General features: G+C 65.7%; 105 protein-coding genes and 2 tRNA genes (1 of these 107 cut by a window edge). 68 read left to right on the top strand and 39 right to left on the bottom strand.

Translation table 11 applies throughout. The features are described 5' to 3' along the window. The 5 genes from dprA to ACQR1Y_RS00515 all read right to left on the bottom strand — a co-directional run. Positions 1 to 363, bottom strand: the 5' end (the start) of a protein-coding gene (dprA, locus tag ACQR1Y_RS00535) for a DNA-processing protein DprA (RefSeq protein ID WP_434861699.1). 756 nt of this gene lie to the left of the window's left edge; the window shows 363 of its 1119 coding nt (coding positions 1–363); the start codon lies at positions 361 to 363; its stop codon lies off the left edge, out of view. A 63-nt stretch (positions 364 to 426) separates the two neighbouring features. Next, positions 427 to 1737 (bottom strand): patatin-like phospholipase family protein, encoded by a 1311-nt coding sequence (locus ACQR1Y_RS00530; RefSeq protein WP_434878588.1) that lies wholly within the window; start codon positions 1735 to 1737, stop codon positions 427 to 429. A 214-nt stretch (positions 1738 to 1951) separates the two neighbouring features. Beyond that, the gene (gene plsY / locus ACQR1Y_RS00525; protein WP_434878589.1) at positions 1952 to 2548 is read right to left on the bottom strand and encodes a glycerol-3-phosphate 1-O-acyltransferase PlsY; all 597 of its coding nucleotides are present in this window, start codon (positions 2546 to 2548) and stop codon (positions 1952 to 1954) included. A gap of 42 nt (positions 2549 to 2590) precedes the next feature. Beyond that, positions 2591 to 3892 carry a dihydroorotase gene (locus ACQR1Y_RS00520; protein ID WP_434878590.1) on the bottom strand — a complete coding sequence of 434 codons (1302 nt, stop codon included), beginning with the start codon at positions 3890 to 3892 and terminating at the stop codon, positions 2591 to 2593. Positions 3893 to 3910: 18 nt separating this feature from the next. Beyond that, entirely contained in the window at positions 3911 to 4864 is a 954-nt protein-coding gene (locus tag ACQR1Y_RS00515; protein ID WP_008964907.1) for an aspartate carbamoyltransferase catalytic subunit, read from the bottom strand. A 142-nt stretch (positions 4865 to 5006) separates the two neighbouring features. Here ACQR1Y_RS00515 and ACQR1Y_RS00510 point away from each other — a divergent pair, with 142 nt between their 5' ends. The 4 genes from ACQR1Y_RS00510 (at position 5007) to ACQR1Y_RS00495 (ending at position 9047) form a co-directional block, all read left to right on the top strand. Continuing rightward, complete coding sequence (locus tag ACQR1Y_RS00510) at positions 5007 to 5744, top strand: M15 family metallopeptidase (protein WP_434878660.1); 738 nt, start codon at positions 5007 to 5009, stop codon at positions 5742 to 5744. Positions 5745 to 5766: 22 nt separating this feature from the next. Next, positions 5767 to 7410, top strand: a complete 1644-nt coding sequence (locus ACQR1Y_RS00505) for an acyl-CoA dehydrogenase family protein (protein ID WP_434878591.1) — start codon at positions 5767 to 5769, stop codon at positions 7408 to 7410. Next, positions 7407 to 8231, top strand: a complete 825-nt coding sequence (locus ACQR1Y_RS00500) for a CPBP family intramembrane glutamic endopeptidase (RefSeq protein WP_434878592.1) — start codon at positions 7407 to 7409, stop codon at positions 8229 to 8231. The genes ACQR1Y_RS00505 and ACQR1Y_RS00500 overlap by 4 nt, the downstream gene beginning before the upstream one ends. A 72-nt stretch (positions 8232 to 8303) precedes the next feature. After that, positions 8304 to 9047 carry a CPBP family intramembrane glutamic endopeptidase gene (locus ACQR1Y_RS00495; RefSeq protein WP_434878593.1) on the top strand — a complete coding sequence of 248 codons (744 nt, stop codon included), beginning with the start codon at positions 8304 to 8306 and terminating at the stop codon, positions 9045 to 9047. On the opposite strand, the gene ACQR1Y_RS00490 is transcribed toward ACQR1Y_RS00495, so the two are convergent. The 4 genes from ACQR1Y_RS00490 to ACQR1Y_RS00475 all read right to left on the bottom strand — a co-directional run bounded on the left by ACQR1Y_RS00490 (position 9044) and on the right by ACQR1Y_RS00475 (position 12576). Continuing rightward, positions 9044 to 9973 (bottom strand): AEC family transporter, encoded by a 930-nt coding sequence (locus ACQR1Y_RS00490; protein WP_434878594.1) that lies wholly within the window; start codon positions 9971 to 9973, stop codon positions 9044 to 9046. The two genes, ACQR1Y_RS00495 and ACQR1Y_RS00490, sit on opposite strands and share 4 nt — an antisense overlap. A gap of 3 nt (positions 9974 to 9976) precedes the next feature. Then, the gene (gene ruvX / locus ACQR1Y_RS00485; protein WP_434878595.1) at positions 9977 to 10462 is read right to left on the bottom strand and encodes a Holliday junction resolvase RuvX; all 486 of its coding nucleotides are present in this window, start codon (positions 10460 to 10462) and stop codon (positions 9977 to 9979) included. Between the two features lie 46 nt (positions 10463 to 10508). Beyond that, complete coding sequence (locus tag ACQR1Y_RS00480) at positions 10509 to 11456, bottom strand: cyclase family protein (protein ID WP_434878596.1); 948 nt, start codon at positions 11454 to 11456, stop codon at positions 10509 to 10511. A 229-nt stretch (positions 11457 to 11685) separates the two neighbouring features. After that, positions 11686 to 12576, bottom strand: coding sequence for a LysR substrate-binding domain-containing protein (locus ACQR1Y_RS00475; RefSeq protein WP_434878597.1), 891 nt, complete (start codon positions 12574 to 12576; stop codon positions 11686 to 11688). 105 nt (positions 12577 to 12681) lie between these two features. Between ACQR1Y_RS00475 and ACQR1Y_RS00470 the strand changes: the two genes are divergently transcribed. The 9 genes from ACQR1Y_RS00470 (at position 12682) to ACQR1Y_RS00430 (ending at position 20989) form a co-directional block, all read left to right on the top strand. Next, positions 12682 to 13671, top strand: a complete 990-nt coding sequence (locus ACQR1Y_RS00470) for an NAD(P)H-dependent flavin oxidoreductase (protein WP_434878598.1) — start codon at positions 12682 to 12684, stop codon at positions 13669 to 13671. Between the two features lie 8 nt (positions 13672 to 13679). Further along, complete coding sequence (locus tag ACQR1Y_RS00465) at positions 13680 to 14756, top strand: NAD(P)H-dependent flavin oxidoreductase (RefSeq protein WP_434878599.1); 1077 nt, start codon at positions 13680 to 13682, stop codon at positions 14754 to 14756. Positions 14757 to 14876: 120 nt separating this feature from the next. Further along, positions 14877 to 15164 carry an Asp-tRNA(Asn)/Glu-tRNA(Gln) amidotransferase subunit GatC gene (gene gatC, locus ACQR1Y_RS00460; RefSeq protein ID WP_009027600.1) on the top strand — a complete coding sequence of 96 codons (288 nt, stop codon included), beginning with the start codon at positions 14877 to 14879 and terminating at the stop codon, positions 15162 to 15164. Positions 15165 to 15232: 68 nt separating this feature from the next. Beyond that, complete coding sequence (locus ACQR1Y_RS00455; protein ID WP_172132737.1) at positions 15233 to 15475, top strand: hypothetical protein; 243 nt, start codon at positions 15233 to 15235, stop codon at positions 15473 to 15475. Beyond that, a complete protein-coding gene (gatA, locus tag ACQR1Y_RS00450) occupies positions 15472 to 16947 on the top strand; it encodes an Asp-tRNA(Asn)/Glu-tRNA(Gln) amidotransferase subunit GatA (protein WP_434878600.1) in 1476 nt (491 codons plus the stop codon). The genes ACQR1Y_RS00455 and gatA overlap by 4 nt, the downstream gene beginning before the upstream one ends. Then, positions 16938 to 17234, top strand: coding sequence for a hypothetical protein (locus tag ACQR1Y_RS00445; RefSeq protein WP_434878601.1), 297 nt, complete (start codon positions 16938 to 16940; stop codon positions 17232 to 17234). Before gatA ends, ACQR1Y_RS00445 begins: the two co-directional genes overlap by 10 nt. 5 nt (positions 17235 to 17239) lie before the next feature. Beyond that, positions 17240 to 18718, top strand: a complete 1479-nt coding sequence (gene gatB, locus ACQR1Y_RS00440; RefSeq protein WP_434861716.1) for an Asp-tRNA(Asn)/Glu-tRNA(Gln) amidotransferase subunit GatB — start codon at positions 17240 to 17242, stop codon at positions 18716 to 18718. A gap of 1436 nt (positions 18719 to 20154) precedes the next feature. Then, positions 20155 to 20421, top strand: a complete 267-nt coding sequence (locus tag ACQR1Y_RS00435; protein WP_434861717.1) for a hypothetical protein — start codon at positions 20155 to 20157, stop codon at positions 20419 to 20421. Between the two features lie 214 nt (positions 20422 to 20635). Continuing rightward, a complete protein-coding gene (locus tag ACQR1Y_RS00430; protein ID WP_434878602.1) occupies positions 20636 to 20989 on the top strand; it encodes a hypothetical protein in 354 nt (117 codons plus the stop codon). Positions 20990 to 21160: 171 nt separating this feature from the next. Here ACQR1Y_RS00430 and ACQR1Y_RS00425 read toward each other — a convergent pair. Beyond that, positions 21161 to 21253, bottom strand: a tRNA-Ser gene (locus ACQR1Y_RS00425). A 687-nt stretch (positions 21254 to 21940) separates the two neighbouring features. On the opposite strand from ACQR1Y_RS00425, the gene ACQR1Y_RS00420 reads away from it, so the two are divergent. Both ACQR1Y_RS00420 and ACQR1Y_RS00415 read left to right on the top strand, forming a co-directional pair. Then, positions 21941 to 23434 carry a porin gene (locus ACQR1Y_RS00420; RefSeq protein ID WP_434878603.1) on the top strand — a complete coding sequence of 498 codons (1494 nt, stop codon included), beginning with the start codon at positions 21941 to 21943 and terminating at the stop codon, positions 23432 to 23434. 632 nt (positions 23435 to 24066) lie between these two features. Beyond that, positions 24067 to 25161, top strand: a complete 1095-nt coding sequence (locus tag ACQR1Y_RS00415) for an alpha/beta hydrolase family protein (RefSeq protein ID WP_434862100.1) — start codon at positions 24067 to 24069, stop codon at positions 25159 to 25161. Positions 25162 to 25227: 66 nt separating this feature from the next. Here the strand turns inward: ACQR1Y_RS00415 and ACQR1Y_RS00410 are convergent, their stop codons facing one another. Continuing rightward, complete coding sequence (locus ACQR1Y_RS00410) at positions 25228 to 25767, bottom strand: MarR family winged helix-turn-helix transcriptional regulator (RefSeq protein WP_434862101.1); 540 nt, start codon at positions 25765 to 25767, stop codon at positions 25228 to 25230. Between the two features lie 383 nt (positions 25768 to 26150). On the opposite strand from ACQR1Y_RS00410, the gene ACQR1Y_RS00405 reads away from it, so the two are divergent. Both ACQR1Y_RS00405 and ACQR1Y_RS00400 read left to right on the top strand, forming a co-directional pair. Further along, complete coding sequence (locus tag ACQR1Y_RS00405) at positions 26151 to 27644, top strand: porin (RefSeq protein WP_434862102.1); 1494 nt, start codon at positions 26151 to 26153, stop codon at positions 27642 to 27644. A 666-nt stretch (positions 27645 to 28310) separates the two neighbouring features. Continuing rightward, the gene (locus ACQR1Y_RS00400) at positions 28311 to 29801 is read left to right on the top strand and encodes a porin (RefSeq protein ID WP_434862103.1); all 1491 of its coding nucleotides are present in this window, start codon (positions 28311 to 28313) and stop codon (positions 29799 to 29801) included. 72 nt (positions 29802 to 29873) lie between these two features. On the opposite strand, the gene ACQR1Y_RS00395 is transcribed toward ACQR1Y_RS00400, so the two are convergent. Further along, positions 29874 to 32204, bottom strand: coding sequence for a transglycosylase SLT domain-containing protein (locus tag ACQR1Y_RS00395; protein ID WP_434878605.1), 2331 nt, complete (start codon positions 32202 to 32204; stop codon positions 29874 to 29876). Between the two features lie 321 nt (positions 32205 to 32525). On the opposite strand from ACQR1Y_RS00395, the gene dapA reads away from it, so the two are divergent. Genes dapA through ACQR1Y_RS00375 form a run of 4 tightly spaced genes read left to right on the top strand, consistent with a single transcriptional unit; the run spans position 32526 to position 34991 of the window. Then, the gene (gene dapA, locus ACQR1Y_RS00390) at positions 32526 to 33416 is read left to right on the top strand and encodes a 4-hydroxy-tetrahydrodipicolinate synthase (RefSeq protein WP_434878606.1); all 891 of its coding nucleotides are present in this window, start codon (positions 32526 to 32528) and stop codon (positions 33414 to 33416) included. Positions 33417 to 33454: 38 nt separating this feature from the next. Then, the gene (gene mscL / locus ACQR1Y_RS00385) at positions 33455 to 33871 is read left to right on the top strand and encodes a large conductance mechanosensitive channel protein MscL (RefSeq protein WP_434862106.1); all 417 of its coding nucleotides are present in this window, start codon (positions 33455 to 33457) and stop codon (positions 33869 to 33871) included. A gap of 1 nt (position 33872) precedes the next feature. Then, positions 33873 to 34346, top strand: coding sequence for an SsrA-binding protein SmpB (gene smpB / locus ACQR1Y_RS00380; RefSeq protein WP_434862107.1), 474 nt, complete (start codon positions 33873 to 33875; stop codon positions 34344 to 34346). A gap of 60 nt (positions 34347 to 34406) precedes the next feature. Next, positions 34407 to 34991, top strand: coding sequence for a peroxiredoxin (locus tag ACQR1Y_RS00375; RefSeq protein ID WP_434878607.1), 585 nt, complete (start codon positions 34407 to 34409; stop codon positions 34989 to 34991). 428 nt (positions 34992 to 35419) lie between these two features. Here ACQR1Y_RS00375 and ACQR1Y_RS00370 read toward each other — a convergent pair whose 3' ends face one another. Further along, positions 35420 to 36106, bottom strand: coding sequence for a uracil-DNA glycosylase (locus ACQR1Y_RS00370; RefSeq protein WP_434878608.1), 687 nt, complete (start codon positions 36104 to 36106; stop codon positions 35420 to 35422). After that, positions 36087 to 36740 (bottom strand): NYN domain-containing protein, encoded by a 654-nt coding sequence (locus ACQR1Y_RS00365; protein WP_434862110.1) that lies wholly within the window; start codon positions 36738 to 36740, stop codon positions 36087 to 36089. Before ACQR1Y_RS00365 ends, ACQR1Y_RS00370 begins: the two co-directional genes overlap by 20 nt. 350 nt (positions 36741 to 37090) lie before the next feature. On the opposite strand from ACQR1Y_RS00365, the gene rpoZ reads away from it, so the two are divergent. The 13 genes from rpoZ to ACQR1Y_RS00300 all read left to right on the top strand — a co-directional run bounded on the left by rpoZ (position 37091) and on the right by ACQR1Y_RS00300 (position 50361). Continuing rightward, positions 37091 to 37483 carry a DNA-directed RNA polymerase subunit omega gene (rpoZ, locus tag ACQR1Y_RS00360; protein WP_006612728.1) on the top strand — a complete coding sequence of 131 codons (393 nt, stop codon included), beginning with the start codon at positions 37091 to 37093 and terminating at the stop codon, positions 37481 to 37483. Between the two features lie 168 nt (positions 37484 to 37651). Further along, positions 37652 to 39955, top strand: coding sequence for a RelA/SpoT family protein (locus ACQR1Y_RS00355; protein ID WP_434878609.1), 2304 nt, complete (start codon positions 37652 to 37654; stop codon positions 39953 to 39955). A 97-nt stretch (positions 39956 to 40052) separates the two neighbouring features. Further along, entirely contained in the window at positions 40053 to 40820 is a 768-nt protein-coding gene (locus ACQR1Y_RS00350; protein ID WP_434878610.1) for a pyridoxine 5'-phosphate synthase, read from the top strand. Then, positions 40817 to 41236 carry a holo-ACP synthase gene (gene acpS, locus ACQR1Y_RS00345; RefSeq protein ID WP_434878611.1) on the top strand — a complete coding sequence of 140 codons (420 nt, stop codon included), beginning with the start codon at positions 40817 to 40819 and terminating at the stop codon, positions 41234 to 41236. The genes ACQR1Y_RS00350 and acpS overlap by 4 nt, the downstream gene beginning before the upstream one ends. 289 nt (positions 41237 to 41525) lie before the next feature. Next, the gene (gene lepB, locus ACQR1Y_RS00340; protein WP_434862114.1) at positions 41526 to 42287 is read left to right on the top strand and encodes a signal peptidase I; all 762 of its coding nucleotides are present in this window, start codon (positions 41526 to 41528) and stop codon (positions 42285 to 42287) included. Next, on the top strand, positions 42284 to 43378 hold the full coding sequence (gene rnc / locus ACQR1Y_RS00335; RefSeq protein ID WP_434878612.1) for a ribonuclease III: 1095 nt from the start codon (positions 42284 to 42286) through the stop codon (positions 43376 to 43378). Before lepB ends, rnc begins: the two co-directional genes overlap by 4 nt. Further along, positions 43368 to 44294, top strand: a complete 927-nt coding sequence (gene era / locus ACQR1Y_RS00330) for a GTPase Era (RefSeq protein ID WP_434878613.1) — start codon at positions 43368 to 43370, stop codon at positions 44292 to 44294. Before rnc ends, era begins: the two co-directional genes overlap by 11 nt. A 2-nt stretch (positions 44295 to 44296) precedes the next feature. Next, on the top strand, positions 44297 to 44677 hold the full coding sequence (locus ACQR1Y_RS00325; protein WP_434862117.1) for a hypothetical protein: 381 nt from the start codon (positions 44297 to 44299) through the stop codon (positions 44675 to 44677). Between the two features lie 271 nt (positions 44678 to 44948). Next, positions 44949 to 45689, top strand: a complete 741-nt coding sequence (recO, locus tag ACQR1Y_RS00320; RefSeq protein ID WP_434878614.1) for a DNA repair protein RecO — start codon at positions 44949 to 44951, stop codon at positions 45687 to 45689. A gap of 286 nt (positions 45690 to 45975) precedes the next feature. Beyond that, entirely contained in the window at positions 45976 to 47724 is a 1749-nt protein-coding gene (locus ACQR1Y_RS00315) for a phospholipase D-like domain-containing protein (RefSeq protein ID WP_434878615.1), read from the top strand. Between the two features lie 31 nt (positions 47725 to 47755). Next, positions 47756 to 48805: a DUF2278 family protein gene (locus ACQR1Y_RS00310; protein WP_434862120.1), complete on the top strand. Its 1050-nt coding sequence runs from the start codon at positions 47756 to 47758 to the stop codon at positions 48803 to 48805. A gap of 151 nt (positions 48806 to 48956) precedes the next feature. Next, entirely contained in the window at positions 48957 to 49943 is a 987-nt protein-coding gene (locus ACQR1Y_RS00305) for a glutathione S-transferase family protein (protein ID WP_434878616.1), read from the top strand. 7 nt (positions 49944 to 49950) lie between these two features. Continuing rightward, positions 49951 to 50361, top strand: coding sequence for an ACT domain-containing protein (locus tag ACQR1Y_RS00300; RefSeq protein ID WP_434878617.1), 411 nt, complete (start codon positions 49951 to 49953; stop codon positions 50359 to 50361). Positions 50362 to 50400: 39 nt separating this feature from the next. Here the strand turns inward: ACQR1Y_RS00300 and ACQR1Y_RS00295 are convergent, their stop codons facing one another. Next, positions 50401 to 51444 (bottom strand): LysR family transcriptional regulator, encoded by a 1044-nt coding sequence (locus tag ACQR1Y_RS00295; RefSeq protein WP_434878618.1) that lies wholly within the window; start codon positions 51442 to 51444, stop codon positions 50401 to 50403. A 151-nt stretch (positions 51445 to 51595) separates the two neighbouring features. On the opposite strand from ACQR1Y_RS00295, the gene ACQR1Y_RS00290 reads away from it, so the two are divergent. The 3 genes from ACQR1Y_RS00290 (at position 51596) to ACQR1Y_RS00280 (ending at position 55830) form a co-directional block, all read left to right on the top strand. Continuing rightward, entirely contained in the window at positions 51596 to 53257 is a 1662-nt protein-coding gene (locus tag ACQR1Y_RS00290; protein WP_434878619.1) for an acetolactate synthase large subunit, read from the top strand. Between the two features lies 1 nt (position 53258). Then, complete coding sequence (locus ACQR1Y_RS00285) at positions 53259 to 54860, top strand: FAD-binding protein (RefSeq protein WP_434878620.1); 1602 nt, start codon at positions 53259 to 53261, stop codon at positions 54858 to 54860. Positions 54861 to 55206: 346 nt separating this feature from the next. Then, positions 55207 to 55830 (top strand): glutathione S-transferase family protein, encoded by a 624-nt coding sequence (locus tag ACQR1Y_RS00280; protein ID WP_434878621.1) that lies wholly within the window; start codon positions 55207 to 55209, stop codon positions 55828 to 55830. Between the two features lie 4 nt (positions 55831 to 55834). Here ACQR1Y_RS00280 and ACQR1Y_RS00275 read toward each other — a convergent pair whose 3' ends face one another. The 6 genes from ACQR1Y_RS00275 to ACQR1Y_RS00250 form a co-directional block, all read right to left on the bottom strand. Beyond that, a complete protein-coding gene (locus ACQR1Y_RS00275; RefSeq protein WP_434878622.1) occupies positions 55835 to 56623 on the bottom strand; it encodes an IclR family transcriptional regulator in 789 nt (262 codons plus the stop codon). Positions 56624 to 56653: 30 nt separating this feature from the next. Beyond that, positions 56654 to 57415, bottom strand: coding sequence for an SDR family NAD(P)-dependent oxidoreductase (locus ACQR1Y_RS00270; protein ID WP_434878623.1), 762 nt, complete (start codon positions 57413 to 57415; stop codon positions 56654 to 56656). Next, positions 57412 to 59145 carry an FAD-dependent oxidoreductase gene (locus ACQR1Y_RS00265; RefSeq protein ID WP_434878624.1) on the bottom strand — a complete coding sequence of 578 codons (1734 nt, stop codon included), beginning with the start codon at positions 59143 to 59145 and terminating at the stop codon, positions 57412 to 57414. The genes ACQR1Y_RS00270 and ACQR1Y_RS00265 overlap by 4 nt, the downstream gene beginning before the upstream one ends. 10 nt (positions 59146 to 59155) lie before the next feature. Next, the gene (locus ACQR1Y_RS00260; protein WP_434878625.1) at positions 59156 to 60367 is read right to left on the bottom strand and encodes an ABC transporter substrate-binding protein; all 1212 of its coding nucleotides are present in this window, start codon (positions 60365 to 60367) and stop codon (positions 59156 to 59158) included. 323 nt (positions 60368 to 60690) lie between these two features. Then, on the bottom strand, positions 60691 to 60909 hold the full coding sequence (locus ACQR1Y_RS00255; protein ID WP_434862131.1) for a hypothetical protein: 219 nt from the start codon (positions 60907 to 60909) through the stop codon (positions 60691 to 60693). Between the two features lie 858 nt (positions 60910 to 61767). Further along, positions 61768 to 62598: an alpha/beta fold hydrolase gene (locus tag ACQR1Y_RS00250; protein WP_434862132.1), complete on the bottom strand. Its 831-nt coding sequence runs from the start codon at positions 62596 to 62598 to the stop codon at positions 61768 to 61770. A gap of 370 nt (positions 62599 to 62968) precedes the next feature. Between ACQR1Y_RS00250 and parC the strand changes: the two genes are divergently transcribed. Both parC and ACQR1Y_RS00240 read left to right on the top strand, forming a co-directional pair. Further along, on the top strand, positions 62969 to 65221 hold the full coding sequence (gene parC / locus ACQR1Y_RS00245; protein ID WP_434878626.1) for a DNA topoisomerase IV subunit A: 2253 nt from the start codon (positions 62969 to 62971) through the stop codon (positions 65219 to 65221). Positions 65222 to 65488: 267 nt separating this feature from the next. After that, a complete protein-coding gene (locus ACQR1Y_RS00240) occupies positions 65489 to 66463 on the top strand; it encodes a cation diffusion facilitator family transporter (protein ID WP_434878627.1) in 975 nt (324 codons plus the stop codon). A 12-nt stretch (positions 66464 to 66475) separates the two neighbouring features. Here ACQR1Y_RS00240 and chrA read toward each other — a convergent pair whose 3' ends face one another. Further along, positions 66476 to 67867: a chromate efflux transporter gene (gene chrA / locus ACQR1Y_RS00235; protein WP_434878628.1), complete on the bottom strand. Its 1392-nt coding sequence runs from the start codon at positions 67865 to 67867 to the stop codon at positions 66476 to 66478. Then, positions 67864 to 68682 carry a chromate resistance protein ChrB domain-containing protein gene (locus ACQR1Y_RS00230; protein ID WP_434878661.1) on the bottom strand — a complete coding sequence of 273 codons (819 nt, stop codon included), beginning with the start codon at positions 68680 to 68682 and terminating at the stop codon, positions 67864 to 67866. The genes chrA and ACQR1Y_RS00230 overlap by 4 nt, the downstream gene beginning before the upstream one ends. A 196-nt stretch (positions 68683 to 68878) precedes the next feature. Here ACQR1Y_RS00230 and dmeF point away from each other — a divergent pair, with 196 nt between their 5' ends. The 4 genes from dmeF to ACQR1Y_RS00210 all read left to right on the top strand — a co-directional run bounded on the left by dmeF (position 68879) and on the right by ACQR1Y_RS00210 (position 72122). Then, the gene (gene dmeF / locus ACQR1Y_RS00225) at positions 68879 to 69859 is read left to right on the top strand and encodes a CDF family Co(II)/Ni(II) efflux transporter DmeF (RefSeq protein WP_434878629.1); all 981 of its coding nucleotides are present in this window, start codon (positions 68879 to 68881) and stop codon (positions 69857 to 69859) included. 48 nt (positions 69860 to 69907) lie between these two features. After that, a complete protein-coding gene (gene arsC, locus ACQR1Y_RS00220; RefSeq protein WP_434878630.1) occupies positions 69908 to 70312 on the top strand; it encodes an arsenate reductase (glutaredoxin) in 405 nt (134 codons plus the stop codon). A gap of 41 nt (positions 70313 to 70353) precedes the next feature. Then, positions 70354 to 71625 carry an adenylate/guanylate cyclase domain-containing protein gene (locus ACQR1Y_RS00215; protein WP_434878631.1) on the top strand — a complete coding sequence of 424 codons (1272 nt, stop codon included), beginning with the start codon at positions 70354 to 70356 and terminating at the stop codon, positions 71623 to 71625. Positions 71626 to 71687: 62 nt separating this feature from the next. Next, positions 71688 to 72122, top strand: a complete 435-nt coding sequence (locus tag ACQR1Y_RS00210; protein ID WP_434878632.1) for a universal stress protein — start codon at positions 71688 to 71690, stop codon at positions 72120 to 72122. Here the strand turns inward: ACQR1Y_RS00210 and ACQR1Y_RS00205 are convergent. Next, positions 72119 to 73345, bottom strand: coding sequence for an MFS transporter (locus tag ACQR1Y_RS00205; RefSeq protein ID WP_434878633.1), 1227 nt, complete (start codon positions 73343 to 73345; stop codon positions 72119 to 72121). The two genes, ACQR1Y_RS00210 and ACQR1Y_RS00205, sit on opposite strands and share 4 nt — an antisense overlap. Positions 73346 to 73447: 102 nt before the next feature. Further along, positions 73448 to 74239, bottom strand: a complete 792-nt coding sequence (locus ACQR1Y_RS00200) for a class I SAM-dependent methyltransferase (protein ID WP_434878634.1) — start codon at positions 74237 to 74239, stop codon at positions 73448 to 73450. 198 nt (positions 74240 to 74437) lie between these two features. On the opposite strand from ACQR1Y_RS00200, the gene ACQR1Y_RS00195 reads away from it, so the two are divergent. Continuing rightward, positions 74438 to 75820, top strand: coding sequence for an Nramp family divalent metal transporter (locus ACQR1Y_RS00195; RefSeq protein WP_434878635.1), 1383 nt, complete (start codon positions 74438 to 74440; stop codon positions 75818 to 75820). Between the two features lie 78 nt (positions 75821 to 75898). Here ACQR1Y_RS00195 and ACQR1Y_RS00190 read toward each other — a convergent pair whose 3' ends face one another. The 3 genes from ACQR1Y_RS00190 to hemB all read right to left on the bottom strand — a co-directional run bounded on the left by ACQR1Y_RS00190 (position 75899) and on the right by hemB (position 78533). Continuing rightward, complete coding sequence (locus tag ACQR1Y_RS00190) at positions 75899 to 76675, bottom strand: arginyltransferase (protein WP_434862143.1); 777 nt, start codon at positions 76673 to 76675, stop codon at positions 75899 to 75901. A gap of 88 nt (positions 76676 to 76763) precedes the next feature. Continuing rightward, entirely contained in the window at positions 76764 to 77309 is a 546-nt protein-coding gene (locus tag ACQR1Y_RS00185) for an RDD family protein (protein WP_434862144.1), read from the bottom strand. Positions 77310 to 77480: 171 nt separating this feature from the next. Further along, positions 77481 to 78533: a porphobilinogen synthase gene (gene hemB / locus ACQR1Y_RS00180; protein ID WP_434862145.1), complete on the bottom strand. Its 1053-nt coding sequence runs from the start codon at positions 78531 to 78533 to the stop codon at positions 77481 to 77483. A 230-nt stretch (positions 78534 to 78763) separates the two neighbouring features. On the opposite strand from hemB, the gene ACQR1Y_RS00175 reads away from it, so the two are divergent. The 13 genes from ACQR1Y_RS00175 (at position 78764) to ACQR1Y_RS00115 (ending at position 89785) form a co-directional block, all read left to right on the top strand. Next, positions 78764 to 79231: a DUF6163 family protein gene (locus tag ACQR1Y_RS00175; RefSeq protein ID WP_434878636.1), complete on the top strand. Its 468-nt coding sequence runs from the start codon at positions 78764 to 78766 to the stop codon at positions 79229 to 79231. Positions 79232 to 79591: 360 nt separating this feature from the next. Further along, a complete protein-coding gene (gene ldtR, locus ACQR1Y_RS00170; protein ID WP_008962376.1) occupies positions 79592 to 80104 on the top strand; it encodes a transcriptional regulator LdtR in 513 nt (170 codons plus the stop codon). Positions 80105 to 80302: 198 nt separating this feature from the next. Further along, entirely contained in the window at positions 80303 to 80527 is a 225-nt protein-coding gene (locus tag ACQR1Y_RS00165) for a hypothetical protein (protein ID WP_434862147.1), read from the top strand. Between the two features lie 18 nt (positions 80528 to 80545). After that, complete coding sequence (locus ACQR1Y_RS00160) at positions 80546 to 80767, top strand: hypothetical protein (protein ID WP_434862148.1); 222 nt, start codon at positions 80546 to 80548, stop codon at positions 80765 to 80767. Positions 80768 to 80872: 105 nt separating this feature from the next. After that, entirely contained in the window at positions 80873 to 81352 is a 480-nt protein-coding gene (locus tag ACQR1Y_RS00155; RefSeq protein ID WP_434894291.1) for a hypothetical protein, read from the top strand. 185 nt (positions 81353 to 81537) lie between these two features. Further along, positions 81538 to 82842 (top strand): serine hydroxymethyltransferase, encoded by a 1305-nt coding sequence (gene glyA / locus ACQR1Y_RS00150; protein WP_434878638.1) that lies wholly within the window; start codon positions 81538 to 81540, stop codon positions 82840 to 82842. Between the two features lie 13 nt (positions 82843 to 82855). Further along, a complete protein-coding gene (gene nrdR, locus ACQR1Y_RS00145) occupies positions 82856 to 83341 on the top strand; it encodes a transcriptional regulator NrdR (protein WP_006612773.1) in 486 nt (161 codons plus the stop codon). Continuing rightward, on the top strand, positions 83338 to 84489 hold the full coding sequence (ribD, locus tag ACQR1Y_RS00140; protein WP_434878639.1) for a bifunctional diaminohydroxyphosphoribosylaminopyrimidine deaminase/5-amino-6-(5-phosphoribosylamino)uracil reductase RibD: 1152 nt from the start codon (positions 83338 to 83340) through the stop codon (positions 84487 to 84489). The genes nrdR and ribD overlap by 4 nt, the downstream gene beginning before the upstream one ends. After that, entirely contained in the window at positions 84489 to 85097 is a 609-nt protein-coding gene (locus ACQR1Y_RS00135) for a riboflavin synthase (protein WP_434862152.1), read from the top strand. The genes ribD and ACQR1Y_RS00135 overlap by 1 nt, the downstream gene beginning before the upstream one ends. Positions 85098 to 85282: 185 nt before the next feature. After that, positions 85283 to 85774 carry a 6,7-dimethyl-8-ribityllumazine synthase gene (gene ribH / locus ACQR1Y_RS00130; RefSeq protein ID WP_434862153.1) on the top strand — a complete coding sequence of 164 codons (492 nt, stop codon included), beginning with the start codon at positions 85283 to 85285 and terminating at the stop codon, positions 85772 to 85774. 1 nt (position 85775) lies between these two features. Next, entirely contained in the window at positions 85776 to 86282 is a 507-nt protein-coding gene (gene nusB / locus ACQR1Y_RS00125; RefSeq protein ID WP_434878640.1) for a transcription antitermination factor NusB, read from the top strand. A gap of 185 nt (positions 86283 to 86467) precedes the next feature. Continuing rightward, the gene (thiL, locus tag ACQR1Y_RS00120; protein ID WP_434878641.1) at positions 86468 to 87460 is read left to right on the top strand and encodes a thiamine-phosphate kinase; all 993 of its coding nucleotides are present in this window, start codon (positions 86468 to 86470) and stop codon (positions 87458 to 87460) included. A gap of 204 nt (positions 87461 to 87664) precedes the next feature. Continuing rightward, positions 87665 to 89785: a sodium-translocating pyrophosphatase gene (locus ACQR1Y_RS00115; protein ID WP_434862156.1), complete on the top strand. Its 2121-nt coding sequence runs from the start codon at positions 87665 to 87667 to the stop codon at positions 89783 to 89785. A 435-nt stretch (positions 89786 to 90220) separates the two neighbouring features. On the opposite strand, the gene ACQR1Y_RS00110 is transcribed toward ACQR1Y_RS00115, so the two are convergent. The 3 genes from ACQR1Y_RS00110 to ACQR1Y_RS00100 all read right to left on the bottom strand — a co-directional run bounded on the left by ACQR1Y_RS00110 (position 90221) and on the right by ACQR1Y_RS00100 (position 93148). Continuing rightward, positions 90221 to 91303, bottom strand: a complete 1083-nt coding sequence (locus ACQR1Y_RS00110) for a DUF2336 domain-containing protein (RefSeq protein WP_434878642.1) — start codon at positions 91301 to 91303, stop codon at positions 90221 to 90223. Between the two features lie 196 nt (positions 91304 to 91499). Beyond that, positions 91500 to 92507 carry a Bug family tripartite tricarboxylate transporter substrate binding protein gene (locus ACQR1Y_RS00105; protein WP_434878643.1) on the bottom strand — a complete coding sequence of 336 codons (1008 nt, stop codon included), beginning with the start codon at positions 92505 to 92507 and terminating at the stop codon, positions 91500 to 91502. A gap of 155 nt (positions 92508 to 92662) precedes the next feature. Next, positions 92663 to 93148: an outer membrane protein assembly factor BamE gene (locus tag ACQR1Y_RS00100; protein ID WP_434878644.1), complete on the bottom strand. Its 486-nt coding sequence runs from the start codon at positions 93146 to 93148 to the stop codon at positions 92663 to 92665. A gap of 117 nt (positions 93149 to 93265) precedes the next feature. Between ACQR1Y_RS00100 and ACQR1Y_RS00095 the strand changes: the two genes are divergently transcribed. From ACQR1Y_RS00095 to ACQR1Y_RS00055, 9 genes are all read left to right on the top strand, one after another. Next, a complete protein-coding gene (locus ACQR1Y_RS00095) occupies positions 93266 to 93802 on the top strand; it encodes a ubiquinol-cytochrome C chaperone family protein (protein WP_434862160.1) in 537 nt (178 codons plus the stop codon). A gap of 4 nt (positions 93803 to 93806) precedes the next feature. Continuing rightward, positions 93807 to 94430: a YceD family protein gene (locus tag ACQR1Y_RS00090; protein ID WP_434878645.1), complete on the top strand. Its 624-nt coding sequence runs from the start codon at positions 93807 to 93809 to the stop codon at positions 94428 to 94430. 320 nt (positions 94431 to 94750) lie between these two features. Continuing rightward, positions 94751 to 95812 carry a phosphate acyltransferase PlsX gene (gene plsX / locus ACQR1Y_RS00085; RefSeq protein WP_434878646.1) on the top strand — a complete coding sequence of 354 codons (1062 nt, stop codon included), beginning with the start codon at positions 94751 to 94753 and terminating at the stop codon, positions 95810 to 95812. Further along, positions 95809 to 96783, top strand: a complete 975-nt coding sequence (locus ACQR1Y_RS00080) for a beta-ketoacyl-ACP synthase III (protein WP_434862163.1) — start codon at positions 95809 to 95811, stop codon at positions 96781 to 96783. The genes plsX and ACQR1Y_RS00080 overlap by 4 nt, the downstream gene beginning before the upstream one ends. A 124-nt stretch (positions 96784 to 96907) precedes the next feature. Further along, on the top strand, positions 96908 to 97267 hold the full coding sequence (locus tag ACQR1Y_RS00075) for an integration host factor subunit alpha (protein ID WP_434862164.1): 360 nt from the start codon (positions 96908 to 96910) through the stop codon (positions 97265 to 97267). A gap of 116 nt (positions 97268 to 97383) precedes the next feature. Further along, positions 97384 to 97947, top strand: coding sequence for a MerR family transcriptional regulator (locus ACQR1Y_RS00070; RefSeq protein WP_434862165.1), 564 nt, complete (start codon positions 97384 to 97386; stop codon positions 97945 to 97947). Between the two features lie 208 nt (positions 97948 to 98155). Further along, positions 98156 to 98233: transfer RNA gene (locus ACQR1Y_RS00065), tRNA-Pro, on the top strand. Between the two features lie 273 nt (positions 98234 to 98506). Next, positions 98507 to 99382, top strand: coding sequence for a class I SAM-dependent methyltransferase (locus ACQR1Y_RS00060; protein WP_434878647.1), 876 nt, complete (start codon positions 98507 to 98509; stop codon positions 99380 to 99382). A 101-nt stretch (positions 99383 to 99483) separates the two neighbouring features. Continuing rightward, entirely contained in the window at positions 99484 to 100365 is an 882-nt protein-coding gene (locus tag ACQR1Y_RS00055; protein WP_434878648.1) for an AraC family transcriptional regulator, read from the top strand. Positions 100366 to 100870: 505 nt separating this feature from the next. Here ACQR1Y_RS00055 and ACQR1Y_RS00050 read toward each other — a convergent pair. The 8 genes from ACQR1Y_RS00050 to ACQR1Y_RS00015 form a co-directional block, all read right to left on the bottom strand. Then, positions 100871 to 102430 (bottom strand): oleate hydratase, encoded by a 1560-nt coding sequence (locus ACQR1Y_RS00050; RefSeq protein ID WP_434878649.1) that lies wholly within the window; start codon positions 102428 to 102430, stop codon positions 100871 to 100873. A gap of 114 nt (positions 102431 to 102544) precedes the next feature. Then, positions 102545 to 104140 carry an oleate hydratase gene (locus ACQR1Y_RS00045; RefSeq protein ID WP_434878662.1) on the bottom strand — a complete coding sequence of 532 codons (1596 nt, stop codon included), beginning with the start codon at positions 104138 to 104140 and terminating at the stop codon, positions 102545 to 102547. Positions 104141 to 104724: 584 nt separating this feature from the next. Further along, a complete protein-coding gene (locus ACQR1Y_RS00040; RefSeq protein ID WP_434878663.1) occupies positions 104725 to 106200 on the bottom strand; it encodes an ABC transporter ATP-binding protein in 1476 nt (491 codons plus the stop codon). A 50-nt stretch (positions 106201 to 106250) separates the two neighbouring features. Next, positions 106251 to 106934, bottom strand: coding sequence for a biuret amidohydrolase (gene biuH / locus ACQR1Y_RS00035; protein ID WP_434878650.1), 684 nt, complete (start codon positions 106932 to 106934; stop codon positions 106251 to 106253). A gap of 199 nt (positions 106935 to 107133) precedes the next feature. Then, the gene (locus ACQR1Y_RS00030) at positions 107134 to 108060 is read right to left on the bottom strand and encodes an ABC transporter permease (RefSeq protein WP_434878651.1); all 927 of its coding nucleotides are present in this window, start codon (positions 108058 to 108060) and stop codon (positions 107134 to 107136) included. 3 nt (positions 108061 to 108063) lie between these two features. Continuing rightward, positions 108064 to 109173: an ABC transporter permease gene (locus tag ACQR1Y_RS00025; RefSeq protein ID WP_434878652.1), complete on the bottom strand. Its 1110-nt coding sequence runs from the start codon at positions 109171 to 109173 to the stop codon at positions 108064 to 108066. Then, the gene (locus ACQR1Y_RS00020) at positions 109170 to 110279 is read right to left on the bottom strand and encodes a BMP family ABC transporter substrate-binding protein (protein WP_434859217.1); all 1110 of its coding nucleotides are present in this window, start codon (positions 110277 to 110279) and stop codon (positions 109170 to 109172) included. The genes ACQR1Y_RS00025 and ACQR1Y_RS00020 overlap by 4 nt, the downstream gene beginning before the upstream one ends. A 521-nt stretch (positions 110280 to 110800) precedes the next feature. Continuing rightward, positions 110801 to 110956 carry a hypothetical protein gene (locus ACQR1Y_RS00015; RefSeq protein WP_434878653.1) on the bottom strand — a complete coding sequence of 52 codons (156 nt, stop codon included), beginning with the start codon at positions 110954 to 110956 and terminating at the stop codon, positions 110801 to 110803. A 216-nt stretch (positions 110957 to 111172) separates the two neighbouring features. Between ACQR1Y_RS00015 and ACQR1Y_RS00010 the strand changes: the two genes are divergently transcribed. After that, complete coding sequence (locus tag ACQR1Y_RS00010; RefSeq protein ID WP_434878654.1) at positions 111173 to 112141, top strand: SDR family NAD(P)-dependent oxidoreductase; 969 nt, start codon at positions 111173 to 111175, stop codon at positions 112139 to 112141. A 123-nt stretch (positions 112142 to 112264) separates the two neighbouring features. Beyond that, a complete protein-coding gene (locus tag ACQR1Y_RS00005; RefSeq protein ID WP_434878655.1) occupies positions 112265 to 112630 on the top strand; it encodes an endonuclease domain-containing protein in 366 nt (121 codons plus the stop codon). Positions 112631 to 112672: the final 42 nt, after the last annotated feature.

The raw sequence follows: 112672 nt of genomic DNA, 5'->3' as shown, positions 1-112672 counted from the left end.
GGCGATCATCGGACGCATCAACGTCTCGCGCCGGCCGCGAATGCCGAGCAGCGGCGGCGCGTCCTCGCAGGTGGCCAAGCGGGGCGGGTAGCCGTCCTCGTCCGGGGCGCGCAGGTCGACGCCGTATCGTTGGCAGGCCTCGAGCTCGGCCTCGGCTTCGGCGGCCGTGCAGATCCGGCCGGCCGTCGCGGCCCCGCCGCGGCGGGCGAGGTCCGGCAGGCGGTCGAGTGCGGCGCGGGCGGTACCGAAATGGTCGAGCAGCGAGCGGAACGTGCGCGGGCCGACATTGTCCGAGCGGATCAGGCGCAGCCGGTCGCGCCGCTCGGTCTCGCTCAGCTCGATCGTCGTATTGATCGCGTCCACTCGGGGCCCCCCATGCAGAGGCGTCAGCATGGAGCAACCCGAGGGCGCAGGGAAGAGGGGACGCTACGCCGGAGCGACCTCGCGCGCCTGCTCGCCGGTCGCCACCGGCCGTTCGTCCACGATGGCCGGCATCGTGCCCAGAGGGGCTTTGCGCAGCCAGCGGTCCGCGGCCTCGCGCCCGCGCTGATGCAGGGTCTCGATGAAGTCGCTGCCGAGATCGGTCGCGTCGCGCTGCGCCAGCGCCTCGATCGCCTCCTCGGCCGAGAGCTGGTGCACGCGCGGCGGATGCAGGCCGTCGCTGCGGGCCCATTCGAGCGCGGCGAGCTCGGCGTTCAGCACCGCGTTGGCGGCGATCTGGTCGAGGCGGCGATCGATCACGGCCGAGGTCACGGGCACGTAGCCGTCGCGCGCCGGCGTGACCTGAACGACCAGCAGGTCGGCCGCGCTGGATTCATGCGCGATCTGGACCAGCGGCGGGTTGGCGCTGTAGCTGCCGTCCCAATAGGCGTCCTCGCCGATATCCACGGCGGCGTTGAGCTGCGCCGGGCACGTCGATGCCAGCAGCACGTCCGGCGTGATCCCGGCGTTGCGGAAGATCTGCGGGGAGCCGTCACGGACGCGGGTGGCCGAGACCAGCAGGCGAGGCGCGGCGGCGCTCTGCACCGCCTCGAAATCAATGGTCTCGAGCAGGATGTCACGCAGCGGATCGAGATCGAGCGGATCGGCTCGTCCGCCGCGCAGCCCCGGGCCGAAACAGACCGAGCTGCTCGCCGGAGAAAAGGCGCCGATCACCATCAGCGAGCGGAACGAGGCCTCGTCCATCAACCGCGTCCAGAACAGGCCGAGCCGGCTGCGGGCCTCGTCGCGACCGCATTTGGCCAAGCCGCTCGCCAGCAGCGCGGCGTTGACGGCGCCGGCGCTGGCCCCGCTGATCGTGTCGAAATCGCAGTTCGGTTCCTCCAGCAGGCGGTCCAGCACGCCCCAGGTGAAAGCGGAGAAGGTTCCGCCGCCCTGCAGCGCCAGCGACAGCTTGCGCGGCGGCCAGATCCGCGGCGGCGGCGGCAGCGTGGCGCTGGCGATCGTCTCGGCGAGCGAACGCTCGGTGGTCTCCGCCGTTTTCGGCTCGGTGATCGCGGCTGCGCTGGTGGTCGCGATCATCATCCCGACGACCGCGGCGGCGCTGTCCGACGGCGCGCTGGTCTCGGGCGTCACGAGGACCGCCGGGCTCTCGGCCACGGCGTCGACCGCGGCAACGATCGCTGTGGCTTGTGCCGGTTCGGCCGTCTTGCTGGTGGACGCGAACGGGTCGTCAGTCGACCAGATCTGAGCCGCGGAGAGGAGAACGCTGGCGCTCGAGCGGACGGGTGTGGACATTTGCTGCGCCGACTCCTCATCAGTGCGGTGATCGCTCGGAAGCAGCGAGCCGCTCGAATTGGTCTTGCGTGTTCAGATGCCGGAATCATGACAGGCAATCATGATTCACACCAGACTCTCTCGTTAACTTATTAGCTGATGATATGGCGGTGTTGCGGCGCTGCCGCTTTCAGCGACGCGCGCGACACGGATTGTCCGTATTTGCCCGGAGTGATTACTTCTTTGCGCCGATCTTGCTCTCGGTGCCGGCCTGCAGGCGCTTGATGTTTTCGCGATGCATGTAAATCAGCAACAGCGTGAGCAGGGCAAACAGGGCGGCGAGCGCGGTGTGGCCGAATGCCCACAGCACGATCGGAGTCAGCACGCTCGCGACGAGTGCAGCCAGCGATGAGTAGCGGAACGCGAACGCCGTCGCGAGCCAGACGAGACAGAAGAAGATCGCGCCCGGCCAGAACAGGCCGATCAGAATACCGATATAGACCGCGACGCCCTTGCCGCCGCGGAACTTCAGCCACACCGGGAACAAATGGCCGAGGAAGGCGCCGAGGCCCGCGATCATCGCGGCATTCGGCCCGCCGAGAGTGCCGCAGAGGATCACCGCGGCCGTGCCCTTGAGGGCATCGCCGAGCAGGGTCGCGGCGGCCAGCCCCTTGCGGCCGGTGCGCAGCACATTGGTGGCGCCGATGTTGCCGGAGCCGATGCTGCGCAGATCCTGCGTACCGGCGAGCCTGGTGAGGATCAGGCCGAACGGAATCGAGCCGAACAGATAGCCGATGATGAGGCCGACGGGCAGGAACACTTCGGATCCCATCACACCACTCCTTTTGCGCCAGGTTCTACACCAGGGCGCGGGTCAGACATGTTCGAACACGGTGCGGCCGCCGACGATGGTGCGGACCACGCGGCCGGTGAAACGGGCCTCGTCGAACGGCGTGTTCTTGCACAGCGATTTGAGGTCGGCCGGATCGAGGATCCAGGGCACGTCCGGGTCGATCACGATGATGTCGGCCGGCGCGCCCGCGCGCAATGTGCCGCCGGGCAGGCCGAGCAGTTCCGCAGGGCGCGTGGACATCGCGCGGATCAAGGTGGTCCAGCTCAGTTCGCCGCTGTGCACCAGCCGCAGCGAGGCCGCGAGCATCGTCTCCAAGCCGACCGCGCCGCTGGCGGCCTCCGCGAACGGCAGCCGCTTGACCTCGACGTCCTGCGGATTGTGGTCGGACATGATGACGTCGATCAGGCCGGAGGCCAGCGCCTCGACCAGCGCGCGGCGGTCGACCTCGGTGCGCAGCGGCGGCGTCAGCTTGAGGAAGGTGCGGTAGGGACCGATGTCGTTCTCGTTGAGCGTGACATGGTTGATCGACACCGAGGCGCTCACCGACAGGCCCGCATCGCGCGCGCGCTTGAGGATGTCGAGCGAGTCGACCGAGCTCAGCGCGGCCGCGTGATAGCGGCCCTTGGTCAGCGCCACCAGGCGCATGTCGCGCTCGAGCACGACGGCTTCCGCGGCTGGAGGAATGCCGGAGAGGCCGAGACGCGAGGCGAACTCGCCCTCGTTCATGACGCCTTCGCCGACGAGGTGGGGATCCTCGGTGTGATGCACGATCAGGGCATCGAAATCGCGGGCATAGGTCAGCGCGCGGCGCATCACCTGGGCGTTCATCACGCTGGTATGGCCATTGGAGAAGGCGACTGCGCCGGCGGCGCGCAAGAGGCCGATCTCGGTCATCTCCTCGCCGCGCAGGCCTTTGGTCAGCGCGGCCATCGGCTGGATGTTGACGATCGCGGTGTCGCGGGCGCGGCGCAGCACGAAGTCGACGGTCGCCGAATTGTCGATCACCGGCTCGGTGCCGGGCTGGCAGATGATGGTGGTGATGCCGCCGGTCGCGGCGGCCTGGCTTGCGGTCGCGAACGTCTCGCGATGGCCGAGGCCGGGTTCGCCGACGAACGCACAGATGTCGACCAGCCCAGGCGCGACGATCTTGCCGGCGCAGTTGATGACGTCGGTTCCTTCCGGCACGCCGGCGGCGCCGATGCCGCGCTTGAGGTCGCGGATCACGCCATCGGCGATCAGCACGTCACCGGGACCATCGATGTCGCGGGAGGGATCGATGACGCGCGCGTTGGCGAGCAGGATCGGGCGGCGATCGGTCAGCATGTCGTTTCGTCCCGACTATCAAGCATTGGGCAGGTTGCGGGCCAGCGCCTCGAGCACGGCCATGCGCACGGCAACCCCCATTTCGACCTGTTCCCGGATCAGCGACTGCGCGCCATCGGCGACGATGGAGTCGATCTCGACGCCGCGATTCATCGGCCCGGGATGCATCACCAGCGCATCCGGCTTGGCGTAAGCGAGCTTCTTCTGGTCGAGGCCGAAATACTGGAAATATTCCGACGAGGACGGCACGAAGGAGCCGTTCATGCGCTCGCGCTGCAGGCGGAGCATCATCACGATGTCGGCACCGTTGAGCCCCTCGCGCATGTCGCGCGCGACCTCGACGCCCATCCGCTCGATGCCCGGCGGCAACAGCGTGGAGGGCGCGACGACGCGGACGCGCGCGCCCATCGTGTTCAAGAGCAGGATGTTGGAGCGCGCGACGCGCGAATGCAGCACGTCGCCGCAGATCGCGATGACGAGCCCCTCGATGCGGCCCTTATTGCGCCGGATGGTGAGCGCGTCGAGCAGCGCTTGCGTGGGATGCTCATGCGCGCCGTCGCCGGCATTGATCACGGAGCCGTCGACCTTGCGCGCCAGCAGCTCGACCGCGCCGGAGGCGTGATGGCGGACCACCAGGATGTCCGGATGCATCGCATTCAGCGTGACCGCAGTGTCGATCAGGGTCTCGCCCTTCTTGATGGACGAGGACGACACCGACATGTTCATGACGTCGGCGCCGAGCCGCTTGCCGGCAAGCTCGAACGAGGATTGCGTCCGGGTCGAGGCTTCGAAGAACAGGTTGACCTGGGTTCGGCCGCGCAGCACGGTGCGCTTCTTGTCGACCTGACGATTCAGTTCGACATATTCCTCGGACAGATCGAGGAGACCGGTGATGTCGTGGGCGGAAAGGCCCTCGATTCCCAGCAAATGCCGGTGCCCGAGGACGAAAGTCGATTTCGGTGAGGTTGCCATTAAAGCCAGAGCTATAGGGGCGGTTTCCGCGAGGGGCAAGGCCGAAAGCCGGGGTTCCGAGTTATCCCCCGTTCCCTCAGGTGATACCGCAAGGCGCGCCCAGACCGCCTTGCGAAGGGTCTGGATTGCGGGAGGCGCGCTGCTGCGCTCGATTGCCATCCTGCTGGCCGGGCTCGCGCCGGCCGCGGCCGAGCCGCTGCCGGGGGACTTCGTCTATCTGCGGGACGTCGATAGCAGCATCGCACAGGACATCCGCTATGCCGGCGCCAACAATTTCGTCGGCCGTCCACTGAAGGGGTACGAGGCCGCCGAATGCGTCGTCACGCGCGACATCGCGCGGCGTCTCAAGGCGATCCAGGCCGAGCTGCGGCCGCGCGGCCTGTCGCTGAAGATGCTCGACTGCTACCGGCCGGCACGCGCGGTCGCGGACATGCTGGCGTGGTCGCAGGACGGGACGGAAAGCGCGGCCGGCCGGCGCTACAATCCTGTGATCGCCAAGTCGGATCTGTTCCGGCTCGGCTACATCGCCGCGCGCTCCAGCCATTCGACGGGCGCCGCGCTCGACCTCACGCTGAGGGAGCTCGCGGCCGACAAGGACGCGGCGTTCGATCCGGCGAAGCACTACGCGGATTGCACGGCGCCCGCCGCGCTGCGCGCGCCGGAGGGCAGCGTCGACATGGGAACCGGCTACGATTGTTCCGACACGAAGGCGCACACCGCCGCCAAGGACCTGACGCCCGCGCAGCGGCGCTGGCGCAATGAGCTGGTGGCCGCCATGGCGCGGCAAGGGTTTGTGAACTATGCCAAGGAGTGGTGGCACTTTTCGCTGCCGGGCGCTGCTACGACCACCTATGATTTTCCCATTCGGCCGCGCCGATGATCTGTTGTTTCAGGGTACGGCCATGACCCAGCCATCGTTCGAGACCCACGAGGTCTTCAACCAGTCGCCGCCATTCGAGGACGTCAACCTGTTCGCGGCCGACCGGCCGCTGATGGAGGCCGTCGACGCACATGGCGGCGCTGACGCCGCGCCGGAGCTCCTGTCGTTTGGCGCGCTGTGGGGCTCGGCCGAGATGGCGGAGCAGGGCCGCCTCGCCAACGAGACCACGCCGAAGCTGCGCAGCTTCGATGCCAAGGGTTTTCGCCGCGACGTGGTGGAGTTTCATCCGGCCTATCATCACATGATGGCGCGATCGGTCGCGGCCGGCCTGCACAATTCGACATGGAGCGCCCAGGGCAAGCCGGCCGGCGGCAGTTCCGAGGTCGTGCGCGCGGCAAAGTTCTACATCGCTGCGCAGGTCGAGAGCGGACATCTGTGTCCGATCACGATGACGCGCGCTGCGGTCGCGGCGCTGGCCGCGCAGCCCGATTTGCTGGTGCGGGCCATGCCCGTCATCGCCACACGCGACTACGATCCGGCCTTTGCGCCGTGGTGGCAGAAGCGCGGCATGACGCTCGGCATGGGAATGACCGAGAAGCAGGGCGGCACCGATGTGCGCGCCAACCTGACGCGCGCCGAGCGCACGGCCGATGGCTACCGCATCACCGGCCACAAATGGTTCATGTCGGCGCCGATGTGCGACGCCTTCCTGGTGCTGGCGCAGGCCGAGGGCGGACTGACCTGCTTCTTCATGCCGCGCTTCACGCCGGATGGCGCGGTCAATGCGCTGCGCTTCCAGCGCCTGAAGGACAAGCTCGGCAACCGCTCCAATGCCTCCTCCGAGGTGGAGTTCGCGGGCGCTTACGCCGAGCGCGTCGGCGAGGAGGGCAGGGGCATCAGCACCATCATCCAGATGGTGCAATTGACGCGGCAGGATTGCGCGATCTCATCCGCCGGCCTGATGCGCTCGGGGCTGGCCCATGCGCTCCACCACGCGCGCCATCGCAGCGTGTTCCAGAAGCATCTCGCCGACCAGCCGCTGATGCAGGCGGTGCTCGCCGACATGGCTGTTCATGTCGAGGCCACGGTGGCGCTGGTGATGCGGCTGTGCCGCGCCTTCGATCGCATGCACGAGGACCCGGCCGAGGCGGCGTACATGCGGCTGCTGACGCCCGTGATCAAATACTGGGTGTGCAAGAGCGCGCCGCCATTCCTCTACGAGGCGATGGAGTGCCTCGGCGGCAACGGCTATGTCGAGGACGGCATTCTCGCGCGGCATTTCCGGGAGTCGCCGGTCAACGCGATCTGGGAAGGCTCGGGCAACGTGATGTGCCTCGACGTGCTGCGTGCTTTGTCGCGCGAGGCGGAGGCAGCCGCCGCGGTGCTGAAGACTCTGGCCGATGACACGCGCGGTCTGCCCGGCGCAGCCGAGGCGGTCGCCGCGATTGGCCAAGCCTTCCGGCGCGGCGACAGCGAGCGTGTGGCGCGGCTCGCGGTCGAAAAGCTGGCGCTGCTGGCGGCCGCCGCCGCGTTGAACCGTGTCACGCCTGCCCACGCGGAACTGTTCGCCGCCACGCGGCTCGCCGCCGTTCATCCGAGCATGTACGGCGCCGTCGATCTCGCCCCGACCAACATCCGTGCCTTGCTGGAGCGCGCGCTGCCTTGACCGATACGCCCCAAGCCTCCGCCCTGGATTCCCTCGATCCGGCTCATCCGCCCCAGCAGGTCGCGCCTGCGCAGCATCAGCCGCGCACGCTCGGCTTCTGGCGGACCCTGCTCTGGGGCATTCTGATCATCGTCGTCTTCTTCATCGGCCAGCTGACGCCGATCGGCTATTTCCTGCTGCGCCATGAGGGCCCGATCGACAGCCTGGCGCAGTTCGAGGTGGCCATGATCCAGATCGCGAGCCGCTCGCTCACGGTCTCGCTGTCGGCGATCATGGGCGTGCCGGCGATCCTGATCCCGATTTATTTCGCCATCCGTCACACCCGCATGTCCTTCGTCGACTATCTCGGCCTGCGCTGGACGAGCTGGAAGAATTTCGCGTTTGGCGTGATCGGGATGGTCGTGATCCTCGGATGCTGGGAGCTGGCGACGCAGCTGGCCGGGCACGAGGAAAAGTCATCGAGCTTCATGGTCGATCTGCTGAAGACCGCCAGGGGCGACGGCGTCGTCTGGCTGCTGGTGATCGCCTTCTGCGTCGCGGCGCCGGTGTCGGAAGAGCTGATGGCGCGCGGCTTCCTCTATCGCGGCTGGTCGGACTCCTTTCTGCGCGTGCCCGGGGCCATCCTGCTGTCCTCGGCGGTCTGGACGGTGCTTCACCTTCAATATGACTGGTTCGCCCTGTTGAACGTGTTTTCGCTCGGCGTGTGGTTCGGCTATCTGCGCTACCGCACCCATTCCCTTTATCTGACCATGGTGCTGCACGGCCTCAACAATCTCGCCGCCACGATCCAGACGATGTGGCTGGCGAGCGGCCATGGCTAAACTGAGAACGCAAATCCGTTCATGTGTCTGCCGACTTTTCACGCGATCATCATCCACAAGAAGCGGGGATAAATGATGATCGATGCCGTTCGCGTGACCAAGCCACCACGCACCTGGTACTTTTTCGGCACGCTGGGCTTCACGCTGCTTGCCACCCTGGCTGCCTTGCTCGGCGGATTTGTTGTTCTGTTCGTCTTATTGATGGTTAACAAGACCCCAGCCGATGGGGCCGTTGCGCAGATCACCGGTCAGGTTTCGTGGAAGACGGCGGCGTGGCTCGGCAATTTTCCCGGCGAGCTTGCGGTGATCTGGCTCGCGGTGCGTTTGGCGCGGCGGCGCTTCTCCCAATATCTGGCCCTGCGCTGGCCGACGGCGCAAGAGCTCGTCCTCACTTTGCTGATCATGTTGGTCGCCATCCACGTCGTCAGCCTCATTGGACAAGCTCTGGGCAAGTCGCTGGATGCCGGCACCGTTGCTGAATTCGGCCGCGCGCGCCGCGACGGTCCTCTGATTTTGTTCCTCTTCCTGGCGACGGTTTGTATCGGAGCGCCGATTTTGGAGGAGTTCTTGGTCCGCGGCTTCATGTTGCGCGGCTGGTCGGAGTCGTTTCTGCGGCCCGGCGGTGCGATTGTGCTCACCTCGGCCTTCTGGGCCATCTGCCATGTCCAATATGATTGGTTTGGCATGTTCGAGATCTTCGTTATCGGGGTCTTGCTCGGCTATTGCCGCGTTCGCAGTGGCTCGACCTGGCTCACTGTCGTCGCGCACTCCGCCAACAACGTCTATTCGTATGTCGTGATCGGCCTGCTCACCTAGCCGCCACCGACCAGCGCGATGAAGACCGGCATCGTCAGCGCGGCCAGCACGGTCTGCAGCGAGATGATCTGCGCCAGCAGTGGCGCGTCGCCGCCCATCTGCTTGGCCAGCACATAGGCGCTCGGCGATGTCGGCACCGCCGCGCAGATCGCCACCACCACGAGGCTCGGGCCGCTGACGCCGAACCATTGCGCGAGCCCGATTGCCAGGATCGGCATCAGCACGAGCTTGAGCACGACGCCGAGTGCCGCGGCCGTGCCGGCGCGCCGCAGCCCCTCGAAGTGCAGGCCCGCGCCGGTCACCAAGAGGCCGATCGGCAGCGATGCCTGGCCGAGCGCGTCGGCGGCATCGTGCCAGAGTTTTGGCAGCGGCATGTGGACGACGTTCAGGGCGAGCCCGACGACACAGGCCCAGATCAGCGGATTGCGGACGATCGTGGTCGCGATCTCGCGCATCGAACGACGGTCCGGAGAAGCATAGTGCGCGAGCACGGCCACGCTGAAGACGTTGACCATCGGAATGATCGCGATCATTCCGACCGAGGCCACCGCAAGCCCTGTCGGGCCGAACAGGCTGCGCGAGACGCCGAGCGCGACATAGGTCTGCCAGCGTGTCGCCCCCTGGAAGATCGACGTGAAGGCGGGGCCGTCGATGCCCGAGCGCGCGAGCGGGGGACGCAGTGCGAGGCAGAGCGCGGACACCGCCAGCATCGCCAGGAACAACGCGCCGCCGATCCCTGCGACCGGCACCTGGGTGAGATCCGCCTTGACCAGGCTCTGCAGCAGCAGAGCAGGGAACAGGACATAATAAGTCAGCCGCTCCAGCCCGTGCCATTGCGAGTCGAGCCGGATGAGGCTGCGCCGCAGGCCGAAGCCGATCACGATTAGCAGGAAGACCGGCGCGAGCGCCGCGACGACGGCGCTCATGGCCTATTGTCCGGAGCGCCGCAGCGTCGCGAGCCGGTCGAGCGCGCCCTGCAGGATGAAGATCGCGGCATGGGTGTCGATCACCTCGGCGCGCCTCGCGCGGCTGACATCCATGCCGATCAGCTCGCGCTCGACCGCCGCCGTCGACAGCCGCTCGTCCCACAGCCCGATCGGCAGGTCGGTGAGGCCTGCGAAATTGCGCGCGAAGGCGCGGGTCGACTGCGCCCGCGGTCCCTCGCTGCCGTCCATGTTGATGGGAAGACCGAGCACGAAGCCGACCACCTTGCGCTCCGCCGAGATGGCAAGCAGCCGTGCGGCATCGGCCTTGAAGGCCTTGCGCTGGACGGTCTCGACGCCGGTGGCGAGCCGGCGGTCGGGATCGGACACGGCGACGCCGATGGTCTTGGTGCCGAGATCGAGGCCGACGAGCGCGCCGCGCTCGGGCCAGCGCTCGGCGGCTTCGATGAGGGGGAGGATGGGAGCGGGCATGGCGCGCCGCTTAGCACGCGCCATGCCCGGGAGGCAAAGCCGTCAGCTAGCGGATCGCGATCGGGTTGATGTTGCCCTGCACACCGCCGCGCCAGCGCGGCTGTCCCAGCACGAACAGGAACTCGTAGCCCTTGTCCTTGGCGAGTTCGGTGGTGTCCATGTTCTCGAGGATGTAGGTGCCGTTCATCGCGAGCAGGATCTGGTGCACCTCGAACAGGTTCTTCGACTCGAACGGGATCGCTTCCACCGCCCAGTTGTCGGCGCCGACGGCGACCACGCCCTTCGAGGTCAGGTACTTGGCGCCCTCGACGCCGAGCCCTGGCTCACCGGCGCTGTAGCGCTTGTCGTCCTTGCCGATCAGGCCGAGCCAGCCGGTGTGGAAGATCACGATGTCGCCCTGGCGGATCTCGACCCCCTGTTTCTTGGCGGCTTCCTCGATCTCCTTGACGTTGAAGGCGGTGCCTTCCTTCACGACATCGGTGCCGTAATAGGCGGCCATGTCGAGCAGCACGCCGCGCGCCACCAGCGGCGGCACCTTCTCGATGCCGAGCTTCTTCAGGCCGGTCGGATCGGCGAAATCGTGCAGCTTGTTGCCGTTGTAGTAGACGTGCTCGATGCCGAGATGGCCGAGACCGTCAAGCTGGCTGCCGACGCCGACCCAGCCTTCGACGATGTCGTCATTATAGGTCGCCTTGTTGGGCCCGAGCCCGGGAAGGCCGGCCTGTCCCGGCTGCACCACGGTGATCTTGAACGAGCGCGGCGGGTAGGCGGGCGTCTTGCCGTCGATGATCATGCCGAGCGGATAGGTCTTGCCGGTCTTCACCAGCGAGGCCGCTTTGACCACGAGCTCCGGCGTGATGTAGTTGGCGGCGCCGATCTCGTCGTTCGGCCCCCATTTCGACTTCGTCCAGTCTGCGGGCTTGTCCTGAGCAGTCGCCGTCCCGATCGCACCCATCAAGGCAATCGAGCAGCACAACACGAACGCGTTGCGCATCGCATTTCCTCCGACATGTTGACGTTTGTTGGTTTTCGCGCTGGCCAGCGCCGCATCCTAACGTAGTGCAGGAGCGTGCGACAAAGCGTTTTTCGGCTGCGTGCGCTGCACAGCGCCCGAACGTCGCATCGGTCGAAATGGCCGGGCTTCACCGCGATGCCGGATCATTTCGTGTCAAGGAATGTGCTGCGCGCCAACAACGGCGCGCACAATCTCCGGGCGAGCTAAGTCACGCCGCGATGTCGCGATCCCCGCGGCCAAAGCCTTCCATGAAGGCGGACAAGGCGCTGCTGCGATGTCCGGCGCGGCGATGGATGAAGAGCGTCTCGACCTGGGCATGTGATGGATCGAGCGTGTGCAGTCCGATGCTGCCGCTCATCTCGTGTCGCGTCACCACGGCGCGCGGCAGCAAGGCGACGCCCATGCCGGCGGCCACGCAGCCGATCATGCCGTCGAGGGTGCCGAGCTCGATGCGGGCCGCCGCCGGCCAGCCGAACGCGTTGAAGACCTGCTCCAGGCGCTGCCGGTAGGTGCAGCCGGCCCTGAACATCAGCGCGGTCGGACCGGAGGCGATGGTGGCCGCGCGCAAGGCCGGCAGGCTTTCGAAGCGCCTGGCCGTCACCAGCACGAGCTCTTCCTCGAAGGCGACCACGCCGGTGAGATCGGGATGATCGATCGGTCCGGCAACGAAGGCGCCATCGAGCGTCCCGTCGAGCACGCCGGCGACGAGCTCGGCTGTCGGCGCCGTGCGCAGGCTCAAGGAAACGGCCGGGAAACGCCGGTGGAAATCCGCAAGACGCGTCGGCAGGCGTACCGCGGCGGTGGTCTCCATCGAGCCGATCATGAGCGATCCGTTCGGCTCGCCGTCGTCGCGCGCGGCGAGCACGGCTTCGCGGGACAAGGCCGCCAGGCGATCCGCGTAGGGCAGCAGGCGTTGTCCCGCGCCGGTCAATGTCATGCCGCGGCTGTGGCGCTCGAACAATGCCGTGCCGATCTCGGCTTCCAGCGCCTTGATCCGCTGCGTGACATTGGACTGGACGGTGTTCAGGATTTCGGCGGCGCGCGTGATGCCGCCGGTGCGGGCCACGGCGGCGAAGGTCTGCAGGTCGCTCAGTTCCACAGCCGCTCTCCGTTTTGAATCTGCGATGGCAGAGTTCTCAACTATTCATTTTGTGAGAATGCTAGCCGCGCCTAGGGTTCGCGTCCAGACACCAGGGAAGGGCAGATGCTGAGAACGCCGCTGACGGAAAAGCTCGGCACGATCCATCCGATCCTGCTGGCGCCGATGGACCTGATCGCCGATGCGCGGCTGGTGCGCGCGGTCAGCGAAGCCGGCGGCTTGGGTATTCTCGGTGGCGGCTACGGCGACCGCGTCTGGCTTGCGCAGGAAACGGCCAAGCTCAAGCGCCTGAGTGCGCCGTTCGGCATCGGCTTCATTACCTGGTCGCTGGCCCGGCAGCCGGAGCTGCTCGACATCGCGCTGGCGGCGAAGCCCGCGGCGGTGATGCTGTCCTTCGGCGATCCCGCGCGCTTCGCACCCGCTATCAAGCAGGTCGGAGCACCCTTGATCTGCCAGGTGCAGGACGAAGCGATGGCGGAGCAGGCGCTCGCCGCGGGAGCCGACATCCTGGTCGCGCAAGGAACCGAAGCCGGCGGCCATGGCGCCTCGCGAACCACGCTCGACATCGTGCCTGCGATCGTCGACCTCGCGGCGGGGCGCGTGCCGGTCGCGGCGGCCGGTGGTCTCGCGGATGGCCGTGGCCTTGCCGCGATGCTCACGCTCGGCGCCGATGGCGTGCTGCTCGGCACGCGGTTCTATGCCAGCCAGGAAGCCGCGGGCGCTGAGGATGCGAAGCGGCGCATCTGCGCTGCGAAATCCGGCGAGACGGTTCGCGGCATCATCTTCGACCTGTCGCGCAACAATGTCTGGCCGGCGCCGTTCACAGGACGATGCCTGATCAACGACCATGCGCGGCGCTGGATGGGGCGGGAGGTCGAATTGCTGCAGCAGGTCGAGCGCGTGTCGGCCGACTATGTGACGGCAAGGGCCGAGGGCAATTTCGATGTCGCCGCCGTCATCGCAGGCGAGGCGGTCGGCCTGATCCATGATATCCCGCCGGCCGGCGAGATCGTCGAGCGGATCGTCGGCGAGGCCACCCGGATCCTGCAGGGGCGGCGCAACGCGACCTGGCTGCCGCGCAACGAAGAAGAGTGAGGTGAACCATGTGGCCCGATCGCCGCTTCCTGGATCTCGTCAAGACCGAACACCCGATCGTGCTCGCCCCGATGGCCGGCGTGATGGATGCCGATCTCGTCATCGCCGTCGCGCAAGGTGGCGGCCTCGGCTCGCTGCCCTGTGCCATGCTGAGCGCCGACAAGGCCCGCGAACAGGTCAACATCATCCGCCAGCGCGTCTCCGCGCCGATCAATGTGAACTTCTTCTGCCATACTTCGGTGGAGGCGGATGCCGTCCGCGAGGCCGGCTGGAAGCAGCGGCTCGGCGCTTACTACAAGGAGTATGGCGTGGATCCGGCGGCGCCGGTCACGGCCGCCAACCGCGCGCCGTTCGACGCGGCGATGTGCGCCGTCGTCGAGGAGTTGAGGCCGGAGATCGTCAGCTTTCATTTCGGTCTGCCGGAGGCCGGCCTGCTGGCGCGCGTCAAGGCGACCGGTGCGATCGTGATGGCCTCCGCGACGGTCGTGCGCGAGGCGGTGTGGCTGGAACGGAACGGCGCCGACGTCATCATCGCGCAAGGCGCGGAGGCGGGCGGCCATCGCGGCATGTTCCTGACCGACAAGCTCGCCGAGCAGGTCGGGACCTTCGCGCTGGTGCCGCAGATCGTCGACGCGGTGAAGCTGCCCGTCATCGCCGCCGGCGGCATTGCGGACGCGCGCGGTATTGCCGCGGCGTTCGCGCTCGGCGCCTGCGGTGTTCAGATCGGCAGCGCCTTTCTGCGTTGTCCGGAATCCAAGGTCAGCGCGATCGCGCGCGCCGCGCTCGCGTCTGCCGACGACGAATCGACCGTGATCACCAATGTGATGACCGGGCGGCTCGCCCGCGGCGTCGCCAACCGGGTGATGCGCGAGGTCGGTCCGGTCTCGCCGGACGCACCGGCGTTCCCGCACGCCGCGACCGCGCTGGGGCCGCTCAAGGCCGCAGCGGAGAAGCAGGGCAAGGTGGATTTCACCAATCTCTGGGCCGGGCAGGCACTGCCGCTCGGCCGCGAGATCCCGGCGGCCGAGCTCACGCGGACGCTGGCCGAACAGGCGCTGGCGCGCCTCGCGCGGATGGCGGGCTGACGCCGCCAGAGACCTCGAGGGCGGGGCGCTGCCCTCGGAAAGTCCAGAGCCTGCCGGTTGCGGCGCGAAACCGGGCTCTGCTATAGGGCGGGTTCACCTTGTCCCGTGAGGCCCTATATAATGTCGGTCGATGCCGCCACCGTCCGCCGGATCGCGCAATTGGCGCGGATCGCTGTCACTGACGCCGAAGTCCCGCATCTGCAGGGCGAGCTCAATGCGATGCTGGCCTTCGTGGAGCAGCTCTCGGAAGTCAATGTCGAGGGCGTCGAGCCGATGACCTCGGTGACGCCGATGGCGATGAAGAAGCGCCAGGACGTCGTCACCGACGGCGATATCGCCGACGACATCGTCAAGAACGCGCCCATGACCGAGAACAACTTCTTTCTCGTGCCGAAGGTCGTGGAATAGCTTGGGGCAGCTCCGCGCACCCGTCGCGCGTGATCCGCTCCTTCAAACCGATAAGCGAGCCAACGCCGATGTGCCTGCTCTGCGACGATGAAGCGGCCTACAAGGCCTACATGGATTATCTCGACGCGATGGAGCGGCAGGGCAAGGCCGCCGATCCGGACAAGGCCGTGAACGAGGTGCTCGACCAGCTCGAAGCGGCCAACGCCAACAAGGCGAATACCACCAAGGCGAAGACGAACAAGTTCTTCGCCGACGATGCCGCCGACGACAAGACGCTTTCCCCCTTCTTCTGCAGCCCGATCAACAAATGACCGATTTGACTTCGATGACGCTCGCCGAGGCCCGCAAGGGCCTCGCGGACAAGACTTTCACGTCGCTCGAGCTGACCGACGCCCATCTGAAGGCGATGGAGGAGGCGCGGGCGCTGAACGCCTTCGTGATGGAGACGCCGGACCAGGCGCGCGCGATGGCGCGCGAGGCCGACGCCAAGATCAATAAGGGCGACGGCGGACCGCTCGCCGGCATTCCGCTCGGGATCAAGGACCTGTTCGCGACCAAGGACGTCCGCACCACCGCGTGCTCGAAAATCCTCGGCAATTTCGTGCCGACCTATGAGTCGACCGTGACCTCGCAGCTGTGGCGCGACGGCGCGGTCATGCTCGGCAAGCTCAACAATGACGAGTTCGCGATGGGCTCGTCGAACGAGACCTCGTATTTCGGCCCGGTCGGCAACCCCTGGCGCCGCGAGGGCTCCAACACCACGCTGGTGCCGGGCGGCTCGTCCGGTGGCTCGGCCTCGGCGGTGGCCGCGCTGCTCTGCATGGGCGCGACGGCGACCGACACCGGTGGTTCGATCCGCCAGCCGGCGGCGTTCACCGCCACCGTCGGCATCAAGCCGACCTATGGCCGCTGCTCGCGCTGGGGCATCGTCGCCTTCGCCTCGTCGCTCGACCAGGCCGGGCCGATCACGCGCTCGACCCGCGACGCCGCGATCCTGCTGCGCTCGATGGCCGGCCACGATCCGAAGGACACGACCTCGGTCGATCTCCCCGTGCCGGATTATGAGGCCGCCATCGGCAAGTCGGTGAAGGGCATGAAGATCGGCATTCCCAAGGAGTATCGTCTCGACGGCATGCCGGCCGAGATCGAAAAGCTCTGGAGCGAGGGCGCGGCGTGGCTCAAGGCGGCCGGCGCCGAACTGGTCGAGGTGTCGCTGCCGCACACCAAATACGCGCTCCCGGCGTATTACATCGTGGCGCCGGCGGAGGCGTCCTCGAACCTCGCCCGCTACGACGGTGTCCGCTACGGCCTGCGCGTGCCCGGCAAGTCGATCGGCGAGCTGTACGAGAACACCCGCGCCGAAGGGTTCGGCGCCGAGGTGCGGCGCCGCGTCATGATCGGGACCTATGTGCTGTCGGCCGGCTATTACGACGCCTACTACATCCGGGCGCAGAAGGTTCGGACGCTGATCAAGAAGGATTTCGAGGACTGCTTCACGCAAGGGGTCAACGCGATCCTGACACCGGCGACGCCGTCGGCTGCCTTCGGCATCGGCGAGAAGGGCGGCGCGGATCCGGTCGAGATGTATCTCAATGACATCTTCACGGTGACCGTGAACATGGCCGGCCTGCCGGGCATCGCGGTGCCGGCCGGCAAGGACGCGCAGGGACTGCCGCTCGGGCTGCAGCTGATCGGCCGTCCGTTCGACGAGGAGACGCTGTTCTCGCTCGGCGAGGTCATCGAGCAGGCGGCGGGCCGCTTCACGCCCGTTCGGTGGTGGTGAGCGTCGCCGATTTCAAGACGAGCCTCGCGGGCGATAAGCCCGCGGCCGGGCTCACGCCCGTGCTGACCGGCCTGTGGTGGCTGGCGAAGGGCGATTGGGACCGGGCGCACAAGATCATTCAGGACGAGACCGGCCGCGACGCGGCCTGGGCGCACGCGCATCTGCACCGCGTCGAGGGTGACCTCGGCAATGCGGCCTATTGGTACCGCCAGGCCGGGCAGCCGGTCGCGACCGATGCGTTGGATATCGAATTCGAGCGGATCGTCTCCGCGCTGATGGGGAGTTGAGGGCCATGACGGCAACCAGCGGCAAGCTGATGAAGGGCGCAACAGGCGACTGGGAGGTCGTGATCGGCATGGAGATCCACGCCCAGGTCACCTCGAAGTCCAAACTGTTCTCAGGCGCGTCCACCGCCTTTGGCGGCGATCCCAATACCCATGTGTCGCTGGTCGACGTCGCAATGCCCGGCATGCTGCCGGTGATCAACGAGGAGTGCGTGCGCCAGGCCGTGCGCACCGGGCTCGGCCTGAACGCCAAGATCAACCTGCGCTCGGTGTTCGACCGCAAGAACTATTTCTATCCGGACCTGCCGCAGGGCTACCAGATCAGCCAGTACAAGGACCCGATCGTGGGCGAGGGCGAGATCACGGTCGAGCTCGACGGCGGCAAGACCGCCACCATCGGCATCGAGCGCCTGCACATCGAGCAGGACCCCGGCAAGATGCTGCACGACCAGTCGCCGTCGCTGTCCTATATCGACTACAACCGCTGCGGCGTGGCGCTGATGGAGATCGTCTCCAAGCCCGACATCCGCGACGCCGAGCAGGCCAAGGCCTACGTGACCAAGCTGCGCTCGATCATGCGCTATCTTGGCACCTGCGATGGCGACATGGAGAAGGGAAGCTTGCGCGCCGACGTCAACGTCTCCGTGCGCAAGCCGGGCGGGCCGCTCGGCACCCGCTGCGAGATCAAGAACATCAACTCGATCAGCTTCATCGGCCAGGCGGTGGAGGCCGAGGCGCGGCGCCAGATCGAGATCATCGAGGACGGCGGCGTCATCGAGCAGGAAACCCGCCGGTTCGATCCCGACAAGGGCGAGACGCGGTCGATGCGCTCCAAGGAGGAGGCGCATGATTACCGTTACTTCCCGGACCCGGACCTGCTGCCGCTCGAGTTCTCTCAGGCGTTCGTCGACGAGCTGAAGGCCGCGCTGCCCGAGCTGCCCGACCAGAAGAAGGCGCGCTTCATCGCTGATCTCGGCCTGTCGCCCTACGACGCCTCGGTGCTGGTCGCCGAGCGCGAGAGCGCGGCCTTCTATGAAGGCGTGCTGGAGGCGCTGTCCGACCGCGCACGCGACGGCAAGCTCGCCGCCAACTGGGTGATCAACGAGCTGTTCGGCCGTCTCAACAAGGAAGGCCGCGACATCTCGTCCTCTCCAGTGTCGGCGGCGCAGCTCGCCGCCATCGTCGCGCTGATCGGCGAGGGCACGATCTCCGGCAAGATCGCCAAGGACCTGTTCGAGATCGTCTGGAGCGAGGGCGGCGATCCGCGCGAGCTGGTCGAGAGCCGCGGCATGAAGCAGGTCACCGACCTCGGCGCGATCGAGAAGGTGGTCGACGAGATCATCGCCGCCAACCCGGACAAGGTCGCGCAGGCCAAGGCGAAGCCGCAGCTCGCCGGCTGGTTCGTCGGCCAGGTGATGAAGTCGTCGGGCGGCAAGGCCAACCCGCAGGCGGTCAACGATCTGCTGAAGAGCAAGCTCGGCATCTGAAACGACGATCGCTGGTCTTCGTTCCGACGGCGCGCACCACGGTGCGCGCCGTTTTCGTTTGGCTCGCGTCCAGCGAATCGCCGCACGCGATTCGCAAAAAAGCCACCGTTCGCGAGCGATCGAACGCGCACGACGGTGTGTACGATGAAAATTTTTTCGTTGCCAAAATTTACGACTCGGAGTCCGCGAGCGGCTCCTCCGATGTGAGTCTGCGCTGCGCAACGGAGTTGTCGCCGCTGCCGCCTGATCTAGCAGCAATTCAGGAAATCCTTGCAGCGTAGGCTTTTCTTGCGATCGCTATTAGTAGCAGGCTCGCCGCTGCGCCGACGCGGAAACGCATTTCCGATGTCGGCCGTCGCGCTGCTTCGCGCGTTTCGTCAGCCGTACGCGCGCGCGCGTGTCAACACTTCCTTAAGCCGGAAGCTGTTTTTTTTCACTCGTTGGTGTATCGATATGGAGTGCATCTCGATTCCCGAGTGCACGCATCGACTAAGCCAACTCACATCGGAGGGCAACATGGCCAAGAAAGCGAAGAAGGCGAAGAAGGCAGTGAAGAAGGTCGCGAAGACCGCGGCGAAGAAGACTGCCAAGAAGACCAAGAAGGTCGCCAAGAAGAAGTAACTCTCGCAGTTCGCTGCGAGATGAGTCCGGCAGCTTGAAGCCGGCACGTCGTTGGAACGAAGGTGTGCCCAGCTCGTTCAGAGCCGGCAGCCATCCTTAGTCCCCAACCGACGATAGAGGGTGTCGGCGAGACATCAGGTCAACGGTCGGATCGAGTTCGAGGCAGCGATGCTGCGGCGGAGCGGTCCGGCAGAAGAAACAGGATTTCTTCGTTCGGTGCAGATCGCTGTTCGATCTGCAATCTCGCGAGCGGCGACAAGCCAGAGCGAGATCTGATCCTGACGTGTTCGCCGACGCCCTCGATCCCCGAGAGCCGAGATCCCCGAGCCCTGCGCCTCGGGTGACAAGCGCTCTCCCAATCTCTCACATCGTTGCACGGGACCACAGCTGATCGGCTGCGCGCGAGCGCGTCGTCGGCTCGGAGCCCTGCTGCTCTCGCCCGCTCGCGCGCGGGACGTCGCAACGCGACGCGAGCGCTCGTCCGCGTCAGCCTCCCAGCCCGCGCTTCTCCTCCGTGCGCGGCGTCACATCCATCGTCGTCGTGGATGGTTATGGTTTTGCCAAACAGAACGGTAAACCGCTCTTTGACGGCTCGGAAAAGTTGAAGCGATTCAATGTATTGAGGCGCGCCCTGTCGAATGCGGGGTTCCGCGTTCAGGGCTCGTTCAGCACAACGCTTAAACTGCCTTTCAAACTTGATCGGTCATCTTTCTCGCATAAGCCGCGAGACGGCATGGGGACTAACCAGGCGTTGAACAGTTGGACGGGGGCAGGGCTCGGGTGCGAGCGGCCTCCTTGCGAGAAGGAGAGCGACAATGTTTCAGGGACAACTCAATTTCGATGACGTGACCACCGCCGAGCAGGGCGCCAATGGCGACGTGCTGTTCGAGCTCGGCATGCTCTATGCGAGCGGCCGCGACGGTGTGGTCGATCTGATCGCCGCGCACAAATGGTTCAACCTCGCCGCTCTGAAGGGACGCGTGGATGCCGTGGCGATGCGCCGTGAGATCGCCGAGCAGATGACCGACGCCGAGATCGCCACGGCGCAGCGCGAGGCTCGCGCCTGGATGAGCGCGCGCTGAACGCGATCCCTCCGCGGCGCGGCCGACACTCCGCGTCCAGCGAAGGCAGATGCCGAATCGCGCCATCAAGGCGATGTCGCTGCTGGTCGATATGCGATCCGTCATCCGGATCGTCGTGGCCGCAGGGCTCCTGGCTGCAGGGCTGAGCTCTCGCCGCGCGCCTCTAGATCTCCTATCTGTCGTCTTAAGGTGACGCAGGAAGCGGGATGGTGGCATGAGTCAGGCGCGGCGACAGGCGAGGCAGCAAGAGCTGACCGGCTGCCATGACTGCGGCAACGGCGTCTCGTTCAGCGCGGTGGCGTGCCCGCACTGCGGCTCGACCGAGCCGGCAGGGCCGGTGGTGCAAAGCCGGCGCGAACTGCGGCGGCTGCGGATCGAAGCGACCAATGATCGCCGGCTCATCGTCGTGACCGCGCTCTGCACGGGCCTCGGCGCCGCCTATGGTGCGGTGATGGGCGCCGGAGGCGCGGCCTCGTGGTGGGCGGCCCTCGGCTATGGTTTTGTCGGCGCCGTGATCGGCGTGCCCGCGGCGTTCGTGATCAACATCAGCCGCAGCCTGTTCGATTGAACTGGGGGCGTCAGGTGTCCCGTGGCTTGGCCAGCTCACCCTGTCGCGGCGGCCTGCGCCGGAACTGTCTTCAGATTCGAGATTGCCCGCGACGCGGCTGCCCTCACGAGCGCCGGTCGTCGGGATCGCGCATCAGCCATCAGAGTGGGGGAGGTGGCGTCGCCAGATGTCTGGCGGAGAGGGAGGGATTCGAACCCTCGATACAGCTTGAGACCGTATGACGCTTTAGCAAAGCGTTGCCTTCAGCCACTCGGCCACCTCTCCGGATGGGGTCGGTATGCCCCACGGCGCGCTGAGCCGCAAGCGGCAGATTGCACGCGATTTCGAAATCCTCACAGGTCCGCGGCCCTAACCAGGCCTCCAGGAACGGGGCACTGCCCGGTCGGGACACGAGCCAGGGGGCGGCCGATCAGCTCGAAGCAGCGGGGAGACAGCGGCTCTCTGTCTATATGCCGCCGCTCTCTATATGCGGCGGGGCGGCGCGGACTCCCGTTGCGATTCTCTCCGCGCGACGTCGGCCGGATTCGTGACCCGCACCGCCTGAGTTGAGGCGCGTTCCTGGCAGGCGAGTGCCCCAGGGTGAACGCACCCAAGATTGCGTTGTTATAAAACAGTAACATAAACAGCACCTTAGCTGTTCCCGCAGAACCACGGTTGCGTGCCTTTTCTGCAACACCGGTTTGAAAAGGCGCCGCTCGGCCGCCGCAATGATGGTTCCTTTGTTGCGTGTGCAAAGACCTTCGGTAATTCTGCTCCCACGACGAAGGGGGGCATCCCGACGTCGTCCCGTTTAGGTCGTTCGCTCAAGTCCCTCGCGTTCATGCGGGTGTGTCCGATAGCGCGAAGCGGCTGAGCGACGGGTCGAAGAGGGATAACGGGTCCAACCCAAGGGTGTTCACACCCAGCGGAGGCGGAACCTTCCCTGACTGAGCAACTTGGAGGTTTAACACTATGAACACGATCAAGAGCCTCGTCCTTGGCTCGGCGGCAGTTCTCGTCGCCATGTCTGGGGCCCAGGCAGCTGACCTTCCGATCAAGGCCAAGGCGGTCGAGTATGTGAAGGTCTGCTCGCTCTACGGCGCTGGCTTCTACTACATCCCCGGCACCGACACCTGCATCAAGCTCGGCGGCTACGTCCGCGCCGAGACGTCGTTCGCCTCGAACGGCCAGTACAACAACGCTGTGAACGGTTCGGCTGGCGCCAACAACCGCCTCAGCAACTACTACTACAGCCGCGCTCGTCAGGACCTCAACATCGACACGCGCACCGCGACCGAGTACGGCGTGGTCCGCACCTATGCTGACCTGACCTTCACCTGGACCACCGGCAACACCGCTGGCTCGGCTCCGTCGGCCTACACCGGTGACGGCGTCGCGGGCGGCTCGCTCGGCGTGTACTATGCCTTCATCCAGTTCGCCGGCTTCACCATGGGTAAGGCCGTGTCGCAGTTCGACACGCCCTGGACCAACTATCCGGGTAACAACTTCGACGGCCTGTGGGGCGGCGGCGGCACCGTGACCGGTGTCAACCAGTTCACCTACACCGCCGACTTCGGCTCGGGCATCACGGCTGCGATCTCGGCTCAGGACGCGACCGGCTACTACCAGACCAACATCTGGAACACCGCTGGCATCACCGGTGCAGGCATCGTCGGCGGCGCCTACGGCACGGCCAGCTACGGCGGCAACGTCGCTCCGGACATCGTCGGTATGGTCCGCGTCGACCAGGCTTGGGGTCTGTTCCAGGCTTCGTTCGCGGCGCATGACAACCACACCGCCTACTATGGCGCCACCGAAGTCACCGGTCACCCGGCTGACAAGTGGGGTTGGGCTGCTCAGCTGGCCTTGTCGATCAAGAACATCCCGACCGGCCCCGGCGACACCATCAACATCCAGGGCGTCTACACCAACGGTGCGAGCCGCTATAACGCTCAGAGCCTGGTGCCGACCTCCTACGCGATGTACGGCGGCAGCAGCACGGCTGGCGTCTACGGCACGCTCGGCTTCGCTGGCCTGGCCGACTCGGTCTACACGACCGGTGGCGACCAGCAGCTGACCACGACCTACGGCTTCCGTGGTGCTTACACCCACAACTGGAGCCCGTCCTGGAACTCGGCGATCTACGGTTCGTGGGCTGCCGTGTCCTACAACAACACTGCCAAGGGCCTGATCTGCGGCAGCGCGGCGATGGCTGGTCTGGCGGGCGCGGGCTTCACCTGCAACCCCGACTTCAACATCTCCTCGCTGGGTGTGATCACCCGCTGGACCCCGGTCAAGAACCTGACCTTCTCGGCTGACGTGGCCTGGACCAACCTGGACCAGAAGTACTCGGGCAACATTGCTTACCCGGGTTCGGCCACCGTCGCGAAGCCGGCTGGCGTGACCTACCAGCTCAAGGACCAGAACTCGGTGTCCTTGCTGCTCCGCGCTCAGCGCAACTTCTGATCCTGATCATCTGATCCGGTTCAAGAGCCCCCGGCAGGCAACTGCCGGGGGTTTTTGCTATTTGTGCTGGGACCTCGACGAACGAAACCCGGCTTGACGAGCTGCATGGCGGGGAGGCGCGTTGCCCAACGCGGCAGCTTTGGCCCTGTTTGTGCGCTGCAAATTCGATAGTCGAACGGCTTGGCGAGGGACGGTATTTTTTTGAAAAATGATGTTGAAAACAGGTGAGTTGATAAGCTAATTTTTGCTCGCCTGATATCCATCAGTCCCCGCAAGGACGACACTGCAACTGTAAGACTGACGATCCGATGTTAAACCCCAGGAAGCCTCTGGCGATGCCCCGCCGGGGGCTTCTTCTTTTCTGAGCGCTTCGCTTCTGGGCGTTTTCATTTCAGAGCGTCCCCGTTGACGTGCGTCATCGCGTCCGTGCGCGCCATCCCGGAACGGCGCCGAAACCGGCGTCAGGCCCTCATCGCGAGATGCGGCACTGAGCCGCTGGCGTTGCGGCAGGGCTGAGGTTCGCAAAGCGAAAAATCCTGACACATGTGCTTGACCGGAAAACCCCGGATGGTCACGATGACCGTAAGATGACGGGGACATACACCGTCGCGTGAGTGGGGAATCAGTCCAAGATGAGTTCGGAAGGCTCTCTGGAAGTTCTGCGTCCGTGGTCGGAGCAAGAAGATCTGGCTGGTGTGATCACGCGTCTGCTGGAGGCGCGGCCGGACGGTCGGGCGGACCTGGCGGAATGTCTCGCCACCGCGCAGCGGATCGATGCCAGCGATGACGAGTCCTGGTATTGCGAGTGGATGGCCTGCGCGGACGGGATGAAGTCTGCTGCAAGCGATGCTGCCACCACCGGTGATTTTCAACTCGCGTTTCGCAAATGGTCCCGGGCGGTCGATTGCTATGAGGCGGCGGCTTGTCCGTTCAGCAGTTCCCGGTCGCACCAATCGGCCGCGCTGGCGCGCATGCGCGAATGTGCCCGCGACTTCCTGCGCTCGACCGACCCGCAAGGCGAGGTCGTGACGATTCCCTGGCGCGCCGACTATCCGCTCGAAGCTTATTTTCTGCCGGCGCGCGGCGAGGCGGGCAGGGCGCCCACCGTCATCTGCATCGGGGAGCCCGGCCGTCGCAAGGAGACGTCGCTGTTCAAGCTCGCATATCACGCGGAACAGCGCGGCCTGGCCCTTCTCGTCGTCGATCTGCTCGGGAGTGGCCTGGAATGCCGATTCGATGAGATCGTCGGCCGCCCCGATCTTGAATCGGCGATTGCGAGCGTCACGGACTACGTCACGTCGCGCGATGATGTGGACGACAGCCGGATTGCGATCCTTGCCGACGATTGGAGCTCATCCTTCGTCGCGCGCGGCATCGCCCTCGACCCGCGTTATGCGGCCGCGGTGTGCGATGCCGGCCTGTGGGACATTCACGAACGGGTCTTCCTGTCGCGCCGACTCGCCGGCAGTGCGCGCGGCCGGATGCCGATCGCAAGCGATGGCCTCGCGGCACGGCAGATTACGTGCCCGCTGCTGGTGACAGTGCCGGAACGCGGCTGGCTGCGGGCGGATATCGCGACGCGGCTCGTCGCGCAGATCAGGCGCGAGCACCCCGACATCACGCTCAAAATCGTGTCGGGAGAAGGCGCTGCTGCGCTGGAGGCGGATGCTTTCGTCTTCGACTGGCTCGCGCGCCGCCTGGTCGCGCGTCCCCGCGTGGTGGGCTGACCCGGCGCCGGTCCGGCGGCGGGCCTGACGACAGTTCGGGATTGTCGGTCGTGATCCGATCGGTCGTCAGAGACCCATCGTGAGTCGGGCACTGGCCTTTTCGAAGCGGTCCTTGAGACCGGCGAGCTTGTCCGTGAAGGTCGCAAGCTCGTGCGCGTCGAATTCCTCGAAGATGAAGCCGAAGATCTGCAACTGCTGAGTTTCGAGCTCGGCAAATTGTTGCGAGGTCTTGTCCGTCAGCGACATCAGCACGACGCGCGCGTCGTTGGCGGCGGGCTTCCGCTCCATGAAGCCCTTCTTCTCGAGCAGCTTCGATTGCGTCGTGACGAAGGACGGATCGACGTGCAGTCGCTTGGCCGCCGCATTCACGGCGACGCCTTCGCCCTTATCCAGCTCGGAGATCGCCATCAGGATCATCCATTGCGGCCCGCTGATGCCGATTCTCTTGGCCCAGAAGTAACGCAGCTCTTCCAGATGGACGTTGATGGTCGAGATTTCGCGGGCGAAGCGGAGGATGGCGTCGCGATTCTTCGGCGGATTTTCAGCCGTCTGCGGTTGCGCGTCCGTTTCCACAGGTGCGGCAGACATGTTCTTCAAGGGCGCCATTGCTCAGGAGATCCAGTACGAGACTCGACCCTAAAGAAAAAAAATCCGCAACAAAATCACTTATCTAGGAGGTAATCCGCAGAGCCCCTTGCGTTGCACAACAAGCTGCCTCGGTGTTGCCCTCAAGACACATTTCGGCTTCATTCAATTACCTGACTGCATAAACTATTTTGCTTACCGAATGAGCGAAGGCATAGTTCCTGACGACGGTGGGGGGTTACTCGATCGTCCCGTAACAGGTGGTTTCGCTTAAGTCCCTCGCGTGATGCGGGTGTGTCCGATGGCGCGAAGCGACTGAAGCGGTTTTTCGGGAGCGGAGGAAGCGGATCGTCCTGGGGGATCCTGGTCCGGTTCTTTCTCAAAAGAGCAACTTGGAGGTTTAAATGAAGACGGTTAAGAGCCTTGTCCTCGGCTCGGCGGCAGTTCTGCTCGCCATGTCCGCGGCTCAGGCGGCCGACCTTCCGATCAAGGCCAAAGCGGTCGAGTATGTGAAGGTTTGCTCCCTGTATGGTGCGGGCTTCTACTACATCCCCGGCACCGACACCTGCATCAAGCTGGGCGGCTATCTGCGCGCTGAAACCGCGTTCAACACGAACAGCGACTTCAACGGCGCGTTCAACGGTTCGGGCGGCGCCCGCAACCGCCTCAGCAACTACTACACCTCTCGCGCTCGTCAGGACCTGAACATCGACACGCGCACCGCGACCGAATACGGCGTGGTCCGCACCTTCGCTGACCTGACCTTCTCCTGGACCACCGGTGGCTTCGCCGGCTCGGCTCCGTCGGCCTACGGCGCGACCGACAACGGCATCGCGGGCGGCTCGCTCGGCGTGTACTACGCCTTCATCCAGTTCGCCGGCTTCACCATGGGTAAGGCCGTGTCGCAGTTTGACACGCCCTGGACCAACTATCCGGGCAACAACTTCGACGGTCTCGCCGGCGGCGGCGGCACGGTCACGGGTGTGAATCAGTTCACCTACACGGCTGATTTCGGCTCGGGCATCACGGCGGCGATCTCGCTGCAGGATGCGACGGCCTACACCCAGAACAACCTCTGGAACACGACCGGCAACACGGTTGCGAACTTCGTGACCGGCGTCTACGGCGCCCAGAGCTACGGCGGCAACGTCGCTCCGGACATCGTCGGTATGGTCCGCGTCGACCAGGCTTGGGGTCTGTTCCAGGCTTCGTTCGCTGCGCATGACAACCACACCGCCTACTACGGCGCCACCGAAGTCACCGGTCACCCGGCTGACAAGTGGGGTTGGGCTGCTCAGCTGGCCTTGTCGATCAAGAACATCCCGACCGGCCCCGGCGACACCATCAACATCCAGGGCGTCTACACCAACGGTGCGAGCCGCTACAACTTCCACAGCCTGCTGCCGAACAACTACGCCATGTACGGCGGCACGGGTAACCCGCTCGCCTACCAGAGCATCGGCATTGCTGGCATCGCCGACTCCGTCTTCGCGACGGGCGGTGAGCAGCAGCTGACCACGACCTACGGCTTCCGTGGTGGCTACACCCACAACTGGAACCCGGCCTGGAACACTGCGGTGTACGGTTCTTGGGCTGCTGTTCGTTACAACGACACGGCTCGCGGCCTGATCTGCAGCGGCGCGGTGCTGGCGGCGTTCGGTGCGGGCTCGACCTGCAACCCGAACTTCGACCTCGCCACCGTCGGCGTGATCACCCGCTGGACCCCGGTCAAGAACCTGACGTTCTCGGCTGACTTCGCCTACACCTGGCTCGACCAGAAGAACTCGGGCGTGATCGCTTCGACCGGCAACGCTGCCGCTGCCAAGCCGGCCGCGGTGTACGAGCTCAAGGATCAGCAGTCGGCTGTGCTGCTGCTCCGCGCTCAGCGCAACTTCTGATCGTCTGACGACGGTCTGACGAACCCCCGGCGGGCAACCGCCGGGGGTTTTTCTTTGTTTCATGGTTCGCTTCGTTTCATCGGTGTCTGCGCGATCGCTGCCATCTGTCGAACCCCTCCGTGCTGTCGTCGAGATCCCTGCCGACGCCTGACGAGCGTTTCGCTTTCCCGGAAGCAACCGGAAGGTGCGGCGGCATCAGGCTGGATCTTCGCGACGGCTGTGTGGCTGCTCTGCTCACACATGCGTGAGAGGGACGACCCTGCGCCGTTCGACGATCGCACGATTTGCTCACCGGACAGATATCTCGCACATGGCGTGGTCGGCAGCGGGGCGCTGAACTTGCGGGTCATGGCGCATGTCGGCCCGCGTTGAGATCAATGCCGCTGCATTGCCGCCACAACCGCGACATGCATCCAGCGGTCGCGTGCACCGGGCACACATTAATCCGGAGTGTCGGATGCGGGCGTGCCGCGCCGTCGTCGCGCCACATGCATGATCCGGCCGGCCACGAGAATGGTCCGATAAAACACCAAGTTCGCCTCGCGATCGTTCCGAGTGCCACGCTATGCGCGAGCACTGTGGTGCAGCTGGAGACGGGCTGACCGTGGGGGCGGTCGTTCGATGTCGAGCCGGGCCGGTCTGAACTGAGCAATTTTGGAGGTTAGTATGAAGACTGTGAGGAGCCTTGTTCTGGGCTCAGCGGCGACGTTGCTCGCCATGAGTGGGGCTCAGGCAGCCGACCTTCCGATCAAGGCCAAAGCGGTCGAGTATGTGCGGGTCTGCTCGATGTACGGCGCGGGGTTCTTCTACATCCCGGGAACCGACACCTGCATCAAGCTCGGCGGCTATCTGCGCGCCGAAGCCGGCTTGGGCACCAACACCATCTTCCAGAATGCCGTGAACGGCGCTGGCGGCGCTCGGAACCGTCTCAGCAACTATTACACGACCCGCTCGCGGGCCGACCTCAATATCGACACTCGCACCGCGACGGAGTACGGCGTCGTCCGCACCTTCTTCGACGGCGTGTTTCAGTGGACGGGCGGCACCACGACGGGCTCCAACCCATCGACCTATACGGGTGACGCGATCGCAGGCGGCACGCTCGGCGTCTTCTATGCTTTCATCCAGTTCGCAGGCTTCACGATGGGCAAGGCCGTGTCGCAGTTCGATGCGCCCTGGGCGAACTATCCCGGCAACAATTTCGACGGTCTGACCGGCGGCGGCGGCACCATCACCGGCGTCAACCAGTTCACCTACACCGCCGACTTCGGCTCCGGCATCACGGCCGCGATCTCGCTGCAGGACGCGACGCAATATTCGCAATCGCAGATCTGGAACACGGCCGGGCAGACCGCGGCCGGCGTGATCACGGGCGCTTATGGCGCGTCGAATTTCGGCGGCAACGTCGCGCCCGACATCGTCGGCATGGTGCGTGTCGACCAGGCCTGGGGCCTGTTCCAGGCGTCCTTCGCGGCTCACGACAATCATGCCGCCTTCTTCGGCGGCAATGAAACCACCGGGCATCCGGCCGACAAATGGGGATATGCCGGCCAGCTCGCCCTCTCGATCAAGAACATTCCGACCGGTCCGGGCGATACGCTGAACGTGCAGGGCGTCTACACCAACGGCGCGAGCCGCTACAACTTCCAGAGCCTCGCACCGATCAACTACGCGATGTACGGCGGCACCAACGTGCCCGGCGCCTTCCAGAGCCTGGGCTTCGCCGGCGTGTCCGATTCCGTGTTCGGAGCCAATACCCAACAGCAGCTGACCACGACCTACGGCTTCCGCGGCGCCTTCACCCACAATTGGGATCCGGCCTGGAACACCGCGATCTACGGCTCCTGGAGCGCGGTGACCTACAACGCGACCGCCAAGGCCCTGATCTGCAACGGCGCCGGCATGGTTGCCCTCGGCATCACGCCGGCGAACTGCAATCCGGACTTCAACATCTCCACGGTGGGCGTGATCACGCGCTGGACGCCGGTCAAGAACCTGACCTTCTCGGCGGACGTCGCCTGGACCAGGCTTGACCAGAAGTTCACGGGGAATGCGAATGCGCCGGTGGCTGCGGCTGTGGCCAAGCCGGCGACGACGTATCAGCTGAAGGACCAGGATTCGGTCTCGCTGCTGCTGCGCGCCCAGCGCAACTGGTAAGAAGAGGCGAGTGGCGAATACGGAGTAGCGAACAGGGGTTGACCGAGACGTCAGATCTCCGCTCGCTACTCGCTACTCCACGACAGCGCCGCGGCGCAGATCGGCTTCGATCTGCAGCCGCGAGCCGCCGCCGAAGCGGGCGCGATAGACCTGCAGATTCTCCATCACCCGCTGGACATAGTTGCGGGTTTCCGCGAACGGGATCAGCTCGACCCAGTCCACCGCGTCCACCTTGGGATCGCGCGGGTCGCCATAGCGCTCGACCCATTTCCGCACGCTGCCGCGGCCGGCATTGTAGGCTGCGAACGTCATGATGTAGGAGCCGCGATAGTCCTCGAGCAGGCCGCCGAGCTCGGCGGCGCCGAGTTGCGCGTTGTAGACCGGGTCGGTCTTCATCCGGTTCAGGTCGAAGCTGACGCCGGCGCGCTTGCAGACATAGCGGCCGGCATCCGGCGTGACCTGCATCAGCCCATAGGCCTGCGCCGGCGACACCACCGCCTGGTTGAAGGCGCTCTCCTGGCGCGCGATCGAGAAGATCACGCTCTGCTCGACCTCGGGGCCGATCGAGCGGAAGGCGGGGATGCCGGACACCGGATAGGCGTAATGGTCGAACGGCAGTCCGCGATTGAGCGCAGCCTTGCCGACCAGCAACATCGCGCGCGCGTCGCTGTTGCGGCCGGCGATCTCCGCAAGTCCCACCAGCACATCGGGATCGCCATTGTCGCCCATGTCGGAGAAGATCGGGATCGCGACCTCGCCCTCGTCGATGTCGTACAGCAGTTGCACCGCGCGAACGACTTCGAGCCGCTCGATGCCGCGGCCCCGGCCGGTCGGCGCGGCGTTGAGGCCGAGCTGCGGCAGGCCGAGCTTGGCGCGTGCCAGCTGGCCGTAATAACTGGTCGACTGCTCCGCCGCCGATTGATAGGCCGCGCGCGCCTCCTGCATCCGCCCCATCGCCTCCGCGGCACGGCCCTGCCAATAGCCGGCCCGCGCCAGGGTCGTCGGATTGACGCTGCCGACGCCGATGCGGGCGAAATGCTGGGCGGCGGTGGCGGGATCGTTGAGAAAGCGCAGTGCGATCCAGCCGGCGGTAAATTCCTGCTCGGTCTTGTAGATGTCGCGGTTCGGCAGCGCCGCGTCGCGGGCGATCAGATAGGCGCTCTTGTATTCGCCGGTATCGATCATCTTGCGCGCCAGCAGCCGGCGCTCGATCCACCATTCGTCGAGATTGTGCAGCCGGCCGGGATCCTTCGGCGCGCTCAGCATCAGCTGCGCGGCTTCCGTGAACTTCTCGTCGCGGCGCAGGAGCTGGATGCGGCTGAAGATGTAGCCGGTGTCGCCGTGAAGTTCGCGCGGCACCGCCTCCAGCAGGCTCTGGCTGTTGGAGGCCTTGCGATAGGCCGCGATCCGCGCCTTGGCGAGTGCGACATGCCCTGAGCCCAGCCGCCGCGCGGCGCGCATCGCCGCGTCGTGCTCGCTGCCATACAGCAGCGTGTCCATCCGCGCCTTGTGGTCGCCGCCGGACAACAGCGCGCCGAACTGGTCGAGCACGTTGTTCTCGGTCTCTTCCGACATCGCGTCGCTGCGCCAGGCCTCGCGCACCAGCCGTTCGGCATTGGCGCGGTCGCCGCGGTTGAGCAGGACGCGGGCGAGCGCGAAGCGGCCCTTGGCCGACAGCGGCGATTCGTTCTCGAACCAGGACCACACGACGGAATCATCGCGCTTGTCGTCCCACAGCGCAGCCTCGAGCCGGCGCCGCATGAAGGTCTGCGACGGCCAGCTGGGATTGGCCGTGATGAAGGCGCGATAGCGCTCGACACTCACATTGTTGTTGTCGCTGCGCAGGATCACCCATTCGGCGAGCTTGCGCGCGACCGGATCGGAGATTGCCTGCACGACCTGAGTCGCGTCGTCGGGCTTGCGCTTGCGCACGAGCTCGATGACGTTCTCCAGCGCCTCCTTGTCCGACTGCGAGGTCGATGCCGTCGCGGCGATCGCGGCCGGGACGACCGGCTTCCGGGAGGCGGGCAAGGCGGCATGATGGCGCGGCGGCAGGCTGGCGGCCGGGGGCGGGGTGATGTCCCTTGGCGCCGGGGCCGACCGCGGCACGTCGCCTGTTCCCTTCGCGGCGGACTTGGCGTCCGCCTTTACCTCCGCGCGGGCGTCCACCTTGCTTCTGGTCTCGGCCGTCTCGGCAGGCTTCGGAACCGCGCCGCGCGCGATCGGGCGCGCCTTCGGCATCGGCACCTTGATCGGAGTCTTGGCGGTCGTCGCCTTGTCCTTCTCCTTGGCGAGAGCCAGATCGAGCGCCGGTCCGAGCGTCAGGCCGGCGGCCAAGGACACCGAGAGAGACACCGAAAGGGCGGTCGATCGCAATGCAGCGGCGCGGGCAGAAAAGGGCACGGCGTTCCTTTGCAACGGATGTCTACGATCCCTGACCAATGGGTCTATCGAAAAGGTGAACAAATCCTAAATGTACAGGGAAGGATTGCAACCTGCGCCAACACCGGGGCGAAATCACGACCGAAGGGCGGCGTGAGGCTCTGCCAGCCGTCCGCCGCGTTCGCCATCTTCGACGGCGCGGGCGGCTTGGCCGGTCGGTTTGGCGGTCGAATGGTGCCTGTTGAGAAGGCAGGTCCGTCGCGGGCAGGCCTTCCGCCCCGTCGGCAGACCCGTTATGAAGTGCGTTCGTGCAGGGGCCAAAAGGCGTTTGGGAGGAGTTTCATGGCAGCCAAGACGAATTTCCGGGGCTCTTTCACCGCCTTGGTGACGCCTTTCAAGAACGGCGCGGTCGACGAGGCGGCGTTCCGGAGCCTGGTGAACTGGCAGATCGAGGAGGGCACCCATGGCCTGGTGCCGGTCGGCACGACCGGCGAGAGCCCGACGCTCAGCCATGACGAGCACAAGCAGGTCGTGGAGTGGTGCATCGCCGAGGCCAAGGGTCGCGTCCCGGTGATCGCCGGTGCCGGCTCCAACTCCACCAAGGAAGCCGTCGAGCTCGCCCAGCATGCCGAGAAGGCGGGCGCCGATGCCGTGCTGGTCGTCACGCCGTACTATAACAAGCCGACCCAAGAAGGCCTTTATCAGCACTTCAAGGCCATCAACGACGCGATCGGCATTCCGATCATCATCTACAACATCCCGCCGCGCTCGGTCATCGACATGTCCGTCGATACCATGAAGCGGCTGTTCGACCTGAAGAACATCGCCGGCGTCAAGGACGCCACCGCCAGCATGGTGCGGGTGTCGCAGCAGCGCGCGGCGATGGGCGAGGAGTTCAACCAGCTCTCCGGTGAGGACGCCACCATCATCGGCTACATGGCGCATGGCGGCCATGGCTGCATCTCCGTGACCTCCAACGTCGCGCCGCGGCTGTGCTCGGAGTTCCACACGGCCTGGCAGAAGGGTGATCTGGCGACCGCGCTGAAGATCCATGACAAGCTGATGCCCTTGCACACCAACCTGTTCATCGAGTCCAATCCGGCGCCGATCAAGTACGCGCTGTCGCTGCTCGGCAAACTCGAGGAGAAGCTGCGGCTGCCGATGGTGCCGGTGTCGGAGCCGACGCGGATCGCGGTGCGCCAGGCCATGGTTCATGCCGGGCTGATCAACTGAGTTGAGCCGTTTCTCGCACGTCTGAGGGGGATGCAGACATGTTGAAGGAGTTCCGTGAATTCGCGATGAAGGGCAACGTCGTCGACCTCGCGGTCGGCGTCATCATCGGCGCGGCCTTCGGCGCCATCGTCAACTCGCTGGTCGCCGATGTCATTATGCCGATCATCGGCGCGATCACCGGCGGCCTCGACTTCTCGAACTACTTCATCCCGCTGTCCAAGTCGGTGAGCGCCGGCAACCTCGCCGATGCCAAGAAGCAGGGCGCCGTGCTCGCTTATGGACAGTTCCTGACACTGACCCTGAACTTCTTCATCATCGCCTTCGTGCTGTTCATGATCATCCGGGTGATGAACCGGCTGAAGCGACTGCAGGAGAGTGAGCCTGCGGCGGCGCCGAAGCCTTCGCGCGAAGTCGAGTTGCTGACCGAGATCAGGGATCTCCTGAAGAAAGCCTGACGTGGCCGACAAGAACGAGCCCAAGATCACCGTCGCCGCCGAGAACCGCAAGGCGCGGTTCAACTATGCGATCGAGGACACCATCGAGGCCGGCATCGCGCTGACCGGCACCGAGGTGAAGTCGGTCCGCAGCGGCAAGTCGACGATCGCCGAATCCTATGCGGATTCACGGGACGGCGAGATCTGGCTGATCAATGCCAACATTCCCGAATATCTGCAGGCCAACCGCTTCAACCATGAGCCGAAGCGGCCGCGCAAGCTGCTGCTGCACCGCAAGCAGATCAACAAGCTGCTGGGCGCCGTCGACCGCGAGGGCATGACCCTGATTCCGTTGAAGCTCTATTTCAACGAGCGCGGCCGGGCCAAGCTCCTGCTCGCGGTTGCCAAAGGCAAGAAGCTGCACGACAAGCGCGAGAGCGAGAAGAAGCGCGATTGGAGCCGCGAGAAGGGCCGTCTGCTGCGGGCGCGCGGCTGACGCGCGTCAGCCGACGGCGCGCTCTTCTCGGTGGTCCACCCAGGCCAGGGAAGCGAGCCGATGAACCAGAAGAATCTGTTGAATGTCGACTGGAGCCTCATTCCGGCGCCGACCGATGATGGCGCGGCCGAGCATCTGGTGGGAATGACGCTTCCCGCGATCCGCTTGCGCGCCACCGACGATACGGTGGTGACGCTGTCGGACCTGCCGGGGCGCACCGTCATCTTCGCCTATCCGCGAACCGGAGAGCCGGGCAAGGTGTCGCTGGTCGAAGACTGGGACTTGATCCCCGGCGCGCGCGGCTGCACCCCGCAGGCCTGCAGCTTCCGCGACCTGTTCGGCGAGTTGAAGGCGGCAGGCGCCGCCCACGTGTTCGGCCTGTCGACGCAGAGCAACGCCTACCAGACCGAGATGGCGGCCCGTCTGCATCTGCCGTTTCCGGTGCTGTCCGACGAGACGCTCGAACTGACCCACGCGCTACGCCTGCCGACGATGGAGATCGCCGGCCTCACCTTGATCAAGCGCCTCGCGATGGTCGTCGACGATGCGCGCATCACCCATGTCTTCTATCCGGTGTTTCCGCCGGACCGGAACGCGGGCGACGTGCTGGGGTGGCTGAAGGAGAATCGAGTCGCTGCGGCATGATTGTGCGAGGGACAGGGTAGGGTGGACAAAGCGGCCGCCGCAGGCGGTGGCGTGCCCACCATCAATGGGCGAACTCATCAGCAACATAGCGAGGCCGGCGCCATCGCGATGCAGCGTGGGACAGAGCGCGGTCGCGCCTTTGCCCACCTCACATCAAGAGCGCGTACTCCGTCTCAGCGCATACGCTGTCTAATACAGCGCCATCGCCCCTTGTGGGAGAGGGCATGTAGGAAAGCGCCGCGAGTTCGGTTCGGTGAGGGGTCTCTCTCCATGGGCGACGCTGGCGGAGAGAAACCCCTCACCGAACCGAGCTCGCGGATAAGCCGTACATGCCCTCTCCCACAAGGGGCGAGGGCGCATTCACGTGCACCGTACTCGTGGCCCAAGCTTCAAGGGGAGGTTGCGAGCTTCAGGGTTGCCAAACCGACCTAGTCCAGCTCCGCCTTCAGGCGCGCGAACACGGCGTGGAACATTTCCGTGGTCAGCACACCGGTGTTCGTGTTGTAGCGTGAGCAGTGATAGCTGTCGTACAGCCTGACCGCGCCGGCCTGATGCACCGCGCCATGGCCGAACGGCGCTGTGGCAGCGCGCAAGCCCAGCAGCTTCAACAGCGTGTCATGCGAGATGCGCCCGAGCGCGACGATGCTGCGCAGCCGCGGCATCGCGGCGATGGTGGCGCCGAGAAAGGCGCGGCACTGGTTGATCTCCGCCGGAAGCGGCTTGTTCTGCGGCGGCACGCAGCGCACGGCATTGCTGATCCGGCAATCCACCAGCGTCAGCCCGTCATCGGGCCGGGCCTCGAACCGACCGTCGGCGAAGCCGTATTTCAGCAGGGTGCCGTAGAGCAACTCGCCGGCATAGTCGCCCGTGAACGGCCGTCCCGTGCGATTCGCTCCCTGCAACCCAGGCGCGAGACCGACGATCAGAACGCGCGCGTCAGGATCGCCGAAAGACGGGACCGGCGCGTTGAACCACGACGGTTCACGTGCGCGCTGCGCCTCGCGGAAATCCACGAGGCGAGGGCACAGCGGACAGTCTCTGCCGGGATCTGTCGATGACGGCGCAGACGGCGCGGGCGCAGAGCCCGCTCGCCGCCTAGTCGTCGAAATCGTCATCGTTGCCGGTGGGCGCAGCGGGGGTGGGCGTGCGGGCAGGCGTCGTGGTCGAGCGCTGCAGGAATTGCGGCGAATGATGCCGCGGCTCGCGCGGCGCCGGACGCTCCGAGGGATCGCGGCCGAGCTTGGATTGCAGCTCGACGAGGTCGGTGAAGACGTCGGCCTGACGGCGCAGTTCGTCGGCGATCATCGGCGGCTGGCTCGAGATGGTCGAGATCACGGTCACGCGAACACCGCGGCGCTGCATCGCCTCGACCAGCGAACGGAAGTCGCCGTCGCCCGAGAACAGCACCATCTGGTCGATGTGCTCGGCGAGTTCCATCGCATCGACGGCGAGCTCGATGTCCATGTTGCCCTTGACCTTGCGGCGGCCGCTGGCGTCGATGAATTCCTTGGTCGCCTTGGTGACGACCGTGTAGCCGTTGTAGTCGAGCCAGTCGATCAGCGGGCGAATCGACGAGTACTCCTGATCCTCGATGATCGCCGTGTAGTAGAACGCGCGAAGCAGGGTGCCGCGGCTCTGAAATTCCTTGAGCAGGCGCTTGTAGTCGATGTCGAAGCCGAGAGTCTTGGCCGTAGCGTATAGGTTGGCGCCGTCAATGAAGAGCGCAATCTTGTTGGTCGAAGATGACATTCAGTGTCTCGCGTTCAGTTAGCTTCTGTTTTTTGGCGCGACTCCAGCCCGGTCGCGCATTCCAAGATACTTGCCAAGATTGCCGAGGCTCGTGCGGTGGTCGGGTGTGACGATACCGCAAACGGGGGTGATCGGGGCAACAAAGGCGCAGTTGTGATGACGCAATGAAGCGTTTTCTTGTCCAAAGCCCGTTCTGCGGCTCGGAAGGGCCCGCCAGCAAGGGTTAGGAATTGGTTACTCCTTGCCCGTTACTGAGACCAAGCGCCAGTTTAGTCTTGCGAAAACCGGTCAGTCTCTATAACTAGCCCAACATAATCAGCATATTAAGCACACAAAGGACCGGAGCGACAATGGCGCGCGTGACCGTGGAAGATTGTATCGACAAGGTAGACAATCGGTTCGACCTGGTCCTCCTGGCCGCGCATCGCGCGCGCATGATCTCGTCGGGATCACAACTTACAATTGACAGAGATAATGACAAGAATCCCGTTGTGGCACTCCGGGAGATTGCGGATTCGACCATTTCTCCCGAGGACTTGAAGGAAGAACTGGTGCATTCGCTGCAGAAGTTCGTCGAGGTCGACGAGCCGGAGCCGGACACCGTGCCTCTCATCGGCTCCGCTGGTGCCAGCGTCGACGCCGACGACACCGAGGTCGCTGTCGAGCGGATGACCGAGGAAGAGCTGCTGAAGGGCCTCGAAGGCCTCGCGCCGCCGGAAGAGCAGCCCGAAGAGGACGAGTGACAGCCCTATCATCGTTCGCGCGGCAGCGGATTAACTTGTGAGAATGTGAAGGCCCGGACCATGTCCGGGCCTTTGCATTTGAACGTGATTCCGTGATTACCATAGGTGCGCGTCAGCCGCCCGCGTCGGGCGGATTCGGTCACGAAGATAAAGGTTTAGTCATTTTCCATGGCGGTTTCGGGCCACACACCCTCGCAGATGCAGGCGGCGGCCGAATCGGCCGCCGTGGCGCCGCCGCCGCCCGCCGAGCGGCCACGGGCGCAGAAGCCGCGGTCCCGGATGATGCGGCAGTACGACCTCGTCGAGCGGGTCCGCTCCTACAATCCGGACACGAACGAGGATCTGCTTAATCGCGCATATGTGTACGCGATGAAGGCGCACGGCTCGCAAACCCGCGCCTCCGGCGACCCGTATTTTACCCATCCGCTCGAGGTCGCGGCCATTTTGACCGACCTGAAGCTCGACGACGCCACCATCGTCGCGGCGCTGCTTCATGACACGATCGAGGACACCGAGGCGACCCGCGCCGAGATCGATCGCTTCTTCGGGCCCGAGATCGGCGCGCTCGTCGAGGGGCTGACCAAGCTGAAGCGGCTCGAGCTGGTGTCGCGCGAGGCCAAGCAGGCCGAAAACCTGCGCAAGCTGTTGCTGGCGATTGCCGATGATGTGCGTGTGTTGCTGGTCAAGCTCGCGGATCGCTTGCACAACATGCGCACCTTGGAGTTCGTGCCGGAGGCGTCGCGCCGACGCATCGCCGAGGAGACTCTCGACATCTATGCGCCGCTCGCGGGCCGCATGGGCATGCAGGAAATGCGCGAGGAACTCGAGGATCTCTCGTTCCGCACGCTCGATCCGCAGGCCTACGGCGTCGTCATGCAGCGGCTCGATGCGCTGGCCGATCGCAACCGCAATCTCATCGGCGAAATCGAGAGCCAGCTCTCCCGCAAGTTCCGCGAGCACGGGCTGACCGCGCGGGTGTTCGGCCGCCGCAAGCGTCCGTTTTCGATCTGGACCAAGATGGAGCGCAAATCCATCGGGTTCGAGCAGCTGTCGGACATCTTCGGGTTCCGCGTGATCATGCCGGACCTGGAATCCTGCTATCGGGCGCTCGGTATCGTTCACACCACGTGGCCGGTCGTGCCCGGCCGCTTCAAGGATTACATCTCGACGCCGAAGCAGAACGACTACCGCTCCATACACACAACTGTGATCGGGCCGGGCAAGCAGCGCGTCGAGCTGCAGATCCGGACCGAGGACATGGACCAGATCGCCGAGCTTGGTATCGCCGCTCACGCTTTCTACAAGGACGATCTGGCGTCGCCGACCGAGCGGCTGAAGCGCGAATCGAATGCCTTTGCCTGGCTGCGTCACACCATCGGCATCCTCTCCGAGAGTTCCAATCCGGAAGAATTCCTGGAACACACCAAGCTCGAACTGTTTCACGATCAGGTGTTCTGCTTCACCCCGAAGGGAAAGCTGATCGCGCTGCCGCGCCACGCAAACGTGATCGACTTCGCCTATGCCGTCCACACCGACGTCGGCAACAGCGCCGTCGGTTGCAAGATCAACGGCAAGTTCGCGGCGCTGTCCTCGGAGCTTCAGAACGGCGACGAGGTCGAGGTGCTGACCTCCGACGCGCAGTCGGCGCCGCCCTCGGCGTGGGAGACGCTCGCCATCACCGGCAAGGCGAGGGCGGCGATCCGGCGCGCCACGCGCACCGCGGTGCGCGATCAGTACGCCGGCCTTGGACGTCGGATCGTCGAGCGCCTGTTCGAGCGCACCAAGCTCGAATATGCCGACGACAAGTTGAAAGGCGCGCTGCCGCGGCTGGCGCGCGCCTCGATCGAGGACGTGATGGCTGCGGTCGGCCGCGGCGAGATCAAGGCCTCCGACGTCGCCCGCGCGATGTATCCCGACTACAAGGAAGAGCGCGTCGTGCGCTACGGCGCCAAGAAGACGGCCGCGCCGGCGACCGCCGCCAAGTCGGCAGCGCCCGCGGCCGAGCCGCATCGCGGGCCGTTCGCCATTCCGATCAGCGGTCTCAATTCCGGGCTCCCCGTGAAGTTCGCGCCGAACGGCGGCGCGGTGCCGGGCGACCGCATCGTCGGCATCGTGACGCCGGGCGAGGGGATCACGATCTATCCGATCCAGTCGCCGGCGCTGAAGGATTTCGAGGACGAGCCGGAGCGCTGGCTCGACGTGCGCTGGGACGTCGACGAGACCTCGCCGCAGCGTTTCCCGGCGCGCATCCGGGTCGAGAACGTCAACGAGCCCGGCAGCCTGGCCCAGGTCGCGACCGTGATCGCCGAGCACGACGGCAACATCGACAATATCAGCATGAGCCGCCGTTCGCCCGATTTCACCGAGCTGACGATCGACCTCGAGGTCTACGACCTCAAGCATCTCTCGGCGATCATCAACCAGCTGCGCGCCAAGACCATCGTGGCGCGGGTCGACCGTGTGAATGGCTAGAGGGTGAATGGCTCATCTGCCGCTTTGGCGGCAGCGTTTGCTCTCATGATGCGCTAAACCAGCGGCCTCAATGATCGAGACCTTTGCGAGCCTGCCGATGTCCCATCCTCCGAAGCTGCGCCTCGGCGTCAATGTCGACCACATCGCCACGCTGCGGAATGCCCGTGGCGGCCGCGCGCCTGATCCGGTGCGGGCGGCGCTGCTGGCCATCGAGGCCGGCGCCGACGGTATCACCGCGCATCTGCGCGAGGACCGCCGGCATATCCGCGACGACGACATGGCCAGGCTGAAGGCCGAGATTTCCAAGCCGCTGAACTTCGAGATGGCGGCCACCGAGGAGATGGTGCGGATTGCGCTCGCGACCCGGCCGCACGCCTGCTGCCTGGTCCCGGAGCGGCGCGAGGAGCTGACCACCGAGGGCGGTCTCGACGTGGTCGGCCAGCACAACGCGCTGGCGCCGGCGATCGCCCGGCTGAGCGACGCCGGCATCCGGGTGTCGCTGTTCATCGCCGCCGACCCTGCGCAGATCGACATGGCCGCGCGGCTGCGCGCGCCGGTGATCGAGATTCACACCGGCGGCTGGTGCGACGCCATCACCGACGGCCATCATGACAAGGCGGAGGCCGAGTGGCAGCGCATCGTCACTGGCGCGAAGCGGGCCTATGCCGCGGGACTGGAGGTCCATGCCGGCCACGGCCTGGATTATGCCACCGCCGAGCAGATCGCCGCACTGCCCGAGATCCGCGAGCTCAACATCGGCTACTTCATGATGGGCGAGGCGCTGTTCGTGGGCCTGCCGGCGACCGTGAAGGCGATGCGGGCGGCGATGGACCGCGGCCGCGCCCAGGCCGGGACCTCGGCATGATCATCGGCATCGGTTCCGACCTGATCGACATCCGCCGGGTTGGCGAGGTGATCGAGCGCCATGGCGAGCGCTTCCTGAACCGCATCTTCACCGAGGCCGAGCGCGCCAAGGCCGAGCGGCGGGCCAAGAACGAGAAGATGGTCGTCGCCACCTACGCCAAGCGATTCGCGGCCAAGGAGGCCTGCTCCAAGGCGCTCGGGACCGGGATCCGCCACGGCGTCTGGTGGCGCGACATGGGGGTGGTCAACCTGCCCGGTGGCCGGCCCACCATGCAGCTCACGGGCGGGGCGGCCGAGCGGCTGAAAGCGCTTGTTCCCGAGGGGCATGAGGCCCGCATCGACCTGTCGATCACCGACGACTGGCCGCTGGCCCAGGCCTTCGTCATAATTTCAGCGGTGCGCCGGGAGACATCTTGACGGTGCCCGGGATGCCGGCGGGAAAACAAAAATGCGATCGTTTTCAGCGAGTTATGTAGTTTTGATGCGGCGATTGATTGCGCCGCCCCGCACAGTCGTCTAAAACCCGCCGGGATCGAACCGGCTGCTTCGTAGGCGGATTCTGGGTCAAACCGGAATTGGCCTTCACCACCAGAATCAGGACAGACTTCCCTCAAGCCGCGGAACGGTATTGTGTTCGCGGACGGAGGGGTGTTCGGCAAAGGCTGGCGAATCGTCGGACCATTCGCCAAAGGACATTGAAAGAGCGATGAGCGTGACCTCCGGAACCAAGACTGAGAGCGGCCTCGGTGAAACCGTTCGTGTCGTCGTTCATGCGCTGCTGATCGCGCTGGTCATCCGCACGTTCCTGTTCCAGCCGTTCAACATCCCCTCGGGCTCGATGAAGGCGACCCTGCTGGTCGGGGACTATCTGTTCGTCTCGAAATACTCCTATGGCTACAGCCACTACTCGATCCCGCTGTCGCCGCCGATCTTCTCCGGCCGCATCTTCGGCTCGGAGCCGAGCCGGGGCGACATCGTCGTGTTCCGCCTGCCCAAGGACGACACCACCGACTACATCAAGCGCGTGATCGGCCTGCCCGGGGACCGCATCCAGGTGCGCGAGGGGCTGCTGTACATCAACGACAAGCCCGTCCAGCGCGAGCGCCTGTCCGACTTCGTCGGCGAGGACCCGTGCGGCCAGCCGGACTCCACTGCGCGCGTGAAGCGCTGGAAGGAGACGCTGCCGAACGGCGTGAGCTACGAGACGCTTGACTGCGTCGACAATGGCTATGTCGACAACACCGCCGTCTACACGGTGCCGCCCGGCAATTTCTTCATGATGGGCGACAACCGCGACAACTCGACCGACAGCCGCTTCCTGAGCCAGGTGGGCTATGTGCCGTTCGAGAACATCGTCGGCCGGGCGCAACTGATCTTCTTCTCCATTGCCGAAGGCGAGCATGCCTGGGCGTTCTGGCGTTGGCCGGTGTCGGTGCGCTGGAACAGAATCTTCAAAATCGTGCGATGACCAACGACTCAACCGAGGTGCAGACCACGCAGGCCGCCGTTTCGAGCGCGCAACCCGGCACGGGTGCGATCGAGGCGACGCCGAAGGCTGCCTCGCGCCCGAGATCCGAGGTCAAAGCCGACATGCGGTCGGAGCCGAAGGCCGAGGCCCGGAGCGAGACCAAGAGTGAAGTTAAGGGTGACATCAAGGGTGAGGCGAAGGGCGAGCTGAAGAGCGAGCCGCGCAGCGACGCGAAGGTCGAGCCCGTTCCCGCGGCGCCGCCTCCGGCTGAAGTGGACAGTGCCGCGCCTGCGGCCGTGGAGGCCGATGCGAAGCCGGGCAAGGCGAAGGGCAGCCGGCGCGCCAAGAGCGCGGGGACCGGCGCCACCAAGGGCGCAAAGGCGGCCGAGAAGGCCGCCAATGCCGCGATCGAGGCGCGCATCGGCCACCGCTTCGCCGATCCGTCGCTGCTCAGCACCGCCTTCACCCACGTCTCGGCGCTGAAATCCGCCAAGAAGCGCGGCGACAGCTACCAGCGGCTCGAATTCCTCGGCGACCACGTGCTCGGCCTGATCGTCTCCGACATGCTGTACCGCTCGTTTCCCATCGCCGACGAGGGCGAGCTGTCGAAGCGCCTGGCCGATCTCGTCCGCAAGGAGAGCTGCGCCGACGTCGCCAAGTCGCTCGGCCTGCTCGACGATATCAAGCTGGGGGCGGTCGGCGCCGGCGCCGGCGCGCGGCTCCGCAAGTCGGTCCTCGGCGATGTCTGCGAGGCCGTGATTGGCGCAATCTTCCTCGACGGCGGCTACACGGCGGCCGCGGGCTTCGTCGAGCGCAACTGGACCGAGCGGATGCACAAGCCGCGGCGTCCGCTGCGCGACCCGAAGACCGTGCTGCAGGAATGGGCGCAGGGCAAGGGCCTGCCGACGCCGGTGTATCGCGAGGTCGAGCGCACCGGGCCGCATCACGACCCGCAGTTCCGTGTCGCCGTCGATCTGCCGGGCCTCGCGCCCGCAGAAGGCATCGGCGGCTCCAAGCGTGCGGCGGAAAAGGTGGCGGCATCCGTCATGATCGAACGCGAAGGCGTCAGCGGCGGCAGCAATGACGGCTGAAAAACAGGCCGGGCCGGCGGCCGCAACCCGCTGCGGTTTCGTCGCGCTGATCGGCGCGCCCAATGTCGGCAAGTCGACCCTCGTCAATGCGCTGGTCGGCTCCAAGGTCACGATCGTCTCGCGCAAGGTGCAGACCACGCGCGCGCTGATCCGCGGCATCGTCATCGAAGGCCCATCGCAGATCATCCTGGTCGACACGCCCGGCATTTTCTCGCCGAAGCGCAGGCTCGATCGCGCGATGGTGACGACCGCCTGGAGCGGGGCGCATGACGCCGATCTCGTCTGCGTGCTGCTCGATGCCAAGAAGGGCCTCGACGACGAAGCGCTGGCCATCATCGACAAGGCGTCGGGCGTCGCCCACGAGAAGATCCTGGTGGTCAACAAGGTCGACCTGGTGCCGCGCGAAAAGCTGCTGGCGCTGGTCGCGGCCGCCAACGAGAAGCTGTCTTTCGCCCGCACCTTCATGATCTCGGCGATCTCAGGCGACGGTGTCGACGATCTCAGGCGGGCGCTGGCGGAGATGGTGCCGCCGGGGCCGTTCCACTATCCCGAAGACCAGATGTCGGACGCGCCGATGCGTCACCTCGCGGCCGAGATCACCCGCGAGAAGATCTACTCGCATCTGCATCAGGAGCTGCCGTATCAGTCCACGGTCGAGACCGACAGCTGGACCGAGCGCAAGGACGGTTCGATCCGGATCGAGCAGACGATCTTCGTGGAGCGCGACAGCCAGCGCAAGATCGTGCTCGGCAAGGGCGGCGCCACGATCAAGTCGATCGGCGCCCAGTCGCGCAAGGAGATCGCCGAGATCACCGGCGTGCCGGTGCACCTGTTTCTGTTCGTGAAGGTGCGTGAGAACTGGGGCGACGATCCCGACCGCTACCGGGAAATGGGGCTCGAGTTCCCCAGGGAATGACGATGAGCGTGCCGCGCAACGTGTTGTGGTTCGAAGTGCTGCTCTACATCTCCTTGATGCTGGATGCGCTGTCGGTTGCCGTGTCGGACCGCACGCCCAGCCCCGAGATGACCGAGGCCATGCTCACGCAGCAGACGATCTTCAGCGGCGGCATGATCCTGCTGCTGCTCTATTTCGTCCACCTTGCCGCGCAACGCCGCAAGAACTGGCCGCGCTGGGTGTTGCTCGGCGCGCTGGTCCTGTCTGTCATCGGACTGATCCAGATCATCAATCGGACGGGCATGACGCTGGATGCCGGCATCGAGGTCATTTCCTGCGCGCTGACGACGATGGGCCTGTACTACTCGTTCACCGGCGACGCGCGCGGCTGGTTCAACGCGTGACGCATCGGCCGTAGTCGGCAACGAGCAGCGCGCCCGCGGGGCTGGCTCACAAGCCGCCAAGCCGTCATTGCGAGCCACCCGGTCCGCGCGAAGCGCGGCCGGATGACAGGCTCCGCAAAGCAATCCAGAGTCGGATACGCAGCCCTGGATTGCTTCGCTTCGCTCGCAATGACGGTGTTTGCGGCGGCAGTTCGCGCAGGCTACGTTGATTTTGAATGCGCGGCCGGCTTCAGGTTCAATCGCGTGTCAAATGAGTTGGGCGGTTCGTGAAATGGAATGGACCGATGACGGCATCGTGCTCGGAATCCGGCGCCACGGCGAATCGTCCGCCGTCGTCGAGCTGCTGACGCGCGAGCATGGCCGGCATCTCGGTCTCGTGCGCGGCGCCAGCGCCAATCGCATGCGTCCGGTCCTGCAGCCGGGCAACACGGTGCGCGCGATCTGGCGGGCGCGGCTCGACGAGCATCTCGGCATGTACGCGATCGACGGGCTCACGTTGCGGGCAGCCGAGCTGATGTCCGTCTCGCACGGCGCCTACGGCATCACCCATCTCGCCGCCCTGGCGCGGCTGCTGCCGGAGCGCGATCCGCATGAGGAGATGTATGTGAGGCTCGAGCACGCGCTCGATGATTTCGCCGACGCCGGCGGCGCGGCCGTGCACATCGTCCGCTTCGAGCTTGCGATCCTGACAGAGCTCGGCTTCGGGCTCGATCTCGAGTCTTGCGCCGCGACGGGAGAGACCACCGACCTCGTCTATGTCTCGCCGAAGTCGGGCGGCGCGGTGTCGCGCAGCGCCGGCGCGCCTTGGGCCGACCGGCTGCTGCCGCTGCCGGCCTTTCTGCGTGACGATGACGAGGATCACGCGTGGTCCGACCAGGATCTGATCGACGGCTTTCGCCTGACTGGAATGTTCCTGCTGCGCCATGTGCTGGAGCCGCGCGGGCAGGGGCACTCGGACGCGCGCGAGGGATTCATCAACGCCATGAAGCGATCCCGTCCCGCTTTGCGCTGATGCGCGCGCCGCACGCGCGAGCCACAATCTTTCACGCGAGCGCCCACGACGGAGCGTTGCTCGACTTGTCCTGAAGCCGATCCAGATACCGCCGCGCTTGTGAGCTCGTTCACAGCCGCCTTCACATCGCTGACGTATAAGTGGGCGAACATGACGGTTGAGTATGAGCGTCGGATCATTTTCAAGTTGCGTTAGCCGCTGCTCGCGGTGAAGATCGTTGCCTGACCCGAGCAGCCTTTGAGCAACCCTCGGCGCGCTGCATTGCGACGGCAGGGACATTTTGATCATGAGCGATTTCGAGAACCGCGCGTTGAAGGACGGCTTCGCCTGCAAGCTCTGGCGCGGAGAGCGCATGACGATGATCGGCTTCGACGTGGCCGACCCGGAGCCTGACCTCGTCGGTTTCTCGATCGAGGTGAAGTCGCCGGGCGCGCGCGATTTTTCGCCGCTTCGCAACCGGATCGCCTTCTCCTATCCGCAAGGCGCGGATGCGGCGGTGAACGGCAACCGGAATTTTCCGTCGACCGAAGCGCCATTCCAGAAATTCCGCTGGATTCACTTTCCTTACCGCCCGAAGGACGGGACGTACACTTACCGCGTTGCCAAGCAGCATATGCGGGACGACGGTTCGCTGGTGCAGGGGACGGGCCTCACGCTCGACATCGCGCAGAGCGCGGTGACCTATGATGGTCTCGTCGACATTGGCTTCACGCGCAATTTCGCGTCGTCGCAGGCCTATCGCGACGAGTTCGGCAACAATGCGGACATCATTCCCGCCGAGAGCCGCGACGGTCCGAAGTTCAAGAAGCTCGATCTGACCAACAGCGCCGGCGAGAGCGTCTATGCCTGGCTGGGCTTCGAGGCCTATGACCTGCTGTTTGGCTTTTTGAAGGAGGCTCTGGCAGATCCAGGACTCACGCTCGACGTGATGGCCTATGATCTCAACGAACCTGACGTGATCGATCTGCTCGAACAGTTCGGCGATCGGCTGCGCGCGATCATCGACGATTCCAACGCCGCGGATAACCCCCACAAGGCGCCCGGCAGCGCGGAATCCCGCAGCGCCAAGCGCTTCCGGGACGCGGGCGCTGCGGTGGTCCGCACCCATTTCAGTTCGCTGCAGCACAACAAGGTGTTGATCACGCGGCGTGACGGCAAGCCTGAAAAAGTGCTGTGCGGCTCGACCAACTTCACGTTCCGCGGCCTCTACATCCAGGCCAACAACATGCTGGTGTTTCATTCGGCCGGCGTGGCCGAATTGTTCGGCCAGATGTTCGATCTGGCGTTCGAAGATGCCTCCGCGTTCCGGAAGGATGACTTCTCCAAGAAGTGGCACGCGGTCCACTCGCCGGGCAAGCCGACCATCCAGCTCTGCTTCTCGCCGCATCAGGCCACCGACCTGTCGCTCAACCCGATCCGCGCGGCGATCGATCAGGCGACCTCGTCGGTGTTCTACTCGGTCGCATTCCTCAGCCAGATGGGGGATGGGCCGACCAAGGACGCGTTCGACCGGGTGATGGAGCGGCCGATCTTCAGCTACGGTACGGTCGACAAGCGCGGCGCGCTGGAGTTGCGCAAGCCGGACGGCTCGATCGGCCTGGTCGATTTCTCCTATCTCGCGAGCAAGGCGCCGGAGCCGTTCCGGAGCGAATGGTCGGGCGGCAAGGGCCGCAACATCCATCACAAGTTCCTGGTCACCGATTTCAGCCTGCCCACCGCGAAGGTCTTCACCGGATCGAGCAACTTCTCGCCCAGCGGGGAGAAGGGCAATGGCGACCATCTCATCATGATCGAAGACCGCAAGGTCGCTACCGCCTATGCCATCGAGGCGGCGCGCGTGTTCGACCATCTGCAGTTTCGCAACCGCATGCGGGACGCCTTCAAGGGCAAGACGGAGAAGCAGCGGTCCGCTCCGGCACCGTCGGCCATCACGCTGCGCAAGCCGACGGCGCTGTCGGGCAAGCCGGCGTGGTTCGAGCGCTTCTATGTCGAGGGCTCTCAGGCCGAACGCGACCGGCTGCTGTTCTCGGCTTGAGGCCTGTTCTGGAGAGTGAGGGAGACGAGTGATGCCTTTGAAGGACTATTCGCTTCTGAAAGGGCGGCCCATCAACAACCGTCTCGCGACCGGCAGCAGCCCGCATTACCAGGTGCTGGTATCGGCCGATGGCGAGCTGTTCCGCATTGCCATCAACGTCCGCTCGCAGGACGGCAGCGAGGTCGAATTCCTGGTCCGCTCGCGCTTCGAGCATCCGATCGTCGAAGGCCTGAAGGGCGTCGCCGAAGGTTTCCATCCGTTGCAGAGCAAGCCTGGCGGCCTGGCGCTGGATTTCATCCGGGGCAATCTGATGCAGCCGTGGGAGCTGAAACCGCTGCCGCTGTCGGCGGCCGGTCCCGACAACGATCTCAACGAGAAGATCGATGCCTATGTCCAGCGTGCCATGTCGGACGAAAACGCCTTTGTCTACGCCTTCGGCGTTGCCTGGGGGCCGGAGAACAACAAGGCCGACCGGTATTTCGGCTTCAAGCCTGGCCGCGGCATCCACGACATCCATTTCAACCAGGGCAATCCGCCCGGCCGCTTCGCCAAGGACAATGGTCCTTGGCAGGATGGCGGGCTGATCTTTGAATTCCCCGACCAGCAGCAATGGGTCGCGATCTTCCTGAAATTCCAGACCCAGGCCTGGCATTCCGACGATACCAGCGGCGAGGTCATTCTGCCTGTTGATCCCGATCATCCCGACGCGCCGCATACCCCGCCGAACCGCGACCAGATTCCGCCGCTCGACGTGCCCGACGGGCTGGTGCGCATCATCGCGGCCTATGTCAACGACGTGCGCACGCCGGAGCATGAGACCGTGACCCTGCTCAACACCGCCGATGTCGACATCGCGCTCGACGGCTGGCAGATCAAGGACAAGCAGAAGAACACGATGCGGCTGACGGGCACGATCGCGCGCGGCGCCACCCTGGTGGTTCCGATCACCGCGCCGGTGGCGCTCTCCAACCGGGGCGGCATCATCACGCTGTTGAACGCCGATGGCGTCAAGGTGCACGGCGTGTCCTATACGCGCGAGCAGGCGGCCCAGCCGGGCCGCACCATTCCGTTCCAGTTCTGAGCCGCGCCTCGCCCCCGTGTCCTGCCCGACAGGACACGGGCAGCGCACTGGCGCGGCGCTTGGCCGGCGTGTACTCCTCTGATGCAGTTCGCCGCTGCGCGGGAGCTCAGTTGGGCTCCCCCGGTGCGGCGCCGATGTCGAGGAGAGCGTGATGGGACTTCTGGTCGACGGCCAATGGCACGACGTCTGGTACGACACGGCGGCCTCCGGCGGCCGCTTCGTGCGCAACGATTCGGCGTTCCGCAGTTTCGTGACCGCGGACGGCAGTCCGGGTCCGACCGGTGCCGGCGGCTTCAAGGCGGAGCCTGGCCGTTATCATCTCTATGTCAGCCTCGCGTGTCCGTGGGCGCACCGCACCTTGATCATGCGCGCGCTGAAGGGGCTGGAGGACACGATCTCGCTCTCGGTCGTGCATTGGCTGATGCGCGAGCAGGGCTGGACCTTCGCGGACGGGCCGGGCGTCATTGCCGACTCGATCAACCACGCCCAGGTTCTGCACCAGGTCTACACGTCAGCCGATCCGCATTATTCGGGCCGCGTCACCGTGCCCGTGCTGTGGGACAAGCAGACGCGCACCATCGTCAACAACGAGTCCTCCGAGATCATCCGGATGCTGAACTCGGCTTTCGATGGGGTCGGGGCCAAGCCCGGCGACTACTATCCACACGCCCAGCGCGCCGAGATCGACGCCATCAATGCGCGCGTCTACGACACCCTCAACAACGGCGTCTACAAATGCGGCTTCGCCACCACGCAAGCTGCCTATGAGGAGGCGATCGGGCCGCTGTTCGCCACGCTCGACTGGCTGGAGGAGCGGCTGGCGACGCGCCGCTTCCTGCTCGGCAATGCGCTGACCGAGGCCGACATCCGGCTGTTCACGACCTTGATCCGCTTCGATGCCGTCTATGTCGGCCACTTCAAATGCAACATCCGCCGTATCGCCGACTATCCGCATCTCGCGGCCTATACGCGCGATCTCTACCAATGGCCGGGGATCGCCGCGACGGTGAACTTCCAGCACATCAAGGGGCACTATTACGAGAGCCACCGCACCATCAACCCGACCGGCATCGTTCCGGTCGGACCGTTGCTGGACTTCACCGCGCCGCATGACCGCGCGCGCCTGGCGTCGTCCTGAGCCGGCGATGACCGGCGAGCGTGCGCTCGACACGCTGCTGCGGACGATGTCGCCCGAGCTGCAGGACAACGTCTTCGTGTTCTGCACCGTCGCCGGTGACGCCGACCTGTCCGCGCTGCCGCCGCCGCTGCTGCTGTTTCGCGAGCGCGAGGGCATCACGCTCGTGCTTCGCCGCGAGGATGCCGAGCGGGCAGGGCTGCCGCATCTGTTCGCGTCGCGCCTGATCACGTTGAATGTCCATTCCGCGCTCGATGCGGTCGGCTTTCTCGCCGCGATCACGGCGCGGCTCGCCCAGGCGGGCATCAGCGTCAACGCGGTATCCGCCTATCATCACGATCATCTGTTCGTGCCGGAGCAGCGGGCCGAGGAGGCGCTCGCTTGTCTGTCGGCGCTGTGCCGGGCCGCGCGCTCGGCGTGAGGCGGTAAAGCTTGGCTGACTGCTCGTCCGCGCCTGCGTCTACGCGCCCACGCGCGACCGGCGGCGAACGGGCGCCGCCGGCTTGCGGCGCGGAGCTGCGCGTTTGCCGCGTCGAAGCGGACTTGCGACAGCGCGTGACCGGTGCGGCGGGATCAAGATGCGCGCGGCCTGCGCGCGCACCAGGTCCATCAGCATCATCGCCGCGGGCGACAGGGTCCGGCCCTTCAGGCGCAGAATGCCGAACTGCGCCAGCAGCAGGTCCGATGCCCGCGGCTCTTTCAGCTCGGCGACGTCGAGCCGGACCAATTGACCGGAGGCGAGCTCCTGGGTGAGCACCGCATCCCCTGAGACCAGGATGACGTCGGAGCGGACAACCATTTGCACCAGCAGGCCCGCATTCTCGGATTCGAGCGCGACGTCGAAGCCGCGTTCCCCCGGCGCCGCGATCAGCTCGTCCAGCCGCCGGCTGAATTCCGGGGGGAGCGCGACAGAGGCGAAGTGCTGGCCGGCGAGATCGCGGGCCTTGAGGTCTCGCCGGCCGGCCAGGGGATGCGTCGGGCGGCAGTAGAAATGCCCGGGCAGGCTGCCGAGGGGCTCGATCTCCAAACTGTCATCAGCGCGGATCTCAGTGGTGTGCGCCAGGAAGAAGTCGAGCTTCCCCTGGTGCAGCGCCTCCCTGAGGGCGCGCCAATTGTCCTGCACGACCGTAATGCGCACTGACGGATGGTCCGAATACAGCCGTGCCATGGCGTCCGGCAGCAGCGTCAGGCCCGTGAATGCGCCGACGCCGACCGTCAGCTCGCCGGCATCTCCCGAGCGTAACAGCCGCATCTCGCGACCGAGATCGTCGGCGCCCGACAGCAGCGCGCGGGCGCGCGCCACCAGCCGCTCGCCGATGTCGGTAATCTCCACCGAGCGCGAGCTGCGGTCGAACAGCCGCATTCCCGCACTGTCCTCCAAGCTCTGCAGGCTGCGGCTCAGCGCGGATTGCGTGACGTGCGCGCGCTTGGCGGCGCGGGCGAAATGCCGCTCTTCCGCGAGGTAGACCAGCTGCTGCAACTGCCGCAAGGTCGGCGTGTGCATTGATGCACCGAGCTCATTGATCCCGCCATAACAATTCATTGGATTTCTGAGGCGGTCAACCCCACAATGAGAGAAACAAATTGCGGGGAACGCCGGGGCGAGGCCGATCAGCTCGCGCTCGAGTCATGCGTCTCCCACTAAGAGGCTTTTCATGCCCAACGGCGCGCAAGCTCTATTACGGACCCTGGTCAATTCCGGCATTCGGGTCTGCTTCACCAATCCCGGCACGTCTGAAATGCATTTCGTCGCGGCGCTGGATTCCGCGCCGGAGATGCGCGCGGTGCTGTGCCTGTTCGAAGGCGTCGCAACGGGGGCGGCCGACGGCTACGCCCGCATGACCGGCATGCCCGCGGCCACGCTGCTGCATCTCGGCTGCGGCCTCGGCAATGGCCTCGCCAATCTGCACAATGCGCGCAAGGGCAAGGTGCCCGTGGTCAACATCGTCGGCGATCACGCGACCTATCACGTGCCATACGACGCGCAGCTGCAATCGGACATCGAGACCGTGGCGCGCAACGTCTCGCCGGGCTTCGTATGGACCTCCCAGGTGACGTCGGAGCTGTGCCGCGATGCGGTCGCGGCGGTGAAGGCGGCATGCTCCTGGCCGGGCCAGGTCGCGACCCTGATCCTTCCTGCGGACGTGTCCTGGGGCGAGGGCGGCGTGCCCGAGCCGGGGCCGGTGATCGAGCGCCCGCCAGCGGCCGATGACACGACCGTGCGCGCCGTCGCCGACACCATCAAGGCCGGGGGCCGCAGCGCTCTGCTGCTCGGCGGCACGGCGCTGCACGAGGAGTCGCTGGTGTGGGCCGCGCGTATCGCGGCGGCTTGCGACGTCAAGGTGTTCGCGGAGACCTTCCCGACGCGTATGGAGCGCGGCGCCGGCCTGCCGCATGTCGAGCGCATCGCCTATCTCGCCGAGATGGCGCAGGTGCAGCTCAAGGAGATCGATACGCTGATCCTGGTCGATGCCAAGGCGCCGGTGTCGTTCTTCGCCTATCCGGGCAAGCGCAGCTACCTGCCGCATGACGGCTGCAAGGTCGTGACCCTGTCGACGCCATCGCAGGCCGCCGATTGCAGTCTGGCCCGGCTCGCCAAGGCTCTCGGGGCCGACGGCGTCACACCGGTGGTGTCGGCGCCGTGGCGGCCGGGGCGACCGCGCGGCAAGAAGCTCACGGCGGAGAAGGTCTGCAAGGCCGTCGGTCATCTGTTGCCGGAAAACGCGATCATCGTCGATGAGGCGATCAGCTCCGGCCTGATGCTGCCGAAATTCACCGCCGGCGCGCCGCGGCATGATCTGATCACCTTGACCGGCGGCGCCATCGGGCAGGGGCTGCCGAATGCGATTGGCGCTGCGATCGCCTGCCCGGACCGGCCCGTGATCGCGCTGATCGGCGACGGCAGCTCGATGTACACGATCCAGTCGCTGTGGACGATCGCGCGCGAGCGGCTCAACGTCACCGCCATCATCTTCAACAACGCGTCCTATTCGGTGCTGAATGTCGAGCTCGAGCGCGTCGGCGCCGAGGAGATCGGGCCGAAGGCGAAGGCGCAGCTCGACCTGCACGGTCCGGTGCTGAAGCTCGCGCAGATCGCCGACGGCATGGGCGTGCGCGCGACCCGCGTCAGCACGCCCGATGAATTCACCAGCGCGCTGAAGGGCGCGCTGGAACGGCCGGGCCCGCATCTGATCGAGGCCATGGTGCCGCCGGCGCTGAGCGGGCTCAAGCTGAAGCTGCTGCCGCATCTGTTGGGATCGCTCGACCGCATGCCGCTGCCGATGGCGCGCATGCTCAAGCGCAAGCTGGCGCCGTGAGATGAGCGCGATGCGGCAGGCCGATGTCGTCATCGCCGGCGGCGGTCTCGCCGGCATCGTCACCGCGCTGGAGGCGCTGCGCGCCGGCAAGTCGGTCGTGATCGTCGATCGCGACACGCCGGAGCGGTTCGGCGGGCTGGCGCTGTGGGCGTTCGGCGGCATGGCGCTGGTCGGCACACCGTTGCAGGCGCGGATGAAGATTCCGGACACGCCGGAGATCGCGCTGCGCGACTGGATCCGGTTCGGCGAGCTCGATGCGAGCGAGCACTGGCCGCTGCAATGGGCGCGCTACTACGTCGAGCATTCCCGCGGCGAGGTCTACGATTGGCTCTCCTCGCACGGCGTGACCTTCATGCCTGCGGTGAACTGGGTCGAGCGCGGCCTCAACGGCGACGGCAATGCGCTGCCGCGCTACCACATCGTCTGGGGCACCTCGCAGCGCCTGACGCGTGTCATGATCGATGCGATGCGCGCGGCGGACAATGGCGGCAAGCTGACGGTGCTGCATCGTCACCGTGTCGTCAGCCTCGATCGCGCCGGAGGCGCGGTATCGGGCGTGGTTGCGGTGAACGAAGCGACCGGCGCCGAGATCCGCGTCGCCGCGCCGCTCACGGTGCTCGCGATGGGCGGCATCAATGGCAGCCACGCGGAGGCGCGGGCGAACTGGGTCAAGGGACGGCCGCTGCCTGCGACGATGCTCAACGGCGCGCATCCGTTCGCCGATGGCAGGCTGCATCACCATGCGGCCGAGACCGTCGGCGCCGAGATCACCCACGCCGGCGAGATGTGGAACTACGCCGCCGGCATCCCGCATCCGTTTCCGCATTTCGACGGCCACGGCCTATCGCTGGTGCCGTGCAAATCAGCGCTCTGGCTCAACCATCGCGGCGAGCGCATCGGCCCGGCGCCGCTGGTCACCGGCTTCGACACCCATGATCTCTGCCAGCGCGTCGCGGCGCAGGAGGAGCCGTATACGTGGCATCTCCTGAACTGGCGTATCGCCGCCAAGGAGTTCGCGATATCAGGCGCTGAGCATAACTTACGCATCCGCGAGCGGCAGATGCCGATGTTCCTCAAGGAGACGCTGTTCGGCAATCATCGCCTGGTCCGGCAGATGCAGCGCGAGAGCCGGCATTTCCTGGTCGACGAGACGCTCGCAGGTCTTGCGGCGAAGATGAATGCGCTCACCGGAACTGACGACGTGAAGCCGGAGGTGCTGCAGGCCACGGCCGATGCCTTCGACGCGAACTTTAAGAACGGCGACAAGCTCCACAACGACGATCAGATCCGCCGCATCCTGCACGCACGGCAATGGGGCCCCGACAAGCTCCGCACCTGCAAGCCGGCGCCGCTGCAGATGAGCGGGGCAGGGCCTTACATCGCGATCCACATGCAGCTCATCACCCGCAAGAGCCTCGGCGGCCTCAAGACCGATCTGCAGAGCAGGGTGCTCGACGCGGCCGGCGCGCCGATCAGCGGCCTCTACGCCGTCGGCGAAGCCGCCGGCTTCGGCGGCGGCGGCGCGTCGGGCAAGCGCTCGCTGGAAGGCACCTTCCTGCCGGGCTGCATCCTCACAGCGCGGGCCGCGGTGCGGGCCATGTGAGGAGCGCGGCGACATCGGGCGATGGCCCGAGCACAAATCCGTCGTCCGCTTGAGCCCACATCCCTCCGCACGTCATTCCGGGGCGCCCGCAGGGCGAGCCCGGAATCCATACCCACAGGCCGTCGTTGCTGGGCAAGATGGCCGTGGGCGTTTGTCTCGGTTCCTCAATTACAGTCGTGGTTATGGATTCCGGGCTCGCGCTACGCGCGCCCCGGAATGACGATGTGGGAACAGTGTGCTCCTCGCGCACGGCAGCACTGTTCAGGCCACACGAAAAGTTTGTGCCGACCCCTGTCGATCCGCCCCTCGCGCGTTCGTCTTCAATGCATCAGCCAAGGAGACCGTCATGAAGATCTACTGGATCAAGGCCCAGGCCCCGCGCCGTGTGCTGGCGCTGGTCAAGCATCTCGGCGTGCCCGCCGAGTTCATCGACATCACGAGCGGACTCAAGACGTCGGAGTTCGCCGCGCTCAATCCCAACATGAAGGCGCCGGTGCTGGTCGACGGCGACACCGTGCTGTGGGAGTCGACCGCGATCATGGCGCATCTGTGCATCCGCGAGAGCTGCGACATGTGGCCGATGCGCAATCCGCAGGAGCAGGTCGAGGTGCTGCGCTGGCTGGCGTGGACCGACAGCCATTGGAACCCGGCCGTCGCGCCGTTCTACTTCGAGCACATCGTGCGCAAGAATTTCGGTCTCGGCGCGCCGAACCGGGCCACGCTGGTCGAGAAGGTCGCGCCGCTGAAGACCTATGCGTCCGTGCTCGACGCGCATCTGCGCGCGCACAGCCACATCGGCTGCGATCGCCTCACCATCGCCGACTTCGCGGCGGCCTCGATGGCGGCGGATTGGCGCGAGGCGGAGATGCCGTTCGAGGCATTTCCGAACGTCGTACGCTGGCTTGACAGCCTGATGCGGCTGCCGGCCTGGGCCGAGCCGTGGCCGGAGCAGCGCTCCGCGGCTGCGTGAGCGTCTACGGTTGCACCGTGCCGTGGCCGAGCTGCTTGGAGATCTCGGCGGCGCAGGCGCGCAGCCGGTTCGCCAGCGGCGATTCCCAGCCGGCATCGAAGGTGCCGGCCGGGCCCATCGCGGTGATGACCAGCGCGATGTGGCCGGCGTGATCGAACACCGGCGCGGCGAAGGCGTTGACGCCGGGCAGCGGATCGCCCACGGCGCGGGCGAGGCCCTGCGCCCGCACCTCGGCCAGCATCTCCGCCACCTTCGGACTCTTCGGCGCGCGCTTCGGATTGTAGCCGACGCCGAGATGGTCGAGGCCGGAGTCGAGCGCGGCCTTGATCGTCTTCGGCGGCAGGAAAGCCGCGAAGGCGCGTCCCGTCGCGGTCTCCAGCAGCGCCATGATCGAGCCGACGCGCATCACGATGTGCACGGCATGGCTCGGCTCCTCCAGCCGCACCACGGTCGGGCCGTTGGTCCCCCACACCGCGAGCGAGACCGCATGGTCGATTGCGCTCGCGAGCGCGGCGATCTTCGGCGTGGCGATCCGCACCGCCGACAGCCGCCGCAGGCTGATCAGGCCAAGCTCGAGCGCGAGCGGGCCGATCTCGTAGCGGCCGGTGGCCTCATCCTGCTCGATCAGGCCGATGCGCGAGAAGCTGACGAGATAGGGATGCGCCTTCGCCGGCGGCAGGCCGGCCTCGCGCGCGAGGTCGCGCAGCATCATCGGCTCGCCGCTGCGCGCCAGCGCCTGCAGCAGCGTGCCGCCGATCTCGATCGACTGGATGCCGCGGCTCTCTCGTCCCATGCTGTGATGCGCCCCTGGTTCGGCTGCTGCCTACACCGCCAGGAAGCCGCCGTCGACCGGCAAGGTCACGCCGTTGACGTAGGACGCCATGTCGGAGACCAGGAACGCCACGGGGCCTGCGAGCTCCTCCGGCTGGCCGACGCGGCCGAGCGGGGTGCGGCTCATGAAGCCGGCGAGCCGCTCCGGATCGTTGCGGGTCGATTCCGTCATCGCGGTGGCGATCACGCCGGGCGCGATCGCATTGACGCGGATGCCGTCGGCGGCGAGCTCGCGCGCCAGCGCCTGGGTCAGCGACTTCACGCCGCCCTTGGACGGCGAATAGCCGAGCGTGTTGCTGATGCCGATGAAGGAGGCGACGGAGGCGATGTTGACGATGGTGCCGCGCGTCTCGCGCAGGGCGGCGAGGAAGGCATAGGTGACGTTGAACACACCGTTGAGATTGACGTCGAGCACGCGCTGCCAATTCTCCGCGGCGCGCGGCGAGTTGATGGTCTCGCGAATGATGATGCCGGCATTGTTGACGAGGATGGAGATGGCGCCGACCTCGGCGCGCAGCTGCGCCGCCAGCGCCTTGCAGCCGGCGGCGTCGGTGACATCCAGCCGATGTGCCCAGGCCTTGCGGCCGTGGCCGCGGATCTCGGCCGCGCAGCGCTCGGCACCCTCCAGGTCGATGTCGGTGATGACGACGTCGGCGCCGCGGCCGGCGAGCCCGAGCGCGATGGCGCGGCCATTGCCGTGCGCCGCGCCCGTGACCAGCGCGAGCTTGCCCGCCAGCATCTGACTGTCGCTCATGCGGCGCTCCTCTGTCTGGCGCGTTCGGCGAGATGCCGGCCGGCAATGTAGCCGAAGGTCAGCGCCGGTCCCAGCGTGATGCCGGCGCCCGGATAGTTGCCGCCCATGATGCTCGCCATGTCGTTGCCGGCGGCGTAAAGCCCTTCGATCGGCTGGCCCTGGGCGTCGAGCGCGCGGGCATGCTCGTCGGTGCGGATGCCGGCATAGGTGCCGAGATCGCCGATCACCATCTTGATGGCGTAGAACGGTCCGTCCTTGATCGGCGCGACGCAGGGGTTCGGCCCGTGCAGCGCATCGCCCTGGTAGCGGTTATAAGCGCGCGAGCCCTTGCCGAAGCTCGGATCCTGGCCGAGCGCGGCATCGGCGTTGAACGCGGCGACGGTGGCCTCCAGCGACATCGCATCGATGCCGGTGACGCGTGCGAGCTCGGCGAGCGTCGCGCCGCGCTTGAGATAGCCGGTGCTGAGATGATGCCCGAGCGGCATCGGGAACGGCGGCACGCAGCCGAGGCCGTAGCGGCGCAAGCTGCGGTGGTCGGTGACCAGATACGCCGCGATCTCACGCCCGGGCTTGGCCGTCTTCACCATCGCCTGCACGAAGTCGTGGTAGGAGTTGCCCTCATTGGCGAAGCGCACGCCATCTGCTGTCACTGCGATCACGCCCGGCTTGGCGCGGTCGATGAAGTGCGGCATCACGCCCTTGCTGCCGTCCTTGCGCGTGGTGACGGAGACCGGCACCCAGGCCGCCGCATGCGGCAGGCCATCCTCGACGCGGCCGCCGACGGCTTCCGCGAGCCGCAAGCCGTCGCCGGTGTTGCCGGTGGGGCCGGGCGAAAAATGCTCATGGCCGCTCGGCGCATGCGGAAACATCGCCTTGCGTCTCTCGACATCATGCGGGAAGCCGCCGCAGGCCAGCACCACGCCGAGCCGCGCATTGACCCGCACGCGCTTGCCCCGCCTCGTGACGACAGCGCCGCGCACGGCCTCGTCGTCGCGGATCAGCTCGGCCACCGGCGACGACAGCCACAGGGGAATGCCGAGATCGAACGCCGACTTCGCCAGCCGTCCCGCCAGCGCATTGCCGTTGGTGAGCGTCATGCCGCGGCCATGGCGCAGTACGTCACGGGCATGTTTCGACAGCCGCTTGGCGACGTAGAACGCCGACGTCACCGACTTCGTCGCGCGCATGAAATGGATGATCTCCTTGCCGGAGCCGAGCATCATGCCGAACACGGTGAGCTCGGGCAGGGGCTGGCCGAGATCCTTGATGTGCTCGCCGAGCTCGCGGCCGTCGAACGGCCGCGTCACCATCGAGCGGCCGCCTTGGGTGCCGCCCGGCGCCTCGGCGTGATAGTCCGGGAAGGTCAGCGGCATGTCGAACTTCAGTGCGGTCTTGCTTACGAAGAAGTCTATCGCCTCCGGCCCCTTGGTCAGGAACGCATCCACGCGCGCCGCATCGTAGCTGTTGCCGGCCTCGTGGCGCAGATAGGTGCGCGCCAGCTCCGGCGGCTCGTCGATGCCCCAGGCCTTGGCCAGGGACGTGCCGGGAATCCACAGCCAGCCGCCGGAGCGCGCGGTGGTGCCGCCGAATCGCGGCTCCTTCTCGGTGACGACGACCTTCAGCCCGGCATGAGCGGCGGTGACCGCCGCCGAGAGCCCGGCACAGCCGGAGCCGACCACCAGCACGTCGCAATCATAGGTCTCGCCGGATTTGGGATCAGCTCCGCTCATGCGCGTGCTCCTACTTCTTCAACAGCGGGCACTTGGATTCGGAGACCGGCCGGAACGCATCCTCGCCCTTCACGGTCTTGACGATCTCCAGATAGTCCCACGGCTCCTTCGACTCCGACGGCTTTTTGACGCGGGCGAGATACATGTCGCGGACGACGCGCCCGTCCTCGCGCAGCTTGCCGCCATGGACGAAGGTATCCTCGATCGGCAATTCGCGCATCCTGGCCATGACCGTCTTGGGATCGTCGGTGCCGGCCGCCTTGATCGCCTTGAGATAATGCAGCACCGCGCCGTAGACGCCGGTCTGGATCATCGTCGGCATCACCTTGGTGCGCGCATAGAACTTCTTCGACCAGGCGCGGGTGGCCTCGTCCATGTTCCAGTAAGACGCCGTGGTCATGTAGGTGCCCTGCGCGGCCTCGAGCCCGATCGCATGCACGTCGGTGTCGAACATCAGCAGGCCCACCAGCTTCTGGCCGCCCTTGACCAGGCCGAACTCGCCGGACTGCTTGATCGCATTGTCGGTGTCCTGGCCGGCATTGGCGAAGGCGACGACGTCGGCCTTCGAGCTCTGCGCCTGCAGCGCGAAGGAGGAGAAGTCGGCGGTGTTGGTCGGATGCTTGACGCCGCCGAGGATGGTGCCGCCGAGCTCCTTGATGAAGCGGGCAGCGTCCTTCTCCAACTGCTGGCCGAACGCATAGTCCGCCGTGATGAAGTACCAGGACTTGCCGCCCTGGCTGATGACGGCCGAGGTCGTCACCTTGGAGAGCGCGTAGGTGTCGTAGGTGAAATGCACCGTGTTCGGGCTGCACAGCTCGTCGGTCAGCGAGCTCGCGCCGGGGCCGGACAGCAGTGCGATCTTGTTGCGCTCGCGCACCATGTTGTGCACGGCGATCGCGATGCCGGAATTGGGGATGTCGACGACCGCGTCGACCTTGCCGTTGTCGAACCAGTCGCGCACGATAGTGGTGCCGACGTCGGTCTTCATCTGATGGTCGGCGCTGATGATCTCGATCGGCTTGCCGAGCACGGTCGGCCCGAACTCCTCCACCGCCATTTTCGCCGCTTCGACCGAGCCCGGCCCGCTGTTGTCGCGGCCCCAGCTGGAGAGGTCGGTCAGCACGCCGATGCGCACGACGTCGTCCGACACCTGGGCCGAGGCGCTGGTCGCGATGAATGATGTGGTTGCCAGAAACGCGCAGGCGAGAAATTGCCGTCGCATGAAGTCCTCCCCGGTTCGTCCGCTCTGTTGGCGGTGATGCCGTGAGGTTAGGCAATGGCGAATAGATTTGTCAATGACGAATGAGTGAGGTGCGGCCAGCGATGTGGTGAGGAGTGCGGGTCTTCGGGACAGCGCGGCCATTGCTCGCCGTCATTCCGGGGCAATCGACAACGCGCGTTCGCGCGTTGACGATTGAACCCGGAATCCAGAGATGATGGACGCAAAACAATCTCGGGATTCCGGGTTCAAGGCCTGCGGCCTTGCCCCGGAATGACTGGGGTGCGGCTGATCGTCGATAAAGTCGGGCTTACAGGAACGTCCGTCTACATGCGCGGCATGAGCTGCAGTTCCAGCAGCGCCAGCCGCTGCATCACCGTGGGATCGCGCTCGCCGGTCTTGGCGGTTCGCAGCACGGACTCGGCGAGAAGGGTGACGTGAGTCGAACTCACAGGCTCGGGCAGGGCGGCGACCGCGCCGTCGAGCGCCTGGGTCATCAGCGCGATCACGTCGGGCGAAAAGGCGGCGTCTGAAAAGTCCTTCATGGCAAGCTGTCCGCAGCAAGGGCTTCGGCTGATGATCGACGACGCGATACGCTGCGATGCTCGACGAATGACACGATGAGTAACGCGCCGCGGCGCGGGCGGGTTCCCGGCTGGTGGTGCTTCGGATATGCAGAATCAGGCATCTCCCATGCGCAAACTGCCCGTCGAGCCAATCCGTCGCAGGCGCTTCGGCTTGTGTCGTCGGGCAAATCAGGCCGATCTTTCCCCGCATCCCGCCTCACTCGGAGGGGCGTTGCGCGCGATCGTCACGACACGCGAGGCGGGGAGCGGTGGCCTGTCGGCTCGCAGCGTGCCTTGTGCGCGTGGACGAACGAGTCCGGCAGGACGATGAAATCGCAGCGTCCTGGCGCCCCGATGCTGGCGTCAAGTCGGCGATGGATGCCCTCAGGCATCGCGCTGACGACGGTGGCTAACAAGCCCGGACACCGGGGAGACTGCGTATAACTCGGAAGCCCATCGCGCAGGGAGGGCCGGGTCGTCCGGCTGACCCGTGGTACCTGCCGCCTGCACTCTTTCTCGCAGGCGGGCCACGGACCTCAGTCGAGGTCCGGCCTTCCCTGCGCCCTCTGATTGGAGAGGGTGATGACTATTGATAGCTCGGGCGTGAATTGCGTCGCGAGAAGGAAGACACGCATGCCCCTACGCAAAGACTCGACCGAGTACGGCCAAATACTAGCCCAGGGCTCGTCATGCCCGGGCTTGTCCCGGGCATCCACGTCGTTCGGCGTGTGCGGTGCGGCGTGGATGGCCGGGACAAGCCCGGCCATGACGAACAAGAGTTGATGATATCCCGCCTCATCAGCACCGAGTGCTGCTTCAGCGACGGCGGTCTTGGAGCTACCCCTTGATGAACGCCAGCAGGTCCGCGTTGATCACGTCCGCATGCGTCGTGGCCATGCCGTGCGGGAAGCCTGGATAGGTCTTCAACGTCCCATGCTTCAGCAGCTTGATGCCGATGCGCGCGGAGTCGTCGATCGGAACGATCTGGTCGTCCTCGCCATGCAGCAGCAGCACCGGCACGTCGATCGCCTTCAAGTCCTCGGTGAAGTCGGTTTCCGAGAACGCCTTGATGCAGTCGTAGTGGGCCTTGGCGCCACCCATCATGCCCTGGCGCCACCAATTGCGGATCACGCCTTCGGAGATCTTGGCGCCGTCGCGGTTGAAGCCGTAGAACGGGCCGGTCGGGATATCCAGGAAGAACTGCGCGCGGTTGGCGGCAAGCGCGGCGCGGAAGCCGTCGAACACCTCGATCGGCAGCCCGCCGGGATTGTTCGCAGTCTTCAGCATGATCGGCGGCACGGCGCCGAGCAGCGCGGCCTTGGCGACGCGGCCCTTGCCATGCTTCGCCACGTAGCGGGCGACCTCGCCGCCGCCGGTGGAGTGGCCGACATGGATGGCGTCCTTGAGGTCGAGCTTCGCGGCAAGGGCTGCAACGTCGGCGGCGTAGGTATCCATCTCGTTGCCGGTCTCGGTCTGGCTCGAGCGGCCATGGCCACGGCGGTCATGCGCGATGACGCGAAAGCCCTTGTCCAGGAAGAACAGCATCTGCGCGTCCCAGTCGTCGGCCGACAGCGGCCAGCCATGATGGAAGACGATGGGCTGCCCCGAGCCCCAGTCCTTGTAGTAGATCTGCGTGCCGTCCGATGTCGTCACGAATCCTGAGCTCATGGGTCTGCCTTTCTGGTGGGAAATCGGGGGACGCTCCACGCGCAGGCGTGCGCCTTGCGAGGAGACGTGACATCAACATAGCGATGGCCGGTGACGTTCTCAGCAATACTGAGGTATGTGCGACACTGTCGCACCGTAGGCGGATCGGCGCGGGCTGCTCCATTGATGAGCTGACCGCCATCTCGCAGGAGGGGCTGAGCTGCTCGATTTCGTCGCGTTCCCAGGGGGGCCGTGGCAGGTCCCTGCGAATCGCCTGGCGGAACCGGGCGACCCCATCGTTGCACCGCGGCCCGCGATCGCATAAAGCCTGTTCCCAAATCGTTCACGTTGGCTCAGGTCTTTGGGCTAACCCTCTGAAAGCTCTACGCTAATGGGAAAATCACTGATTCCGCCGGAGCCCGCGGAGATTCACGAGGTCGCGCTGCGCGAGGCGCTGGAGGAGCGCTATCTCGCCTACGCGCTCTCGACCATCATGCACCGTGCGCTCCCGGACGCGCGCGACGGCCTGAAACCCGTGCACCGGCGCATCCTCTACGGCATGCGGCTCTTGCGGCTCGATCCTGGCACCGCGTTCAAGAAGTCGGCCAAGATCGTCGGCGACGTGATGGGCTCGTTCCATCCGCATGGCGACCAGGCGATCTATGACGCAATGGTGCGCCTCGCGCAGGATTTCTCGTCGCGTTATCCGCTGGTCGACGGCCAGGGCAATTTCGGCAATATCGACGGCGATAATCCCGCCGCCTACCGCTACACCGAAGCGCGCATGACCGATGTCGCGCGGCTCTTGCTCGAAGGCATCGACGAGGACGGCGTCGAGTTCCGGCCGAACTATGACGGCCAGTCGAAGGAGCCGGTGGTGCTGCCCGGCGGCTTCCCGAACCTGCTCGCCAACGGCGCGCAGGGCATCGCGGTGGGCATGGCGACCTCGATCCCGCCGCACAATGCCGCCGAGCTGTGCGACGCCGCGCTGCATCTGATCGAGAAGCCCGACGCCAAGTCGCGCGCGCTGCTGCGCTGGGTGAAGGGCCCGGACTTCCCGACCGGCGGCACCGTGATCGACTCCAAGGAGTCCATCATCGAGGCCTACACGACGGGGCGCGGCTCATTCCGCGTCCGCGCCAAGTGGAAGCAGGAAGAGGGCAACCGCGGCACCTGGATCGTCGTCATCACCGAGATCCCGTATCTCGTGCAGAAGTCGCGCCTGGTCGAGAAGATCGCCGAGCTCCTCAACGAGAAGAAGCTGCCGCTGGTCGGCGACGTCCGCGATGAATCCGCGGAAGACGTGCGGCTCGTGATCGAGCCGAAGTCGAAGAACGTCGATCCCGCGCTGATGATGGAATCGCTGTTCCGGCTCACGGACCTCGAGAGCAAGATTCCGCTGAACCTCAACGTGCTGATCAAGGGCAAGATTCCGAAGGTGGTCGGCCTCGCCGAGTGCCTGCGCGAATGGCTCGACCATCTGCGCGACGTGCTGCTGCGGCGCTCGAACTATCGCAAGAAGCAGATCGAGAACCGGCTGGAGATTCTCGGCGGCTATCTGATCGCCTATCTCAACATCGACGAGGTGATCCGGATCATCCGCACCGAGGACGAGCCGAAGCCGGTCTTGATGAAGACCTTCAAGCTCACCGAGGTGCAGGCCGAGGCGATCCTCAACATGCGCCTGCGCTCTCTGCGCAAGCTCGAGGAAATGGAGATCCGCACCGAGGACAAGAACCTGCGCGGCGAGCTGAAGGGCATCAACGAGCTGCTCGCATCCGAGCCGTTGCAGTGGGCCAAGGTCGGCGAGCAGGTCAAGACCGTGCGCGACTTGTTCGGGCCGAAGACGCCGCTGGGCAAGCGCCGCACCAATTTCGCCGATGCGCCCGAGCACGATCTCGCCGCCATCGAGGAGGCCTTCATCGAGCGCGAGCCGGTCACGGTGGTCGTCTCGGAGAAGGGCTGGGTGCGTACGCTGAAGGGGCACGTCGCCGATCTGTCGAACCTGCAGTTCAAGACCGACGACCAGCTCGGCCAATGGTTCTTTGCCGAGAACACCTCGAAGGTGCTGCTGTTCGCGACCAACGGCAAGTTCTACTCGCTCGATGTCGGCAAGCTGCCGGGCGGCCGCGGCCATGGCGAGCCGATCCGCATGTTCATCGACCTCGACCAGGACGCCTCGATCGTCTCGATGTTCGTCACCAAGGGCGAGCGCAAGTTCCTGGTGGCTGCCTCCGACGGCCAGGGCTTTGTCGTCAAGGAAGAGGACTGCGTCAGCAACACCCGCAAGGGCAAGCAGGTTCTGAACGTGACGGCACCGGCGGAAGCGCGCGCGATCTGCACGGTCACCGGCGATCAGGTCGCGGTCATCGGCACCAATCACAAGATGGTGGTGTTCGGCCTCGACCAGGTGCCGGAGATGGCGCGTGGCCGCGGCGTCCGCCTGCAGAAATACACCAGCGCGCAGCTCTCCGACGTTACGACGTTCGAGCAGAAGCAGGGTCTGGCCTGGAAGGATTCCGCCGGCCGCGACCAGGGCCTGAGCTGGAAGGACCTCGCCGACTACCGCGGCAACCGCGCCGACGCCGGCCGCATCGCGCAGGGCCTGCCGAAGTCGAACAAGTTCAACCGGCCGATCGAGTGAGGCGGGCAGAGTGACGATCGAACGCCTCTTCGGTCTGCCACTCACCGCGACGACAAAAAAGGTCGTCGTCCCGGGCAAGTCCCGCGCGCGGAGCGCGTGGGGCGCCGACCCGGGACCCATAACCACAGGACGCGGGATGGGGCAGGCTGGAGCGACGCGCCTGCGCACCGATTGCCGACGGTGGTTATGGGTCCCGGCGTTCGCCGGGACGACAGCTGAGCCAATGATCAGCACCGCGTCGTAGGTTGCCAGCTTGTAGGTTGTCAGATGGCGCACTCACACCAACATCACGACGACCACGATCATGACCATCTCCATGGTCACTCCCACGCCCATTCTCACTCCCACTCCCACGCCGGCCACAGCCATGCGCCCACCAGCTTCGGCACGGCGTTCGCGGTCGGCGTCTCGCTCAACACCGCCTTCGTCATCGCCGAGCTCGTGTTCGGCTACGCCGCCAACTCACTGGCACTGATCTCTGACGCCATCCACAATCTCTCCGACGTGATGTCGCTGCTGTTGGCCTGGGGCGCGCTGTGGCTGTCCGGGCGCCGACCGACCGACCGCCACACCTACGGCTATCGCCGCGCCTCGATCCTGGCGGCGCTGATCAATGCCGGCCTGCTGCTGCTCGTGGTCGGCGGCATCGCGGTCGAGGCGTTCGACCGCCTGCACAATCCGGGCGAGGTGGCCGGCGTCACCGTGCTGTGGGTGGCCGCGCTCGGCATCGTCATCAACGGCGCGACCGCGATGCTGTTCATGCGCGGCCGCGACAGCGACCTCAACGTCCGCGGCGCGTATCTGCACATGGCGGCCGATGCCGCCGTGTCGTTCGGCGTCGTCGTCGCTGCCGCCATCACGATCTGGACCGGCTGGCTGTGGGTCGACCCGGTCGTCAGCCTCGTCATCGCACTCGTGGTGCTGTTGAGCGGCTGGGAGCTCGCCCGCGACAGCGTCAATCTCGCGCTCGACGCCGTGCCGCGCGACATCGCGCTGCCGGAGGTGCGCGACTATCTCGCCTCGCTCGACGGCGTCAGCGAGGTGCACGATCTCCACGTCTGGGCGATGAGCACCAACGAGACCGCCTTGACGGCGCATCTGGTATGTCCCGGTGGTACCGACGACGCGTTCCTGCACAAGGTGTGCTCCGAGTTGTCAAGGCGCTTCAAGATCCAGCATTCCACTCTGCAGATCGAAGCCGATGGCAAGACGTGCAAGCTGGCGCCGGCCGACGTGGTGTGAGATCGCGATGCGTCAGCTCCAGCCGGACAGCCTGATCAGCACACCGGCGGCGCATGACGCAGCCAGCACAGTGAGCATGCCGAGCTTGAAGCGGAGGATCGCGACCGCCGCGGCCAGCGACAGCAGCAGCGCGGCGCCGTCGACGCTGGACAGCACCGGCGCATCGAAGTCGAGCCCGAAGCCGCGGACCGGCACGGTCTGCCGGAACAGCGTATGCAGCGCGAACCAGATCGAGAGATTGAGAATCACGCCGACCACCGCCGCCGTGATCGCGCCGAGCGCACCCGCAAGGCCCTTGTTGCCCCGCAGTCGCTCGATATACGGCGCCCCGACGAAGATCCACAGGAAGCATGGCGCGAACGTCACCCAGGTTGCGAGCAGGCCGCCGAGCGTGCCGGCAATCAGCGGCGAGAGCGAGCCGGGATCGCGCGACGCGGCGACGAAGCCGACGAATTGCAGCACCATGATCAGCGGCCCCGGCGTGGTCTCGGCCATGCCGAGCCCGTCCAGCATCTCCGGAGGGGTCAGCCAGTGATAGTGTTCGACCGCCTGCTGGCCGACATAGGCGAGCACCGCATAGGCGCCGCCGAACGTCACCATCGCCATCTTGCTGAAGAACAGCGCGATCTGGCTGAACGTGCTGCCGATGCCGGTCCACGCAACGATCGCCACAACCGGCACCAGCCACAGCGCGAGCCAGACCAGCGCGGTGAGCAGCGTGCGCCGTCCATTCGGCCTAGCGTGCTCCGGCAGGGTCTCGCCGAGCGCGCTGTCGCCATCGCCATTGCCGCTGGAGCGATGGCCCGCCGCGGCGAATTCCGGCCGGCCGGCGCGAGCGCCGAGATAGCCGATCAGTCCCGCGGCGATGATGATCAGCGGGAAGGGCACCGCGAAGAAGAAGATCGCGATGAACGCCGTTGCCGCGAGCCCGATCATGACGGTGTTACGCAACGCGCGGCTGCCGACGCGCACCACCGCCTGGATGACGATCGCGAGCACCGCCGCCTTCAGCCCGAAGAACAGCGCCTCGACGAACCAGACATGGCCGAAGGCGACGTAGATCCAGCTCAAGGCCATGATCGCGATGATGCCGGGCAGGATGAACAGCCCGCCGGCCATCAGGCCGCCGGCCGTCCGGTGCATCAGCCAGCCGATATAGGTCGCGAGCTGCTGCGCCTCCGGTCCGGGCAGCAGCATGCAGTAGTTCAGCGCATGCAGGAACCGGCTCTCCGAGACCCAGCGCTTCTCGTCGACGATGATCCGGTGCATCACCGCGATCTGCCCGGCCGGGCCGCCGAACGACAGCGACGCCACGCGCAGCCAGACCTTGAACGCCTCGGCAAAGCTGACGCCGTGGCCGGCGTCAGCTTTGGTGGGGGCAGTCGATGAGACCAGATCGGTCATGGCTTCACCTTGCTCGTCGGCCAATTGTGCGACTCGGTAGTCGCGTCGCGACACCAGCGATAGAACGCATCGTAGAGCCCAAGGCCAGCCTCGAGTTGGGCGAGGTCGTCATCGTAGATGCGCGACAGCCCGAGCGAGGCGGCGAGCAGGCCGGGCGCTTCGGGGCTGAGATCGAGCCGCGCCCAATCCGCGGCGCGGACGATCGTGGCCAACCGTTGCAGGGCAGGCGTGGTGAGGGAGAATTCCTCGATCATCACATCGAAGGTGCAAAGCTCTTCGCGATGGCTCCAGAAGGTGTTTTCGACGTCGAACGGCGCCGCCCCGAAGCGCTCGCTCACGGCGATGACCTCGGATGGCGCAACATAGAGAAAAACCGCCTGCGGATCGACGAACCGGCGGATCAGCCAGGGGCAAGCGATGCGATCGATCTTCGGCCGTGCGCGCGTCACCCAGATCGTTCGTCCGTGGTCGTCGCGCCGCGGCAGCTTGGACATCGGCACCAGCGGCAAACCGGCTGCCTTCCAGGCCTCGAAGCCACCCTCGAGATTTTCGGCCGAGGCCTTGGCCACGCGAAGCCAGGCCGCAGCGCCATGCGAGAGTTTGGCGCCGCGCTGGCAGATGACGATCACCGAACGGCCGGCGAATTCCGAACTCCATTGCGCAGCGGTCAAGGCGTCACGTCGGATGGCGCCGGGAAGGAGCCTTGGATCGGCGCTGAAATCCTCGTCGGTGCGTACATCGATCAGGATGGGTGCGTTCGGGGTTCCGATCAACCGGCTCAGCTTGTCGGGAGAAATCGATGCGAAGGATGACATGATGCGTCCTCGTGCGAAAATGACGGGACGCGATACTTGGGCATGTCGCCTCGTGGGGAGATCGCGAAGTCCCCATGGGAATATTACAGCGGAACCGGTCTGCGCTGTCAATCGCGACAGGGCGGTCGCTTTGTCCTGTGATAAGTTCGATGCCGCGCACGGCGGTGCGCGCCGGGACCGATGAGGAGAACGATAGATGCCATCACAAGCCGATCATTGGGCCCACGATCACGTCTTTCTCGGCGCGCAGCACGAGCGCAACGAGCGCCGTACCTGGTTCGTGGTCGGGCTGACCCTGGTGATGATGGCCGGCGAGATCGCCGCCGGCTCGCTGTTCGGATCGATGGCGCTGCTGGCGGATGGCTGGCACATGGGCACCCACGCGGCCGCGCTCGGCATCGCCGGGCTGGCGTACCTGTTTGCCCGCCGCCACGCGCGCAATCCGTCCTTCACCTTCGGCACCGGCAAGTTCGGCGAGCTGGCGGCCTTTTCCAGCGCGCTGATCCTGCTGATCATCGCGGTGCAGGTGGCCTATGAGAGCGTGATCCGGCTGCTGCGTCCGGAGCCGATCGCCTATGGCGAAGCGATCGCGGTCGCCGTCCTCGGTCTTCTGGTCAACCTCGTCAGCGCCTGGCTGCTCGCCGACTCGCACCAGCATCATCATCACGGCCATCACCATCACGCCGGCCACGACGATCATGCCCATCACGGCCATGATGATCGTCACCACGACCATCATGACCATGGTCATCACGACAACAATCTGCGAGCGGCCTATCTGCACGTGCTGGCGGACGCAGCGACCTCGCTGCTGGCCATCGGGGCATTGGTCATCGGCATGATGCTCGGCTGGAGCTGGGCCGACGCCGCCGTCGGCGTCATCGGCAGTCTGGTGATCGCGAGTTGGGCCTATGGACTGATCCGCGATGCCGGCGCGGTGCTGCTGGACGTCAATGGCGACCGACGGCTGGAGGCCACGATCCGGGCGCGACTCGAAGCGAGTGGGGATCGCGTCACCGATCTGCATTTGTGGCAGGTCGGGCCCGGGCACCGCGCCGTGGTGGCTTCGATCGTTTCCAATGCGCCATTGGCCCCGGCCATGTACAAGCAGCGTTTGCGTGACCTGCACGGCCTCAGCCATGTCACCGTGGAGGTGGAGCACGGCTTGCATGTCTGATAACGGCTTCTGAAATTGCTCTTGGCTTCAGTTGGATGGACTGCCCCGATGACCGTTACGATCTTTCACAACCCTGCCTGCGGCACGTCGCGCAACACGCTGGCGATGATCCGTGCCTCGGGCGAGGAGCCTGATGTGATCGAATACCTGAAGACACCGCCGAGCCGCGAGCAGCTGGTGGCGCTGATCAATGCGATGGGCGTCAGGGTGCGCGAGGTGCTGCGCGAAAAGGGGACGCCCTATGGCGAGCTGGGCCTCGGCGATGCCAAATGGAGCGACGACCAGTTGATCGAGGCGATGCTGGCGCATCCGATCCTGATCAACCGGCCGATCGTGGTGACGGGCAAGGGAGCGCGGCTGTGCCGTCCGTCGGAACTCGTGCTCGACCTGCTGGACCATCCCGTTGCCTCCTTCACCAAGGAGGATGGCGAGGTGGTGGCGAGGCCTGCCTGAAGCTGTCCGGAGCATTTTGTGACGCGTTGGTGAGTGAGAAAATGGACACGGCGACCCGTCTCGAAGTGATCAATTGGCTCACGGCGCAGGGCCTCACCGGCGTGCCGGAAAACGAAATTCTGCGTGGCTTCTGCGAGCGTTGCTGCGCGGCCGGGCTCGAACTGTCGCGCAGCCTCACGATCATCGACACGCTGCATCCGATCTTCGAAGGCCGAGGCTTCCGCTGGAACGACCGTGACACCAACGAGCCCGACAGCTTCGAATACGGCTCGAGCAATGAGGGCGAGGCGGCCCAGAATTGGCGGCGCTCCGTCTTCCATCACATGCTGGAGAGCGGCGACGACGAGTTCCGCATCGACCTGCTGAACTCCGCGCATCTCGATTTTCCGGTCATCGAGGAGCTCTCGGCCCAGGGCCATAAGCACTACCTCGCCTTCGTGCACCGGTTCGGCGAAGCCGGCACGCTCGGCCAGATGGACTGCTTCTATTCGAATTGGCTGACGCGCCGTCACGATGGCTTCACCGAGGATCAGATCGGCGCCTTGCGCGACCTGATCCCGCTCTTGGCGTTCACGATCAAGTCGGCGCAGCAGGTCGACATCGTGCGCACGCTCGGCCGGGTCTATCTCGGGCGCGATGCCTCCGAGCAGGTGCTGCGCGGCCGCATCTCCCGCGGTGTCACCGAGCGCATCAATGCCGTGCTGTGGTTCTCCGACCTGCGCAGCTCGACTGCGATTTCCGAGAGCATCTCGCCGGACGAGATCATCCCGCTGCTCAACGACTATGCGGAAGCCTCGATCGAAGCCATCTACGAATCCGGCGGAGACGTGCTGAAGCTGATCGGTGACGGCGTTCTGGCGATCTTCACCGGCGACATGGCGACGGCGCGGCAGGCTGCGCTGCGTGCCGAGCATCGCTTCCGCTTGAACATCCTGAAGCTCAATGCGCGGCGGAGCGGGGAGGGGCGGCCCGTGACCACGGCCTATGTCGGCCTGCATGTTGGCGAGGTGTTCTACGGCAACATCGGCAGCGAGGACCGGCTCGATTTCACCGTGGTGGGGCCGGCGGTCAACGAGGTCAGCCGCATCGCCTCGATGTGTCGCTCGGTCGATCGCGAGTTGCTGGCGTCGTCGGAGTTCTGCGCGGGGCTCGACGACGAGGGCCGGCGCTATCTGGTGTCGACCGGCCGCTACGCGTTGCGCGGCATCGGCCGCGCGCAGGATCTCTACACGCTGGATCCCGAGATCGCGGCGAGCCAGCCGGCGACGAAAGCCTATGAGAACTACCTCTCGGACGAGATGTCGCACCCTTGACCCACGTCAATGCTCAGCCAAGCGGAGTCTGCCCAGCATCATCGGCCGGGGAGATCACGCACATGTACACGCATATTCTGCTGCCGACCGATGGCTCCGACCTGTCCAGGGCCGCGATCAAGCACGGTGTCGCGCTGGCCAAGGCGACCGGCGCGAAGGTCACCGCGCTGGTCGTGTCGACGCCGCTGCATTCCCTCGTCGTCGATCCTCACGCCGCCACCAAGGCGCTCGCGCAATACAAGTCGCTGGTGGCCGACCAGACCGCGAAATATCTCGATCATGTCAGGGATGATGCGGAGCAGGCGGGCGTCGCCTGCGCCACGCTCTGCGTCGAGCATGACAAGCCCTATGAGGCGATCGTCGAGACCGCGCGCAACGAGGCTTGCGACCTGGTGCTGATGGCCTCGCACGGCCTGCGTGGCGTCTCCGCCCTTCTCGGCAGTGAGACCTTGAAGGTGCTGACGCATTCGACCGTGCCGATCCTGGTCTATCGCTAGGCCGGCTGCGGTGCGGGCTGCCGCGCGATCGAAACCGCGGGCGAGACGAGGATGACGAGCGCCTGCAGGCCGAAGATGGCGGCGGCGAGATAGAGACAGGCGTCGGCGCCGTAGCGGCCGCCGACGATGGCGCCAAGCAGCGAGCCCAGCGGGCGTGCGCCGTAGCTGAGGATGTTGATCGCCGAGACTCGCCCGAGCAGTCCGGCCGGCGTCACCGCCTGCCGCAAGGTGGTGGTCGAGATGACCCAGAGGATCGGTCCGGCGCCGAGCAGGAAGAAGCTGAGCGCGGCCAGATAGGGAGAGGGGACGAGCGTCGTGAGCGCCATCACCAGCGCCGCGACGAAGCCGGTGACGGGGCCGAGCCCGATCACCGTGCCGAACGGCAGACGTCGCATGATCCGCGTCGCGAGCAGCGCCCCGCACACCATGCCGGCGCCGAACATCGACAGCACCGTGCCGACGCCGCCTGCGGACAGGCCAAGCCGGTGAACGGCGTAAGGGACGAACACGGCGAGCAGGAGGAAGTGCGCGGTGTTGAAGACGAACTGGGTGACGAACACCGGCCGCAGCAGGGGATGATGCAGCACGAACGCCGCGCCTTCGCGGATGTCGGCCAGGGGGTGGCGGCGCGGCATGGGGACGCGAGTGGGCTCGGAGATGCCCGCGAGCAAGACGGCTGCGATCAGCGACAGCGCCGCGGCCGTGCCGAAGGCCAGCGCGCCGCCGATCCAGCCGACGAGCATGCCGCCGAGCGCCGGCCCGCAGGCAAAGGCGATCGTGCGGGCGAGTTCGATCCTTGCATTGGCGCGCGCGAGTTCGCTTGGCGGCACGAGGCTCGGCACCAGGGCCGGCGCGGCGACGCTGAACACCACCGTGCCGCAGACGGCCGCGAAGCCGAGCGCAGCCAGGAGCCACAGCGTGAGCATCCCGGTCGCGAAGGCCAGCAGGATCGCGAGCAGCGCAAGCGCGCGCATTGCCTCCGCCGCAGCCATCAGCCGCCGCCGCGGCATGCGGTCGGCGAGCAACCCGGCGGGAATGGCGAACAAAACGAACGGCGCCGTCAACGCCGTCTGCAGCAGGCCGGTCTCACCCTCACCGACGCCGAGCGCCAGCACCGCGACGATCGGCGCGGCGGCGAGCGCGATCTGCTCAGCCGATTGCGCGGTGAGGTTGGAGAAGGCGAGCCGATGAAAGCTGGCGGGCAAGCGGAGCGGGAGGGGCATGAGACAACCTGGCATGATGAGGCTGTCATCCTCAGCCGCTTGCCACCTCGCGCCCACCCGCTTTCCGATCAGCCCGCGCTACGGTCCCGGGTGTCTGTCGCCCTAAGTCGCGCTCGGTGCTTCCTGCAGGCCCCATGCCGGCGGCAGCGTCTTGAACGCGAGGTGCGTGCCGGCATTCAGCGGCGCCGTCTTGAAACCGAACATGTGCCAGGCCAGCGCCAGCGCGTGCTTGGTGTAGATCGAGATGTGCCCGTTGCGCGGCCCGATGTACCACCAGCCCATGCCCTGGGCGTCGAAATCGTCGGGCTGCGTCAGTGTCGAGTAGAACACGCCGCCCGGTTCGGCCACGCAGGCCGCAATGGCTCCGATCGTCGCCAGCGGATCGGGCACGTGCTCCAGCGTCTCGAAGCAGGTCACGAGGTCGAACTTCCCCTCGGGGCGCGCCGCGTGCTCCGGCACCATTGGGTCGTAGGTCACGGCCTCGCCGAAGCCGTGCGCGCGCAGGCCGGCGCAGAGGACATCATTGCCGCCGCCATAGTCGAGCACGCGCATGCCGGCCTTGTGCGGCCCCCAGAAGCGGGCAATGGCCGCAGCGTTGTCAGTCGGCCGCTTGATCCGATAGTCTGGATCCACCGCTTCATAGCCGTCGTTATAGATGTAGGTCCTGAACTGCTCGATGCTCCAGTCGTCGAATGCGTCCGTGAACAGAAATCCGCAATCGGCGCAGCGCCGGTAGTAGATCGGCACGCCCGACAGCGGCGCGTTGGGCACATGCGCGATCTGGCAGGGGCGGTTCATGTCGACCACGCCGAACAGATTGGCAGGACCGTCACAGATCTTGCAGGGCACGGGCGCGTTCGAGATGGGCCGGAGACCGAGTTGAGTAGACAGCATTTTGAATTCCGTGAATGGGGCGACGGCTCGCGCGGCGGCCATGGCTCTGCCTTCGACCAGAGACGAATCGGCATCAGCGGGCTGTCCCGATGATGAAGCGCGGCGCGAACTTTGCCAGCGTCGGCTGGCCGATCGGCCTCTGCAATCCGCTTTTGCAAATAAGTTGCATTAAAGGTCGGTTTCGTTCAGGATGATGTCATGGACGCAAAATCGTCAGACCTCTCGCAACTGCATGCCATGGTTCCCCCGGGTGACAGCCTGATGACGGGAGGTTGGCGCAACGAGCGGGGTGACCCGTCGCTCGGCGACATGTTCGCGTCCGTGCGGACCACCGCCAAGGGCTCGCTGTGGCGCAAGCTGATTGCGTTTCTAGGCCCCGGCTATCTGGTCGCGGTCGGCTACATGGACCCCGGCAATTGGGCAACGTCGCTCGCCGGTGGGGCCAAGTTCGGCTACATGCTGCTGTCGGTCGCCTTGCTGTCGAATTTGATGGCAATCGTGCTGCAGTCGTTGTGCACGCGGCTTGGCGTCGCCACTGGCCGCGATCTCGCCCAGGCGTGCCGGGATTCCACGCCTCGCTGGGTCTCGATCCCGCTGTGGCTGTCGGCCGAGATCGCCATCACGGCCACCGATCTCGCCGAGGTGATCGGCACGGCCATCGGTCTCAGCCTGCTGTTCGGGCTGCCGCTGTCGATCGGCGTCTGCGTCACCGCGCTTGATGTGTTTTTGATCCTGGCGCTGCAGGCCTTCGGCTTTCGCTGGATCGAGGCCTTCGTGGTCGCTCTGCTCGGCGTGATCGCGCTCTGCTTCGCGATCCAGATCGGGATGGCGCAGCCGGATTGGGCGGGGGTGGTGAAGGGCTTCGTGCCGAGCAGCCAGCTGCTCGCCAATCCCGAGATGCTGTATCTGGCGCTCGGCATCCTCGGTGCAACCGTGATGCCGCACAATCTGTACCTCCATTCCGGCTTGGTGCAGACCCGCGGCTATGGCGACAGTCCGGCGGAGAAGCGTGAGGCGATCACGCTGTCGACGATCGACTCGACGGTGGCGCTGTGCCTCGCGCTCACCATCAACGCTTCGATCCTGATTCTCGCGGCGGCCACCTTCCACCGCACCGGCCAGCATGACGTCGCCGAGCTCGACCAGGCGCATTCCTTCCTGGCCCCGTTGCTGGGCTCGACGCTCGCGCCAACCTTGTTCGCCATCGCGCTGTTGTGCTGCGGCCTCAACTCGACGATCACCGCCACCTTGTCAGGCCAGATCGTGATGGAAGGCTTCCTGCAGTGGCGGATCGCGCCATGGCTGCGCCGGATGATCACCCGCATGATCGCGATCGTGCCGGCTGTCGTGGTGACGATCTGGGCCGGCGAGAAGGCCACGGGTCAGCTCCTGATCCTCAGTCAGGTCGTGCTCAGCCTGCAACTGCCCTTCGCCATCGTGCCGCTGGTGCTGATCACCGCGAGCCGCGCCAAGATGGGGCAGTTCGTGGCGCCGCGCTGGCTGACGGCCATCGCCGCGGTCATTGCGGCCGTCATCATCGCGCTCAATGCGAAGCTGGTGTGGGATCTGGCGACGGGATGATGAGAGGCGAATGGCGAACAAAGGGTAGCGAATAGGGAAACGGAATAGCTCTATTCGCCAATCGCTATTCGCCCGCTTTCACTCCTGCGGCTCCGGTGCGGTGCCGCCCTCGGCGTCGATGCGGAGCCAGCCTGCAGCCGCCAGCCGCTGCTGCGGCAGGTACCGGCTCTTGTAGTCCATTTTCTTCGAGCCCTCGATCCAGTAGCCGAGATAGACGTAAGGCAGACCCTGCCGCCGGGCTCTGGCGATGTGATCGAGGATCATGAAGGTCCCGAGCGAGCGCGTCGTCTCAGATGGATCGAAGAACGAGTACACCATCGACAGCCCGTCGCTGAGCACGTCGGTGAGGGCCACGGCGATCAGCTCGCCGCCGCGGGCGTTCGGGCCGTTGCTCAGGTTGCGCTTGCGATATTCGATGATTCGCGTTTCGACGTGGCTGTCCTCCACCATCATGGCGTAGTCCAGCACCGTCATGTCGGCCATGCCGCCGTGGCGGTGACGCTGGTCGAGATAGCTGCGGAAGATCGAATATTGCTCGGAGGTCGGAACCGCGCTGCGCTGCTCGCCGACCAGATCGGAGTTGCGCGCGAGCACCTTGCGGAAGTTACGAGAGGGCCGGAATTCGTTGGCGATCACCCGCACCGACACGCAGGCGCGGCACTGGTCGCAGGCCGGCCGGTAGGCGATCGACTGGCTGCGGCGAAAGCCGCCATGGGTCAGGAGGTCGTTGAGATCGGTGGCCTTGTCGCCGACCAGATGCGTGAAAACCTTTCGCTCCTGCCGCCCGGGCAGATACGGGCAGGGCGATGGCGCAGTCAGGTAGAACTGCGGGGTATCACGCGAGTGCTGGGTCAAGGAACGTCGTGTGCCTCCGAGGCGATATCAGACAGAATTGCGCTCCGGAGACGACCGGTCAATCGCTTTTGATGCGACGTGCGATGTCTCACCACGTCCGTGCGGCCCCGGCGAGCTGGGCCCGCGCCGACGTGTTGATCACGACGGTGCCGAGCACGAAATCGTGCAGCAGCCGGCGGCGGCCATTGAACAGTCCGACCAGCAGGACGAACGGCGACAGCACCGACACCGAGATCCAGAAGCACACCGCGTGCACGGCACCGAGCACAAAGTAGCCCGGCGCGCCGTACCAGGTTCGCACCTCCAGATCCATGACCCGCATGCCGACCGTCGCCGAGTTCGGGCCGCCGATCGTGGCGCCGTAGTAGACGATCGCCCAGATCACGGAGGCCGGCGATACCAGCCAGAACAGCGCCCAGCCAAGCCCGAGCGTGACCACGCCGAACAAGGCGATGAAGATCACGGCCAGAATGACCGGGACGGACAGGACGAGCAGGTCGATCAGGAAGGCAATCGCCCGCCGTGTCAGCACGCCGCGGAACAGCTCCGGCTGCTGGTAGGGATCATAGGCGTGCGGTCTGATCCCGGCTCCGCCGCTGCTCCAGCCGCCATTGCCTGGGCCCGTATACGCCATGGTTGTCCCCTCCAGAACTGGCCAACAGGACATGGGAACAGCGCGCGCGCTTGCAAGGGGCAATCCTTGCAACGCGCGCGGCAAATTTCCGGCGTTTCAGCGACGCGTGTGGCGGGCGCGACCAGCGAAGCGGCTTCGAGCGCCGGCGGTCGAATTGCGACGGTCCAGGTCTCACCCCTGACGGCGCAGCCGCTCCGCCGCCTGCGGCGCGAAATAGGTGAGGACGCCATCGGCGCCGGCGCGCTTGAAGGCCAGCAGGCTCTCCATCATCGCCCGATCGCCGTCGATCCAGCCATTGTTCGCGGCTGCCGCGATCATCGCGTATTCGCCGGACACCTGATAGGCAAACGTCGGCATGCTGAAAGTGTCCTTCACACGCCTGACGACGTCGAGATAGGGCATGCCCGGCTTGACCATCACCATGTCCGCGCCTTCGGCGATGTCGAGCTCGACCTCGCGCAGCGCCTCGTCGGTGTTGGCGCTGTCCATCTGATAGGTGCGCTTGTCGCCGCTCAGCGTCTTGGCCGAGCCGATCGCGTCGCGGAACGGGCCGTAGAACGCGGAGGCGTATTTGGCCGCATAGGCCATGATCTGAACGTCGAGGAAGCCTGACTGGTCGAGCGCCTGGCGGATTGCGCCGACGCGGCCGTCCATCATGTCCGACGGCGCGATGATGTCGCAGCCGGCTTCGGCCTGGACGAGGGCCTGGCGGACCAGCACCGCGACGGTTTCGTCGTTGAGGATGCGGCCATCCCTGATCAGGCCGTCGTGCCCATGGCTGGTGAACGGGTCGAGCGCGACGTCGCAGAGAACGCCGATCTCCGGAAATTCCTTCTTGATCGCCTTCACGGCCTGGCAGACCAGGTTGTCCGGATTGCAGGCCTCGGAACCGTGCTCGTCGCGCAGCGAGGGGTCGGTATAGGGGAACAGGGCGATGCAGGGGATGTCGAGCTTGGCCGCGCGCTCGGCGTCGCGCACGATCTCGTCGACGCTCAGCCGTTCCACGCCCGGCATCGAGACCACGGTGCTGCGGACGCGGTCGCCTGCCACGACGAACAGCGGCCAGATCAGGTCATTGGTGGTCAGAACGTTCTCGCGGACCAGTCGCCGCGCCCATTCGGCCTTCCGGTTGCGACGCGGCCGGATGGTCAGATCGAGCGCCGGAGCGGAGGGATTGTGCGCGACATCGCGCAGTTCGATCGGGCGCCCGAATTTGATCGCCATGGGGTGCTGGCTCCTTGAGCTGGCCGGCGAGCCGGATTTTGATTTGTTGTAATTCGAACAATCTGTACCACTTTGCACGTCGCGCGTCACTTGACCTGACGCAAGCAGCCCGGTTGATTTCCGGCCCGGTTGGTTTCACGGTGCCGCCTAGGCCCAGGAATCGCCATCCTTCCGGTCTTGAGAGGCCTCGATGATCCCCTTGACGACGTGCCAGTTCTGCTCGATCGCCCATGCCTGAGATCCCCTCGGCGCGAGATCTGGCGCGCGACAACACCGCCATGTCGGTCGCGGCCCTCTCCTCGGACCGGCGCGAAGGCGACGACAATGTCTGGACGCGGCGGCTGGTGCTGTTCCTGCGCGTGATGGCGATGCTGTCCATCGCCAAGGGGCTCTATCACTGGGCCCAGGTTACGGGCTTCATCGGCGGCGAGGACGAGGCGTTCGAAAACCAGCCCATGGCCTGGCAGGCTGCGACCGTCTATTTCGCCGTGATCGAGCTCGTCGCCGCGGTCGGGCTGTGGCTGGCGACACCCTGGGGCGCCGTGGTGTGGCTGACCACCGTGGTCTCGATGGCGGTGATCGAGCTGATGTTCCCGGGCATCTATGGCGGCAACCTGCTGGTGGTCGCCGGCGAGGCGGTCATGCTGGCCGCGTATCTCGTGCTGGCCTGGATGGCGGCTCGCGAGCGGCCACCGTAGGTGGTGGGCTGCAATCCTTGCACGGCATAAATCTTTTCAGCGCGATGCAAGTAATGTTTCGAACACCTTAAGACCGCCTGCCACAGCTGTTACAGAGACCTTAGCGGCGCTACCCAGGCGTGTTTTGGAATGCGACAGGTGGATGAAACGAAGCGAGAACATGGCGTCTCCACCGTCAACGGACTCTTGCGAAACCCTCTGTAATTACTGAATTAAAAGACGATTCACTCTCCGCGATTCATTCTCTCTTTATGCTCTTATTTAAGGCGATCTTCAAAGCACGCCCCTTAAGTTCGCTCTATCAGACGGGACACAAGTTTCGTCGAATAAGTCGACAAAAACGACGACAGGGGAAGTGTCATGATGAAAGCCGTTGCGACGGCCGTGGAGACTGCTGCGCCCGGCCAGGGTGGCACCGTGCAGTCGCTGTATCTGGAAGCATTGACGCTGGTGGAGCGGCTGCATCGCCGTCTGCTCGACGTCATCAAGGACGAGTTCGACCGTCGCGGTCGTTCCGACATCAATTCGGTCCAGGCGCTGCTGCTCTATAACATCGGCGACAAGGAGCTGACCGCGGGCGAGCTGCGCACGCGCGGCTACTATCTCGGCTCCAACGTCTCCTACAATCTGAAGAAGCTGGTCGAGCTCGGTTTCCTCGATCACCAGCGCTCGCGCGTCGATCGCCGCTCGGTCCGCATCCGCCTGACGCCGCAGGGCCAGGAGATCCGCCGCATCGTCGACTCGCTGTATCAGAAGCACGTCAAGACCGTGGAGCAGGTCGGCGGCATCTCGAGCGAGGAGTTCTCCACGCTCAACAAGTCGCTGCATCGCCTCGAGCGGTTCTGGACCGACCAGATCCTGTATCGGCTCTGAGCTGATCTCACTTCGGCTGACCCGGCCTCCGACCCAAGAGAGCCAAGACCGGACAGTCGTCGATCCCTCGAGTTCGACCTCGCGTCGGCCCATGCGGGCCGGCGCTTTTCTTTGTTTGCCCGATCATCATTCGCGATTGCGAGAAACCGACTGGAACCAATCCGGCCGCTCGGACTTGTCTCGTCCGGAGGTCGGCCAATGCTGCACGATCACGGAATGCAGGTCATGAACGTGGAACTGGTCAGCGACGCCTACGCGATCGCGGCCAACTATCTGCGTTTGTCGGGGGCCTTGCCGGACACGATCACGCCGGATGATCGTCTCGTCGACATCCTCGTGCAGCTGATCCACCGCGGAGAGTTCAACAAGCTCAGGCTCGCAAACAGGGCGATCTCGATGTTCGAGACGGCCCATGCGGCCTGACCATCAAGAGGGGATGATATGGAAGCCGCTATCGATCGCATCATGCACACCTACGACCTGCTCGCGAACCGCACCGCTGCGGCCAGCCAGGAAGCACGCCAGAAGGTGAGCGCCTACATCCAGACGCTGTTCGAAGCCGGCGAACGCGATCCGCATCGCCTCACGGTTTGCGGCCTGACCTATCTGCGCCAGCTCGACGGCCGCGTCGATCCGGTGAAGGCGGGCTACACCGGGCTTTGATGTCTTTGGCGCGAGGCCACTCGCGCCTCACGCTTGCCTCATGATACCGACAACCTGTATGAGACCGTCCGGTTTCATGCAGGTTGTTTGTTTTTGGGGGCAACGATGCGGTTGACGCCTTGGGTGAGTGCAGCAGTGATTTTGGCTGGCTCGTGTGCGCAATCGAATTGGTCGACGAGCTTAGCCGAGACGGTTGCTCCCCCGACCGTGACGAAAGCCTGGAAGGCGTTAGGAAGGGTCGGAGCCTGCGCAGAAACGACGATCACGAAAATCGCGGATCGGTCGGATGGCCCGCTTTCGCCCACCCCGTTCAAGTCCGGCGAGACGCTCGACAAGGACGGTGAGCCCATGATGGATCAGGGCACCTACGTGCAGTATCAGAACGGCGCCGAGCAGATCGACGCGGCGTGGAATGCCGGCGTGGCCCATTCCAAAATCGGTGATCCCGTGCGTCTCTGCACCGTCTTCAAGCCCAAGAAGTGTCCGCCCGGAGATGATCGGGGGAGAATTTACAAGGCGATCAACCTGCGGACCAACGAGACCTGGCAGATGTCGGAGAGCTGGCACGCCTGCGGTGGCGCCTGAACAGGGGCTTGCTCCCGCGGCCGTCCACCATATCTGGCGCAATTGTCCGGTTTGACCCGCAACCGCTTGGCCTGTCCCTTGGCCTGCCGCCGCCCGTATGGTACAGGGCAAGGGTCTTTTCCGACCGCCTTCACCGAACCGACCGCAAGCCACGTAAGGCTTTGCGGACGTGGAGATATTCGCCGATGACCGCTTCCAGCGCCAAGCCCGCTTCGTCCGTCGATTCCTTCTTCTCCGCCACCCTCGCCGAGGCCGATCCCGAGATCGCCGCCGCCATCAAGGGTGAGCTCGGTCGGCAACGGCACGAAATCGAGCTGATCGCCTCGGAAAACATCGTCAGCCGGGCGGTCCTGGAGGCCCAGGGCTCGGTGATGACCAACAAGTACGCCGAGGGCTATCCGGGCGCGCGCTATTACGGCGGCTGCGAATGGGTCGACGTCGCCGAGAATCTCGCGATCGACCGCGCCAAGAAGCTGTTCGGCGCCAATTTCGCCAACGTCCAGCCGAACTCCGGCAGCCAGATGAACCAGGCCGTGTTCCTGGCGCTCCTGCAGCCCGGCGACACCTTCATGGGCCTCGACCTCGCCGCGGGCGGCCATCTCACCCACGGCTCGCCGGTCAACATGTCCGGCAAGTGGTTCAAGGCCGCGCATTATACCGTGCGCCGCGACGATCATCTGATCGACATGGACGCGGTGGCGAAGCAGGCGGAAGAGGTCAAGCCGAAGCTGATCATCGCCGGCGGCAGCGCCTATTCGCGCCCGTGGGACTTCAAGCGCTTCCGCGAGATCGCCGACAGCGTCGGCGCGTATCTCCTCGTCGACATGGCGCACTTTGCGGGCCTCGTCGCCGGTGGAGTCCACGCCTCGCCGGTGCCGTATGCCCACATCACGACGACCACGACCCACAAGTCGCTGCGCGGCCCGCGCGGCGGCCTGATGCTGTGGAATGACGAGCAGTTCACCAAGAAGTTCAACTCGGCGATCTTCCCGGGCCTGCAGGGCGGCCCGCTGATGCACGTGATCGCCGCCAAGGCGGTGGCGTTCGCCGAGGCGCTGCGGCCGGAGTTCAAGACCTACGTGAAGAACATCGTCGAGAATGCGAAGGCGCTGGCGGAATCGCTGCGCGCCCAGGGCTTCGACATCGTCTCCGGCGGCACCGACAACCATTTGATGCTGGTCGACCTCCGGCCGAAGGGGCTGAAGGGCAACGTCTCGGAGAAGGCGCTGGTCCGCGCCGGCATCACCTGCAACAAGAACGGCATTCCGTTCGACCCCGAGAAGCCGTTCGTCACCTCGGGCCTGCGTCTCGGCACCCCGGCGGCGACCACCCGAGGCTTCGGCGTCGCTGAATTCCAGCAGGTCGGCAGCCTCATTGCCGAGGTGCTGAACGCGATCGCGCAAGGCCCTGACGGCAGCGCGCCGCTGGTGGAAGCCGCGGTCAAGGAGAAGGTGAAGGCGCTGACCGACCGCTTCCCCATCTATCAGTAAGGCGTAAGGCGACATGCGCTGCCCGAGCTGCAACAGCCTCGATACGCAGGTGAAGGACTCCCGCCCCACCGAGGATTCCTCGGTGATCCGGCGGCGGCGGGTCTGCGTCACCTGCAACTTCCGCTTCACGACCTTCGAGCGGGTGCAGCTGCGCGAACTCACCGTCATCAAGCGCAACGGCCGCCGCGTGCCGTTCGACCGCGACAAGCTGATGCGCTCGGTGCAGATCTCCTTGCGCAAGCGCTCGGTCGATCCGGAGCGCGTCGAGAAGATGGTGTCGGCGATCGTGCGCGAGCTCGAGAGCGGCGGCGAGTCGGAAGTGTCCTCGGAGGCGATCGGCGAGATCGTGATGGAGCATCTGCGCGACCTCGACGACGTTGCCTATGTCCGCTTCGCCTCGGTCTATCGCAATTTCCGCGAAGCCAAGGATTTCGAGGCCGTGCTCGGCGAGCTTTCGGCGGAGGACGAAGCCCCGCGGCTGGCGCCGGTTCGCAAATGATCTTCCGGGTGCTGGTCGATCAGGTCGGCGAGAAGCTCAAGGCGCAGAAGGACGCCGACCGCCGCTTCATGCAGTTGGCGCTGACGCTCGGACGTCGCGGGCAGGGGCGGACATGGCCGAACCCGGCCGTCGGCGCTGTTGTTGTCAAGGATGGCGTGATCGTCGGCCGCGGCTGGACGCAGCCCGGCGGGCGGCCGCATGCCGAGCCGGAGGCGCTCCGGCGCGCCGGTGAGGCCGCCAAGGGCGCTACGCTCTACGTGACCTTGGAGCCGTGCTCGCATTTCGGCAAGTCGCCGCCCTGTGTCGATGCGGTAATCGCCGCCGGCATCAGTCGCGTTGTCTCGGCGATCGAGGATCCCAATCCGGAAGTCGCGGGGCAGGGGCACGCCAAGCTGCGTGCTGCCGGCATTCAGGTCGAGGTCGGCCTCTGTTCGGCGGACGCCAAGCGCGACCATGCCGGCCATTTCCGCCGCATCCGCGATGCTCGGCCGCACGTCATCCTCAAGCTGGCGGTCTCGGAGGACGACAAGATCGCCGCCGCTGGCAACAAGCCGGTCGCGATTACCGGCGAGACGGCACGGACGCGCGTGCATCTGTTGCGCGCGCAGAGCGACGCCATCCTGATCGGGGTGCGCACCGCGATCGCCGACGATCCGCTGCTGACCTGCCGCCTGCCGGGCATGGAGCCGCGCTCGCCCGTCCGCGTCGTGCTCGATCCGATGCTGCGGCTTCCGGCCACCAGCCGCCTGATGCAGTCCGCGCGGACGACGCCGCTCTGGCTCGTGGCCTCCGAGGTGGCGGAGCCGGCGACGGCGACACGGCTGGGCGCCGCCGGTGCCCAGGTGATCCGCGTGCCGCCGCAGGCCGACCCTTCCGCGCTGGAGCCGCCGGCCGTGGTCAAAGCGCTTGCGGAGAAGGGGATCACCCGCGTGATGATCGAAGGCGGCAGCCGCGTAGCATCTTCTTTCATGCAAAGCGGCCTGGTCGATGAAATCTGGCTCTTGCGCGGACCCAGCGAGATCGGCGCCGACGGCATTGCTGCGCTGGACGCATTGCCGCTGACCGCAATCACGCAGTCGCCCGCCTATCGCGTTCGTGCTAGCGAGACGCTCGATCCCGACATCCTCACGATTTACGAGCGCGTGTAATGTTCACCGGCATCGTCACCGACATCGGCGAGATCGTCAGCCTGACGCCGCGGACCGAGGGCAAGCTGCACCGGCTACGCATCGCCTGCAGCTACGACCAGTCCACGATCGCCGATGGCGCGTCGATCGCCAACAACGGCGTCTGCCTCACGGTTGTGCAGTCTGGCGTAGCCGACGGAAAGACATGGTTCGAGGTCGACGCCGCCGCGGAGACGCTGGCGCTGACCACCGCCAAGCATTGGCGCGTCGGGACCAAGCTCAATCTCGAGCGGGCGCTGAAGATCGGCGACGAGCTCGGCGGCCATATCGTCTCCGGCCATGTCGACGGCATCGCCACCATCGTCAGCCGCGAGAACCTGCCGGACATGGCGCGCTTCGTGTTCAAGACGAGCCGCGAGCTGGCGCGCTTCATCGCCACCAAGGGCTCGATCACCCTCGATGGCGTCTCGCTCACGGTCAACACCGTGGACGAGCTGACCTTTTCGGTGCTGATCATTCCGCATACGCTTGCAGTGACCACGCTGTCATCCTGGCAGACGGGCAGCGAGGTCAATATCGAGGTCGACCTGATGGCGCGCTATGCGGCACGCCTCACGGAAATGAAGTAGCCTCGAGCCGAGGCTTTCCGTCTTGGCTTTGTCGGCGCTCGCGCCTACAAGGCCAGCCCTCATGGCGAGACGGCGCTGCTGCGCCGGTTCGCAGCATGAGTTGATTTCATCTTGCCCTTCGCGACGCGGCCGAGTGGCCGCTCCCTTGAGGGGTGAGGCAGCTTGAAGACAATGGAAACAGAACCATGGCAGACGCACGGCGCGCGCCGCTGAAAGACCAGACCGACATCACCGGCGCCCGGGCGCTGATCGTGGAAGCACGCTTCTACGACGACATCCAGGACGCCATGCTGGAGGGCGCTACCGCCGAGCTGAAGGCGGCCGGTGTGAGCTATGACGTCCTCACCGTCACCGGCTCGCTGGAGATCCCAGCAACCATTGCGATCGCGCTGGACGCGGCCGCGAAGAACGGCAAGCCCTATGATCTCGCGATCGCGCTCGGCTGCGTGATCCGCGGCGACACCATCCATTTCGAGATCGTCTCGCAGGAGTCGTCGCGGGCGCTGATGGACCTGTCGGTGGCGCGCGGCCTGCCGCTCGGCAACGGCATCCTCACGGTGAACAATGAGGACCAGGCCTGGGCGCGCGCTCGCGTCTCGGAGATGAACAAGGGCGGCGATGCCGCCCGCGCCGCGCTCGCCGTGCTGCGCATCAAACGCCGTCTGTCGCGAGGCTGAGATGGCGGAGAACAAACCCTTCAGGGGCCCGATCCGCGCCAACTCCGACCGCAAGGCCAACCGCCGCGGCGCCGCCCGTCTCGCCGCCGTGCAGGCGCTCTACCAGATGGATATTGCTGGCGCCGGCATCAACGACGTGCTGGCCGAGTTCGAGAGCCACTGGCTCGGCAACGAGGTCGAGGGCGAACAGTATCTCCCCGCTGAAGCCGCGTTCTTCCGCGACATCGTCTCCGGCGTGGTGCGCGACCAGACCAAGCTCGACCCCGTGCTGGACACGGCGCTGGAGCGGGGCTGGCCGCTGCAGCGGATCGACGCCATCCTGCGTGCCGTGCTGCGCGCCGGCGCCTATGAGCTGGAGCGGCGCAAGGACGTGCCGGCCAAGGTCGTCGTGTCCGAATATGTCGACATCGCCCACGCCTTCGTCGAGCGCGACGAGACCGGCATGGTCAACGCCGTGCTGGAGCAGCTCGCCCGGCAGTATCGCGGCGACGAGATGGGGCCGAAGTAGGTGAGGCGGGCCGGCGCAACAGTTTTGCGGACCGGCACCCTGCCAGCGTGTTCACTCCGCTGTCATCACCCGCGAAAGCGGGTGATCCAGTATTCCAGAGACGCCTCGAGGATACGGAGAGGCCGCGGCGTACTGGATCGCCCGGTCGAGCCGGGCGATGACAACGGTGGATGGAGTGGGCGCCAATGACCCAAGCGCCCTCCGGTGAAGACTCGCTGATCGCCCGCTACTTCAAGCCGCTGGCCACCGATCCCGGCGCTTTCGGCCTCGTCGATGACGCCGCCGCCATCCCGGCTGGCGCTGACGACCTCGTCGTCAACACCGACGCGATCGTCGAAGGCGTCCACTATCTCCCCGACGATCCCCCAGACACCATCGCGCGCAAGGCGCTGCGGGTGAACCTGTCCGATCTCGCCGCCAAGGGCGCGGCCCCCGCCGGCTTCCTGCTGACACTGGCGCTGCGGCAGAAGGACGAAGCCTGGCTCGCTGCCTTCGCCCGCGGCCTCGGCGAGGATGCGGCCGTGTTCGGCTGCCCGCTGCTCGGCGGTGACACCGTGTCGACGCCCGGACCCGTCATGATCTCGGTCACGGCGTGGGGTCGCGTGCCCAAGGACCGCATGGTGCATCGCTTCGGGGCTCGGCCGGGCGATAGGGTCATGGTCACCGGCACGATCGGTGACGCCGCGCTCGGCCTGCGCATTCTTCAGGGCAGAGCAGGGGTGGCCGCGCTGGATGCCGATCCCGCCGCGCGGGACATGCTGATCAGCCGCTATCGCGTGCCGCAGCCGCGCACCGCGCTGGCGGCGGCCGTTCGAGACTATGCGACGGCGTCAATGGACGTCTCCGATGGCCTTGCCGGCGACCTGACCAAGCTTTGTGCTGCCTCGTCCGTCAGCGCCGACATCGCCCTGTCACATGTTCCGATCTCATCAGCAGCCGCACGGCTTGTTGCTGCGCAATCAGTCCAACTGGAAACTCTGATCTCCGGCGGCGACGACTACGAGATCCTCTGCACTGTTCCCGCAGCGCAATGCGACGCCTACCGCGCTGCAGCCAACACCGCCGGCATCGCCGTCGCCGACATCGGCGCCATTGTCGAGGGCCCGCAAGCGCCGCGCTTCCTTGACGCTCAGGGCCGTCCAGTCAGCTTGCAACGGCTGTCCTACAGCCACTTCTGACACCTATTCGCAACCGCACAGTGCGACCAAAGAAGCGTCTGAATTTGGAGCGGTTCAGGCGTCGCGGCGTTGCGTCATCATGGCGATTTTGGCAAGCTTCACCGCGTTCGAGGCGGCTCCGCCCGGAGCGGCCTGACAAGGGGGCGTGCGTCGCACCATCGCGGCGTGACGTAGTTCAAAAAAGCAAAGAGCCGAGGAAACTAAATGTCAGCTTTATGGGTGATCGTGCTCTGCGGAGCGCTGTCGATCGTCTATGCGATCTGGGCCACGCAATCTGTGCTCAGCGCCGACGCCGGCAATGCGCGCATGCAGGAAATCGCGGCGGCCGTGGCCGAAGGCGCACAGGCCTATCTTCGCCGCCAATACACGACGATCGGAATCGTCGGCGTCGTGATCTTCGTGCTCCTTGCTTATTTCCTCGGCATGCTCGTCGCGGTCGGCTTTGCGATCGGCGCGATCCTCTCCGGCGCGGCCGGCTTCATCGGCATGAATGTCTCTGTGCGCGCCAACGTGCGCACCGCGCAGGCGGCGACCACCTCGCTTGCCGGCGGCCTCGAGCTCGCTTTCAAGGCCGGCGCCATCACCGGTCTGCTGGTGGCGGGTCTGGCGCTGCTCGGCGTCACCATCTACTTCGGCATCCTCACGGGCTTCATGAAGCTCGCGCCCGACAGCCGCACCGTCATCGACGCGCTGGTCGCGCTCGGCTTCGGCGCCTCGCTGATCTCGATCTTCGCCCGTCTCGGCGGCGGCATCTTCACCAAGGGCGCCGACGTCGGCGGTGACCTCGTCGGCAAGGTCGAAGCCGGCATCCCCGAGGACGATCCGCGCAACCCCGCGACCATCGCCGACAACGTCGGCGACAATGTCGGTGACTGCGCTGGCATGGCCGCGGACCTGTTCGAGACCTATGCGGTGACCGCCGTCGCCACCATGGTGCTGGCCGCGATCTTCTTCGCCAAATCGTCGCTGCTGACCAACATGATGACCCTGCCGCTCGCCATCGGCGGCATCTGCATCATCACCTCGATCGCCGGCACCTTCTTCGTCAAGCTCGGCGCCAGCCAGTCGATCATGGGCGCGCTGTACAAGGGCCTGATCGCGACCGGCGTGCTGTCGCTCGCCGGCCTCGCCATCGCGATTGCCTGGCTGATCGGCTTCGGCAAGCTCGACGGCGTCGACTACACCGGCACGGCGCTGTTCGTCTGCGGCGTCGTCGGTCTCGTCGTGACCGGCCTGATCATCTGGATCACCGAGTACTACACCGGCACCGACTTCCGGCCGGTCAAGTCGATCGCGGCGGCCTCGGTCACCGGTCACGGCACCAACGTCATCCAGGGTCTCGCCATCTCGATGGAAGCGACCGCGCTGCCCGCGCTCGTGATCATCGCCGGCATCCTGGTCACCTACAGCCTCGCCGGCCTGTTCGGCATCGCGATCGCGACCACGACGATGCTGGCGCTGGCCGGCATGATCGTCGCTCTCGACGCCTTCGGCCCGGTCACCGACAACGCCGGCGGCATCGCCGAGATGGCCGGTCTGCCCAAGGAGGTCCGCAAGTCGACCGACGCGCTCGACGCAGTCGGCAACACCACCAAGGCCGTCACCAAGGGCTACGCGATCGGCTCCGCCGGTCTCGGCGCGCTGGTGCTGTTCGCGGCCTATAACCAGGACCTGCAGTTCTTCATCGCCGACTCCGCCAAGCATCCGTACTTCGCGGGCATCAAGCCGGACTTCTCGCTGAACAACCCTTACGTCGTGGTCGGCCTGCTGTTCGGCGGCCTGCTGCCGTATCTGTTCGGCGCGATGGGCATGACCGCCGTCGGCCGCGCCGCCGGCGCGATCGTGGAGGAAGTGCGCCGTCAGTTCCGCGAGAAGCCGGGCATCATGCAGGGCACCGACAAGCCGGACTACGGCAAGGCGGTCGACCTGCTCACCAAGGCGGCGATCAAGGAGATGATCATCCCCTCGCTGCTGCCGGTGCTGTCACCGATCGTCGTCTACTTCCTGATCTACGCGATCGCGGGCGGCGGCGCGGCCGGCAAGTCGGCGGCGTTCTCGGCCGTCGGCGCCATGCTGCTCGGCGTCATCGTCACGGGCCTGTTCGTCGCGATCTCGATGACTTCGGGCGGCGGCGCCTGGGACAACGCCAAGAAGTACATCGAGGACGGCCATTTCGGCGGCAAGGGCTCGGACGCCCACAAGTCGGCGGTCACCGGTGACACCGTCGGCGATCCCTACAAGGACACGGCAGGCCCCGCCGTGAACCCGATGATCAAGATCACCAACATCGTCGCCCTGCTGCTGCTGGCGATCCTGGCGCACTGAACAGCAGAACGGTGCCGACAACTAAAGACCCCGCGGTGCGAGCCGCGGGGTTTTTGATTTCTGGCTGATGCACGTGGCGTCGGCTGAAACGGGACAGAGCGCAGCTGGTGCCTACCTTGGCGACGTGACCCTTTCCGCGCCGTCATTCCGGGGCATTCGCGCGCAAAATGGCGCAGCCATTTTGAAGCAGCGCGAATGAGCCCGGAATCCATAACCCTAGGCCGCCGTGAGTTGAAGACGAGCGCCACGCATATCCGAGCCTTGCTATGACCGGTGGTGGCGATGGGTTCCGGGCTCGTGCCTGCCGACAAAATGGCTGCGCCATTTCGCCGTCAAGCACGCCCCGGAACGACGAGGAGGAGAGGGCGCGGAGCCAAGTTCGGGATGACGTTGCAGAGGTGGCGTCTTTGCAAAAACGTCCGCCGATGAGGCGTCCTACTCCGCCGCGTTCTGCCGCACCCGATAGTTCTGCAACATGCTCTGCGCCATGCGCGGCTGCATCGCCGTGAAGCTCGCCAGGTGCTGGTCAAGCTGCGGGCGCGCGCTGCCGCTGACATGGGCCTGCATGAACAGCAAGGTCGTCGTGGTGACCCAGGACAGATCGAGCGCCTTGGCGAGCACCAGCAACTGATCCGGCTGCTTGCGTGCGAAGGCGCGTTCGACGACGTCGAGCGGCAGCTTGCACATCAGGGACAGCGCCAGGGTGACCTTGTCGAAGCTGCCTTCCTTGGCGAAGCCGTGCAGTTGCGCCTCGTGCAGCTGGCCGGTGGCATGCAATTGCTCGACATAGGCCTTGGCGTTCGCGAAATCGGTCGAGCGCGTTCGCGCCGCGGCCTGCAGATGGCCGGACGCCTGGGCGACCGCGAGCTCGACGATTTCTGCGCGGGCGCTGTCAGCCGACGCGAGTTGATTGCGGACGGCATCCGAGGCTTCGACGAACAGCCGTACCAGCACTTCGCGCGGACTGTCGGGGCGGCTCCACAGCTTCATCGCCAGCCCCGGATCGTCGGAGGCCTTCGCCACCAGGCCGGAGAAACCGTGATCGGAGAAGCGGGCGCCATCATTGTTGGCGGTGTTCGACACCACGGCCTGGTCGCCGCGATCGACCAACACGTCGGTAACCGCCTCGGTCAGGATCTTGCGGCCTGAGATCGCCAGCAGATGTTCCTGACTGCTTCTCTGCGCGGTGGCGACCAGCGTCTGCTCGTCGAGCCGGTCGCTCTGGCGCAGCACGGGCCCGGCGACCGCAATCGTCTCGTCGCTGGCCAGTAAATTGATCAGGCGCGGCGGCGCATCGGGCAGCGCCGCAAGGCGGCTGCCGAGCTGCGCCCGTGCGGCGACGGCGACGTTGTCGAGCAGCTTGAACAGCACGTGGTCGAACAGGTCGACATGCTCTTCGGTGAATTTGCCGGAGCCCACCACGAACAGGTCGGTGACGCGGTCGATGATCTCCGAGCGCCGCGACACGTAGCGGCTGGCGAGGATGTCTTCGAGCTGATGCAGGACTTTGTTAGGCAAGGCGCGGCTCATGCGATGGATGTCGCCGTGGCCTGCCCACCGGGGATCGGATCGGCCTCCAGGGGGGGGGCGATCCGGCATCCGCTGACGGTATCTCAAAACCAGATCAAAGACACGCGGCGACCATCTATCGCATCATCTCGCTTAAGGTGCCGTTACACCACGCGCCTTACCTTTATACTCTTCGGGGCCGGCATCACTGCACATCCATCTGCAGCCCTTCCTTCTGGATGATCGAGGCGAACTTCGCGGTCTCGGCCTGCACGAACTCGCCGAACTGCTGCGGTGTGCCGTAATCGCCTCGTGCGCCCATCGCCGCGATATTCTTGCGGATGTCCTCGCGCTCCAGCAGCGCCTTGACCTGCAAATTGAGGGCATTGACGATCTCTGGCGGGCAGGCCTTGGGCAGGAACACGCCGAACCAGGACGAGACGTCGAATTTGGCGAGCTCCGGCGCGCTCTCGCGCATGGTTGGCAGCTCGGGCGCATTGGCGCTGCGTTCCGGCGTGGTCACGCACAGCCCGGTCAGCTTGCCGTCCTGGATCTGCGGCAGCGACGGAAACAGATTGTCGAACAGAATTTGGATGTCGCCCGCAAGCGCCGCCTGCAGCGCAGGCCCGGCGCCGCGGAACGGGATGTGAGTCATCTTCAGGCCGGTAAGCTGGAGGAACCAGGCGCCGGTGAGATGCGGGCTCTGGCCGACACCGGACGAGCCGTAGTTCAGCTTGTCCGGATTGGCCTTAAGATAGGCGATCAGCTCGGGAATCGACTTGATCCCCGTCGAGGGATGCGCGGAGACGATGTTGGGAATACGGATCATGTTGGACACCGCCTGCAGCTGATCCGGCTTGTAGGCGAGGTTGCGGAAGATCGAATAGGCGATCGCGTTGGGTCCGGGATTGCCGATCAGGATCGTATAGCCGTCGCCCTTGGTGTTGCGCGCGACCTCGGCGGTGCCGATCGTCCCGCCGCCGCCCGAGCGATTCTCGACCACGGCTGATTGTCCCCACGCAGTCTGCAGATGCGCGGCCAGCAGGCGGCCCATCACGTCGGTGCTGCCGCCCGGCGCGGCCGGCACGATCAGCTTCACCGTCTCGGTGGGCCGCCAGTCGGCGAGGCTCGTGCGCGGCAGAAGGGCGGCGGTCGAGAGCGCGGCGGCGCCGGACAACAGCTTGCGGCGCGACAGCGCGATGCGATGAGTCAATGATTCCTCCCGGGCTTCTGTTTTGCGGGAGGGTAGGGACGATTGCGCCGCCAGAGCAAGCGCAGGCACGCGACATCGGCTGCGCCAATCAGCGCAGCAGCGGCACTTCCTGCCGTGCCCCGGAATCATATTCCGGGACGCGGCGATCAGGTCGATCAGTTGAAGCTGAGCAGCTTGAACAGCGGCGTCAGGTAGCTGAGCTCCTGGCCGGAGGTCGGCGTGGTACGGCTGACGAAGTCGAAGATCTTGCCGTCCTTCATGCCGTAATTGGCGAGGCGGCGGACCTGGCGGTTCTTGTCGAAATAGATCGCGATGACGCGCTGATCGACGACCTTCTGGTTCATGAAGGCGACCGGGCGTTCGGCGCGCTGCGAGATGTAATAGAACACTTCGCCATCCAGCGTCGCGACCGTCGAGGGGGTGCCCATCACGATCAACACCTGGTCCTGGCTCGCCCCGATCGGGATCTGCTCGAGCGCGCCGGGCGGCATGATGTAGCCCTTCTGGAACTGCTCGCCCGTACAGGCGGCGAGCGCCAGGCCCATCAGCGCGATCGCGCCAAAAGTGAGCGCACGGGTGCGCAGACGGGGGCTCAGGCCGCGGGAGAGCAGGCGGGCAGTCGTTCGCATTGTCTGGGTCATCTTCTTAAGATCGGATCCCGTCCCCTTGCGTCGGGCAGGGCGTTGACGTACCGGGCAAAGTCGCGGATTGCAACATGCCCCCCGAGCAAGCTCGGAACTCTCAGCCGCGGAATCCTCATGCTCTGGCCATTCAACCGTTTCAGGAAGTCCGGACCGTCCCCGCGCGGGACCATCGAGCCGATCTATGGCATGATCGTGGCGCAAACCCGAGAGCCGTTGTTTTATAGGCACTTAAATGTCCCCGACACGGTCGATGGACGGCTCGATCTGCTGATTCTGCACCTCTGGCTGGTGCTCCGCAGGCTGCGCGGGGTGGGAACCGAGCTGTCGCAGGCGCTGTTCGACCGGTTCTGTGACGACATGGACGACAATCTCCGCGAGATGGGGGTCGGCGACCTCACCGTGCCCAAGCGCATGCAGAAGTTCGGCGAGGCATTTTATGGCCGCACCGCCGCCTATGACCTGGCCTGGTCCGAGAGCGAGGCCCGGCTGGCGGAGGCGCTGCAGAAGAATATCTTGAACGGAGACCATCCGGACAGCGCGGCAGGGCTTGCCGCCTATGCGGGCCGGGTCGCAGCACAGCTTGCTGGCCTCGACGACGCCAAGCTGCTCGGCGCGGCCTGGCGCTTCCCGCGACCGGTTCAGCAGGACTGACGACATGAGCAGAGACAGAGACGCATCCCGCGAGCCGGGACGAGATCCCTCGAAGGATCCGTGGCGGGCACCGCCCGTGATCGTGGCGCAGATCCCGGACGCCGGACTGCATCGCGAGATCGAGGCCGATGCGGCCACGCGGCGTGCGCTGGCCGAGATCGGCGAACTGCGCGAGGTGCTGTCGGCGCATGCCTCGTTCGACGTGAAGCAGAAGCGCGATGGCAAGGTGCATGTCGAGGGGCGGGTGCGCGCTCGTATAGGCCAGACCTGCGTGGTCACGCTCGATCCGATCGAGACCGAGATCGACGAGCCGATCGACCAGATGTTCGCGCCGCCGGACCAGATTCCGGAGCTCGCGGATTTCGTCGAGGACGATCCGAACAGCGAGGTCGACACCGCCGACCCGCCGGAGCCGATCGTGGGCGGCCAGATCGACCTCGGCCGGCTCGCCGCTGACGCGCTGTTCCTCGGAATCGATCCCTATCCGCGCAAGCCTGGCGCCATGTTCGAGCCGCCGGCCGCGGCCGTCGCCCCGGAGGACCACCCCTTCGCCGCGCTGAAGGCGTTGAAAACGCAAGCCGGAGCAACGCCGATCCCGACCCCGGCGAAGAAAACGGATGAGGATTGATGTCCGAATGTGCAGGCCGGCCACGCGCCCGCGCTGCCACAAAGCCTTCCGAAATCGCTTCAAGTGACTGATTTCGATAGGGAACACCGTCGGCCTCACGACCTCCGCCAGGTCGCGCGGTTGCAAAATGCCACGCGCCCGGGAGGTTGTTTCGACACGGAGAGACGCTATTGTCGCGCCGGGCCGGGGTGCGACAAACCGCGCTGCCGGCCTCGGGCCCGTTCCCTGGCCGCGCAGTGCCACCAAGAACGACCGCCAACACGGCCGAACGAGACGCGGCCAAGACGAGATCAAGCTCGAGATCAGGTTTCCGGGACGTCATGCCTCAAAAGGTTCGAATCGCGCTGGACGCCATGGGCGGGGATTTCGGCGCGGCCGTCGTCATCCCCGGAGCCGCGATCGCGCTGAGCCGCCATCCGGACACCGAATTCCTGCTGTTCGGCGACAGCGCCAAGATCACGGCCGAACTCGACCGGCATCCGCGCCTGAAGGCGGTGTCGCGCGTCATTCACACCGATGTCGCCATCAGCATGGAGGACAAGCCGAGCCAGGCGCTGCGGCGGGGCCGCAAGACCTCGTCGATGTGGCTCGCCATCGAAGCCGTCAAGAAGGGCGAGGCCGACGTCGCGGTCTCCGCCGGCAACACCGGCGCGCTGGTGGCGATGGCCCGCTTCTGCCTGCGCACGCTGGATGGCATCGACCGTCCGGCACTGGCGGCGATCTGGCCGACCACGCGCGGCGAATCGGTCGTGCTCGACCTCGGCGCGACCATCGGCGGCGATGCGCACCACCTCGTCGCGCTCTCGGTGATGGGCAGCGCGCTGGCGAGCGTGCTGTTCAACAAGCCGAAACCGACCGTCGGCCTCCTCAATATCGGCGTCGAGGAGATGAAGGGCCATGAGGAGATCCGCGAGGCGGCCGAGCAATTACGCGCGATGAACCTGCCGCAGCTCGACTATATCGGCTTCGTCGAGGGCGACGGCATCGGCAAGGGCGCGGCGGACGTGGTCGTGACCGAGGGCTTCAGCGGCAACATCGCGCTGAAGGCGGCCGAGGGCACGGCACGCCAGGTCACGGAATTCCTGCGCGGCGCGATCCAGGCCAGCGTCATGGCCCGGATCGGCTATCTGTTCGCCCGCGGCGCCTTCGCCGCGCTGCGCGCCCGGCTCGATCCGCGCCGCTCCAACGGCAGCGTGGTGCTCGGGCTCAAGGGCATCGTCGTCAAGAGCCATGGCGGAACCGATGCCGAGGGCTTTGCCTCGGCCGTCAGGGTTGGCTATGAGATGGCCCGCTGCGATCTCCTGACCAAGATCAATCAAACACTCAATCGCGACGGCGGAGCGTTCGCCTCCGCACCCGTCGCCCAGGAGGCTGTCTCGTGACAATACGTTCGGTCGTGCTCGGCTGTGGCTCCTATCTTCCGCAGCGGGTCGTGACCAATGCCGAGTTGGCAAGCCGCATCGAGACCTCGGACGAATGGATCGTTCAGCGCACCGGGATCCGGGAGCGCCATGTCGCAGCCGACGGCGAATTCACCTCTCACCTCGCGATCAATGCCGCGCGTGCCGCGCTTGCCGCCGCCGATGTCGATCCACAGTCGATCGACCTGATCGTGCTGGGCACCTCGACGCCGGACAACACCTTTCCCGCCACGGCCGTTGCCGTGCAGAACGGGCTCGGCATCCATCATGGCGCGGCGTTCGACCTGCAGGCGGTGTGCTCCGGCTTCGTCTTTGCGCTCGCGACCGCCGACAATTTCCTGCGCAGCGGCGCGTTCAAGCGGGCGCTGGTGATCGGCGCCGAGACCTTCTCGCGCATCCTCGACTGGAACGACCGCACCACCTGCGTGCTGTTCGGCGACGGCGCCGGCGCGCTGGTGCTGGATGCCCAGCAGCAGGACGGCACGTCAGCGGACCGCGGCGTGCTGACCACGCATCTGCGCTCGGACGGCCGCCACAAGGCCAAGCTTTATGTCGATGGCGGCCCGTCGTCGACCCAGACAGTGGGCCATCTGCGCATGGAAGGCCGCGAGGTGTTCAAGCACGCCGTCGGCATGATCACCGACGTCATCGTCGACGCCTTTGAGGCCACCGGCCAGTCCGCCCAGACCATCGACTGGTTCGTGCCGCACCAAGCCAACAAGCGAATCATCGACGCCTCCGCGCATAAACTGCACATCGCGCCTGAAAAGGTGGTGCTGACGGTCGACCGGCACGGCAATACCTCGGCTGCCTCGATCCCGCTGGCGCTCGACGTGGCGGTCAAGGACGGCCGGATCAAGAAGGGCGACCTCGTTCTCCTGGAGGCGATGGGCGGCGGCTTCACCTGGGGCTCGGCCCTGGTGCGCTGGTAAGCTTGCCGCATGGCGGCATTTTATCGACTTAAGCGCCACACTTGGCTTCACGCTGCTGTTGACCAAGGCGGCTTAACCTCTTAATTTCCGGGCCGAATTATTCGCCGAGAGTTTGGGGCAGGCGATGGCGGGAACCGGAAAAACAGTCACACGCGTCGATCTGTGCGAGGCGGTCTACCAGAAGGTGGGCCTGTCGCGGACGGAGTCGTCCGCCTTCGTCGAGCTGGTCTTGAAGGAGATCACCGATTGTCTCGAGCGGGGCGAGACGGTCAAGTTGTCGTCATTCGGGTCGTTCATGGTGCGCAAGAAGGGTCAGCGCATCGGACGCAATCCCAAGACCGGCACCGAGGTGCCGATCTCGCCGCGGCGGGTGATGGTGTTCAAGCCGTCCGCGATCCTGAAGCAGCGCATCAACGGCCAGCAGTCCAACGGCAAGATGAACGGCGAGGCGGCTCCCTCGGAGCTTTCCGCCGAGACCGAGTAGCCGCGGACGATCGCGGCCGAAAGCGTGGCCTGACCCGAGCGGTCGGCCGGATCAGTCTCATTGTCAGCGTAGCCTAGCGTCACATCTTGTCAGCACGATCGAAGGGGAACGGGCATTTGGACAAGGCGCCGGATGCGTTTCGGACGATCAGCGAGGTCGCGCAGGAGCTCGACATCCCGCAGCACGTGCTGCGGTTTTGGGAGACCCGGTTCGCCCAGATCAAGCCGATGAAGCGAAGCGGGGGCCGGCGCTATTACCGGCCCGACGACGTCGATTTGCTCAAGGGCATCCGCCGTCTGCTCTACAGCGAAGGCTACACGATCAAGGGCGTGCAGCGCATCCTGAAGGAGCATGGCGTCAAGTCGGTCCAGGGGCTGGCGGATACCTCCGCGGCCGTCTCCTTCGGCGCGCTCGAGGAAACCCTCGGCCAGGCGATGATGGAGGAGGAGCCGATCGGCGAGGCCGAGGTCGAATCGGAGGATGAAGAGGAGGAGGCTTCCGAGGAGGAGGGCATCGACTTCCGCTTTGTCGACACCGAGGACGACATCCTCGACACCTTCCGCGTCGGCCCGCCCACCCGCGCCGGCATGAAGCCGGAGGAACGCGAAAAGCTCGAAGTCGTGCTCAAGGACCTGCTCGACTGCCGCGCGCTGCTCGATCGGGCGATGAAGGAGGTCTGAGGGGCTGGCCAGACCGAGGCTGGGCCGATCATGACCAGCCATCTTCCAGTTTGAGCCGCAGCAGCGCCACGAATCGGCTGCGACCCCTCCCCCTTGCGGGGAGGGGTCGGGGGTGGGGGTCCCCAACCTCCGCTCTCCCCATCACCCCCGCAAAACCCACCCGCCGTACCTTGCATCCCATCCCGATCACGGCTACAGGATCGGCCATCGGAGCGTGGCGCAGCCCGGTTAGCGCACTAGTCTGGGGGACTAGGGGTCGTGGGTTCGAATCCCGCCGCTCCGACCATTTCTCGAGATCGCTGCGATGTGAGAGCAGCCGGTCCTGCACCTCGGCCAAGCCTTCTGGCCGTGGCGGATCGATTAGAACTCCTGAAGCAGAATCAGACCGACGTGTTTTTGGGTCAAAAGACCCAGTGCGCCTTGCGTCGCGAGCGCGGTTGCGCCGCACAAGGGCGACTTTTCAACCCGCAAACCCCCGCCTAAACTCCACGGTCTGGCTGACGGCCGCTTGCCGACGCCAAAGACCGTTTTTCATTTTTGAATCGTGCCGAGCTCGCTCATGGACGCCGCAATTGCCGACACTTCCTTCGGGCATTTCGAGAACGCCGAGCAGATCGCGTTCTGGAACGGTGCGGGCGGGGCGCGCTGGGTGGCGCGGCGGGCGGAGCTCGATGCGATGCTCCTGCCGGTGCAGGAGGCGCTGCTGGAGCGCGCCGCGATCCAGCCGGGCGAGCGGGTGCTCGACATCGGCTGCGGCTGCGGGGCGACCCTGATCGCGGCGGCCGAGAAGGTCGGCCCCACCGGCAGCGTGCTCGGCCTCGATGTCTCCGCTTCCATGCTCACATCGGCCCACGAGCTCGCGCCGGCCGAGGCGCCGGTCAGCTTCGTGCAGGGCGATGCCATGGTGCATCACTTCAAGGCCGCGAGCGCCGACCTCGTGATTTCACGGCTCGGCGTGATGTACTTCGCCAACCCCGTGCGCGCCGTGTTGAACATCCGCAACGCGCTGCGTTCCGAGGGCCGTGTCGCATTCGCCTGCTGGGGGGAGCTGCGCGACAATCCGTGGGCGCTTGAGCCGCTGCAGGCGGCCTATGATTACGTCGCCAAGCTGCCGGGATTGCGGCCGCATGCGCCGGACGATTTTGCTTTCGGCGCCGCCGAATGGGTCGAGAGGGTGATGACCGAGGCTGGCCTGCGACGGGTCCGGCTGGAACGCTGCGATGTCAGCCTCGATCTCGCGGCAGGCAGCGGCCTCGACGGCGCGGTGCAGACCGCGTTGGCGCTTGGCCCCAGCTCTCGCGCGGTGGCCGGGCAGCGGTCCGAAGCCGTCGAGGCGGCCACGGCTGCCGTGCGCAAGGCGCTTGCGCGCTACGCCAAGGGACCGAGCGTCATGGTCCCCGCCTCATTCTGGATCGTGACGGCGGTCGATCCGTAGACGCGCGCGCCGCGGCCGTCGCCTTTCCGCAAAGCCGCAAGATCGGTCGAGCGTATCCGGCGTGGGCGCTGTTAGCTGGTGCCGCCACGGAGCAAGGAACGATGACGGCGGCGCTGCGAAACTTCCACGCCCGGATGCAACGGGTGCTGGATCATATCGACCGGCATCTGGACGATGATCTCGATCTGGACACGCTGAGCAGCCTCGCCGCTTATTCCAAGTATCATTTTCACCGGCAGTTCACGGCCACGTTCGGCCTGTCCGTGCATCGCTATGTCCAGCTCGCCCGCATGAAGCGCGCGAGCTATCAGCTGGTCTACAGCGATGCCGACAGCGTGACGGATGTCGCGCTGGATGCGGGCTACGATGCCCCGGACGCCTTTGCCCGCGCCTTTCGGCAGCGGTTCGGGCAATCGCCGTCGTCGTTCCGGAAGTCTCCCGATTGGGAGCCGTGGCTTGCGGCCTTCGGGCCTCTCGACGAAGCGAGGAGCAAGCTGATGACGACGACCTTTTCTCCTGATGACGTGACGATTCGCGACGTGCCGACCACGCCGGTGGCGATCGTGGAACACCGTGGCGACCCCGCGACACTCGGCGCGAGCATCCAGAGGTTCATCGCGTGGCGCAAGGCGGCCGGCCTGCATCCAAAGACCCATCCGACCTTCACGGTCTGGCGCTCCGAGCGGCGTCCGGCGTCGCCCGCCGACTACAGCGTGGACCTTTGCGTCGGCACCGACCGGCCGATCATGGCCCATGGCTTCGACATCAAGGCCGGCGAAATTCCCGGCGGGCGCTGCGCCGTGCTACGCGTCATCGGCAACACCCATAATCTCGAGCCGGCCGCTCTCTACCTCTACCGCGACTGGCTTCCAGCCAGCGGCGAGGAGACGCGAGATTTTCCGATCTACTGCCAAAGGTTGAATCTGTTTCCCGAGGTTGCCGAGCACGAGACCGTGGCTGACCTGTTCCTGCCGCTGAAGTGAGACCCCGAGGCACGATGTGACCCGTCGCAGAAGGCCACCACCCGGCGGGCATCCCATTCCGAGTGGGTGGGACGTTTGCTCCGGTTTTGAATGGTTCCAGTTCCATCACGGGAACCCTGGATCATTTTTAACGTTGATGTCGCGAGCGATCGGGGGACTGTGGCCCCGGCATTGAACCTTCGCGCAGACGTGCGCACCAACCTGATGTTCGGCTCCCGTCGAGTCGATTTTTCAGGAAATTTTGGATCGGCCTCGGGGTTTATCCCGATGGCAGCTTTTATCGTTGAAGGAGGCGCGTATGGTCCTCAAGACTTTGAAAGTCTCATTGTCCGTTTTCGCCGCTGCAACATCGGTCGTGTCGTTGTTTGCCGTGAGCTATGTCGGCCTCGCTCTGCTGGGCTACTGACGAATTCACGCTAGGATACATAGTGGCGAGCTGTGGACGCGCCCGGATCAGCCAGATCCGGGCGCGCTCGTTTTGGCGGTGGCGTCGCGCGCCGCGACGTCAGGCGAACGCCTTCTCCACGGTCTCGATCAGCACGCGGAACGATTTGTCGTGGCGCGTGATCGGCGGAATGGCTCTGTTGATGTCGAGCAGCTGATAGACCGCCATCTGCGCCGCGCGCACCGAATATTCCACCGTGAACACGACGTCGTCGGGGATCTCGACGAACTGGCTGACGAAGGCGAGGTTCTTGGAATTCGCCGGCACCGGCAGCGGCCGGTCGCTCTTGGTTCGCGGCATGAACATGCTGGTGATGTAGGGCAGGCGGCACGGCACGCAGCTCGCATTGTCGAACACCGACAGCTCGAAATTCAGATGGCCGCACAGCTCCTTCAAGATCTCGGCGCCGCTGCAATCCGCCATCGCTTTCGGCACGAAATTGCCGATGCGGTCGGGATGCAGCGCATAGCCCCAGAACACCTGGACGTCCTTCGGCTGGCCGACGAAATGCGGCTGGTGATAGAGCACGATCGACATCAGCCAGTTGGAGTCGGTGAAGGTGACGAGGCCGCCGGTGCCGGCTTTGTTGCCGCTGAAGGCTTCCATCGCATCGAAGAACTGCGCGTTGCGGCAGGTGACGGTGAACGACTCCCAGCAGGATTCCGGAATCGATGCGTTGAACGCGGCGGGATCGCCGAATTCGGGACGGCCCTGCGCGATCTTTTCCCATAGTGCCCAACCCTTGCTCTCGCGCTTGGTCAGGCGCGACGGCGGCGCATGTTGCGAGCCGAGGCTGGTGGCATCCGTCATCGAGCCGTTCTGGAAGAACACGAGATCATCTGGCGACACGGCGAGCGCCTCGCTGCGGCCGTTGCGGTCGAGCGTCAGCTGCCTGACGACATGCTTGCCGGCCTCGGTGCCGATCGCCATGTCGGTCACGTCGACGTCGCCTTCGAGATTGACGCCGTGTTGTTCGAGCCACTTCATCAGCGGCACGACGATCGCGTCGTACTGATTGAGCACGGTGCGCTTGACGCCGGCGAGGGTCTCGATGCGCGCAAACTCGTTCATGAAGCGATGCAGATAGCGCTTGAACTCGACGGCGCTGTGCCACGGCTGGAAGGCGAAGGTCGTCTGCCACATGAACCAGAAATTCGTGGTGAAGAACGGCGGGGACAGCCAGTCGGTGATGCGGGACTTGCCGAGCTTCTCCTCCGAGGCTTCCGTCAGCCTCACGAGCTCGAGCCGGTCCTGCATCGAGAAGCCCATCGTGGAGACGTCGATCTTGTGCCGATTGCGATCGACAAGGCGGGCCTGCGAATGCGCGACGTGGTCCTTGTTGAAGGCGATGGTCTCATCGCGCACGGTGCGGTTGGGATCGTTCGAGCCAGGAATCGTCGAGAGCAGGTCCCAGGTGCATTCGTAGTGGTCGGTCGTCAGCATGCGACCGCCGCGTAACGAGAACGAGCCGTCCGGCAGTTGTGTGCCGTCGAGGCTGCCGCCGAACGGCAGGTTCTTTTCGAAGATCGTGATGTCGTGTCCCGCGACGCCGCCGTCGCGGATCAGGAACGCCGCGCCTGCCAGCGCGCCGATGCCACTGCCGATGAAATAAGCCTTCATGATGGATCACCCGGATCGTCTGCACCGATCCGGGGTTAGCGGCCGTGTGTCCCGGCGGAACTGATTCAGATCAACCGCGGCGAGCCACTGTCGATCACGATCTCGCGCGCGGGCTCAGGCGAAGGATTTGATGGCGGCCTGCGCCAGCACTTTCAGCGATTTGTCCCACGGGGTGACCGGCGGTATGGCGCGATCGATCTTCATGAGCTGATAGACCGCGTGCATGGAAGCGCGCACCGAATATTCGATGGTGAACACGGCATCCTCCGGCAGCTCGACGAACTGGCCGATGAAGGCGAGGTTCTGCGAATTGGCCGGCACCGGCAGCGGCCGGTCGCCCGGGCTGCGCGGCATGAACATGCTCATGATGTAGGGCATCCAGCACGGCACGCAGGTGGCGTCGTCGAACACCGTGAGCGGGAAGCGCAGATGCCCGCACAGCTCCTTCAGGATCTCGGCGCCGCTGCATTCCGACATCGGCTTGGGCACGAAATTGCCGACGCGATCGGGATAGAGCCCATAACCCCAGAAGATCTGGATGCCCTCCGGCTGGTCCGGGAAATAGGGCTGGGTGTACAGCACGATCGACATCCGCCAATTGGAGTCGGAGAAGGACACCAGCGCGCCGGTGCCGGCGACGTTGCCGCTGAAATTCTGCATCGCATCGAAAAAGCGCGGATTGCGGCAGGTGACCGTGAAGGATTCGAAGCTGGATTCCGGGATGTTGGAGTTGAAGATCGCGGGATTGCCGAATTCGGGCCGGCCGGCGGCGAGCTTCTCCCACAACGCCCAGCCGTGGCTGTCCTCCTTGGTCAATTGCTTCGGCGCGCTGTCGTGGCTGCCGAGGCTGGTCGCATCGGTCATCGAGCCCGCCGTGTAGAACACGAGATCGTCGGGGGCGAGTTCGATTGAGCGGCTGGCGCCGTTCTGCGTCAGGTCGAGCCGCGTGGCGCGATGCTTGCCGTTCTCCGTGACGAGCGCGATGTCGGTGACATCGGCGCCGCCGACGAAGTTGACGCCGTGCTCCTCGAGCCAGCGCATCAGCGGCTTTACGATCGAGTCGTTCTGATTGTAGACCGTGCGCTTGACGCCGCCGAGCGTATTCATGGTCGGGAATTCGTTCATGAAGCGGCGCATGTAGCGCCTGAACTCGACCGCGCTGTGCCACGGCTGGAAGGCGAACGCCGTCTGCCACATCAGCCAGAAATTCGTGGTGAAGAACGGCGGCGACAGCCAGTCCGAGATCAGCGAGTTGCCGAGCTTGTCCTCCGGGGTTTCGGTGAGCTTGGTCATCTCGATGCGGTCCTGCATCGAGAAGCCCATGGTGGAGACGTCGACCTTGTGCCGGTTGCGGTCGACCAGCCGCGCCTGCGCATGCGTGACGTGCAGCTTGTTGAACATCTCGGTTTCGCTGAGGATGTTCTCGGACGGCTGCGACGCGCTCGGGATCGTCGACAACAGATCCCAGGTGCATTCGTATTGCTCGGTTGTCAGCATGCGCCCGCCGCGCATCGAGTAGGAGCCGTCCGGAAGCCTGGCGCCGTCGAGGCTGCCGCCATAGGGCAGGCGCTTCTCGAACAAAGTGATGTCCCGCCCGGCCACGCCGCCGTCGCGGATCATGAATGCTGCGCCTGAGAGTGAACCGATGCCACCGCCGATGAAATAGGCCTTCATGATGTCGACCTGCTGTTTAAAGGTTTGAACGAAAATAGGAAAAATGCCGGCAGGCGCGGCAAATCACTGGCCAAACAAAGCCCGCCGGAGCGCAATTTACCGCAGCGGGATGAATTAGTCGTCAACACGCTGAGGTCGTTTGTCCGGGTGCGGCGCAATGTCCCGGCATCGGCTGTGCGCCGTTCTTTCCTCCGTCATTGCGAGCGCAGCGCGCAGCGAAGCAATCCGGGGCTCGGGCGAGACTCTGGATCGCTTCGCTGCGCTCGCGATGACGTCGAGAGGCGGTAGGACGGGCAAAGGCGCGCCCACGATGCTGCTGAGCACGTTGTCCACCGCGCGCCGGTGCCCACCACGGTCCCTCGGTCGAGAATGGTGGGCACGGCGCCGCAGCAGCTTCGCTGGTCGATGCAGCAGAGCAGGGCTCCTTTGCTCACCCTACGCACTCGCGGTCTTGTGTTCGGTCTTTCCCCGTCGTCATTGCGAGCGCAGCGAAGCAATCCAGGGCGGCATACGCGACTCTGGATTGCTTCGCTGCGCTCGCAATGACGTTGAGAGAGCACGCTGTGCCATGCTCATCTCGCGCGCAGTGGAAATCCGCCGTCGGGTCGTTGAGAGGCGCCTCAATGCCCCGCCATGTGCCGGCCGATCTCCGTCAAATCGGCCTCGCCGGCGCGGGTCTCGTAGACCAGCTGGCCGTGGAACATCACCACGAGTCTGTCCGACAGCTCCAGCAACTCGTCGAGATCCTCGCTGACTAGCAGCACCGCGGCGCCGCGGTTGCGGGCGGCCATGATCTCGGCGTGGATCTGCGCCACCGCCGCGAAGTCGAGGCCGAAGCAGGGATTGGCGGCGATCAGGACCTCGACGTCATGGCCGAGCTCGCGCGCCAGCACGGCGCGCTGCACGTTGCCGCCCGACAGTGCCGAGATTGGCGTATCCGGCGTGCGGGTCTTGATCTTGTAGCGGTTGATCTTGGTCGTGGCGTCCTTGCGGAACGCTGATTTGTTGAGCCACCAGCCGCCGCTGGCGAACGGGGCGCGGTCGAACTCGCGCAGCGCGATGTTGTCGGCGACGCTCATGCCGCCGACGCAGGCGTTCTTCAAGGGCTCCTCGGGCAGCAGCGACATCTTGTGCCGCCGCATCTCCTCGCGCGTGGCGGAGTAGGGCGCGCCCGACACGCGGACCGCGCCGCTCTCGGCCTCGCGCTGGCCGGCGAGCACCTCGACCAGTTGGCGCTGGCCGTTGCCGGAGACCCCAGCGATGCCGACGATCTCGCCGGCGCGCACGGTGAGCGAGAGGTCGTGCACGGCGAGGCCGCCGGCGTCGTCGCGCGCGACCAGCTTCTCGACCTCGAGCCTGACCTTGCCGGCCTCGCCGGTGCGCGACGGCTGCACCGTGAGCTGCTCGGCGCCGATCATCATCCGCGCCATGTCATCGGGCGTCAGCTCGGAGACCTTGCCGCGGCCGGCGAGCTTGCCGCGGCGGAGGATGGTGACCTCGTCGGCGAACGCCATGACCTCGCGGAACTTATGCGTGATCATCAGGATGGTCAGCTCGCCGGCCTCGACCATCTTGCGCAGCATGCCCAGCACCTCGTCGGCCTCGCCCGGCGTCAGCACCGAGGTCGGCTCGTCCAGGATCAGGAAGCGGCGCTTCAGATAAAGCTGCTTGAGGATCTCGCATTTCTGCCGCTCGCCAGCCGAGATGTCGGAGACTTTCGCATCGAGCGGCACACGGAACGGCATGCGCGCCAGGAACGCCTCCAGCGCCTGCTTCTCCTTGGCCCAGTTGACCACCGCCGGCACGTCGTCGCGCGCCAGCACCAGGTTCTCGGCGACCGTCATCGCCGGCACCAGGGTGAAATGCTGATAGACCATTCCGAGGCCGAGCGCATGCGCGTCCTTCGGGTTGCTGATGGCGCGCTCGCGCTCGGCGATCAGCACGTCGCCCTCGGTCGGGCGGTAGTAGCCCATGATGCATTTGACCAAGGTCGACTTGCCGGCGCCGTTCTCGCCGAGTAGCGCGTGGAACGAGCCGGGCTTTACCTTGAGCTCGACATTGTCGAGCGCGGTGAACGCGCCGAAGCGCATCGTCATCGCGATGGCCTCGACGCCGAACGCGCCCGGGGGAATCGGATCGTCGCCGATCACGACAGCGCCTCGATCAGCGCGGTGGAGGTCGCGACCGCCCCGAATACGCCGCCCTGCATCTTGATCATCTTCAGCGCGTGGTCGTGATTGCCCTTGTCGGTCGCGCCGCAGCAGTCCGACAGCAGCACGCATTCGAAGCCGCGGTCATTGCCCTCGCGCATCGTGGTATGGACGCAGACATCGGTGGTGATGCCGGTCAGCACGATGTTCTGGATGCCCTTCAACCGCAGGATCAGCTCGAGATCAGTGGCGCAGAACGAGCCCTTGCCGGGCTTGTCGATGACGATCTCGCCGGGCAGGGGCGCCAGATCCGGGATGATCTCCCAGCCCGGCTCGCCGCGCACCAGGATGCGGCCGCACGGGCCGGGATCGCCGATCCCCGCGCCGATCTGCTGCGAGCGCCAGCGCTTGTTGGCGGGCAGGTCGGAGAGATCGGTGCGATGGCCTTCGCGGGTGTGGATGATGGTGAAGCCCTGCGCGCGCATCACGGCGAGCAGCTTCTTGATCGGCTCGATGGGCGCTCGGGTCAGTGAGAGGTCATAGCCCATCTTGTCGACATAGCCGCCGCCGCCGCAGAAGTCGGTCTGCATGTCGATGACGATCAGCGCGGTGTTCTCAGGCCGGAGATCGCCGTTGTAGGGCCAGGCGTAGGGCTCGGAGCGGATGGTGCGCTGGGTCATGAATCAAACTCCCGTCAGCATGTATGGGGCCTCATGGTTCGAGACGCGTCGCAAGGGCGACGCTCCTCACCATGAGGGTTGAGTTGGTGCGTCGCCGCGCAAAGACCCCTCATCCTGAGGAGGCCGCCGCAGGCGGCCGTCTCGAAGGATGGCCGCAGCAAGATTGCCTGCTTCAACATCTTCAGCCTGCCCACTGATATCACCGCGTGATCGACAGCTCGGCCGGCGCGCCGTTCAGCGTGCGCTTGGGCGAGCAGGTGATGATCATGATAAGCAGCGTCAGGATGTAGGGCGCGGCGTTGAACAGATGATAGCCGGAGGTGACGCCGACCGATTGCAGCGCCGGTCCCAGCGCCGCGGCGCCGCCGAAGGCGAGCGAGGCCCACAGGCACAGCATCGGATCCCAGCGCGCGAAGATCACGAGCGCGACTGCAGTGATGCCTTGCCCTGATGACAAGCCCTCGTTCCAGCTGCCGGGATAGAACAGTGACAGGAACGAGCCGCCGATGCCGGCGAGGAAGCCGCCGGCCATCGTGGCGCGCAGGCGGATCATCAGCACCGAATGGCCCATCGCGCGCGCCGCATCGGCGCTCTCGCCGGCGGTGCGGATCAGGAGGCCCCAGCGCGTGGTCTTGAACGCCCAGAACAGGATCGGCGCCAGCGCGACGCCGATCAGGAACAGCACGTTGATGCGCAGCGCGGCGCGGACCTGCGGCACGTCGCTCCACCAGCCGAAATCGATCGCCGGCAACCGCGCCGCGGTCGGCTCGATCAGCGGCTTGCCGAGGAAGAAGGCGAGACCCGTGCCGAACAGCATCAAGGAGATTCCCACCGCGACGTCGTTGACCCGCGGCAGCGAACAGATGCCGGCATGCAGGGCTCCTAACAGAGCGCCGGTGAGGCCGGCGGCGAGCACGCCAAGCCATGGCGAGCCGGAGAGATAGGAGATGCCATACGCGCTCATCGCGCCCATGACCAGCGTGCCCTCGAGGCCGAGATTGATGCGGCCGGAGCGCTCGGTGATGCATTCGCCCAAACTGACAAAGAGGAACGGCGTGGAGACGCGGATGGCGCCGCCGAGCACCGCGAGCGGGACGGTCCAGAGTCCGATGTTGCCGTCAGCCATGCCTCAGGACTTTCCTTTCAGAAACCCGATGCGCCCGTAGAGCGCATCGCTCGCCAGCACCGAGATGAAGATGATGCCCTGCAGTACCAGCACGGAGGCATCGGGCAGGCCGAGCCGGCGCTGCAACAGGCCACCCGAGGCATTGATGCCCCCGAGCAGGATCGCGACCGGGATGATCGCCAGCGGATTCTGCCGCGCCAGGAAAGCCACCAGAATGCCGGTGAAGCCGTAGCCGACCGCGAGGTTGGCGTTGGTGCGGCCCTGCACGGCGGCGACCTCGACCATCCCTGCGAGGCCTGCGCAGGCTCCGGCCAAAAAGCACACGGTGAGGATCAATTTGCCGACGGACAGGCCGACGATCTTGGCGGCGCGGATATTGCCGCCCGCGACGCGCGCGGCGAAGCCGAACGTCGTGTGGTAGATCAGAACATAGCACGCGACCGCCAGGATCAGCCCGAATACCAGGCCCCAATGCACGTCGGTGCCGGGAATGGTGCCGATCATGTTGGCGGCGCCGATCTCGCGCGTCGACGGCTTGTTGAGGCTCGCGGGATCGCGCATCGCGCCTTCGACGAGATGGTTGAGGATGGCGAGCGCAATGTAGACCAGCAGCAGGCTGGAGATGGTCTCGTTGACCCCGCGATACTGCCTGAGACCACCGGACAGCAGGATCCACAACCCGCCGCCGGTCATCCCTGCGATCACCATCGCGATCTGCACGACGAGCGGCGGCATCCCCTGCAGGGCCAGCGCTGCGGACGTCGCAGCCAATGCGCCGATCAGCAGCGCGCCCTCGCCGCCGATGATCACCATGCCCAATTGCGCGGGCAGGGCGGTGCACAGCGCCGTCAGGATCAAGGGCGCCGCGCGGCTCAGCGTGTTCTGCCAGGAGAACCAAGTGCCGAACGCGCCGTAATACATGTACCAATAGAGGTCGAGCGGGTTCTTGCCGAACAGCGCCACGAACCCACCGAACACCAGGAGCGCGGCGACCAGCGCCGCGCCCGGAATGAGAATGTACTCGATGCTCGCGCCATAGCGCTGCAGAAAGCCTGGGTCCGCGGCCGGCGCGATGGCGGCCGCATCAACCGGATCGGCCGCCTCCGTGGTCACGACGTCGCTCCGATTACGCCCTCGACCAGATAGTCCATCTTCTCGAGCTCGGGATCCTTCTGGCCGCGCTCGGTACCCGCGGTGATCACGACGTTGCCCTTGTTGTCCTTGATGGGGCCCTTGAAGATCGTATAGCCCTCGCCGAGGAATTTGGCCTTGATCTCGTCGGCGTGCTTGCGCGCCTGCTCGGAGACGGCCTCGCCATAGGGCGACGTCTTCACCAGCTCTTCCTTGAGACCGCCGCGATAGAAGTTCGGAATGCTCTCGCCGGCGGCCAGCATCTTGACGAACTTCGGATACAGCGCCTCCCAGTTCCACTCGGCGCCGGTGAGATACGCCTTCGGCGCCAGCGGCGACTGGTTGACGTGATAGCCGGTGACGAAGGCGCCGCGGCGCGCCGCGTTCTCGACCATCGTCTTCGGACCGTCGACATGGCAGGTCAGCACGTCGACGCCCTGGTCGATCAGGCTGTTGGTGGCCTCGGCCTCCTTGACCGGCATCGACCAGTCGCCGGTGAAGATCACCTGCGTCGTCGCCTTGGGGTTGGCGAGCTTGGCGCCGAGGGTAAAGGCGTTGATGTTGCGCAGCACCTGCGGGATCGGCTTGGCCGCGACGAATCCGAGCTTGCCGCTCTTCGAGGTATAGCCCGCGACGATGCCCGACAGATATTGCGCCTCGTCGATGTAGCCGAAATAGGAGCCGGCGTTCTTCGGGTCTTTCTCGCTCCACAGGCCGCCGCAGTGCTCGAAGCGCAGCTTCGGGTACTTGTTGGCCATCTTGATCATGTGCGGATTGTAGTAGCCGAACGAGGTCGGGAACAGCAGCGTGGCGCCGTCGAGATTGATCATCGACTCGATCGTCTTCTCGACCGCGTCGGTCTCCGGCACCTTCTCCTCTTCGATGACCTTCAGCCCCGGCAGCTTCTTCAGCGCCGCCGCGCCCTGCGCATGCGCCTGGTTGTAGCCGTAGTCGTCGCGCGAGCCGACATAGATGAAGCCGATCGTCGTCTCCGCCGCGAAGGCCGGCCGCAGGCCCGCGGCTGCGCCGAGCGTCAGCGCCGCGCCACCCTGCAACAGATGCCGTCGTGAAATCCTGCCAAAGTCCATGGTGTGCTCCCTCGGCGGGCTGTCGCGCCCGCGCCTCTCGGCTTCGCCGGCACGGCGCAGCCGCCGAGGGGATCGCAAGCTTCGTGCCAGGGGCTTTCGGCCGAGCGGAGGAGCTAAGTCACTGAAACCGCTTTGCTTTGCGATTGCTTGCAGCGTGGGCAACGAATGCCGTGAGCAAATGATAGCCTATGTTTTAATCAATCGACTTCAATTGTATGCAACGAGTTCAGCCTGGCGAGACCCTCGGAGAGCCAGGCGAGCACGTTCGCGAAGTGCGGTTGTGAGAACTTTTTCAGGGCGCCAAACTCTCCGCGAGACGCTCGACTCGATCCACGTCATTGCGAGCGCAGCGAAGCAATCCAGGGGCTGTGGGGGGACTCTGGATTGCTTCGCGGAGCCTGTCATCCGGCCGCGCTTCGCGCGGACCGGGTGGCTCGCAATGACGGAGGAGAAAGCTGCGCACCGCAGCTGTAGGCCACGCTCGGCGCAGCCTTCCTTCGTCATGATGCGCGTCGCGCCGGTCAGAGGCCGAGCAGCCAGACCGCGACGATGGTGCCGATCACGGCAAGGCCGCTGATCGTCCATCCGGTGAGATAGGCGCCGTCGCCCGATCCCGCCGGATCGACCATGGTGTCGTGCCAGCTCTCGTCCTGCCAATGCCCCTGTTGGTACGCCATGCGAACCTCCTCGAGCCTGCCTTCCCATGGAATAAGTCAGGGGCGTTCGGCAGCGGTTCAACTCCAGGATGAGTTTTTTGCTGCTGCGCTGCAATGCTGATCCCGGACATCTCCTCTGGTCTTGCTGGTCAAACGTCCTAAGCTCGGCTGGCGTTCCGCGAAGAGAACGAGCGGGGCCGCGCGTTGCGGCCCGCAGCAGGGAAGGAAGAAAGTGCAATGAAGGATTTCGCCGGCAGGATCGCCGTGATCACCGGAGGCGGCACGGGCATGGGCCGCGAGCTCGCGCGCCAGCTCGTCGCCGAGGGCTGCAACGTCGCGATGTGCGACGTCTCGACCGAGGCGATGGCCGAGACCAAGCGGCTGTGCGAGGCCGATGGGGTGCCGCAGGGCCTGCGCGTCACCACACACGTTGCCGACGTCTCGATCGAGGCACAGCTGCAGCGCTTCCGCGACGAGCTCGCCGAGCAGCAGGCCACGGACAAGATCCATCTCCTGTTCAACAATGCCGGCATCGGCGGCGGCGGCAGCCTGTTCAGCAACTCACGGGAGCAGTGGGAGCGCACCTTCAACATCTGCTGGGGCGGCGTCTATCTCGGCGTCCGCACCTTCCTGCCGATGCTGCTGAAGGCCGACGAGGCGCACATCGTCAACACGTCGAGCGTCAACGGCTTCTGGGCCTCGGTCGGCATGGGCGTCTCGCACACCGCCTACAGCGCCGCGAAATTCGCCGTGAAGGGATTTACGGAGGCGCTGATCAACGACCTCCGCCTCAACGCCCCGCACATCAAATGCTCGGTGGTGATGCCCGGCCATATCGGCACCTCGATCGTATCGAACTCGCGCAAACTGCAGAGCGGCGGCGAATCCGACGAGCTCAGCGAGACCGAGATCGCCCAGGCCCGCCAGCGCATGAAGGGCATGGGCATCGACGTCGCAGCGATGAGCAACCAGGACATCCAGAACGCCGCCCGCGAACGCGCCCGCAGCTTTCTCGAGGATGCGCCGACGACGGCGGCGCAGGCGGCGAAGATCATCCTCGACGGCGTCAAGGCCGAGCAATGGCGGATTTTGGTGGGCGAGGACGCCAAGCTGCTCGACATGCGCGTGCGCCAGTCGCCGGAGCAGGCGTACGAGCCGGAGTTCTTCCAGCGTTTCGCGCAGGAGGCGGGGTGGAAGCTGGGGTAGGGGCTACCTGTTAGTTGTGGACACCGCTCGTACGGCGCGGACAGCGAGCTCCCCTCCCCCTTGCGGGGAGGGGTCGGGGGTGGGGGTCCCCGAGTCCCGCTGCTCGTGAGGAAACAGACAGCCATGGCTGACAGCCGACGATCATTCGCGCAACGCATGCGCGCCGAACCCACTGACGCCGAGAGAGTCCTCTGGCAGCATCTTCGCCATGACATCAATCTGGCCGGCTCCCACTTTCGTCGCCAAGCTCAGATTGGCCCCTTCATCGTCGACTTCGTCAGCCGAAAAGCGAAATTAGTGATCGAAGTCGACGGCGGCCAGCATGATTGGCAGCAGGAGAAGGACGCCGCCCGTACCCGACAAATCGAAGCGCTCGGCTATCGCGTTCTTCGCTTCTGGAACAGCGATGTGCTGGGAAACATTGACGGTGTGCTTCATGAAATTCAGCGCGCGTGGACCCCCACCCTGAGCAACCGGGGACATAGGTGACAGATCTGACCGACGACATAGTTGACACAATTCTCGTTTTGT

The sequence above is a fragment of the Bradyrhizobium sp. HKCCYLRH3099 genome, assembly GCF_051167855.1.
Classification (GTDB): domain Bacteria; phylum Pseudomonadota; class Alphaproteobacteria; order Rhizobiales; family Xanthobacteraceae; genus Bradyrhizobium.
Note: the sequence above shows the minus strand (reverse complement) of the source record. Positions and strands in the feature narration are given on the sequence as shown.

Coding starts and splice junctions, on each gene's coding strand:
- ACQR1Y_RS00285 (WP_434878620.1), top strand. CDS start 53,259: ATGAGCGCGATGCGGCAGGCCGATGTCGTCATCGCCGGCGGCGGTCTC.
- ACQR1Y_RS00420 (WP_434878603.1), top strand. CDS start 21,941: ATGAACACGATCAAGAGCCTCGTCCTTGGCTCGGCGGCAGTTCTCGTC.
- nrdR (WP_006612773.1), top strand. CDS start 82,856: ATGCGCTGCCCGAGCTGCAACAGCCTCGATACGCAGGTGAAGGACTCC.
- ACQR1Y_RS00455 (WP_172132737.1), top strand. CDS start 15,233: ATGTGCCTGCTCTGCGACGATGAAGCGGCCTACAAGGCCTACATGGAT.
- ACQR1Y_RS00520 (WP_434878590.1), bottom strand. CDS start 3,892: ATGCTGACCGATCGCCGCCCGATCCTGCTCGCCAACGCGCGCGTCATC.
- hemB (WP_434862145.1), bottom strand. CDS start 78,533: ATGGCGATCAAATTCGGGCGCCCGATCGAACTGCGCGATGTCGCGCAC.
- ACQR1Y_RS00375 (WP_434878607.1), top strand. CDS start 34,407: ATGAACCAGAAGAATCTGTTGAATGTCGACTGGAGCCTCATTCCGGCG.
- ACQR1Y_RS00490 (WP_434878594.1), bottom strand. CDS start 9,973: ATGAGCGCCGTCGTCGCGGCGCTCGCGCCGGTCTTCCTGCTAATCGTG.
- recO (WP_434878614.1), top strand. CDS start 44,949: ATGGAATGGACCGATGACGGCATCGTGCTCGGAATCCGGCGCCACGGC.
- ACQR1Y_RS00060 (WP_434878647.1), top strand. CDS start 98,507: ATGGACGCCGCAATTGCCGACACTTCCTTCGGGCATTTCGAGAACGCC.
- ACQR1Y_RS00160 (WP_434862148.1), top strand. CDS start 80,546: ATGGAAGCCGCTATCGATCGCATCATGCACACCTACGACCTGCTCGCG.
- ACQR1Y_RS00260 (WP_434878625.1), bottom strand. CDS start 60,367: ATGCGACGGCAATTTCTCGCCTGCGCGTTTCTGGCAACCACATCATTC.
- ACQR1Y_RS00430 (WP_434878602.1), top strand. CDS start 20,636: ATGAGTCAGGCGCGGCGACAGGCGAGGCAGCAAGAGCTGACCGGCTGC.
- ACQR1Y_RS00135 (WP_434862152.1), top strand. CDS start 84,489: ATGTTCACCGGCATCGTCACCGACATCGGCGAGATCGTCAGCCTGACG.
- ACQR1Y_RS00365 (WP_434862110.1), bottom strand. CDS start 36,740: ATGTCATCTTCGACCAACAAGATTGCGCTCTTCATTGACGGCGCCAAC.
- ACQR1Y_RS00280 (WP_434878621.1), top strand. CDS start 55,207: ATGAAGATCTACTGGATCAAGGCCCAGGCCCCGCGCCGTGTGCTGGCG.
- ribD (WP_434878639.1), top strand. CDS start 83,338: ATGATCTTCCGGGTGCTGGTCGATCAGGTCGGCGAGAAGCTCAAGGCG.
- ACQR1Y_RS00100 (WP_434878644.1), bottom strand. CDS start 93,148: ATGACCCAGACAATGCGAACGACTGCCCGCCTGCTCTCCCGCGGCCTG.
- ACQR1Y_RS00515 (WP_008964907.1), bottom strand. CDS start 4,864: ATGGCAACCTCACCGAAATCGACTTTCGTCCTCGGGCACCGGCATTTG.
- ACQR1Y_RS00400 (WP_434862103.1), top strand. CDS start 28,311: ATGAAGACTGTGAGGAGCCTTGTTCTGGGCTCAGCGGCGACGTTGCTC.
- ACQR1Y_RS00300 (WP_434878617.1), top strand. CDS start 49,951: ATGACCGGCGAGCGTGCGCTCGACACGCTGCTGCGGACGATGTCGCCC.
- ACQR1Y_RS00350 (WP_434878610.1), top strand. CDS start 40,053: ATGTCCCATCCTCCGAAGCTGCGCCTCGGCGTCAATGTCGACCACATC.
- dmeF (WP_434878629.1), top strand. CDS start 68,879: ATGCCATCACAAGCCGATCATTGGGCCCACGATCACGTCTTTCTCGGC.
- ACQR1Y_RS00020 (WP_434859217.1), bottom strand. CDS start 110,279: ATGGACTTTGGCAGGATTTCACGACGGCATCTGTTGCAGGGTGGCGCG.
- ACQR1Y_RS00265 (WP_434878624.1), bottom strand. CDS start 59,145: ATGAGCGGAGCTGATCCCAAATCCGGCGAGACCTATGATTGCGACGTG.
- ACQR1Y_RS00270 (WP_434878623.1), bottom strand. CDS start 57,415: ATGAGCGACAGTCAGATGCTGGCGGGCAAGCTCGCGCTGGTCACGGGC.
- rpoZ (WP_006612728.1), top strand. CDS start 37,091: ATGGCGCGCGTGACCGTGGAAGATTGTATCGACAAGGTAGACAATCGG.
- ACQR1Y_RS00275 (WP_434878622.1), bottom strand. CDS start 56,623: ATGGGACGAGAGAGCCGCGGCATCCAGTCGATCGAGATCGGCGGCACG.
- ACQR1Y_RS00095 (WP_434862160.1), top strand. CDS start 93,266: ATGCTCTGGCCATTCAACCGTTTCAGGAAGTCCGGACCGTCCCCGCGC.
- ACQR1Y_RS00255 (WP_434862131.1), bottom strand. CDS start 60,909: ATGAAGGACTTTTCAGACGCCGCCTTTTCGCCCGACGTGATCGCGCTG.
- plsY (WP_434878589.1), bottom strand. CDS start 2,548: ATGGGATCCGAAGTGTTCCTGCCCGTCGGCCTCATCATCGGCTATCTG.
- ACQR1Y_RS00010 (WP_434878654.1), top strand. CDS start 111,173: ATGAAGGATTTCGCCGGCAGGATCGCCGTGATCACCGGAGGCGGCACG.
- ACQR1Y_RS00410 (WP_434862101.1), bottom strand. CDS start 25,767: ATGGCGCCCTTGAAGAACATGTCTGCCGCACCTGTGGAAACGGACGCG.
- ACQR1Y_RS00075 (WP_434862164.1), top strand. CDS start 96,908: ATGGCGGGAACCGGAAAAACAGTCACACGCGTCGATCTGTGCGAGGCG.
- ACQR1Y_RS00295 (WP_434878618.1), bottom strand. CDS start 51,444: ATGCACACGCCGACCTTGCGGCAGTTGCAGCAGCTGGTCTACCTCGCG.
- ACQR1Y_RS00200 (WP_434878634.1), bottom strand. CDS start 74,239: ATGCTGTCTACTCAACTCGGTCTCCGGCCCATCTCGAACGCGCCCGTG.
- ACQR1Y_RS00115 (WP_434862156.1), top strand. CDS start 87,665: ATGTCAGCTTTATGGGTGATCGTGCTCTGCGGAGCGCTGTCGATCGTC.
- ACQR1Y_RS00505 (WP_434878591.1), top strand. CDS start 5,767: ATGACCCAGCCATCGTTCGAGACCCACGAGGTCTTCAACCAGTCGCCG.
- ACQR1Y_RS00050 (WP_434878649.1), bottom strand. CDS start 102,430: ATGAAGGCTTATTTCATCGGCAGTGGCATCGGCGCGCTGGCAGGCGCG.
- biuH (WP_434878650.1), bottom strand. CDS start 106,934: ATGACCCAGCGCACCATCCGCTCCGAGCCCTACGCCTGGCCCTACAAC.
- rnc (WP_434878612.1), top strand. CDS start 42,284: ATGACCAACGACTCAACCGAGGTGCAGACCACGCAGGCCGCCGTTTCG.
- ACQR1Y_RS00310 (WP_434862120.1), top strand. CDS start 47,756: ATGCCTTTGAAGGACTATTCGCTTCTGAAAGGGCGGCCCATCAACAAC.
- ACQR1Y_RS00355 (WP_434878609.1), top strand. CDS start 37,652: ATGGCGGTTTCGGGCCACACACCCTCGCAGATGCAGGCGGCGGCCGAA.
- ACQR1Y_RS00470 (WP_434878598.1), top strand. CDS start 12,682: ATGCTGAGAACGCCGCTGACGGAAAAGCTCGGCACGATCCATCCGATC.
- ACQR1Y_RS00205 (WP_434878633.1), bottom strand. CDS start 73,345: ATGCCCCTCCCGCTCCGCTTGCCCGCCAGCTTTCATCGGCTCGCCTTC.
- ribH (WP_434862153.1), top strand. CDS start 85,283: ATGGCAGACGCACGGCGCGCGCCGCTGAAAGACCAGACCGACATCACC.
- acpS (WP_434878611.1), top strand. CDS start 40,817: ATGATCATCGGCATCGGTTCCGACCTGATCGACATCCGCCGGGTTGGC.
- ruvX (WP_434878595.1), bottom strand. CDS start 10,462: ATGCCCGCTCCCATCCTCCCCCTCATCGAAGCCGCCGAGCGCTGGCCC.
- ACQR1Y_RS00165 (WP_434862147.1), top strand. CDS start 80,303: ATGCTGCACGATCACGGAATGCAGGTCATGAACGTGGAACTGGTCAGC.
- ldtR (WP_008962376.1), top strand. CDS start 79,592: ATGATGAAAGCCGTTGCGACGGCCGTGGAGACTGCTGCGCCCGGCCAG.
- ACQR1Y_RS00250 (WP_434862132.1), bottom strand. CDS start 62,598: ATGAGCTCAGGATTCGTGACGACATCGGACGGCACGCAGATCTACTAC.
- ACQR1Y_RS00175 (WP_434878636.1), top strand. CDS start 78,764: ATGCCTGAGATCCCCTCGGCGCGAGATCTGGCGCGCGACAACACCGCC.
- mscL (WP_434862106.1), top strand. CDS start 33,455: ATGTTGAAGGAGTTCCGTGAATTCGCGATGAAGGGCAACGTCGTCGAC.
- ACQR1Y_RS00370 (WP_434878608.1), bottom strand. CDS start 36,106: ATGACGATTTCGACGACTAGGCGGCGAGCGGGCTCTGCGCCCGCGCCG.
- ACQR1Y_RS00015 (WP_434878653.1), bottom strand. CDS start 110,956: ATGGCGTACCAACAGGGGCATTGGCAGGACGAGAGCTGGCACGACACC.
- nusB (WP_434878640.1), top strand. CDS start 85,776: ATGGCGGAGAACAAACCCTTCAGGGGCCCGATCCGCGCCAACTCCGAC.
- ACQR1Y_RS00325 (WP_434862117.1), top strand. CDS start 44,297: ATGAGCGTGCCGCGCAACGTGTTGTGGTTCGAAGTGCTGCTCTACATC.
- ACQR1Y_RS00215 (WP_434878631.1), top strand. CDS start 70,354: ATGGACACGGCGACCCGTCTCGAAGTGATCAATTGGCTCACGGCGCAG.
- era (WP_434878613.1), top strand. CDS start 43,368: ATGACGGCTGAAAAACAGGCCGGGCCGGCGGCCGCAACCCGCTGCGGT.
- parC (WP_434878626.1), top strand. CDS start 62,969: ATGGGAAAATCACTGATTCCGCCGGAGCCCGCGGAGATTCACGAGGTC.
- ACQR1Y_RS00230 (WP_434878661.1), bottom strand. CDS start 68,682: ATGTCATCCTTCGCATCGATTTCTCCCGACAAGCTGAGCCGGTTGATC.
- gatC (WP_009027600.1), top strand. CDS start 14,877: ATGTCGGTCGATGCCGCCACCGTCCGCCGGATCGCGCAATTGGCGCGG.
- ACQR1Y_RS00240 (WP_434878627.1), top strand. CDS start 65,489: ATGGCGCACTCACACCAACATCACGACGACCACGATCATGACCATCTC.
- ACQR1Y_RS00040 (WP_434878663.1), bottom strand. CDS start 106,200: ATGACGATGCGCTTCGGCGCGTTCACCGCGCTCGACAATGTCGAGCTC.
- ACQR1Y_RS00290 (WP_434878619.1), top strand. CDS start 51,596: ATGCCCAACGGCGCGCAAGCTCTATTACGGACCCTGGTCAATTCCGGC.
- gatB (WP_434861716.1), top strand. CDS start 17,240: ATGACGGCAACCAGCGGCAAGCTGATGAAGGGCGCAACAGGCGACTGG.
- ACQR1Y_RS00435 (WP_434861717.1), top strand. CDS start 20,155: ATGTTTCAGGGACAACTCAATTTCGATGACGTGACCACCGCCGAGCAG.
- plsX (WP_434878646.1), top strand. CDS start 94,751: ATGCCTCAAAAGGTTCGAATCGCGCTGGACGCCATGGGCGGGGATTTC.
- ACQR1Y_RS00480 (WP_434878596.1), bottom strand. CDS start 11,456: ATGCGCAACGCGTTCGTGTTGTGCTGCTCGATTGCCTTGATGGGTGCG.
- ACQR1Y_RS00155 (WP_434894291.1), top strand. CDS start 80,873: ATGCGGTTGACGCCTTGGGTGAGTGCAGCAGTGATTTTGGCTGGCTCG.
- lepB (WP_434862114.1), top strand. CDS start 41,526: ATGAGCGTGACCTCCGGAACCAAGACTGAGAGCGGCCTCGGTGAAACC.
- ACQR1Y_RS00305 (WP_434878616.1), top strand. CDS start 48,957: ATGGGACTTCTGGTCGACGGCCAATGGCACGACGTCTGGTACGACACG.
- ACQR1Y_RS00495 (WP_434878593.1), top strand. CDS start 8,304: ATGATGATCGATGCCGTTCGCGTGACCAAGCCACCACGCACCTGGTAC.
- ACQR1Y_RS00465 (WP_434878599.1), top strand. CDS start 13,680: ATGTGGCCCGATCGCCGCTTCCTGGATCTCGTCAAGACCGAACACCCG.
- dapA (WP_434878606.1), top strand. CDS start 32,526: ATGGCAGCCAAGACGAATTTCCGGGGCTCTTTCACCGCCTTGGTGACG.
- ACQR1Y_RS00415 (WP_434862100.1), top strand. CDS start 24,067: ATGAGTTCGGAAGGCTCTCTGGAAGTTCTGCGTCCGTGGTCGGAGCAA.
- glyA (WP_434878638.1), top strand. CDS start 81,538: ATGACCGCTTCCAGCGCCAAGCCCGCTTCGTCCGTCGATTCCTTCTTC.
- ACQR1Y_RS00185 (WP_434862144.1), bottom strand. CDS start 77,309: ATGGCGTATACGGGCCCAGGCAATGGCGGCTGGAGCAGCGGCGGAGCC.
- thiL (WP_434878641.1), top strand. CDS start 86,468: ATGACCCAAGCGCCCTCCGGTGAAGACTCGCTGATCGCCCGCTACTTC.
- gatA (WP_434878600.1), top strand. CDS start 15,472: ATGACCGATTTGACTTCGATGACGCTCGCCGAGGCCCGCAAGGGCCTC.
- ACQR1Y_RS00405 (WP_434862102.1), top strand. CDS start 26,151: ATGAAGACGGTTAAGAGCCTTGTCCTCGGCTCGGCGGCAGTTCTGCTC.
- ACQR1Y_RS00315 (WP_434878615.1), top strand. CDS start 45,976: ATGAGCGATTTCGAGAACCGCGCGTTGAAGGACGGCTTCGCCTGCAAG.
- arsC (WP_434878630.1), top strand. CDS start 69,908: ATGACCGTTACGATCTTTCACAACCCTGCCTGCGGCACGTCGCGCAAC.
- ACQR1Y_RS00090 (WP_434878645.1), top strand. CDS start 93,807: ATGAGCAGAGACAGAGACGCATCCCGCGAGCCGGGACGAGATCCCTCG.
- ACQR1Y_RS00195 (WP_434878635.1), top strand. CDS start 74,438: ATGGACGCAAAATCGTCAGACCTCTCGCAACTGCATGCCATGGTTCCC.
- ACQR1Y_RS00055 (WP_434878648.1), top strand. CDS start 99,484: ATGACGGCGGCGCTGCGAAACTTCCACGCCCGGATGCAACGGGTGCTG.
- ACQR1Y_RS00005 (WP_434878655.1), top strand. CDS start 112,265: ATGGCTGACAGCCGACGATCATTCGCGCAACGCATGCGCGCCGAACCC.
- chrA (WP_434878628.1), bottom strand. CDS start 67,867: ATGACCGATCTGGTCTCATCGACTGCCCCCACCAAAGCTGACGCCGGC.
- ACQR1Y_RS00030 (WP_434878651.1), bottom strand. CDS start 108,060: ATGGCTGACGGCAACATCGGACTCTGGACCGTCCCGCTCGCGGTGCTC.
- ACQR1Y_RS00530 (WP_434878588.1), bottom strand. CDS start 1,737: ATGTCCACACCCGTCCGCTCGAGCGCCAGCGTTCTCCTCTCCGCGGCT.
- ACQR1Y_RS00210 (WP_434878632.1), top strand. CDS start 71,688: ATGTACACGCATATTCTGCTGCCGACCGATGGCTCCGACCTGTCCAGG.